The organism is Botryobacter ruber (assembly GCF_003347595.2).
GTDB lineage: Bacteria > Bacteroidota > Bacteroidia > Cytophagales > Hymenobacteraceae > Pontibacter > Pontibacter ruber_A.
Genome location: NZ_QCZK02000037.1, coordinates 57,672 through 173,014 on the forward strand (window position 1 = coordinate 57,672; position 115,343 = coordinate 173,014).

The 115,343-nt window shown below is 48.4% G+C and carries 96 protein-coding genes and 3 tRNA genes (2 of these 99 cut by a window edge); 63 read left to right on the top strand and 36 right to left on the bottom strand.

Going from position 1 to position 115,343, the window contains the following annotated elements; translation table 11 throughout:
• Positions 1–85: the 3' portion of a CCA tRNA nucleotidyltransferase gene (locus DCW36_RS10990; protein ID WP_114778658.1), read on the top strand. 1,343 nt of this gene lie to the left of the window's left edge; only the last 85 of its 1,428 coding nucleotides appear in the window; its start codon lies off the left edge, out of view; its stop codon occupies positions 83–85.
• Between the two features lie 109 nt (positions 86–194).
• Here DCW36_RS10990 and DCW36_RS10995 read toward each other — a convergent pair whose 3' ends face one another.
• The gene (locus DCW36_RS10995) at positions 195–2,732 is read right to left on the bottom strand and encodes a GIN domain-containing protein (RefSeq protein WP_114778659.1); all 2,538 of its coding nucleotides are present in this window, start codon (positions 2,730–2,732) and stop codon (positions 195–197) included.
• Between the two features lie 6 nt (positions 2,733–2,738).
• A complete protein-coding gene (locus DCW36_RS11000; RefSeq protein ID WP_114778660.1) occupies positions 2,739–3,074 on the bottom strand; it encodes a PadR family transcriptional regulator in 336 nt (111 codons plus the stop codon).
• Between the two features lie 268 nt (positions 3,075–3,342).
• On the opposite strand from DCW36_RS11000, the gene DCW36_RS11005 reads away from it, so the two are divergent.
• Together DCW36_RS11005 and porU2 are read left to right on the top strand one after the other, a co-directional pair.
• Positions 3,343–4,440, top strand: a complete 1,098-nt coding sequence (locus DCW36_RS11005) for a putative type IX sorting system protein PorV2 (RefSeq protein WP_114778661.1) — start codon at positions 3,343–3,345, stop codon at positions 4,438–4,440.
• A 23-nt stretch (positions 4,441–4,463) separates the two neighbouring features.
• A complete protein-coding gene (gene porU2 / locus DCW36_RS11010; protein ID WP_114778662.1) occupies positions 4,464–9,500 on the top strand; it encodes a putative type IX secretion system sortase PorU2 in 5,037 nt (1,678 codons plus the stop codon).
• 242 nt (positions 9,501–9,742) lie between these two features.
• Here porU2 and DCW36_RS11015 read toward each other — a convergent pair whose 3' ends face one another.
• From DCW36_RS11015 to DCW36_RS11025, 3 genes are read right to left on the bottom strand one after another with little or no spacing between them, the layout of a single operon-like run.
• A complete protein-coding gene (locus tag DCW36_RS11015) occupies positions 9,743–10,243 on the bottom strand; it encodes a dihydrofolate reductase (RefSeq protein ID WP_114778663.1) in 501 nt (166 codons plus the stop codon).
• 4 nt (positions 10,244–10,247) lie between these two features.
• Positions 10,248–11,180 carry a methionyl-tRNA formyltransferase gene (fmt, locus tag DCW36_RS11020; RefSeq protein WP_114778664.1) on the bottom strand — a complete coding sequence of 311 codons (933 nt, stop codon included), beginning with the start codon at positions 11,178–11,180 and terminating at the stop codon, positions 10,248–10,250.
• Between the two features lie 4 nt (positions 11,181–11,184).
• Positions 11,185–12,414: an exo-beta-N-acetylmuramidase NamZ family protein gene (locus tag DCW36_RS11025; RefSeq protein ID WP_114778822.1), complete on the bottom strand. Its 1,230-nt coding sequence runs from the start codon at positions 12,412–12,414 to the stop codon at positions 11,185–11,187.
• Positions 12,415–12,474: 60 nt separating this feature from the next.
• On the opposite strand from DCW36_RS11025, the gene DCW36_RS11030 reads away from it, so the two are divergent.
• The gene (locus tag DCW36_RS11030; protein ID WP_114778665.1) at positions 12,475–13,689 is read left to right on the top strand and encodes an ABC transporter permease; all 1,215 of its coding nucleotides are present in this window, start codon (positions 12,475–12,477) and stop codon (positions 13,687–13,689) included.
• Between the two features lie 624 nt (positions 13,690–14,313).
• Here the strand turns inward: DCW36_RS11030 and DCW36_RS11035 are convergent.
• Entirely contained in the window at positions 14,314–14,868 is a 555-nt protein-coding gene (locus DCW36_RS11035) for an HNH endonuclease (protein WP_114778666.1), read from the bottom strand.
• A 287-nt stretch (positions 14,869–15,155) separates the two neighbouring features.
• Here DCW36_RS11035 and DCW36_RS11040 point away from each other — a divergent pair, with 287 nt between their 5' ends.
• The 3 genes from DCW36_RS11040 to DCW36_RS11050 all read left to right on the top strand — a co-directional run bounded on the left by DCW36_RS11040 (position 15,156) and on the right by DCW36_RS11050 (position 19,177).
• Positions 15,156–16,328 (top strand): ferredoxin--NADP reductase, encoded by a 1,173-nt coding sequence (locus DCW36_RS11040; protein ID WP_114778667.1) that lies wholly within the window; start codon positions 15,156–15,158, stop codon positions 16,326–16,328.
• Between the two features lie 108 nt (positions 16,329–16,436).
• Positions 16,437–18,164 carry a M3 family oligoendopeptidase gene (locus DCW36_RS11045; protein ID WP_114778668.1) on the top strand — a complete coding sequence of 576 codons (1,728 nt, stop codon included), beginning with the start codon at positions 16,437–16,439 and terminating at the stop codon, positions 18,162–18,164.
• Between the two features lie 212 nt (positions 18,165–18,376).
• The gene (locus DCW36_RS11050) at positions 18,377–19,177 is read left to right on the top strand and encodes a hypothetical protein (protein ID WP_125185165.1); all 801 of its coding nucleotides are present in this window, start codon (positions 18,377–18,379) and stop codon (positions 19,175–19,177) included.
• A gap of 97 nt (positions 19,178–19,274) precedes the next feature.
• Here the strand turns inward: DCW36_RS11050 and paaD are convergent, their stop codons facing one another.
• The 4 genes from paaD to paaA form a co-directional block, all read right to left on the bottom strand.
• Positions 19,275–19,760, bottom strand: coding sequence for a 1,2-phenylacetyl-CoA epoxidase subunit PaaD (gene paaD / locus DCW36_RS11055; protein ID WP_114778670.1), 486 nt, complete (start codon positions 19,758–19,760; stop codon positions 19,275–19,277).
• Between the two features lies 1 nt (position 19,761).
• Entirely contained in the window at positions 19,762–20,520 is a 759-nt protein-coding gene (gene paaC / locus DCW36_RS11060) for a 1,2-phenylacetyl-CoA epoxidase subunit PaaC (protein WP_114778671.1), read from the bottom strand.
• The gene (locus DCW36_RS11065) at positions 20,517–21,158 is read right to left on the bottom strand and encodes a phenylacetic acid degradation b (RefSeq protein ID WP_114778672.1); all 642 of its coding nucleotides are present in this window, start codon (positions 21,156–21,158) and stop codon (positions 20,517–20,519) included. Before DCW36_RS11065 ends, paaC begins: the two co-directional genes overlap by 4 nt.
• Positions 21,159–21,268: 110 nt before the next feature.
• Positions 21,269–22,255, bottom strand: coding sequence for a 1,2-phenylacetyl-CoA epoxidase subunit PaaA (gene paaA / locus DCW36_RS11070; RefSeq protein ID WP_114778673.1), 987 nt, complete (start codon positions 22,253–22,255; stop codon positions 21,269–21,271).
• 612 nt (positions 22,256–22,867) lie between these two features.
• Between paaA and DCW36_RS11075 the strand changes: the two genes are divergently transcribed.
• The 11 genes from DCW36_RS11075 (at position 22,868) to DCW36_RS11125 (ending at position 32,675) form a co-directional block, all read left to right on the top strand.
• Positions 22,868–23,641, top strand: a complete 774-nt coding sequence (locus DCW36_RS11075; protein WP_114778674.1) for an enoyl-CoA hydratase/isomerase family protein — start codon at positions 22,868–22,870, stop codon at positions 23,639–23,641.
• Between the two features lie 71 nt (positions 23,642–23,712).
• Positions 23,713–24,186: a sterol desaturase family protein gene (locus DCW36_RS11080; protein WP_240676135.1), complete on the top strand. Its 474-nt coding sequence runs from the start codon at positions 23,713–23,715 to the stop codon at positions 24,184–24,186.
• Entirely contained in the window at positions 24,167–25,042 is an 876-nt protein-coding gene (locus tag DCW36_RS11085) for a MerR family transcriptional regulator (RefSeq protein WP_114778676.1), read from the top strand. Before DCW36_RS11080 ends, DCW36_RS11085 begins: the two co-directional genes overlap by 20 nt.
• Positions 25,043–25,369: 327 nt before the next feature.
• Positions 25,370–26,383 carry a universal stress protein gene (locus tag DCW36_RS11090; RefSeq protein WP_125185166.1) on the top strand — a complete coding sequence of 338 codons (1,014 nt, stop codon included), beginning with the start codon at positions 25,370–25,372 and terminating at the stop codon, positions 26,381–26,383.
• 605 nt (positions 26,384–26,988) lie between these two features.
• Positions 26,989–27,504 (top strand): sigma-70 family RNA polymerase sigma factor, encoded by a 516-nt coding sequence (locus tag DCW36_RS11095; RefSeq protein ID WP_114778678.1) that lies wholly within the window; start codon positions 26,989–26,991, stop codon positions 27,502–27,504.
• Between the two features lie 22 nt (positions 27,505–27,526).
• Entirely contained in the window at positions 27,527–29,056 is a 1,530-nt protein-coding gene (locus DCW36_RS11100; protein ID WP_114778679.1) for a phytoene desaturase family protein, read from the top strand.
• The gene (locus DCW36_RS11105; protein ID WP_114778680.1) at positions 29,043–29,876 is read left to right on the top strand and encodes a phytoene/squalene synthase family protein; all 834 of its coding nucleotides are present in this window, start codon (positions 29,043–29,045) and stop codon (positions 29,874–29,876) included. The genes DCW36_RS11100 and DCW36_RS11105 overlap by 14 nt, the downstream gene beginning before the upstream one ends.
• Position 29,877: 1 nt before the next feature.
• A complete protein-coding gene (locus DCW36_RS11110; protein WP_114778681.1) occupies positions 29,878–30,405 on the top strand; it encodes a hypothetical protein in 528 nt (175 codons plus the stop codon).
• Complete coding sequence (locus DCW36_RS11115; protein WP_114778682.1) at positions 30,406–31,104, top strand: lycopene cyclase domain-containing protein; 699 nt, start codon at positions 30,406–30,408, stop codon at positions 31,102–31,104.
• Between the two features lie 5 nt (positions 31,105–31,109).
• Positions 31,110–31,955 (top strand): 4-hydroxy-3-methylbut-2-enyl diphosphate reductase, encoded by an 846-nt coding sequence (locus DCW36_RS11120; RefSeq protein WP_114778683.1) that lies wholly within the window; start codon positions 31,110–31,112, stop codon positions 31,953–31,955.
• Positions 31,956–31,994: 39 nt separating this feature from the next.
• On the top strand, positions 31,995–32,675 hold the full coding sequence (locus tag DCW36_RS11125) for a fatty acid desaturase (RefSeq protein ID WP_114778684.1): 681 nt from the start codon (positions 31,995–31,997) through the stop codon (positions 32,673–32,675).
• A gap of 157 nt (positions 32,676–32,832) precedes the next feature.
• On the opposite strand, the gene DCW36_RS11130 is transcribed toward DCW36_RS11125, so the two are convergent.
• The 3 genes from DCW36_RS11130 to DCW36_RS11140 form a co-directional block, all read right to left on the bottom strand.
• Complete coding sequence (locus tag DCW36_RS11130; RefSeq protein WP_114778685.1) at positions 32,833–33,324, bottom strand: VOC family protein; 492 nt, start codon at positions 33,322–33,324, stop codon at positions 32,833–32,835.
• A 148-nt stretch (positions 33,325–33,472) separates the two neighbouring features.
• Positions 33,473–34,168, bottom strand: coding sequence for a DsbA family oxidoreductase (locus DCW36_RS11135; RefSeq protein ID WP_114778686.1), 696 nt, complete (start codon positions 34,166–34,168; stop codon positions 33,473–33,475).
• Positions 34,169–34,244: 76 nt separating this feature from the next.
• A complete protein-coding gene (locus DCW36_RS11140) occupies positions 34,245–34,874 on the bottom strand; it encodes a nitroreductase family protein (protein WP_114778687.1) in 630 nt (209 codons plus the stop codon).
• Positions 34,875–35,021: 147 nt separating this feature from the next.
• Here DCW36_RS11140 and DCW36_RS11145 point away from each other — a divergent pair, with 147 nt between their 5' ends.
• The 14 genes from DCW36_RS11145 (at position 35,022) to ftsZ (ending at position 51,790) form a co-directional block, all read left to right on the top strand.
• Positions 35,022–35,435 carry a winged helix-turn-helix transcriptional regulator gene (locus DCW36_RS11145; RefSeq protein WP_114778688.1) on the top strand — a complete coding sequence of 138 codons (414 nt, stop codon included), beginning with the start codon at positions 35,022–35,024 and terminating at the stop codon, positions 35,433–35,435.
• A gap of 723 nt (positions 35,436–36,158) precedes the next feature.
• A complete protein-coding gene (gene mraZ / locus DCW36_RS11150) occupies positions 36,159–36,626 on the top strand; it encodes a division/cell wall cluster transcriptional repressor MraZ (RefSeq protein ID WP_114778824.1) in 468 nt (155 codons plus the stop codon).
• Complete coding sequence (rsmH, locus tag DCW36_RS11155) at positions 36,626–37,528, top strand: 16S rRNA (cytosine(1402)-N(4))-methyltransferase RsmH (protein ID WP_114778689.1); 903 nt, start codon at positions 36,626–36,628, stop codon at positions 37,526–37,528. Before mraZ ends, rsmH begins: the two co-directional genes overlap by 1 nt.
• A 49-nt stretch (positions 37,529–37,577) precedes the next feature.
• Positions 37,578–38,006, top strand: a complete 429-nt coding sequence (locus DCW36_RS11160; protein WP_114778690.1) for an FtsL-like putative cell division protein — start codon at positions 37,578–37,580, stop codon at positions 38,004–38,006.
• On the top strand, positions 37,996–40,098 hold the full coding sequence (locus DCW36_RS11165) for a penicillin-binding protein (protein ID WP_164891105.1): 2,103 nt from the start codon (positions 37,996–37,998) through the stop codon (positions 40,096–40,098). The genes DCW36_RS11160 and DCW36_RS11165 overlap by 11 nt, the downstream gene beginning before the upstream one ends.
• On the top strand, positions 40,098–41,561 hold the full coding sequence (locus DCW36_RS11170) for a UDP-N-acetylmuramoyl-L-alanyl-D-glutamate--2,6-diaminopimelate ligase (RefSeq protein WP_114778691.1): 1,464 nt from the start codon (positions 40,098–40,100) through the stop codon (positions 41,559–41,561). Before DCW36_RS11165 ends, DCW36_RS11170 begins: the two co-directional genes overlap by 1 nt.
• A 46-nt stretch (positions 41,562–41,607) precedes the next feature.
• Positions 41,608–42,828 carry a phospho-N-acetylmuramoyl-pentapeptide-transferase gene (mraY, locus tag DCW36_RS11175; RefSeq protein ID WP_114778692.1) on the top strand — a complete coding sequence of 407 codons (1,221 nt, stop codon included), beginning with the start codon at positions 41,608–41,610 and terminating at the stop codon, positions 42,826–42,828.
• 305 nt (positions 42,829–43,133) lie between these two features.
• Positions 43,134–44,477, top strand: coding sequence for a UDP-N-acetylmuramoyl-L-alanine--D-glutamate ligase (gene murD / locus DCW36_RS11180; protein WP_114778693.1), 1,344 nt, complete (start codon positions 43,134–43,136; stop codon positions 44,475–44,477).
• Positions 44,478–44,502: 25 nt separating this feature from the next.
• Positions 44,503–45,672 (top strand): FtsW/RodA/SpoVE family cell cycle protein, encoded by a 1,170-nt coding sequence (locus DCW36_RS11185; RefSeq protein ID WP_114778694.1) that lies wholly within the window; start codon positions 44,503–44,505, stop codon positions 45,670–45,672.
• Positions 45,665–46,777 carry an undecaprenyldiphospho-muramoylpentapeptide beta-N-acetylglucosaminyltransferase gene (gene murG, locus DCW36_RS11190; protein ID WP_114778695.1) on the top strand — a complete coding sequence of 371 codons (1,113 nt, stop codon included), beginning with the start codon at positions 45,665–45,667 and terminating at the stop codon, positions 46,775–46,777. Before DCW36_RS11185 ends, murG begins: the two co-directional genes overlap by 8 nt.
• A complete protein-coding gene (gene murC / locus DCW36_RS11195; protein WP_114778696.1) occupies positions 46,774–48,174 on the top strand; it encodes a UDP-N-acetylmuramate--L-alanine ligase in 1,401 nt (466 codons plus the stop codon). Before murG ends, murC begins: the two co-directional genes overlap by 4 nt.
• Complete coding sequence (locus tag DCW36_RS11200; protein WP_114778697.1) at positions 48,171–48,932, top strand: cell division protein FtsQ/DivIB; 762 nt, start codon at positions 48,171–48,173, stop codon at positions 48,930–48,932. Before murC ends, DCW36_RS11200 begins: the two co-directional genes overlap by 4 nt.
• 12 nt (positions 48,933–48,944) lie before the next feature.
• Complete coding sequence (gene ftsA, locus DCW36_RS11205; RefSeq protein WP_114778698.1) at positions 48,945–50,255, top strand: cell division protein FtsA; 1,311 nt, start codon at positions 48,945–48,947, stop codon at positions 50,253–50,255.
• A 26-nt stretch (positions 50,256–50,281) separates the two neighbouring features.
• Positions 50,282–51,790 carry a cell division protein FtsZ gene (gene ftsZ, locus DCW36_RS11210; protein ID WP_114778699.1) on the top strand — a complete coding sequence of 503 codons (1,509 nt, stop codon included), beginning with the start codon at positions 50,282–50,284 and terminating at the stop codon, positions 51,788–51,790.
• 133 nt (positions 51,791–51,923) lie between these two features.
• Here ftsZ and DCW36_RS11215 read toward each other — a convergent pair whose 3' ends face one another.
• From DCW36_RS11215 to DCW36_RS11230, 4 genes are all read right to left on the bottom strand, one after another.
• Positions 51,924–52,448 (bottom strand): NADPH-dependent FMN reductase, encoded by a 525-nt coding sequence (locus DCW36_RS11215; RefSeq protein ID WP_114778700.1) that lies wholly within the window; start codon positions 52,446–52,448, stop codon positions 51,924–51,926.
• Between the two features lie 307 nt (positions 52,449–52,755).
• The gene (locus DCW36_RS11220; protein WP_114778701.1) at positions 52,756–53,508 is read right to left on the bottom strand and encodes a succinate dehydrogenase/fumarate reductase iron-sulfur subunit; all 753 of its coding nucleotides are present in this window, start codon (positions 53,506–53,508) and stop codon (positions 52,756–52,758) included.
• 177 nt (positions 53,509–53,685) lie between these two features.
• The gene (locus tag DCW36_RS11225) at positions 53,686–55,650 is read right to left on the bottom strand and encodes a fumarate reductase/succinate dehydrogenase flavoprotein subunit (RefSeq protein ID WP_114778702.1); all 1,965 of its coding nucleotides are present in this window, start codon (positions 55,648–55,650) and stop codon (positions 53,686–53,688) included.
• Positions 55,651–55,672: 22 nt separating this feature from the next.
• Positions 55,673–56,353, bottom strand: coding sequence for a succinate dehydrogenase cytochrome b subunit (locus tag DCW36_RS11230; RefSeq protein WP_114778703.1), 681 nt, complete (start codon positions 56,351–56,353; stop codon positions 55,673–55,675).
• 287 nt (positions 56,354–56,640) lie between these two features.
• Between DCW36_RS11230 and DCW36_RS11235 the strand changes: the two genes are divergently transcribed.
• Together DCW36_RS11235 and fabD are read left to right on the top strand one after the other, a co-directional pair.
• Positions 56,641–59,346, top strand: coding sequence for a T9SS type B sorting domain-containing protein (locus tag DCW36_RS11235; RefSeq protein ID WP_240676147.1), 2,706 nt, complete (start codon positions 56,641–56,643; stop codon positions 59,344–59,346).
• Positions 59,347–59,796: 450 nt separating this feature from the next.
• Complete coding sequence (fabD, locus tag DCW36_RS11240) at positions 59,797–60,678, top strand: ACP S-malonyltransferase (RefSeq protein ID WP_114778705.1); 882 nt, start codon at positions 59,797–59,799, stop codon at positions 60,676–60,678.
• Between the two features lie 56 nt (positions 60,679–60,734).
• Here fabD and DCW36_RS11245 read toward each other — a convergent pair whose 3' ends face one another.
• The 3 genes from DCW36_RS11245 to DCW36_RS11255 all read right to left on the bottom strand — a co-directional run bounded on the left by DCW36_RS11245 (position 60,735) and on the right by DCW36_RS11255 (position 62,830).
• A complete protein-coding gene (locus tag DCW36_RS11245; RefSeq protein WP_114778706.1) occupies positions 60,735–61,439 on the bottom strand; it encodes a transposase in 705 nt (234 codons plus the stop codon).
• 73 nt (positions 61,440–61,512) lie between these two features.
• Positions 61,513–61,992 carry a 2-amino-4-hydroxy-6-hydroxymethyldihydropteridine diphosphokinase gene (folK, locus tag DCW36_RS11250; protein WP_114778707.1) on the bottom strand — a complete coding sequence of 160 codons (480 nt, stop codon included), beginning with the start codon at positions 61,990–61,992 and terminating at the stop codon, positions 61,513–61,515.
• Positions 61,985–62,830 (bottom strand): alpha/beta hydrolase family protein, encoded by an 846-nt coding sequence (locus tag DCW36_RS11255; protein WP_114778708.1) that lies wholly within the window; start codon positions 62,828–62,830, stop codon positions 61,985–61,987. Before DCW36_RS11255 ends, folK begins: the two co-directional genes overlap by 8 nt.
• A 231-nt stretch (positions 62,831–63,061) precedes the next feature.
• On the opposite strand from DCW36_RS11255, the gene DCW36_RS11260 reads away from it, so the two are divergent.
• Positions 63,062–64,039, top strand: coding sequence for a polyprenyl synthetase family protein (locus DCW36_RS11260; RefSeq protein ID WP_114778709.1), 978 nt, complete (start codon positions 63,062–63,064; stop codon positions 64,037–64,039).
• Positions 64,040–64,078: 39 nt separating this feature from the next.
• The gene (locus DCW36_RS11265) at positions 64,079–64,708 is read left to right on the top strand and encodes a class I SAM-dependent methyltransferase (RefSeq protein WP_114778710.1); all 630 of its coding nucleotides are present in this window, start codon (positions 64,079–64,081) and stop codon (positions 64,706–64,708) included.
• Between the two features lie 120 nt (positions 64,709–64,828).
• On the opposite strand, the gene DCW36_RS11270 is transcribed toward DCW36_RS11265, so the two are convergent.
• A complete protein-coding gene (locus DCW36_RS11270) occupies positions 64,829–66,094 on the bottom strand; it encodes a peroxiredoxin family protein (RefSeq protein WP_114778711.1) in 1,266 nt (421 codons plus the stop codon).
• Between the two features lie 170 nt (positions 66,095–66,264).
• Between DCW36_RS11270 and DCW36_RS11275 the strand changes: the two genes are divergently transcribed.
• Positions 66,265–68,547, top strand: coding sequence for an aconitate hydratase (locus DCW36_RS11275; protein ID WP_114778712.1), 2,283 nt, complete (start codon positions 66,265–66,267; stop codon positions 68,545–68,547).
• Between the two features lie 594 nt (positions 68,548–69,141).
• Here the strand turns inward: DCW36_RS11275 and DCW36_RS11280 are convergent.
• Together DCW36_RS11280 and DCW36_RS11285 are read right to left on the bottom strand one after the other, a co-directional pair.
• Complete coding sequence (locus tag DCW36_RS11280; RefSeq protein ID WP_114778713.1) at positions 69,142–70,461, bottom strand: toxin-antitoxin system YwqK family antitoxin; 1,320 nt, start codon at positions 70,459–70,461, stop codon at positions 69,142–69,144.
• A 79-nt stretch (positions 70,462–70,540) separates the two neighbouring features.
• On the bottom strand, positions 70,541–71,725 hold the full coding sequence (locus DCW36_RS11285; protein WP_317127247.1) for an acetyl-CoA C-acyltransferase: 1,185 nt from the start codon (positions 71,723–71,725) through the stop codon (positions 70,541–70,543).
• A gap of 805 nt (positions 71,726–72,530) precedes the next feature.
• Between DCW36_RS11285 and DCW36_RS11290 the strand changes: the two genes are divergently transcribed.
• Positions 72,531–72,878, top strand: a complete 348-nt coding sequence (locus DCW36_RS11290; protein ID WP_114778714.1) for a hypothetical protein — start codon at positions 72,531–72,533, stop codon at positions 72,876–72,878.
• A 141-nt stretch (positions 72,879–73,019) separates the two neighbouring features.
• Here the strand turns inward: DCW36_RS11290 and DCW36_RS11295 are convergent, their stop codons facing one another.
• The 3 genes from DCW36_RS11295 to DCW36_RS11305 all read right to left on the bottom strand — a co-directional run bounded on the left by DCW36_RS11295 (position 73,020) and on the right by DCW36_RS11305 (position 75,743).
• A complete protein-coding gene (locus DCW36_RS11295) occupies positions 73,020–73,460 on the bottom strand; it encodes a PaaI family thioesterase (protein WP_114778715.1) in 441 nt (146 codons plus the stop codon).
• Positions 73,461–73,809: 349 nt separating this feature from the next.
• A complete protein-coding gene (locus tag DCW36_RS11300; protein ID WP_114778716.1) occupies positions 73,810–74,772 on the bottom strand; it encodes a tetratricopeptide repeat protein in 963 nt (320 codons plus the stop codon).
• Positions 74,769–75,743 carry a VWA domain-containing protein gene (locus DCW36_RS11305; RefSeq protein WP_114778717.1) on the bottom strand — a complete coding sequence of 325 codons (975 nt, stop codon included), beginning with the start codon at positions 75,741–75,743 and terminating at the stop codon, positions 74,769–74,771. The genes DCW36_RS11300 and DCW36_RS11305 overlap by 4 nt, the downstream gene beginning before the upstream one ends.
• Positions 75,744–76,063: 320 nt before the next feature.
• Here DCW36_RS11305 and DCW36_RS11310 point away from each other — a divergent pair.
• From DCW36_RS11310 to DCW36_RS11365, 12 genes are all read left to right on the top strand, one after another.
• Positions 76,064–76,150: transfer RNA gene (locus DCW36_RS11310), tRNA-Ser, on the top strand.
• 112 nt (positions 76,151–76,262) lie between these two features.
• A tRNA-Pro gene (locus DCW36_RS11315) sits at positions 76,263–76,336 on the top strand.
• Between the two features lie 65 nt (positions 76,337–76,401).
• Positions 76,402–76,475, top strand: a tRNA-Arg gene (locus DCW36_RS11320).
• Between the two features lie 256 nt (positions 76,476–76,731).
• Positions 76,732–79,977: a type I restriction-modification system endonuclease gene (gene hsdR, locus DCW36_RS11325; protein WP_114778718.1), complete on the top strand. Its 3,246-nt coding sequence runs from the start codon at positions 76,732–76,734 to the stop codon at positions 79,975–79,977.
• A 5-nt stretch (positions 79,978–79,982) separates the two neighbouring features.
• On the top strand, positions 79,983–81,440 hold the full coding sequence (locus DCW36_RS11330; RefSeq protein WP_114778719.1) for a type I restriction-modification system subunit M: 1,458 nt from the start codon (positions 79,983–79,985) through the stop codon (positions 81,438–81,440).
• On the top strand, positions 81,440–82,927 hold the full coding sequence (locus tag DCW36_RS11335; protein ID WP_114778720.1) for a restriction endonuclease subunit S: 1,488 nt from the start codon (positions 81,440–81,442) through the stop codon (positions 82,925–82,927). The genes DCW36_RS11330 and DCW36_RS11335 overlap by 1 nt, the downstream gene beginning before the upstream one ends.
• Positions 82,928–82,947: 20 nt before the next feature.
• Positions 82,948–83,700: a hypothetical protein gene (locus DCW36_RS11340; protein ID WP_114778721.1), complete on the top strand. Its 753-nt coding sequence runs from the start codon at positions 82,948–82,950 to the stop codon at positions 83,698–83,700.
• Positions 83,701–84,051: 351 nt separating this feature from the next.
• Positions 84,052–84,951 (top strand): phospholipase D family protein, encoded by a 900-nt coding sequence (locus DCW36_RS11345; protein WP_114778722.1) that lies wholly within the window; start codon positions 84,052–84,054, stop codon positions 84,949–84,951.
• Positions 84,952–85,169: 218 nt separating this feature from the next.
• A complete protein-coding gene (locus DCW36_RS11350) occupies positions 85,170–85,541 on the top strand; it encodes a hypothetical protein (protein ID WP_125185168.1) in 372 nt (123 codons plus the stop codon).
• A gap of 35 nt (positions 85,542–85,576) precedes the next feature.
• Entirely contained in the window at positions 85,577–87,025 is a 1,449-nt protein-coding gene (locus DCW36_RS11355) for an SEFIR domain-containing protein (RefSeq protein ID WP_114778724.1), read from the top strand.
• Positions 87,026–87,165: 140 nt separating this feature from the next.
• Complete coding sequence (locus DCW36_RS11360; RefSeq protein WP_114778725.1) at positions 87,166–88,110, top strand: hypothetical protein; 945 nt, start codon at positions 87,166–87,168, stop codon at positions 88,108–88,110.
• A gap of 464 nt (positions 88,111–88,574) precedes the next feature.
• Positions 88,575–89,261, top strand: coding sequence for a uracil-DNA glycosylase (locus DCW36_RS11365; RefSeq protein ID WP_114778726.1), 687 nt, complete (start codon positions 88,575–88,577; stop codon positions 89,259–89,261).
• Between the two features lie 118 nt (positions 89,262–89,379).
• Here the strand turns inward: DCW36_RS11365 and DCW36_RS11370 are convergent, their stop codons facing one another.
• The 8 genes from DCW36_RS11370 to DCW36_RS11405 all read right to left on the bottom strand — a co-directional run bounded on the left by DCW36_RS11370 (position 89,380) and on the right by DCW36_RS11405 (position 96,573).
• A complete protein-coding gene (locus DCW36_RS11370; RefSeq protein WP_114778727.1) occupies positions 89,380–90,603 on the bottom strand; it encodes an IS256 family transposase in 1,224 nt (407 codons plus the stop codon).
• A 189-nt stretch (positions 90,604–90,792) separates the two neighbouring features.
• Complete coding sequence (locus DCW36_RS11375; RefSeq protein WP_114778728.1) at positions 90,793–91,302, bottom strand: hypothetical protein; 510 nt, start codon at positions 91,300–91,302, stop codon at positions 90,793–90,795.
• Complete coding sequence (locus tag DCW36_RS11380; protein ID WP_114778729.1) at positions 91,299–92,258, bottom strand: relaxase/mobilization nuclease domain-containing protein; 960 nt, start codon at positions 92,256–92,258, stop codon at positions 91,299–91,301. Before DCW36_RS11380 ends, DCW36_RS11375 begins: the two co-directional genes overlap by 4 nt.
• Positions 92,233–92,625, bottom strand: a complete 393-nt coding sequence (locus DCW36_RS11385) for a MobC family plasmid mobilization relaxosome protein (RefSeq protein WP_125185169.1) — start codon at positions 92,623–92,625, stop codon at positions 92,233–92,235. The genes DCW36_RS11380 and DCW36_RS11385 overlap by 26 nt, the downstream gene beginning before the upstream one ends.
• Before the next feature lie 141 nt (positions 92,626–92,766).
• A complete protein-coding gene (locus DCW36_RS11390; protein ID WP_114778731.1) occupies positions 92,767–93,699 on the bottom strand; it encodes a toprim domain-containing protein in 933 nt (310 codons plus the stop codon).
• A 238-nt stretch (positions 93,700–93,937) separates the two neighbouring features.
• Positions 93,938–95,164, bottom strand: a complete 1,227-nt coding sequence (locus DCW36_RS11395) for a primase-helicase family protein (RefSeq protein WP_114778732.1) — start codon at positions 95,162–95,164, stop codon at positions 93,938–93,940.
• A gap of 21 nt (positions 95,165–95,185) precedes the next feature.
• A complete protein-coding gene (locus DCW36_RS11400) occupies positions 95,186–95,521 on the bottom strand; it encodes a helix-turn-helix domain-containing protein (protein WP_114778733.1) in 336 nt (111 codons plus the stop codon).
• Positions 95,522–95,607: 86 nt separating this feature from the next.
• Entirely contained in the window at positions 95,608–96,573 is a 966-nt protein-coding gene (locus tag DCW36_RS11405; protein WP_114778734.1) for a hypothetical protein, read from the bottom strand.
• A gap of 395 nt (positions 96,574–96,968) precedes the next feature.
• Here DCW36_RS11405 and DCW36_RS11410 point away from each other — a divergent pair, with 395 nt between their 5' ends.
• The 7 genes from DCW36_RS11410 (at position 96,969) to DCW36_RS11445 (ending at position 101,577) form a co-directional block, all read left to right on the top strand.
• Positions 96,969–97,382 (top strand): hypothetical protein, encoded by a 414-nt coding sequence (locus DCW36_RS11410; RefSeq protein ID WP_128396968.1) that lies wholly within the window; start codon positions 96,969–96,971, stop codon positions 97,380–97,382.
• A gap of 120 nt (positions 97,383–97,502) precedes the next feature.
• Positions 97,503–97,940: a Crp/Fnr family transcriptional regulator gene (locus DCW36_RS22855; protein WP_240676137.1), complete on the top strand. Its 438-nt coding sequence runs from the start codon at positions 97,503–97,505 to the stop codon at positions 97,938–97,940.
• Positions 97,941–98,039: 99 nt separating this feature from the next.
• Positions 98,040–99,200, top strand: coding sequence for a transposase (locus tag DCW36_RS11420; protein ID WP_164891106.1), 1,161 nt, complete (start codon positions 98,040–98,042; stop codon positions 99,198–99,200).
• Between the two features lie 273 nt (positions 99,201–99,473).
• Positions 99,474–99,887 (top strand): inner membrane protein YiaA, encoded by a 414-nt coding sequence (yiaA, locus tag DCW36_RS11430; RefSeq protein WP_114778737.1) that lies wholly within the window; start codon positions 99,474–99,476, stop codon positions 99,885–99,887.
• Positions 99,888–99,992: 105 nt separating this feature from the next.
• On the top strand, positions 99,993–100,502 hold the full coding sequence (locus DCW36_RS11435; protein ID WP_114778738.1) for a hypothetical protein: 510 nt from the start codon (positions 99,993–99,995) through the stop codon (positions 100,500–100,502).
• Between the two features lie 248 nt (positions 100,503–100,750).
• The gene (locus DCW36_RS11440; RefSeq protein ID WP_114778739.1) at positions 100,751–101,344 is read left to right on the top strand and encodes a DUF2975 domain-containing protein; all 594 of its coding nucleotides are present in this window, start codon (positions 100,751–100,753) and stop codon (positions 101,342–101,344) included.
• 2 nt (positions 101,345–101,346) lie between these two features.
• Positions 101,347–101,577: a helix-turn-helix domain-containing protein gene (locus DCW36_RS11445; protein WP_114778740.1), complete on the top strand. Its 231-nt coding sequence runs from the start codon at positions 101,347–101,349 to the stop codon at positions 101,575–101,577.
• On the opposite strand, the gene DCW36_RS11450 is transcribed toward DCW36_RS11445, so the two are convergent.
• Entirely contained in the window at positions 101,482–101,808 is a 327-nt protein-coding gene (locus DCW36_RS11450) for a DUF4172 domain-containing protein (RefSeq protein WP_205702924.1), read from the bottom strand. The genes DCW36_RS11445 and DCW36_RS11450 overlap by 96 nt on opposite strands.
• A gap of 583 nt (positions 101,809–102,391) precedes the next feature.
• On the bottom strand, positions 102,392–102,862 hold the full coding sequence (locus DCW36_RS11455) for a JAB domain-containing protein (protein ID WP_114778741.1): 471 nt from the start codon (positions 102,860–102,862) through the stop codon (positions 102,392–102,394).
• Between the two features lie 401 nt (positions 102,863–103,263).
• Here DCW36_RS11455 and DCW36_RS11460 point away from each other — a divergent pair, with 401 nt between their 5' ends.
• The 6 genes from DCW36_RS11460 to DCW36_RS11485 form a co-directional block, all read left to right on the top strand.
• Positions 103,264–104,259 (top strand): type IV toxin-antitoxin system AbiEi family antitoxin, encoded by a 996-nt coding sequence (locus tag DCW36_RS11460; RefSeq protein ID WP_125185171.1) that lies wholly within the window; start codon positions 103,264–103,266, stop codon positions 104,257–104,259.
• A complete protein-coding gene (locus DCW36_RS11465; protein ID WP_114778743.1) occupies positions 104,231–105,067 on the top strand; it encodes a nucleotidyl transferase AbiEii/AbiGii toxin family protein in 837 nt (278 codons plus the stop codon). The genes DCW36_RS11460 and DCW36_RS11465 overlap by 29 nt, the downstream gene beginning before the upstream one ends.
• A 924-nt stretch (positions 105,068–105,991) precedes the next feature.
• Positions 105,992–108,151 (top strand): T9SS type A sorting domain-containing protein, encoded by a 2,160-nt coding sequence (locus DCW36_RS11470; RefSeq protein WP_114778744.1) that lies wholly within the window; start codon positions 105,992–105,994, stop codon positions 108,149–108,151.
• 454 nt (positions 108,152–108,605) lie between these two features.
• Positions 108,606–111,647, top strand: a complete 3,042-nt coding sequence (locus DCW36_RS11475; RefSeq protein ID WP_125185172.1) for a cohesin domain-containing protein — start codon at positions 108,606–108,608, stop codon at positions 111,645–111,647.
• 82 nt (positions 111,648–111,729) lie between these two features.
• Entirely contained in the window at positions 111,730–114,777 is a 3,048-nt protein-coding gene (locus DCW36_RS11480; protein ID WP_114778746.1) for a cohesin domain-containing protein, read from the top strand.
• Between the two features lie 88 nt (positions 114,778–114,865).
• Positions 114,866–115,343, top strand: partial view of a PKD domain-containing protein gene (locus DCW36_RS11485; RefSeq protein WP_114778747.1) — the 5' end (the start) only. The gene runs 6,524 nt beyond the window's last position; the window shows 478 of its 7,002 coding nt (coding positions 1–478); its start codon is at positions 114,866–114,868; the stop codon falls past the right edge of the window.

Consider the following 115,343-nt stretch of genomic DNA (forward strand, 5'->3'; position numbering starts at 1 on the left):
GAATGAGTTTGACGAAGCCTATGCTTTTTTGCTGGAGAAAGGGAAGGAACTGGGGCTCGAACAGGTCTACACCTCGAAGGGTTAATAAGCAGGAGCAGAGGCAATGGTGACAGCTGCAGTAACGTTTTCCGGCGCTTAAAGCCGCTGAAAAACGGTTCTGCACCAGCTACCATAGCCTTAGCGGCACCACCAGGCTACTGCTCATCCCTGTCAACTTTGCTGGCTCCCACTACGTTGGTGGTTACATCAGCCGGATTGCCTTTGTAGCGGATACTGCTTGCGCCTGCGGCTTCTGCCTTCAGCGATCCGGTGGCATAAACAGCTGCTTTGCAGGCACCCATTAACTCTGTTTTTACCGTTGTCGCCTGCAGGTTCGCGGCATCCAGGCTGCTGGCGCCCGCCATTTCCACTTCAAGGTTTTCGGTTCTGCCCGTCATGGTGCTTTCCGATGCTCCGGTCATTTCTACGCTAACAGTGCTGGCCTCCACGTTTATATTTGATTTGATGGCGCCTGTCATCGAAAGGTCAAACTTCGCTGTCCTGATACCGTTTACATCTGCTTTTATGGCTCCGGATAGCTCCAGGGCACGCAGCTCAGGCACCGTCACCCGGATCAGGACCGGGTTCTGCCTGTCAAACAGGTTGCCAATCGTATGACTTGATTTAATTTCCAGTTCATTACCGTCTTTCGAAATGCGGAGTTTCCTGATATCGTCTTTGTCGCCTCGTGCACTAACAGCATAGTTGTCTCCCTGGATGAGCTGCAGGTGGTAAGGCCCGTTGGCGGAAATACGGTTAAAACCGCTGAAGTTGTAGTTTTCCATATGGTCGCCATACGATTCTGCATCCATCAGAACGCTGCCTGCCATGCCTGTTGCTTCGGATTCGGATTGATACACAAATTCAGGTGAGCTGGTTGGGGTGTCGAGGGTGTCGGTGGAACAGGTGAGGCATACAAACTGGCTGCCCTGCATCTGCCAGGTATTGCGCACTATCTTTTCCCTGCTGTAGTTCCCTTCGAAACTGGAGCCGGGTACCAGGTTCACAAAATCCTTCGTGACACGCACTTGCTTGCTCTCCGGCACCAGCAACGTTACATGCACCTCCTGCTTGCGGAAAACGGCTCCGTCCTTAAACTTGTAGGCGTTGTCGAACATCAGGACAGAATCGCGTTGCTCCACCCGGTACGAAACCATTCGGGCATTTTGTTTTGCCTCGTCTTCGGTCCTGCCTTTGGCCTGCAGCTGCTGCCTGATCTCCACAAAACTGTTGGTATGGCCCTGCGGCTCAATGTTTACCCGGCCATATTCCCGGTTCATATCATAAGCATCCAGGATAAGCGTCTGATAGCCCTCCACGGGTAGTTGCTGTGCAAGTTCTACCTCACCCGAACGCCTGAAGTTCTGGCTGAACATGGCAATCGAGGCAATCAGTACAAAAACACTCACCAGCCACACACCAAACATGGACCAGCCCGCAATAGGGCGCAAAAAGAAACGCTTCGCCAGCAAACTGACTGCTAAAATAAAGAGCAGCAGCAGGGGAATAAGCCCTGCAATAAAACCAGAAATGATTCCTGACTCCGGGAAACCGCCCAGGTAAACCGACATAGGAATATCGTTCATCCAGAAGCCGGAATATTCATCAATAACCCCGGTAGCAACCAGCAGGCCAATAAAAAGACCGAATGTAAGTGCTATGGAAACAGCCAGTAACGAAACACCTGCAAAAATTCGGATGAGCGAAATAAGGGCACTGAACAAGGGGCCAAGCACCCTGCCGAACCAGTTAAGCAACTGCGAAAGCAACCGGAGGGGCAGGAGGAGGGCTTTCGCAACAGGGGTTTCCTCGCCGTTCTGGTCTTTAAAACGGAGATTTTCCTTTAGTGTCTGCTCGATACCCGACAAGGTAACGGGGTTGCCCTGCATCTGCATCCGTTCGGTGAGCGTTGATGCCTCGGGTACCGCTATCCAGAACCCGATGTAGATCAGCAGCCCTGTACCACCGAGCAGCACAGAAGCCAGGAACAGGACACGCACAACGGTTACATCCAGCCCGAAATACCTGGCAATTCCGCTCGCCACACCGCCAAGTTTTTTATCTATTGGGTCGCGGAACAGCTTTTTTACGTTTGACTCGGGCAGGCTGTAGTTCACCGGCAGTGCTATCCATAAAATTATGTAAGCTACCAGCACAAAGGCCACCGACAGACCGGCAGTGAATGGCGCCAGTACCACCAGGAACACGAAAAGCAGCCTGATCCAGAGCGGATCAATACTAAAGTAGTTTGCTACTCCGGCAGCCACACCGCTTATTATTCTATTGGAAAAATCGCGGTAAAGTTTTTTAGGACCGGTTGTAGTTTCTGTTTCCGGTGCCTGGTAGCCGGCGGAACTGGTGTTACCCGGATCAGCAGCTTTGCCAGTGGCTGAGGCAGTGTGAAAAGCTGGTTCTTCCACGAACGGCTCTGCCTGCTCAAAATCATTTACATTACCCATCTGGGCAATCAGCTTCTGCACATCCTCCTGGGTAATAACCTGTTTGGCAGGCGAAAGATGCCCGGCAAAAATCTCGGCGATGCGGGCCTCTATGTCGGCAATTATTTCCTCGTGGCCTTCGTAGGTAGAAAAATAGTTTCTGACAGAAGCCAGGTACGTGCTCAGCTGCTCATAGCCATCTTCCTCGATATGGAAAATAATGCCTTGCAAATTGATGCTTATATTCTTTTTCATAGTTGCTTAGCTTTTCTTGTTTTGAATGATGTAATCGGTGGAGGCAACTAGTTCGCTCCAGGTAATCCGGAGTTCATGCAGGAACTCCCTGCCTGTATCGGTAAGGGTGTAATATTTGCGCGGTGGTCCTGCTGTAGACTCTTTCCAGCTATAATCGAGCAGTGAAGCGTTTTTGAGGCGGGTTAACAAAGGGTAAAGCGTGCCCTCTACCACAATCATTTTAGCCGCAGTCAGTTCTTCCAGCATATCCGACGCATATACTTCACCACGAGAGATGATTTCCAGGATACAGAATTCCAGAATTCCCTTCCGCATCTGTACTTGTGTGTTTTCTACTTTCATGATGATTTTTGAGGTTGATGCAAATGTATAATAAGGTACTATGTAAAACAAGGTACTGTATAATAAATGTAACGTAATTTTTTTATGAGCGTTTCTTTAAAAAGACGTTTGTCCCTGAAAATCCCTACTTTTGGTAAAAATAAATGAGCTAAAAATTCAACTATTCAGCATCAAGTGGTGTTAATGCAATAGTTTTCGCTGATATGTGCCTGTATTTTGAGCAATTTTTTAATTTTAAAAACAAATAAAATTTCGATAAACTGTAACTATGAATAAAATTGCCCTTTTTTGTTTAGGTGCAGCGTTGTTTCTAATAGGACTTACTCCCGCCTCTGCACAGGTTTCCACTCCAAAGTATAGCAATGAATTTCTGAACATAGGTATTGGCGCCCGGGCCCTGGGAATGGGCAATGTGCAAGCTGCTATAACAGAGGATGCTATGGCAGGTTACTGGAATCCGGCAGGGTTACTCCGGTTAAAGCAAAAGTATAATGTCGGTCTGATGCACTCCGAGCTTTTTGCCGGCATTGCTAAGAACGATTTCGCCAGCTTTGCCACCCCCCTCGACAGTAGCAGTGCCCTGGCTGTTTCTGTCATCCGGCTTGGGGTAGACGATATTGCGGACACCCGCAGGTTGCAGAATGAGTTTGGGTATATACAGTACGATAGCATCCGCTTCTTCTCGGTAGCCGATTATGCCATGTTGCTTTCCTATGCCCGCAGGAGTAATTTAATAGAAGGATTGCAGCTGGGGGTAAACGCCAAAATTATTTACCGCAACGTTGGTGAGTTTGCCAATGCCTGGGGATTTGGTGTGGATGCTGGTGCACAGTTGCAGCGTGGGACCTGGCAGTTTGGGGTAATGGCCAAAGACATTACGACCACCTTTACCGCCTGGACCCACAATATGGAGGCACTGGAAGATACATATCTGCAAACCGGAAACGCCCTTCCCTCCAACACAGCAGAGCTGACGCTTCCGCGCCTTGTGCTGGGAGTGGGTAAATCGGTCAGGTTCAGTGATAAGTTGAGCGCTTTGGTAGCCACCGACGTGGATTTTACCTTTGATGGCAAACGTAACGTGCTGCTAAAATCTGACGTAGTTTCTGTGGACCCGCACCTGGGTTTGGAGCTGGCGTATGCCAATACTGTTTTTGTTCGGGGAGGCTTTAACAATTATCAGGAAACCAGAAGTTTTAACGGCGATATGACGAAGCGTGTGCAACCTAATTTTGGAGTAGGCTTTAAAACACACGGATTGAATATCGACCTTGCCCTTTCACGTATGAATGATTCAGAGCGTGGCGGCGTTTCCGGGGTTAATTCATCTTCCGTGATTGTATCCTTGGGCTATTCATTTAATTAACCTTGTTTTTATCTTATCAGTCGATGAGTACAAATACCATTATTAAACGTTTACTGTTTGTTTTTTTACTGTTTCAGGGTGGAGTTGCTGCTAACACGGCAAATGCGCAGGCCATCTATGGGAACGAGTGGATAAACTATTCGCAGACATACTATAAACTAAAGGTCGTAAATACGGGCCTCCACCGAATCAGTGCCGGTTACCTGGATAGCCTTGGTTTGTCGGGGGTGAATCCGCAGCACTTCCAGCTGTTCAGGCGTGGTAAAGAAGTATCTATTTATGTTGCAGGCGAGCAGGATGGCCGGCTTGATGCACAAGATTATATTGAGTTCTACGGAGAGCGAAACGATGGTGCACTGGATAGTGAACTATACAAAGATCCTGCACACCAGATGCACCAGTTCTTTAGCTTTTACACTGATACAGCTGCTTATTTTCTGACGTATTCGGCAACAGGGGGTAAACGGATGCGTTTGGAAAATCCTGCGGTTAATGGCAGAACGCCTGAGCCTTATCATTTACAGAAAATAACTTACACACTACCACAAGCCTATTACTATGGTAAATCGTATGGACAGAACCGGATGTCCTGGCTAGATGCTGGGGAGGGATACTTTTCTAATTCTTCCCGGAATCCGAAGAATTACGCTGTTGCTACTTTAACGAATGTTGCAACTAACGGTCCAAAGCCCCAATTAGAGTACGGAATAGGTGCTGTAAATGAAATAACCCATGATTTTGCAGTTAATCTTGTGACGCCAGCCGGTGTTAAACTTCTGAAAAAACATCAGATTAATGGTTCCGGGACTACAAAAGGGGCGGCAGAAATTGAATTTACGGATGTGAATGCGCAAGGTGTGCTTACATTACAAACTCAGCCCGATGCCTATCCTACAACGGAAAACCAGATTGCCTTTTCTTTCAGCCGACTGACATTTCCGCAACGAAGTGTTTTTTCTGGAAACAGTATGTTCTTCTACACAGATTCTACCCGTTCTCCGGAAGTTTACTTTGAATTTGCCAATGCTCCCGCCACAGCCGTTGCTTATGATGTAACCGATCAGGGTAATATTATTAGAAACGAAGGGAATATAACCAATGGTGTAGCCAAAGGTTTTGTGGTGCAGGGGAATACTATCACCAGAAAGTTGCTTTTAGCCAATACCGCAAAACCCTTTAAACCGGTAGGACAGCCCTATAAAGTTAACTTCAGAAATATTGAAGCGGACGCGCATAATTATATCATCATCACAAATAAAAGGCTGATGAAAAAAGTAGCGGGTGCTGCATTAAGCGCACCAGCGGAATATGCAGGCTATAGAGCCTCAGAACAAGGAGGTGGTTTTGATACACTTCTTGTGCATATGGACCAGGTAGTAGATCAGTTTCATTATGGTGAATTTTCCGTCAACGCTATGCGTAGAATGATGAAATTTATGCAGACATCCAGTCGGCCGAAGCATTTGTTTCTTCTAGGAAAAGGCGTAAAGTATGCTTCAAGTATCTATAATGTCATTTATCCTGGCAATTACAGTTACTACCAAATAAATGCCCGTTATCCTAAAGTACATGAAGTGGATCTGGTTCCTACCGGAATTGCCCCGGCTTCTGATATTTTCCTTTCTGCCGATTTTCGTGATTCATCCTATGAACCTCAAATTCCTACCGGCCGACTTTCTGTAACCAAACCAGAAGAGATTATTAGTTACCTGAATAAAATAAAGGAGTATGAAGCTGTACCCGAAGGGCCCGCTTGGAGGAAAAATATCCTGCAGTTAGGGGGCGGTAAAACTCCAACCGAAATCGCTCAGATTTCTTCTTATCTGAAAGGGTATAAGCGCATAGCAGAAGGACCATTTCTGGGAGCCAACGTCATTGAAAAATACAGGCAAAACCTGAGCGAAGTTGTTGAAACTATTGATGTTTCCAAAGAAGTAAATGCCGGCCTTTCTTTGATTACCTTCTTTGGACACAGTTCCCCGGGTTCAACCGATCTGGATATTGGGTATGTGTCCGGAGCATTAAGTAGCTACAGGAATAAAGGAAAGTATCCTATTATGCTCATGAATGGCTGTAACGTTGGTGATATCTTTGTTCCAAATACTACATCCTTTGGAGAAGATTGGTTGAACACAGCTGACCGTGGCGCTGTGGCACTAATTGCACATGCCGAAGCGGGCTATCCCACTTTCCTGAACCTGTATTCTTCCAATTTTTATACAGTGGCATTCCAGGATCCTCTCTTTTATGGCAAAACCTTAGGAGAAATTCAAAAAGAAACAGTAAGGCGGGTGAACAGAACAACCGGAAATGATATAGCCGTTGCCATGGTAACGCAAATGATACTCCAGGGCGATCCAGCTTTGCATCCCTATGCTCCAGCTAAACCTGATTACCTGGTAGAGGGCGGGCAGTTTACTGTACAGGCAACCGATGGAAGTTTGGCGACATCCGGTGCAGAGGCGTTTAATATTATCTTAAATGTCAACAATTTAGGAAAAGTAATTACCGACTCCATAAATGTTTCTGTAAAACGAACGTTGGCTGATAATTCATCCATCGTTACGCAAATGAAGATAAAACCGATTTACAGAAGCGAAAAGTTAGTTCTCACCCTCGATAACAGAGATGTTGCGGCAGAAGGTGTAAACCAATTCGAAATTTTTCTGGATAACACAAATTCTGTAGATGAACTGAATGAGCAGAATAACATTGGCCGCTTTCAGCATTTCTTCCCGGCAAGTGGTTTGTTGGCTATAAATCCAGTAAACTATGGTATTGTGAATACGCAGAAAGTCAACATTTCTGTGCAGGCAACGCAGGCAAACAATACCCGGAAGAACTATTATTTCGAATTGGATACCACCCAGCTGTTCAATAGTAATTTAAAGCAAACAAAAATTGTTACAGATGAAGTGTTGCCCACCTGGGAGGTAACGCTGCCGGATTTAGGTTCAAAATCGGATAGTGCTGTGTATTACTGGCGTGCCCGTTTTCAGGAATATGCAGCCGAAGAAGACACGCTGTGGGCAAGCAGTTCGTTCCGGTTTATCAATAACGGCTCATACGGCTGGTCGCAAAGCCATTATGGTCAGTTTGACAAGGTGCAGACAACTAATATTGAAAAACTGGATCAACAGGAACTGTCCTGGCAGTTCAGTCCTTTTTACTCCAATATTGTGATGAGAACTGCAGGTGGCGATATCCGTTTTACCAGTGATTCTTATGGCTTTTTTGTGAATGAGTATAATGAACTGGGTGCCGTTTGTTCCGCACCGTATGCATCAGCTACTGCCCGGATGTTCTTTATTGTGTTCGATAACATTACCCTGGAAAGAGTAACTTCAATTCCTGGCTTCTCAGGTTGTTCCACAGTACCTCATGTTTTTGAATTTGGTGACATGAACACAGAAGCCAACAGGACAAAGGTTGCAGCTTTTCTGAATGCTGTTCCTGCCGGGTATCATGTGGCAGCTATCAGTGTAAACAAAGTACCGTTCGAAAGTTTTTCGGAAGAACTTAAGACGGCTTTCAGAAATATAGGTTCAGGTTTGATCGGTAATCTGAAAAACGGTTATCCCTTTGCAATTGTAGGAACGAAAGGGGCAGCAGCTGGTAGTGCAAACGAGGCAACTGCTACTGCAGAACCGCAAACGTCGCAGAGTATTATGCTTACAGCACAGTTACAATCCAGAAAGCCTGCCGGTACAATTACCTCTTCTGTAATAGGACCGGCGCAGAGTTGGGGTAGCCTGTTCCATGAAATTAAACTAAATGATGCGGATGATAAATATAAGCTGAGTGTAATCGGGATAAATGCAGCAGGTGAGAAGGAGGTGCTTGTTGATGATGTGCAGGAAAAGCATTTCAGTATTTCCAACATTGATGCAAGCGTATTCCCGAACCTGCAACTATCCGTGTTCCTGAGCGATACTGCAGCGCGTACTGCTCCACAACTGAAGCAATGGCTGGTTACATATGTTGATAACACACCGGAAGGTATCATCAGGCCTGACCTGGTGACTGTAAATGAGCAGATCCTTTCGGAGCAGGCAAAACGCGGAAGCATTACCATTCCGATGGCTTTTCAGAATATTTCTGATTTCGACTTCAAAGATTCCGTTGTAGTGGTAGTGACTTTAACGGGTGATGGCTTACAGAATCCGGTTATCGATAGTTTAAAGATTGAGGCTGTTAAAGCGCGTACAACTGTTAACTTCAGCCATACCATGAATACGGCTACATTAGTAGGTGACTACAACTTGCTGATGTTTGTAAATCCGCGGATACAGGCTGAAAAAAGCTACAGTAACAATGTTTATTCAGTGGCCTTTAATGTAGCGCCAAGGCTGCATCCTACCATGGACATTGCTTTTGATGGTGTCCATATTCTTGATGGTGAACTTGTGTCGCCGAGCCCGCTTATTAGTGTTACGGTGCATGATGAGAATATAGGCGCCTACCTGCAGGACCCTTCTACCATTTCGATGGTGTTGCTGGATGAGCAGGGAAATGAGAGTGTAGTGGATGTGATGAACACGGATAAAGTTCGGTCTTATCCGGCGGATGAAAAAAATGATTTCAGAATGGAGTATCAGTCATCGCCATTAGAAAACGGAAAATATACCCTGGTGGTACGCGCACGCGACGTGGCGGGTCAGGCAACCGGTACTGCACCTTACAAAGTCAACTTTGAGGTGGAAAACGAATCGGCCATATCAAACTTTTACCCGTTCCCGAATCCGTTCTCTACCAAAACCAACTTCATTTTCACGCTGACAGGAAGCACGGTGCCCACTGATTTCAAAATCCAGATTCTGACTGTGACAGGCAAAGTGGTAAAAGAGATTTTGAAAGAGGAGCTTGGACCGATTAAAATTGGTAACAACAAAACAGAATATGCCTGGGATGGTACCGATACCTACGGCGATAAACTGGCAAACGGAGTTTACCTGTACCGGGTAGTGATGGCGCAGCAGGAGGAGGAAATGAAGCACCGGGTTAATTCAGGTGATAAATCCTTCAAAAACGGCTACGGAAAGGTTTATATCCTGAGATAGCAAACGCTAATTGTCCGAACAAAAAAGGAGCACTTTCCCCGGAAGGTGCTCCTTTTTTATGAATCAGGTAAAGCTAAGGCTTCCAGAACCTTTGCTGCTCCAGCCACCACAGCCACTGCTCCTCTATGCCAGAGCTTTTCGTGTTTACTGACTGAATCCCACTGGCTTTTTTAAAGAGTCTATGCTGCAGAGGCTGTGGTGGCTGGAGCAGAGCTGCTAGCCAGCTTGAAAGAGAAGCAGTTCTAAGCCAAGCCGCTGTTTCTTCTTCTGTACGCTTTAAAGGTATAGCTGTACTTGTTCTTCTCGTCCGGTTGGTGGCGCTCTGCTGTTACCTGCTCCCAGGCCTGTTCCGAAATTTCGGGGAAGAACGTGTCGCCGTCGAAAATGGCATGTATCCGGGTGAAGTAGAGGGTGTCGGCCAGGGCCAGTGCCTGCTTGAAAATTTCGGCGCCGCCGATTATGCAAACTTTTTCGTCCTGTTGTTTGGCTACTTTTATAGCTTCTTCAAGCGAATGTGCCACTACACAGCCTTCAGCCTTATAATCGGACTGGCGGGTAATAACGATGGAAGTTCTGCCGGGCAAGGGTTTGCCAATCGACTCAAACGTTTTCCGGCCCATCAGGATGGGGTGGCCCATGGTCAGGTTTTTGAAGTGACGGAGGTCGGCGGGCAGGTGCCAGGGCAGTTGGTTATCTTTGCCGATTACATTGTTTTCGTCGGCGGCTACTACAATTGCGATCATTTGCTTACACGTTAAAAGTATATCCTCTCAGCAGGTCCTGTACCGGCATCCGCTTTTTTCCTTCCATCTGCAGGTCGAGTATGGCCAGGGTGCCTGCGGCAGTCTGCACATGCAGGTATGTTTTGTTATCGGTGAGTAGTTGGCCCGGTTCCAGGTCTGCTGCTCCTGCCTCCACTGCCTCTGCTCTGAAAATTTTAAAAGTCTTACCATTAAACCTGGTCCAGGCGGCGGGGTAGGGGGAGAGGCCTCTGATGAAGTTACGTACCTGTTCGGCCGGTTGGTTCCAGTTTATCTGGCAGGTTTCTTTAAAAATCTTTGGCGCATGTTTGGTGTCGGCGGCAGGTTGCTGCGGTTGCGGGTGTACCTGGTCCTGCTCAATGGCCTGTACGGTTTTCAGCGCCAGCTTTGCTCCCTCTTGCTTCAGCTTTTCGTACATGGTGCCAAAATCGTCCTCTTCCAGTACCAGTACGCGCTCCTGGAATATGAGGTCGCCGGTATCTATTTCGTGCTTCAGAAAAAAGGAAGTGACGCCTGTTTCTTGCTCGCCGTTGATGATCGCCCAGTTTATCGGGGCGGCGCCGCGGTACTGGGGCAGGAGCGATGCGTGGATGTTAAAAGAACCATATTCAGGCATCGCCCACACCACCTCCGGCAGCATCCGGAAGGCTACAATTATCTGGAGGTTAGCCTGGTAGCTGCGCAGTTCATCCAGGAAAGCTTCCGATTTCAGGTTGGTTGGCTGCAGCACCGGTATCTGCTGCGAAACAGCATATTCTTTAACGGGCGACTGCTGCAGTTTCTGACCACGTCCGGCGGGTTTGTCGGGTGCAGTAACGACAGCTACCACCTGGTAATTATTTTCAACAAGTGTTTGCAGGGTAGGCACTGCAAAATCAGGCGTGCCCATAAACACGATGCGTAGTTCTCTGGTTGGCATAGTTTTATTCAAAATCCGGGTATAACAGGTAGTGCTTGCGCATTTTCTTATAATCGGCGAGGGCTGTTTGCCAGCTTGCTCTTATCTCGGACTCGGATTTCCCGGCCTTTATCTGTGCGCGTAAGGTGGACGTACCTGCTAGTTTCTCGAAAAAGTTATTAAAGAATTTTTCCTGGTTGGTAGAGTTTTTATACATTTCCAGCACATAAGCCAACGTAAAGGGTGTAGCTTTGGCAGGCGCAGTCAGGTCGAGGCCATAGCAGGTTACGCCTTTGTAGGGCGGATCCTGGGCGCCGGGCATGCTGACAGGAGTAAAAGAAAAGCTTTTGTGTTTGTAATACGGACTCCCGATTACCTGGAAAGGCGTTTCCGTGCCGCGTCCCACGCTCACGTTCGTGCCCTCGAACAGGCAGAGTGAGGGATAAAGCGTAACAGCCTGCGCATTGGGCAGGTTGGGCGAAGGGCGCACTGGTAAGGTATAGTCGGTTTTGTGGGTGTAGTTGGCAACCGGTATCACCGTCAGCTTGCACTGGCGCTGCCCGTTCAGCCACTTTTCGCCGTTTATCATCCGGGCCAGTTCTCCCACGGTTAGTCCGTGCACGATCGGAATAGGGTGCATACCAACAAAAGAGGCGTGCTCCTTTTCAAGCACAGGGCCATCCACGTAGTGCCCGTTCGGGTTTGGGCGGTCGAGCACCAGCAGCGGTTTGTTGTTTTCGGCACAGGCTTCCATTACATAATGCATCGTGCTGATGTAGGTATAAAAGCGGGCGCCAACATCCTGTATGTCAAAAACGAGAATATCTACGTTCTGTAGCTGCTCCGGCAGCGGTTTTTTGTTTTTGCCGTACAGGGAAATAATGGGCAGACCGGTTTTGGTATCTTTGGCATCTTTTACATGTGCACCAGCATCAGCCTCGCCCCGGAAACCATGTTCGGGAGCAAAGATGGTGGTTACCTGTATGTCGCGGCTCAGCAGCGAGTCTACCAGGTGCGCTTGACCGATAACGGATGTTTGGTTTACGACCAGTCCTACCCGTTTGCCCTGTAGCAGGGGCAGGTAGCGGTGCATTTGCGCGGCGCCGGTGTGCAGTGGCTCTGGTGACGGGTGCTGCAGAACTTCCGACTCCTGAACTTCAGGTGTGGTGCGGGTGCTGTGCGTTGTCTGGCTGGCGGAGCAGTTTCCCAGGCCCAGGAGCAGGGTAATAAATAGTATAGCAAGAGGCTGTATCATCGTAATAGGGTAGAAGTCAAATTTCATACCTATCTTTAAGGCTGTTTAGAAATCTGTTGCGTGAACATATCCAAGTACATATCAGATAAAATTTCCAGGGTAAGATCCGGGTCATTTACCTCGTCGGTCACAAAAATAGCAATTATAAGCATAGCTGCCGGCATTGCGATCATGATTGTGTCGTTTGCGATCCTGGAAGGCTTCCGGAACGAGATCAGGGCCAAGATCTTCAGTTTTGGCGCCCATCTCCAGATAAGCAAATACGACACGAACAATTCCTACGAAGGTGCCCCCATCAGCACCTCCACGGGCATTAACACAACCGACGCGGTGGCCGGTATCGACCATATCCAGCATTTTGCCCGGAAAACGGCTATCATCAAAACGGAAGACGAGGTGCTGGGGGTGGTGCTGAAAGGCGTGGATGAGAATTACAGGCTCGGAGCCATGCAGCAGAACCTCGATTCCGGAAAGCTTATTTCTTTTAACGATACAGCATCGTCGAAAGACGTAATGTTAAGTCGCCGGATAGCAGACAAGCTAAACCTGAAGGTGGGTGATGAAGCCAGGTTTTTCTTTGTCCAGAATCCGCCCAGGGCCAGGAAGTTGAAAGTGTCGGGCATTTTTAACACGGGCCTGGAGGAGTTTGACGAGGTGTTTGTGATAGGTGACCTGCAGCTGATACGGGAGTTGAACAACTGGCCTGATACGCTGGTGGGTGGTGTCGAAATTTTGCTGAAGGATTTTAACCGGATTGACCCGGTGGCAAACCAGGTGTTCGACCAGATGAATTACGATCTGCAACTGGAGAAGATAACGGAACGGCATGCGCAGCTATTCGACTGGCTCAAACTGCTCCGCAAGAACGTGATCATTTTCCTGGTGCTGATCATTTTTGTAGCCACCTTCAACATGATTTCTACCGTCTTCATCATGATCATTGAGCGCATCAACATGATTGGCGTGCTGAAAGCAATTGGTGCCACAGACGGGCAGATACGGCAGATCTTTTACTTTAGAGGCTTAAAGCTGACGCTAAAAGGACTGCTGTGGGGCAACTTGCTCGGAATTGGGTTTTGCCTCATCCAGGACCAGTTCAAGCTGATCCCCCTGGACCCTGAGAACTACTACATGAGCACTGTACCCATTAACTGGAATATTGGAATGATCCTCCTGCTGAATGTGCTCACCCTCTTACTCACCATGCTTTCCATCCTGATTCCGGCCGCCATGGTGTCGCGTATCAAACCGGTAAAAGCGATTAAGTTTGACTGAGAGAAGTTAGAGAGTTTGGGAGTTAGAGAGTTTGGGAGTTAGAAAGGTAGAGAGGTAGAAAGGTAGAAATTTTGGAATTTTTGTAGGGGTTGAAAATCTTCAACCCTTTTTACAAAGAGAGAGATTGTAATGATCAATGTCTGTAGAGACGCAGTGCCCGCGTCTCCTGCACGAACCACAAACTAACCTAATCCTGTTATTCCTTAAATCTTCTTAATCGTGTTCAGACAAACCTAATCCTGAAAATCCTAAAATTCTGTAAATCCTGATTCAGATAAAAAGACAAACATAAAATCACACCCATCATGCCATCCTACCATCAACGGTTCAGACAACCATCAGAGGCAATGGAGGCTGGAGCAGAAAAACTTTTTAGGGTTGAAATGTTCAACCCCTACTCCTAAATTAATTAGCGAAGGCAACGGTAACGCGCAGGTCGGTTTGCGGCAGCTCTTTATCAGCTGCAGAACAATCAAGCCGACCCGATTGCGCGGTGTCTAGGTTCGCTACCAGTATTCTAGTAAAGGCATGCCTGTTCCGCCTCAGTATTACACTCAGGTTGTTCCGATTAACTAAGCTTTTTTACAGCTGTCTGTACCCGTGGGAATGCGGTTTAAAGAAGAACTATTGTACTTCTTCCATGCACTTCGATAAGGTTTTCAGGCTTTTTGTCTTTCCAAAAAGTTCTTCCGACTTCTGGCTGTAAGCTAAGGCTGCTTCCTGCAGGGTGTCGAAAGTACCCAGGTTGATCCGTTGTTTGTTAAAATGAATGATGGCGCGGTATTTCTGAGCCTCTTTATGCACGCCCCGTACCCCCAGCTTATTTTCTGTTTTAGTGGTGTTTCGCACAATTTTGCAAAGCGGCGCCCACTCCAGGTTCTCGAGCCGGCAATCAAGTTTGTTGCCGTTTTTGAAGTGGACATACAGCCTGATGTCGCTTTCCGGCTTATCGAGCTGTTGTTCGCCTATCAGCTTATGCAGGTAAATAGTTTCGTTGCGGTACTTGCCATTTTTAAGCGGCCAGTTTTTCTGGAAGAAGGCGTATCCGTTGGAGTGAATGCGCAGGTGCTTCAGAAATTCTATCTGCTGCAGGTACGCATTGTTTTGAATATACTCGTAGGTGACATCATCAACAACTACGGTTTTATCACAGTTTTTTAGGGTTAATTTATATAGCATCAGTAATAAGTGTTTTCAAGCTTAGAAAAAGATTATGTAGGGGTCAAAATGAGTTACTAACCGATATTTTGCGATTCTTTTAAAAAAAGGAGCTAAAAATTTCAGTTTTGTCAATATCGTGTCAACCTGTTGCCATTGACTCCGGAATGTACGTAAGATTATATAAAAGTGTTAATTTTTACTGGAAATTGCTAAAGGAATTTTCACTTTATTTTTATTGTAACTTTAAGCCTGAAATAAAGTTTCAGTGCTCTATTAAAATTAACAGGAAATTTTTTACATAAAAAATGCAAAGCCCTTACCTGAAGCTGCACGTGGTGGAAGTAACACACGAAACCTCCGACACTGTCACACTTCATCTTGAACACCCTGAAAAAAAGTCCATCGCTTATAAACCCGGTCAGTTCCTGACGCTGATTCTGCCCATCAATGGCAAATCCGAGCGCCGTTCCTATTCGCTTTGCAGCACACCACACGAAGCGCCACGGCTTTCCGTCACGATCAAACGCGTGCCGGGCGGTTTGGTATCTAACTACGTGCCTGACCATATAACGGTGGGGCAGGAACTGGAAGTATTGGAGCCGATGGGTAATTTTAACATTACCACCAATCCTGCCGCGCAACGGCACATCCTGCTCTTTGGGGCAGGCAGTGGCATTACGCCGCTCATGGCTATCCTGAAGGCGGTACTGCTGGAGGAGCCTCTGAGCAAAGTGACCTTGTTGTATGGCAACCGCCACGAAGAGGCTGTTATTTTTAAAGATAAGTTGCAGCAGCTACAGCAGACATACCCGGAGCGGCTGCAGGTGGAGTACATTTACAGCCAGCCAAAATCGGAGTGCGTGCACTGTGCGCACCTGCCAAAAAAGAAAAACGGCGTATCGGGATTTTTTGCCAAACTGACGGGCGCTGCTGCACAAAACAAGTGTGAGCACCATGGCCGCATGAACCAGAGCATGGTCATTAAAATTCTGGAAAGACTGGAACTGACGAAGCCGGAGAATGCGCTTTACTTTGTTTGCGGTCCGCAGGGGATGATGGAGGAGGTGCAGAAAGCGCTGCGTGTGCTGCAGGTGCCGGCAGAGCGGGTGCTGCGCGAGAGTTTTGTGAGCACAAAAACCGGAACTGCGCAGCAGGAGGAAACGCACGGGCAGGTAATGGCTGCCGGAGACGACGGTAAAATCAGGACCCAAACGGTTACCCTTATTTATGAAGGCGCGGAATATAAGGTGGAGGTACCGCCCGACCAGACCATCCTGGAAGCGGGGCTGGCGCAGGATATCGACTTGCCGTACTCCTGCCAGGCGGGTCTTTGTACCGCCTGCCGTGGCAAGTGCCTGAGCGGCAAAGTCCACCTCGATGAGCGCGAAGGCTTATCCGATACAGAACTGGATGAAGGCTATGTGCTCAATTGTGTCGGCCATCCGCTGACCAACGATGTAATTATCGAAATTAAGTAACAAAACCTGAAAAAATCGGGTTAATGGAGCTATAGCTGTAAAGTTATAGCTCCTCTTTTTTTATACTTTCAGAAGAAGTGCTTATATTCCACTTTCAAGATATAGACTATGAATATAGAACCTACTGTAGACATTCCGAAGCGAAAACCTCGCTTATACCTTTCCGAAGACTTTAAAGTTGATACCTGGGAAACGATAAAGCCTTACTTCGAAGAACTGAAAACCCGGGAGATCAACTCGGTTAAAGAACTGGAAAAATGGATGCTGGACCGGAGCGAGCTGGAAAGTGTGCTGTCGGAAGACCTGGGCTGGCGCTACATCCGGATGACCTGCGATACGCAGAACGAGGAGGTAACCAAAGCGTTTCAGTACTTCATTATGGAAATAGAGCCGCACATTGCCCCTTACGACCATGAACTAAACCTGAAGCTGATGCACTCGCCTTACGTGAACGGGCTGGACCAGGAGCGGTACCGGATTTACCTGCGTGGCGTAAACAAAGCGCTGGAGATTTTCAGGGAGCAGAACATCCCACTCAACACCGAGATCAGTACCAAGCAGCAGCTGTATGCCGCCGTTACAGGCGCCATGACCGTGACGTTGGATGGGGAAGAACTGACGCTGCAACGCGCTGCCGACCGCCTGAAAAGGAACGACCGGAAAGTGCGGGAAGAAGCCTGGCGCGCCATTCAGGACCGCCGCATAAAGGACCGCCAGCGCCTCGACGATCTCTTTGACGAACTGCGGCGGCTGCGCAACCAGGTAGCCCGGAATGCCGACTTTGAAAATTACCGCGATTACATGTTTGCCGCCCTCGGCCGCTTCGACTACACGCCTCAGGACTGCTTCGATTTTCATGAATCGGTGCGTAACCTGATTGTGCCCCTGATGACAAAGCTCGACCGCGACCGAAAAGAAAAACTGCGTCTGGACACGCTCCGCCCCTGGGACCTGGATGTAGACCCAACCGGGAAAGCGCCGCTGGAGCCGTTTAAATCGGGAGAGGAGCTGCTGGAGAAAACGGTGCAGGTATTTTACAAACTCGATACCTTCCTGGGCGACTGCCTGGCCACCATGCGCGCCATGGGCCACCTCGACCTGGAATCCCGGAAAGGAAAAGCGCCCGGTGGTTACAATTACCCGCTGGATGAGATCGGGGTACCTTTTATTTTCATGAACGCCACCTCCAGCCTGCGCGACGTGATCACGATGCTGCACGAAGGCGGCCACGCCGTACACTCCATCCTGACCCGCGACCTGCGTCTTAATGCCTTTAAACATCCGCCTTCAGAGGTAGCCGAACTGGCGTCGATGTCGATGGAGCTGATTTCGATGGATTACTGGGATATTTTCTTCGAGGATGCCGATGAGTTGCGCCGCGCCAAAAAGACGCACCTCGAGAGTGTGCTGCAGACTTTCCCGTGGGTAGCTACCGTGGATAAGTTCCAGCACTGGATTTACGAGCACCCGGAGCATACGCAGGAAGAGCGGCACCAGGCCTGGGTGACAGTATTTGAGCAGTTTAATCACCAGGAAGTAAGCTGGGAGGGGCTGGAGCAATACAAGCCATTCATCTGGCAGAAGCAGCTGCACATTTTCGAGGTGCCGTTCTATTACATCGAATATGCCATGGCCCAACTCGGTGCCATTGCAGTCTGGAAGAGCTACAAAGAAAATCCGCAGCGGGGGCTGGAGGCGTACAAGCGGGCGCTCAGCTTAGGCTATACCGTTTCGATAGGAGAGGTGTACGAAGCCGCCGGCATCAAATTCGACTTCAGTACCGACTATATCCGCAGCCTGGCAGAGTTCGTACAGGCCGAGATGGCGCAGCTGTAAAATTTATTCCAGTTGTAAAATTTATTATTGTAGAGATAGCAGCCCCTGTAGCTTCTGTTGCAGGGGCTTTTTTTATCTGCCTGTGGTGCAGTGGGAATGGTGGCAGGTGTAGTAGATTTATTTTACTTTTAAATACTTTTTAATATTAAAATAAGTAAATTATTTTGACGTTAGTTAAAACAAATAAGCGTGATAATTAAATCTGTAAAGCTATGAAAACAGGAACACCAGGAGTAACCGGATTTATTTTAAGATGCTCCTACTGCTTATTTTTGATGTTATTAGTTCCATTTGTGTTACAGGCACAGGACGAAGGACTGTCGGCGGATCAGGAAAGAACTTCTTTAATAAAGTCAGACAGGCTTGGCGCTTTCGTAAGCTTGGGAGTAAATACCCTTCAAATGGATGCTTTTAATGAGCGGCTGAATAGCTTACAAGTGGGGTCGTTTGACCAAGATCTGTTCGCAGCAGCTTTTGGCCTTTCCATAGCCAACCATCTTGGCGATGAAATTTCGCTGGACTTTCACTGGGCTGGTACAGCCACTTATAAGCGTGACACCTATCTTGCCCTGAATACCTTTTCTTTGGGGGGTACGATTTATAAAGTGCTGTTCCGATACAAACGTTTCGATCTGGATTTACTGGCGGGATATCGAATGACTGATATGAATTTTGAATACAATGATGGAAGAACGAAAGCTAACAGTTTTAATTCGCTTTTTGACAATCAATTTCAGGACTCGAAAGTCATTAACATGCGAACCCAGGAAAACCATGGTGCTGTGTTAGGAGGAAGGTTCTTGTATGAACTAGGGAGAAAAGAAAGTGTAAAACCAGGAAAGTTCAGAATCGGGTTGGAGTCAGGTTACAACTTCTATATCAAAACCAATCCCTGGCAGGAAATAGGAAGTACCAACTTTGTTTCTGATATGCCAGAGCTAAAGCCGGAAAATTTCTTTCTTCAGTTAACATTATCGTTTCTTTATAAACCATGTAAGGGAACAGTGATGTAAGCTGGCTTTCCTGCAAAATCAGGTTTAGAAGTTCTGCTGCCCCTGCCACCATTCCCTCTGCTGCTGGTTTTGCGATCTTGTATTTCTGCTGCAGCTCCTACAGCGGCTTAAACTGCTCGAACATTTGGCGGCAGTCGTTGCAGTAGTGGAGGGAGCGGCAGAGGGTGGGGCCGAAGGGGGAGCGCATGGTGGTGTTGGTGCTGTGGCAGTTGGGGCAGGTGGCGTAGTCCAGGATGTCCAGGTCGAGGATCAGGTCGTATTTGGGTGGGGGCGCCAGGCCGTATTCCTGCAGCGCTTTGCGCCCGCGTTCGGATATTTTGTTGCTGTCCCAGGGCTTGTCGAACGACATTTTGACGGTGTGGCTGCGGATGCCGTGCCGCTCCAGGCTTTGCTCTACCTCCTGTTTCATGTATTCCATGGCCGGGCAGCCCGAAAAAGTAGGCGTCATCTGCACCGTTACATGCCCCGCCTCGGTAATGTCCACATCCGTAATCACGCCCAAATCTACCAGCGACAGCACCGGTATTTCAGGGTCTTTTACTTCCTGCAGCAGCTCCAGTATTTCATCTTTGGTGTAAGCCATTTTACCACTCAGCGCCCGGGTCGCATTTAAAGACTTCAGACATCTCGTCGATCAACGCCTGCAAATGGGGGGTATGGGTGCCATAGCGGCCACCCAGGACAGGCGCAGTGGTGTCGGGGTCCGGTAGCTGGAGGTCGGTTTTTGCCAGCACGTTTTTAATGCGCTTCAGCCACTCCGTTTTAATCGCTTCTTCACCGGAATAAATGCCGTCGGCGATCAGTTCTGCCTCATATTTTGACTGTTCGAACATACCCAGTGCGTAAGGCAGCAGCTCGTTTAGGGAAGACTGCAGGCGAAGGATGGCTTCTTCGGTGGAGCTGCCGAGGTTGGTAAGCCAGGTGTTGGCATGCAGCACGTGGTATTTTATCTCCCCCTTCAGCTTGGTGGCAACTTTGGCCACGGGTGTGTAGCTGGACTGGCTGAGCGACTCAAATCGAATAATTTCGGCATTGTCGTAGAGGAAGTGGCGGATCAGGCTGAAGTCGTATTCGCCGTTGGGCAATTCAACCAGCTGGCTGTTGTGGAATTCGGTTGCAGGTCGGGTAAAGGCCAGCGTATCCGGGTCTTGCTCACCCAGCTCCTCATGCAGCAGGGTGTAAAAGGCGAGGCTGTGGCCGATTTTGTCCTGCGCCATCGACGAAAAAGCAATGTCCTCTTCCAGGATGGGGCCGAGCCCGGTCCATTCGGAGTTGCGGTGGCCCAGCACCAGCTGGTCGTCTGCCAGTTTAAAGAGCAGGTCTTTCAGGGCCGGCGCGTTCATATTTTAGACCTCCGTCGCTGCTGTTCTTTCTTAAACCGCTTAATTCGTTCCATCACACGGTAAGCGCCGGCTTCGCGGTATTTCTTTTCGGCAGTTGTTACCCACATGTCTTTGTCTTCTTCTGCCGACTGCAGTATATTTTTCGATTTGATGATCCACACATTTACCACCGGTGTCAGGTGACTGAACTTGTTTTTGGCGAGTTCATAGGCTTCTTCGTAGGAAGTGGCACCCACCCGCCCCACGTGCGTGTGCGCCTTTCCGCGCTTTTGCTGGTGGAATACCTCGTAAGGCTCCAGGGGACGCGTTACCCCTTCCGGCTTGTCAATATCAAATGAGTCGTAGATGGAGGCTTCGTCGCTGGCATAAGGCGTCAGCTTCACGTGGGCCGTCTGCACGATCCAGATGCCCGTGCAGGAAGAGCGGCGGCTGTACTGTTCTTTCGCAAACAGAAAAGCTACATCCGGGTTTGGGGCATGTACCGCCCCGGCAAAGGTAAACGGAGCGCCTTCTTTTTTCTGGATAAACGCTTCATAAGTGGCAAACTGGTCTAAAACGGATTTAGGCGCCATGGGTGTCATGGTACTGGCTGGTATGTTCAGCCTGTTTACACGCGGATCAAGCGATTGCAAGTTCATAATTTTTTCCTTTCAAGTATTTTCCCTACTGCTGCAGAACCAGTGGCACCGGCAGCCCAACAGATGCTATTACACTTTCAATTTCCATGGCGTCAGTTTGGTTAACTGTATTATGCCAGCGGTCGCACATACCGTGCTTTCGGATTCAGCAGCGCTTGCCTTACCCAGGCCCCACGCTCTTCGGCTCTGCGGCGTACCGCCAGCCGTTCTGCATTGCAGGGACCATCGCCATTAATTACGCGGGTAAACTCTTCCCAGTCCGGCTCGGTGTACACCCATTTGCCGGTGGCTTCGTCTTTTCTTAATTTGTCATCGGGGATGGTAAGTCCCAACTCCCAGATTTTGGGCACATACATGTCAAGAAACTGCTGGCGGCACTCGTCGTTCGAGGCGATTTTTACTTTCCAGCGCATGAGGGTTTCGGTATGCACACTAACATTATCCGGCGGACCGAAAAAGCTCATGATGGGGCCCCACCAGCGGTTAATTGCCTCCTGTGCCATCTTGCGCTGCACCTCCGTGCCGGTAGCCAGGTACACCATGGAGTCGTGGCCATACTTGAGGTGGAAGGCCTCTTCGGTACAGATACGCTCCAGGGCACGGCAGTACGGGCCATACGATCCTTTGGAATTGGCTACCTGGTTTACAATAGCCCCGGCATCAATAAGCCAGGAGATGGTGCAGGCATCGGCCCAGGTATAAGTGGGGTAGTTAAATACGTTCGAGTACTTCGACTTCCCGTTGATGAGGTCAGTGAGCATCTGCTCCCTGGATTTGCCAAGCGTTTCGGCTGCGCTGTAGAGCAACTGGGCATGGCCCACCTCGTCCTGCACCTTCGCCATGAGGGCCAGCTTTCGCCGGAAACCCGGGGCACGGGTTATCCAGGAGCCTTCGGGCAGTGCGCCGATTATTTCAGAGTGCGCATGCTGCTCGATCATCCGGATAAGCTGAACACGGTAGAGGTTCGGCATCCAGTCGTCGGGTTCAATTTTCTCGCCGCGGGCAATGCGTGCCTCAAACTCCGCTAATTTAACAGGATCTTCCGCCTGCAAATCATCGAAAACAGTTGCTTCAAATATGTTTCCTCCTCCATACATAGCCGTTCATGCTGTAAAGCACCATTTGTTAGTACAACCAGGGCCGCCCGGTAGAAGAATAACCGGGCAGCGCTGCCAGTTAGAATTTTGTAGCGTTAAAATATATAGTAGATGTAGTAATCCTTTTCTAATCAGCCTGTTGCACAATTTGGATGTGCCGGCTATGGTTTGTTATGACTGTAATTCTCTCCTGACTTACCGGAAAAACAACTAGCCATAACTGTTGTAAAGAGTTGAGTTTGTAAATATACACAAACTAACGTTAGTTAGCAACAGCTTTCTTTATAAACGTTAAAAAAAATTGATAAGTTTTTCTGAATATCTCGTTAATAAAGTAAAAGGGAGCTAGCAGAGGGAGTTGCCGGAGCAGTTCCGGGTAAAATTCTGCCTTCTGTTGTTTTAACAGCAACTACTGGTGTGCTTGTTGCAGAAACCAAAAACCAGGGGCGCCACTAGGAAGTTGCAGCTTCGGTTGTTTGAGTTGCAAGACTGTTTTTTTCCGGTGCTTTACCTTTTAATTTCGTATAGTTGGAACCGGCAGGCCGTTTTTAAGAAAAATTAAATTTTAGAAAGATTATGACTGATATATTAAATCCGGCGGAAAAGCAAACAATGGAGTTTATTCATTATGAGGTCAGGAACCGTATTGGGTATATAACGCTTGCCAGGGCCGCGAAACGCAATGCGCTCAACTACGAGGTAGTGTCGGAACTGAAGCGGGCTTTTGCCATTGCCGAAGACGACGAAGCCTGTAAAGTAGTTGTGTTGCAGGCGGAAGGAAAAGTTTTTTGTGCCGGGGCCGACCTGGAATACCTGCAGCAGCTGCAGCAGTACGACTACCACGAAAACCTGATGGACTCGACCCACCTGATGGAGCTTTTCCGCTATATTTATACCCTGAAAAAAGTGGTAATTGCCCGGATTCACGGGCATGCCATTGCCGGTGGCTGCGGCCTTGCGGCCATCTGCGATTTTGCTTTTGCCGTACCCGAAGCTAAATTTGGGTACAACGAAGTGAAAATAGGCTTCATACCGGCTATCGTGATGGTGTTCCTGCTCCGCAAGGTGGGGGAGGCGAAGGCCAAGCAGCTGCTGCTGACCGGCGACCTGATTACAGCAGAAGAGGCAAAGGCCTGCGGCCTGATAAACCAGGTGGTGCCGGCAGAAGAGCTGGAAACTGCCGTAAACGCTTTCGCCCAGAAGCTGTGTAACCAGAACTCGCGGCAGTCGATGGAGGTAACCAAAGAGATGATTGCGCGGGTGCAGGGCAAAACGCTGGAAGAAGGCCTGCAATACGCCGCCGAAATGAATGCCGTTGCCCGCAGCAGCGAAGACTGCAGGAGGGGGATTGCCGCTTTCCTGAACAAGGAGCCTCTTTCGTGGTAAATTTTTCTTTTTCCGGTTAAACCATTTGGTTAGTTTGCTGTTGGTTGTTTATGGTAACAGGATTGGCAATTATGCTGGTAACTTTTGTGGCAATGGAAGGTGTGGCCTGGGCCATGCATAAGTACGTGCTGCACGGTTTTTTATGGTGGCTGCACAAGTCTCACCATACGCGTCATACCCATGCGTTTGAGCTGAATGACTTGTTCTTTGCCTATTATGGTTTGCTGGCTATGTTGTTTTTCGTTTTCGGAAGCGAGCCCATCGACTACAGGTTCTGGATTGGCGCGGGCATAACATGGTATGGTGTGGCTTACTTTTTAATTCATGATGTGTTTATCCACCGCCGCCTTAAAGTGTTTGGCAAAACATCCAATCCTTACCTGAAAGCATTAAACGTAGCGCATAAGGTGCATCATAGCGTCAGCGGAAAACATGGCGCTGAGGCCTATGGCATGCTTTGGGTGGCGCCGAAGTATTTTAAGTTAGCACAAGTCAGTCGTCGCAAAAAACAACAACGAACATCCCGTGGGGCAATACTCAATTAAAGAGCTTGAACATTTATCCGGCATCAAGGCACATACCATACGTGCATGGGAGCAGCGGTATAAACTACTAAACCCGAAAAGAACCGAAACAAACATCCGCTTTTACGACGATGCCGATCTGAAGGTATTGCTGAATGTTTCGCTTCTGAACGAAAAGGGGTTTAAGATTTCACGGATTGCGCAGATGAACCCGGAGCAGCTGAACCAGGCCGTGCAGCAGGTTTGTGAAAAAGCCTATGAGTTTGCCCACCACATCAACGGCCTGGTGGCAGCTATGGTGGATATGGATGAAGCCCGGTTCGATAAAACCATCTCAACTGTTACCCTCCAGCTTGGTTTCAAACAAACCATGCAGCATGTCATTTACCCCTTCCTGAACAAGATCGGCATCCTGTGGCAGACAAATAACATCAGCCCTGCACACGAGCATTTTATCAGTAACCTGATACGCCAGAAAGTGCTGGTGGCTATAGACGGGCAGGTGGTGAAGCGAAATGAGGACACTCCGACTTATATTCTCTTCCTGCCCGAAGGCGAGATGCACGAAATCGCGCTCCTTTACCTGAATTATATTATCCGGTCCCATGATTACCTGACACTCTACCTGGGGCAGAACCTCCCGTACGAAGACCTGGAGCTGAGCTACAAGCATTTCAAGGCCGATTACCTGTGTACCATTCTTACCTCGGTACCGGAACGGGACCAGGTGCAACACTATCTGAACAAACTTTCTTCCTCCTTTCCCGAGAGCACCATCCTGGTGTATGGCTTGCAGGTGCAGCATGACTTCCTGCAGTTCCCGTCCAATGTAAAACGTTTCCATTGTATCCACGATTTTGTGGCGCAACTGGCTTAAGGAGTAAGCATCCGTCCAAAAGGCACAACTGCTCGGTGTGCTGCTTCTGTCGGAGCTGCACATCCAGACCGAACGAAAGCGGGTTTGGCTTTCTTGGCTTTTCTTTGTGAAAAAGGGGCTGCAGAAAGTCTGCTGCACCTGCCACCACAGCCACTGCTCCGGAACCAAAGGTGCTGCAGTAGAAAAGACAGGGCTGAAAAATAGATGACAACAGTCATGTAATCAGCAGCTGCAGGTCATTTCTTTTCAGTTGAATTTATCGGAAATTTAATACATAGCTTGCAAGGCTTTATATAGGGTGGTTGTAAATTTTAATTGAAAAGTACTATGAAAACAATTCTCGTTCCTACAGATTACTCTCGTCAAGCTCAGAATGCTTTGTCCTATGCACTTGAAATTGCGAAAGAAACCAAAGCTGAAATCATTCTTTTTCATGCCTTTTACAAAACCATCTATACGCCCGATACTGTCGAGATAGATACGATGATCGCGGCAATGGAGGCGGAGAAGTGTCGGGAACTGGAGAAATATGCGGAAACTGCGAAGCAGGCTCTTTGCAAAGATTTCGCGATGCAGTTTATCAGCACAGAAAAAGTAAGTTCAGAAGCAGAGGCGCTCCTGACGCAAACCAAGAGTGGTTTTCACAGGATTGAGCTTGATACTGCCCTGGCTAAAAAAGAGGATGTGAAAATCCGCTGTGTGGCCAGGTTCGGGTTAGCCTTTGACCAGATCCTGATTGCGACGCAGCTGTATAAAGCAGACCTGGTGATTATGGGCATGAAAGGAAAAGGTGCCTTCAGCAGCGTGTTCCTTGGCAATACCACCATTGCCGTAATCCAGGACAGTCCGGTGCCTGTGTTGGCCGTACCAACAGATGTGCCTTATAAAGTGTTAAAAAACGTGGTGCTGGCGCTCAACCTGACGCTCCTGCCCTCGAATATTGCCCTTAACTGGCTCCGCGATTTTGTTGCCGTTATCAAAAGCAAGTTACAGGTCCTGCACCTGTACCAGGAAGGCAGCCAGCAGGAGGTACGCGACAAAGCTTACAAAGCCCTCGATACCCTCGATGTGCATCTCCATGACATCACCTACAAAGTAGTGTTTAAGCAACGCGACGATGTGGCAGAAGGTCTTCAGCAGTATGTGCAGGAGCAACGGTCCGATCTGCTCATCCTGATACCATCCCAGCATACGTTCCTGGAGAAACTGTTAAATAAGAGCATTGTGGGCAAGTTGTCGGCACAGGCAAATGTTCCGCTCCTGTCTTTGCCTTCGCAGCAGAAACAGCGGGTGCAGTTGCTGGCTGAGGAGGCACTGGCAGAGGAAGCTGCAAACGATTAGCAGCTGGTAGTTTGTATTTCCGTTTTTGAATATAGCGTAATCATTAATTTTCATTCGTTTTTCTTCGTGGTTTTCCTGTTTTTCAATTCAATTCCATTAGGTTAGAGGCTGTCCGAAACGACAGCCTCTGCTTTTTTATCAGCTTCCTTTCGCTTTGGAGGACCGGTTTTGCCGGTCCTCCGGCAAAGCCATTCTTTCCTTCCTGTACCAGCACTACCCGGGATACTTTGCAAGCGCTCATGCGGGCCGGATTTGTTCTGCAGCACCAGCCACCACACCCTCTGCTGCTTGTTACTAACCGTAAGTTCTGGCGAAAGAGAATTTCGCATCAATCGTGGGCAGCGGCTTAGGTAGCAGGTTCAACAGGATGGGTTGTTTTGTTTAACGGGATGGTTGGGTAGAAGAGAGGCGTGAAGCTACTTTTGTTTAACAACTTGCTGATAATTAGGTGATAATCATGATTTTTTAGGGTTTGTTATATTATTCTGATTGATTTTGTGATTTTTCTTGTCTAAACATTATAAATAAAACATAAACAAAATTTAGCTATTTGTTTTTGGGTTGCGTATATTTGTTTAACATCAAAATTAATTTTCTTAACAATCATGACAGCTACAGAATTTAGCAGCTTTGTGCAGAGTGCCGCCGGTACCTTAAAACCCGCTGCCATGCATTTGACCCGCGACGCGGACGACGCAAAAGACCTGGTGCAGGAAACCCTGCTGAAAGCACTGATGAACAAGGAAAAATTTATGGCAGGCACTAACCTGAAGGCGTGGCTGTACACCATTATGCGTAACACCTTCATTAATAACTACAATAAAGTTACCAGGCGAAGCAGCAACATCGACAGCACAGACTACCTTTTGCATGCTTCTGCCGATGCAAACCTGGTTACGCAAAACAAAGGGACAGCAACTTTCGTCATGAACGATATAGATGCGGCCATAGCAGATCTGAGTGAAGAGCACCGCACTCCTTTTTTAATGTACTTCGGTGGTTACAAGTATCTCGAAATAGCAGAGATGCTCAAGATTCCCATTGGAACAGTAAAGAACCGTATCCACATTGCACGAAAAGAATTAAAACAAATGCTTCAGGTGTACCAGTTTGATGTGTAACCATTCGTAATTTCTTTCTTCTATGGCTCAGCGTAAGGTAGTAGTAATTGGTTCGGGATTTTCAGGCTTATCGGCAGCTGCCAGTTTAGCGCAGGCGGGGTACGCGGTAACGGTGCTGGAAAAAAATGCTACGCCCGGAGGCCGCGCCAGAAGTTTTTCGGATAGCGGCTTTACCTACGACATGGGGCCGAGCTGGTACTGGATGCCCGACGTGTTCGAGTCTTTCTTCCAAAAGTTTGGCCGGAGCGCTGCAGATTATTACCACCTGAAGCGCCTGGACCCTTCCTATAAGGTGGTGTTTGGGAAAGACGATGCGCTGGAGGTGCCCGCCTCCTTGCCGCAACTACGGGCTGTATTTGAGCAACTGGAGCAGGGAAGCGCCAAAGCGCTGGACAGGTTCCTGGAGCAGGCGGCGTACAAATACAAGGTAGGAATCAACCAGCTGGTGTACAAACCGGGCCGTTCTGTAACCGAATTCCTGAGCCTCAGGCTGCTGCTCGATGTCCTCCGGATGGATGTTTTCCAGTCTTTTTCTAAACACATACGCCGCTATTTTTCGCACCAGAAGCTGCTGAAGCTGATGGAATTTCCTGTCCTGTTCCTGGGTGCGCTGCCCGAAAACACGCCGGCGCTCTACAGCCTGATGAATTACGCCGACATCAGCCTGGGTACCTGGTACCCGATGGGCGGTATGTATAAGATAATCGAGGGGATGGTGCAGGTGGCAGAGGAGCAGGGGGTAAGGTTCTGCTATAACCAGGATGTGCGGGAGATAAAAGTCGTTCAGGGCAAGGCTACGGAAGTACTCACCAGCACCGGTGCTTTTGAGGCAGACATTGTGGTGGCAAGTGCAGATTACCACCATGTAGAGCAAAAATTGCTCGCACCTGCCTGGCGAAGCTACTCCGATAGCTACTGGAACAGCCGCGTGATGGCGCCCTCGTCGCTCATCTTTTACCTGGGCGTCAGCAAGCGCCTGCAGGGGCTGAACCACCACAACCTTTTCTTCGACGAAGATTTCGGGCCGCATGCGCACGAAATTTATACCGACCCGAAATGGCCTGCCAAACCGCTCTTCTACGTATCGGCACCTTCCGTTACCGACAGCAGCGTGGCTCCCGCAGGATGCGAAAACCTGTTCATTCTGATACCGGTGGCACCGGGGCTCGAGGACACAGAAGAGATGCGCGAAAAGTATTACCACCTGGTAATGGAGCGGCTGAAACACCATACAAACCAGGAAATACGCAGCGCCGTAGTGTACAAACGCAGCTACGCACACCACGATTTTATCGCAGATTACAATGCCTTTAAAGGAAACGCCTATGGGCTGGCCAATACGCTGCTGCAGACGGCTCTTTTGAAACCGCGCCTCAAAAGCAAAAAAGTAAATAACCTTTATTTTACCGGTCAGCTAACGGTGCCGGGGCCCGGGGTGCCGCCTTCCCTTATTTCGGGACAGGTTGTGGCGAGCGAGGTCGTAAAAGAATTCCCAGTAGCTGGCGAAGCTGCACTTAACAAGCAAAACAAGTTCGTTTATGGAGCTGTTTAAAGAAACCTGCCTGAAGTGCAGCAAGATTATTACGGAGTCGTACAGTACCTCCTTTACCTTAGGCATCCGGACGATGCACCGGAAGCTGCACCTGCCCATTTATGCCATCTATGGGTTCGTGCGGCTGGCCGATGAGATTGTAGATACCTTTCATGCCTACAAAAAGCGCGAGCTGCTGCAGGATTTTAAAGCGCAAACCTACACAGCCATCGAGCAACAGATAAGCCTGAACCCGGTGCTGCATGCTTTCCAGGGGGTTGTAAATCAGTTTGGGATTGACCTGGCGTATATTGAGGCTTTCCTGAAAAGCATGGAGATGGACCTGGACGATCATAAATACGATACGGCGTTATATAAAGAATATATCTATGGCTCGGCAGAGGTGGTGGGGCTGATGTGTCTGCGGGTTTTCTGTGACGGTGATTCCGAAATGTTTGAGCGGCTGCGCAAGCCGGCCTGTAGTCTGGGAGCTGCCTTTCAGAAGGTAAACTTCCTGCGCGACATGAAAAGCGATTATCACGAAAGAGGACGGATTTACTTTCCGCAGGTGGATATCAGTACCTTTAACAATGCCCGTAAAGCGGAGATAGAAGCAGATATAATACAAGATTTTGAGGATGCCTACCACGGCATTATGGGCCTGCCCAAATCGGCACGTATGGGGGTGTATCTGGCTTATATTTACTATTTAAAGCTTTTCAGGAAGATACAGGCGCTTCCGGCAACCAATATACTGAAAGAACGCGTAAGAATAAATGACAACACGAAGCTGGCGCTGTTGCTGGGTTCGTACCTTAAGTACAGACTAAATACCATTTAACTTGAAATTCTTACTCTTCTTTTTCCTGATGCTAACCGCATCAGCTACAGTAGCCGGCAATGCAGGCTACGATGTGGTGGATTTGCGCAAACAATACCTCGCGGCCAGCACCGATAGCGAGGCCGGCAAACGCTTTTACGATTTAATGAGTGACTACAAGGATAAAGATCCTGTCGTGCTAGCCTATAAAGCTGTTTCGGAAGCTACCATGGCCAAGTATGTCTGGAATCCTTATTCCAAGCTCAAGCACCTGAAAGAATCGGCTGCTATTTTTGATAAAGCTGTTCAACTGGATAATGATAACCCGGAAATCCGGTTTTTACGGTTTACAGTCGAACATTACGTGCCCCGGTACCTTAACCTGAGCCCGCACCTAGAGGCGGATAAAAAAATAATTATCAGCAGCCTGACAGCTTATAAAAAGAGTGGCTTATCGGCATCGTGGGCTCGTACTATGCGCGATTTTATGCTTACCAAAGATCATTGTACCGAAGAAGAAAAAGCCCTTTTGCAAAACCTGACCATCTAAATGTACATCTACCTGTACCTGAATATTTTTACATTTATTTTCCCGTTACTGTTGTCATTCGACAAAAAAGTAGCCTTTTATAAAAGCTGGCCCTGGTTGTGGCCTGCCATCGGGGTAAATGCAACTCTTTTCATTGTGTGGGATGTGCTTTTTACCAGGGCAGGCATCTGGGGCTTCAACCCGGAATACCTGACAGGAATTTACCTGTTTAACCTGCCGCTGGAGGAGGTGCTTTTTTTTATCACGGTACCTTATGCCTGCGTTTTTATTTACGCGGTGCTGAATGCTTACATCAACCGGGATCTGCTGCAGCCGTATGCTAAGCCGCTGGCTGTGACGCTAGTAGTAATATTAGCGTTGCTGGCGGTGCTGAACCTGGGTCGGATGTATACTTCCATTACATTTGCGTTGCTGGCGGCAATGCTGCTGGTGCACGTGTGGGTTTTTGGTACACGGGTGCTGGGGCGTTTTTTCCTGGCGTACCTGGTGCATCTGGTGCCTTTCCTGCTGGTAAACGGCGTACTGACGTACCTGCCAGTGGTGTGGTACAACAACGAACATAACCTGGGGTTGCGCATTGTTTCTATTCCGGTAGAAGATACGATGTACTCCATGCTGATGCTGCTGCTGACCATTTCGGTGTACGAAGGACTTAAACAGCGGTATGTCGCAAAACAATTTAGGCCTTCAATTGTATAAAGTGTATGAAAAGCCTTCAGGTAACCATCGACTCGAATTCTGGCTTCTGTTTTGGTGTAGTGTATGCCATCCAGATGGCAGAAGACATCCTGGCAGAACAGGGATACCTGTATTGCCTGGGCGACATCGTGCACAACGACGTGGAGGTAGAGCGGCTGCAGAAAAGCGGCCTGCGTATCATCGACCACGCACAGCTGCGGGAGCTACAGCACGAAGCCGTATTGATAAGAGCCCATGGCGAACCACCGGAAACTTACCAGACAGCGCTGGCGAATAATCTGACTTTGATTGATGCTTCGTGCCCCGTAGTGCTGAAGCTGCAGAACCGCATAAAAACTTCTTACGACAAGCAGGAAAATATCTTTATTTACGGCAAGCACGGCCATGCTGAGGTGGAGGGGCTGCTGGGGCAAACCAATAATAACGCAGTGGTATTCGAGAATGTAGCGGAACTGCTGCAGAAGGAGCTGCCGCCAAAAGTTACCCTCTACAGCCAGACGACCAAAAGTACCGCCAGCTTCTACAATATCAAGCAGGTGCTGGAGGAGAAAGGGGTAGAGGTGGAGGCCAATGATACCATCTGCCGGCAGGTGTCCAACCGCGACAAGGATTTGCGAAAATTTGCTGCCCGGTTCAACAAGGTTATTTTTGTGTCGGGTACCAAATCGTCGAACGGAAAGGTGCTGTACCAGGTTTGTAAAGATACCAACCCACAGACGTACTTTGTTTCTAAAGTACAGGAGCTGCAGCAGGACTGGTTCGCCGATGGCGATGCCGTCGGGATTTGTGGTGCGACCTCTACGCCCATGTGGCTGATGGAAGAAGTGCGGGATGAGTTGTTACGCTACTAACGAAATACAGTCCCCTTGTTATTATTTTGCTAAAATTGAATGAAGCAACCTACTTACACCGGCGTCCTGATAGCCTTTGTCATCATCCTGAGTTGGTTTGCTTTGTTAACGTACCTGCTTCAGGCTCCCGTTGATTTTTCTTCGCCATTTACCTGGCTGCTGTTCCTGGTGCAGACGCACCTGTACACCGGTCTGTTTATTACAGCACACGATGCCATGCATGGTGTTGCCGCTCCCGGTCACCCAAAACTGAACAGAGCCGTTGGCACTACAGCAGCCTTGCTATTTGCCTACAACTGGTACCCGCGTCTTTTGCCCCGTCATCACCAGCATCACCGGCACGTCGCTACCGCGCACGACCCCGATTATCATCACGGCTCCTTCTGGCCCTGGTATTTCAGCTTCCTGAAAAACTACATTACCTGGTGGCAGCTCGTGTTAATGGCCATCACGTTTAATGTGCTCAAGCTGTTCTTCCCGCTGGAGAACGTGGTGCTGTACTGGATGCTGCCTGCTATCCTGGCTACCTTTCAGCTGTTTTACTTCGGTACTTACCTGCCGCACCGCGGAGAGCACGCGCCCGATAATCCGCACAAATCCACCACACAAGCCCAAAACCACCTGTGGGCCTTTATCAGCTGCTATTTCTTTGGCTACCACTACGAACACCACGAGAAGCCCTATGTGCCGTGGTGGCAGTTGTATAAAGAGAAGCGTTAATGTGCTTTGTCTGAACCTTTGATTTCCATTGATTTTATTGAAGTCTTTGATTTTTTACAAGCCATTCTGGTGGAACAGGAATTACAATGAGGCAGACAGATAATCAGTGTAATCAATAAAATCAATGGAAATCTAAGGTTCAGACAAGCTATGTCGGTTAATTAAGTTCCGCAAGCAGATTATTCAGGTCCAGCGGGCGTGTGTACATGTTGAGTGAGCCATCCGGGTTTTTGGGCCACTCCTCCTGCGGACGGTCCCAGTACAGCTCTACGCCATTCTGGTCGGGGTCGGAGAGGTAAATGGCTTCCGACACGCCATGATCAGAGGCGCCAGCAAGCGGATAACCGTTTTCGATGAGTCGCCTCACAATGGCAGCCAGGTCTTTGCGGGTCGGGTAGAGAATTGCCGTATGGAAAAGCCCGGTGCTGCTGACAGGTGGGGGAGAGCCGCCTTTACTGTACCAGGTGTTCAGCCCGATGTGGTGGTGGTAGCCGCCCGCTGAAATGAAGGCAGCGTCTTTGCCATAGGTGGTAGTGAGCGTAAAGCCCAGCAGGTCGCAGTAAAACTTCAGGGCGCGGTCCAGGTTGGCCACCTTCAGGTGCACATGTCCAATCCTGGTCTGGGACGGGATGGTATAATTCGATTCCATAACGTTCTTGCTCGATGGGTACAAACAGTGCTGAGGCACCGGATGCCTCAGCACTGTTTGTGAATTAACTTTATCTATAAAATGGTACTCTGAAACAAGAGCCTTTGTTTAGAAAGCTTCTGGCAAAATAAGCTGCTGTTTTTTGTGTTTAGCAGCTGCCACCAATGCCACAGCTGTCGCCCTGGGTGCTGATGTCTTCCAGTGCAGGTGCTACCTGTCCGAACACCTGCAGAAAAGTTTCTTTTGGCTGTGCGCCGCTTACCAGGTATTTGTCGTTGATAATGAAAGCCGGTACACCTGTAATTCCCGCCGACTGTGCCCACTGCTCCATCTCCCGCACCTCTTTTTTACCTTCCTCGCCTTCGAAGAAACCTTCCAGTCGTTCTGCCGGAATGCCGTTGGCTATGCCGATTTCGGTGAGCAGCTGCGTGTCGTTCATGTCGTTTCCTTCGGTAAAGTAACTGTAGAAAAGGGCGTTGGCTACTTCCTTCTGCACGCCATAAGCACCTGCCAGCCAGATGAGCCTGTGGCCGTTGAAGGTGTTGTTCACCGTTTTCAGCTCATCAAAATTAAACGCGATACCCTCTGCTTCCCCGGCATCCGTCAGGCGTTGGTTAATGGCGTCCAACTGCGACAGGATGGAGGGACCATAGTTCTTTTTAAAGTACTCCAGCCGGTCGAGGCCCTGCTGCGGAATGGCGGCGTTGAGCTCAAAAGGCTTAAAACTGATGTCGAAAGTGTATTTATCTGCTGTCGCGGCCACTGCTTTTTTCAGGCGCTGTTCGCCTACGTAGCACCACGGGCAGTTGATATCCGAAACAATGTCTATCTTAATTTTTTGCATGGTCTTTCGTGGATTTGGTGTGGCAGTAGCAGGTACCGGTTTTGGTCCGGTGCCAGCTGCTGCCACAGCATTTTTTTTATTGAACGATAAAAAGCTTTTCCCTGGTCCGTCTTACTTTCGGAAGCTTTGCCAGCCAGTCGTTGTCGGTGTCGCGGTAGCCCAGGGGCAGCAGCGTTACGCTTCGGAGGCCTTTCTCTTTCAGGTTCAGTAGCTCATCCAGGGCCGCACTGTCGAAACCTTCCATCGGTGTGGCATCTACTTGTTCGGCTGCCGCCGCTACCAGGGCCGTACCAAAGGCAATATACGCCTGCTTGGAGGCCCAGACAAAGTTCTGCTCCTGTGTGTTTTTGGCAGCCATGTTCAGCAATGTATTTTTGAAGTCGTTCAGCGATTCTTCCGGCATGTTTCTAACTGCTGCCGTGTGGCTGATGTACTCCCCGATGTGCTCCGGCGTTACGTTATCCCAGGCTGCAAACACCAGCAGGTGCGAGCTCTCCACAATCTGTGGCTGGTTGTATGCGATAGGCTGTATTTTCTTCCGTAGCTCCTGATCTTCTATTACCAGCACCGTGTAAGGCTGCAGTCCCATAGAAGAGGGCGCCAGCCGGATGGCTTCCAGGATGTTGTTTATTTTATCGGCAGGCACTTTCTGGCCGTTCATTCTTTTGGAGGCATAGCGCCATTCCAGTGATTTTAGTATGCTCATGATAGATAAACCAAATTTTGACAGTAATAATTCAATACTTAGTTACTTTTAGTAACCAAAATTATTTCGTATTTTTGAATTAGTCAAGAAGGCACTTTGTCGTTACTAAGTATAGGCAGAGTAACTAATGCTGAGCGTCAGATGCTTATGAAAGAAGAAAAGATAAATAAAGATGAAACATGTCAGCCCGGCAAGGAGCAATTGTGCCCGGTAAAAGACATCATTGCCAGGTTCGGCGATAAATGGTCGCTGCACACGATCCTGTACCTGGGGCAGAACCAGAAGCTGCGGTTTAATGAACTGAAAAGCATGATTTCAGGAATTTCGCAGCGCATGCTGACGGTAACGCTCCGGGCGCTGGAAGAGGACGGGCTGGTTGCCCGAACCGTTTACCCCGAAATTCCGCCAAAGGTAGAGTATGCGCTTACACCGCTGGGACAAAGCCTGTTGCAGCAGCTGCTCAAGCTGTCGGACTGGGCAAAGCTGAACCGGGGAAAAGTACTGGAGGCGCGGGAGCGCTATGCCCGAAAAGAAGGACACCTTACAGAAAAAAGCACCTGAACCTGCCTGGATTACTGCTTTTTTTTTTGTGGCTTTTGGCAGGCAGGAGGAGCAGCGGCTGTGGTGGCAGCTGCAGAAACCTTTTTTCGTTTCCGGGACGGCTTTTTTTTGTTACCGCTGCTGTCACCATTCCCGCTGCACCTCGCAAAACCGGTTGTGGTAGGTTGGTTAGTTTAGTTGACTGGTGTTATGGAAGTTATGCTAACTACTGTAAGTTATTGGCGGTAAAATTTATATGCCGAATTTTAAATATTTTAACATTTTATTTTGATTTGGAGCGTAGTAAAATCCCTTTTTTGCCACTGCTTTCGCTCCTTTTGTAAGCTGTTTCCGGTACGTTAATCCGGGGGCCGCTACCCCTGTTCCGGCACTTCCTGCCAGTTGTACTGGAAATTTCCCCCACTTTGCCCCACCAGTTCCACTTTCTCCCACTTTTGCTGTGGATTTGATTTCCTTAATTGCTTACATGAGCTTGTGTATGTCAAGTATCTGTAAATCAATTGTTTATTTTGTGGTCCTCGAATATTAGCAACAATTAATATTGTTTGCAAATTTAGTTATACCCAAAATGAAGCGGTTTTATGTGGATAATGTGGATAAGTGGGGTGGATAACCGTAATTTATCCACAAAGTGGTAAAAAGTGGTAAACTCTGGTTGTGGAGTTTCGTTCATTCGTTACATTTGTATACTCCGAGAACTATTCGGGCTTTATTGTAAAAAACATGAACTTCCTGTCTGGCGAATATGAATGCAAGATTGATCCGAAGGGAAGGTTGGTTTTACCTGCAAAGATAAAAGCCAACCTGCCGGAGGCGTCGGGCAATCATGTGGTGCTGATGCGGGGATTCGAGCCGTGTTTGGTGCTGTATCCGAAGGTGGAGTGGAAGGCGATTTACGATAGAGTAGCCAGCCTGAACGAGTTCAACGAAGAATACCGCCACTTCCAGCGGAACTTCTTCCGGGGGAATACCGAGATTGAGCTGGACGGTACCGGTCGTTTTATCGTGCCGCGTACCATGGCCCGTTTTGCGGAGCTGGAGAAGGAGGCGATTGTAGTGGGGCTGGGAAACCGGGTTGAAATCTGGAATCCGGACAAGTACGAAGAGTACCTGATCAAAGACCAGCAGAGTTTTTCACAGCTTGCCCAGAAGTTTCTGGGTGATAAACCAGGAGAGGAACCAATTATCTGATGGAGTATCATCGCCCCGTATTGTTGCAGGAATCGGTTGATGCCCTGGGTATTAAGCCGGAAGGTACCTATGTGGATGTGACCTTCGGCGGCGGCGGTCATTCCGCCGAAATTTTAAGCAGGCTGACGACCGGCAAGCTGTATTCCTTCGACCAGGACCGGGACGCGGAGGAGCAGGCGAAAAAGATTACGCACCCGGGCTTCACTTTTGTGAAAGCCAACTTCCGGGATCTGAAGAAATACCTGCGCCTGTACAAGGTGAAGGAGATCGACGGGTTGCTGGCCGACCTGGGCGTATCGTCGCACCAGTTCAATGTGCCGGAGCGCGGCTTTTCTACCCGCTTCGACGGGCCGCTGGACATGCGGATGGATCCGCAGGCAGGCATCACCGCCCGTGAGGTGGTGGAGACATATCCGGAAGAGCAGCTGCACCGGATTTTTGGCATTTACGGCGAAGTGAAAAATGCCCGGACGCTTGCCCGCCTTCTGGTGGAGCAGCGGGGGCGGCGGGCCATCGAAACCATCGGCGATTTTAAGCAGGCCATCAGCTCCTGTACGCCGCGTGGCAAAGAGAACAAGTACCTGGCGCAGGTGTTCCAGGCGCTCCGCATCGAGGTAAACGACGAGCTGAAGGCGCTGGAGGAAATGCTCGAGCAGGCAGCAGAGCTGCTGAAACCGGGAGGCCGGCTGGCTGTAATTTCTTACCACTCGCTGGAGGACCGGCTGGTGAAGAACTTTATAGCGAAAGGGAAATTTTTTGGCGAGGTAGAAAAGGATCTGTTCGGGAACGAAATTAAACCGCTCGAAGCAGTAAGCAGAAAACCTATTACGCCATCGGAAGAGGAACTGCTGCAGAACAGCCGCTCCAGAAGCGCCAAACTCAGAGTAGCCGGAAAAAAATAAAATGAATAAAAAGTAACGCTTACAATTAGTTTTAAGTACAACCGCAACTATGGCTTCTAACCTGATGATGAAGAAAGCAAGCGCCCCAAAGGTAAACGAGGTGCGCACGAAGCCAGAGGTGGAGGCGCCCAAGCCCAAAGCCAAAGGGTTCAGCTTATTCAAGCTGTTAGAGAAATATGCAAATGTAGATTTCCTGTTCGAGGAAGGAGTTCCGCTTAAATACATGCCGCAGGTGCTCTTCCTGACCGGGATCGCCTTGTTTTATATTGGCAACACGCATTACGCCGAAAAAACGATCCGCAAGATCGACCGGCTGAAAGTTGAAACCGAAGATCTGCGTGCCGATTATACCACGCTCGCCTCCGAATACATGGAGGCCAGCAAACAGTCTGAAGTGGCCCGCAATGTGGCGCCGCTGGGCCTCGTAGAAAGTTCATCTCCACCCTATCAGGTAGAAGTTGCTGAAGATGAATATTAAGAAATCCATATTGCTCCGGGTGCGGCTGGCCTTTCTGGCCATCTGTTTGTTTGCGTGCGTTATCGTGTACAAAATTGTGTATATCCAGTACCTGGATAAAACCAACTGGAAAGCGATCTCGAAAGAGCGGCGCATCCGCTACCAGCCCGTTCCTGCCACGCGCGGAAATATTTATTCCGACGATGGCAGAAGCATCCTGGCTACCTCGCTGCCTTTCTACCGCGTGGCTTTCGACCCGACTATTGCCGAAACCGAGAAATATAATGCAGGCATCGACTCTTTGGCCTTGCTGCTTTCGCGTTTCTATGGCGACCGTTCTGCCAGCTATTACATGATGAAGATAAACAATGCCCGCCATGCCGGGCGCCGTTATATTCGCCTGAATAGCCGCTACATCAATTACCAGGACAAAAAACTGATGTCGCGGTGGCCGATCTTCCGGGCAGGCAAGAACAAGGGCGGCGTGATCTTCGAGAAGGTAGAGAAGCGCTTCAAACCGTTTGGAATCCTGGCGGAGCGCACGATTGGCTTTATTAACGAAGATAAAAACGGTGCAGGCCTGGAATACAGCTTTAACGATAACCTGGCCGGTACCGACGGCGAAGCGCTTTTCGAACGGATAGCAGGTGGTATCAAGCCAATTTACGACGGTACCGAAGTAAAGCCGCAGCACGGTTACGACATCCGGACTACCATCGATATTAACCTGCAGGACGTGGCGGAGAATGCGCTGTACAAGGCCCTGGAAAAGACCAATGCCGAATATGGTTGTGTGATCATGATGGAAGTGAAGACCGGGGAGATAAAGGCGATTGCCAATCTCGGAAAAACCACCGGCGGCTATATCGAGGATTATAATTATGCAGTTGGTAATCAGGGGCGTACCGAGCCGGGTTCTACCTTTAAACTAGCCTCGATGATGGCCCTGTTCGAACATAATAAAAATGTGCTGCTAACTGATTCAATAGATACCGGGAATGGCTCGTACCGCATCAAGGGCAGAACCATGACGGACGCGAAAAACGGCGGTTACGGAAAAATCACCGTGCAGGAGGTCTTCGAGAAATCTTCGAACATTGGGGTGGCGAAGCTGATGGAAGAAACATTCGGGGAGAATCCCAAAGCCTATATCGACTACCTGAACGAGTTCGGGTTGGGCAGTACGCTTGGGTTCCACATGGAAGGGGAGGCGCGTCCGTACATCAAGAGCACGCAGGACAGAAGCTGGAGCGGCACCTCGCTTACGTCCATGTCGATTGGCTATGAACTGAAGCTGTCGCCGCTGCAGACGCTGGCATTTTACAATGCCGTGGCAAATGACGGGGTGAAGATTCAGCCCATCATTGTAAAGGAAATCCGGAAAGCAGACGAAGTGGTACACTCGTTCCAGACGCGTGTGCTTAACCCAAAAATCTGCTCCGACGAAACACTGAAGAAACTGCGTGCCATGATGGAAGGTGTAGTAGAACACGGTACAGCCAAAAACATCCGCAGCAACGACTACAAAGTGGCCGGCAAAACGGGTACCGCCCGAAAAGTGAAGGATGGCAGGTACGTGAAAACCTACTCCACTTCTTTTGCCGGTTACTTCCCTGCCGACAATCCAAAGTACAGCTGCATCGTAATCATCGATTCGCCGCATGGTGTGAACGTGTATGGGGGCGATGTGGCGGCGCCTGTATTTAAGGAACTGGCTGATAAGGTATATGCCCGCGACCTGGCCATGCACCAGCCGCTGCAGGCGCGTGTTGTACCAAACAAGGACAGCATGCCGGGTGTGAAAGCCGGTAGCCTGGAAGATTTAACCCTTATCTGCAACAAGATTGGCGTGAGCAGTCATACCAATGGCGTGGATGATGACTGGGTACGCGTGGAGCCGCAGAACCGCTCGCTGAACTTTAAACCGAACCCGGTGAACGATACGCAGGTGCCGGATGTGACAGGGATGACGCTGCGGGATGCGCTTTTCCTCCTGGGCAACAGGCATCTGAAAGTGAAGGTGCACGGAATGGGGAAACGGGTAGAGAAGCAGTCGGTAGTGCCCGGGACACCTATTGTAAAAGACAGCCAGATTATAATTGTGTTAAGCTGATGCAGGTACTGCAAAACATATTGCAACATGTTCCGGTGCTGGAAAAGCATGGTTCATTGAATGTGCCTGTTACGGCGATCACGTTCGATTCGCGCCAGGTGCAGCAGGGTGTTGTGTTTGTAGCGGTGCGTGGGGTGCAGGCCGACGGGCATGCGTATATAGCTAAGGCTGTGGAGGCTGGTGCTGCAGCCATTATCTGCGAGGAATTGCCGGTAGAACTGAATGAAGCTGTGGCGTATGTGCTGGTGAAGGATTCGTCGCAGGCACTGGGGCAAATGGCATCGGCTTTTTATGGGCATCCGTCGCGCAAACTGAAGCTGGTAGGCGTAACCGGTACCAACGGAAAGACTACTTCGGTTACACTGCTGCACAAGCTGTTCCGGGAGCTGGGCTACCACGTAGGCATGCTCTCTACGGTGCAGAACCAGATTGATGAAACGGTTATTCCGTCTACCCATACCACACCCGATGCTATTGCGCTGAATGCGCTGCTCGACCAGATGGTAAAGGCAGGTTGTGCTTATTGTTTTATGGAAGTGAGTTCGCATGCCATGGTGCAGCAGCGCGTAGCGGGGCTGACCTTTGCAGGCGGTGTGTTTACCAACATCACCCACGACCACCTCGACTACCATAAAACCTTTGACGAATATATAAAAGCGAAGAAGTCGTTTTTTGATATGCTGCCGGCCGGTGCCTTTGCGCTGGTGAACGCCGACGATAAGCGGGGAACCGTGATGGTGCAAAATACCAAAGCTGCAGTACACTATTTCTCGCTGCGCAAAGCCACCGAGTTCAAGGCGCGCATCCTCGACAATACATTGCAGGGGCTGCACCTGGAACTGGACGGGCACGAGATCTGGTGCAAACTGATCGGGGCTTTTAACGCTTATAACCTGCTGGGTGCTTACGCGGTGGCGGTGTTGCTGGAAGAAGACCCGGTGGAAACGCTGACGGTACTGTCGAGCCTGAATACGGCGGCAGGCCGTTTCGATTATGTGGTGTCGGCGTCACGCATTACCGGTATTGTGGATTATGCCCATACGCCTGATGCGCTGGAGAACGTGCTCAACACCATCCAGCAGATCCGGACGCCGCTGCAGAAGGTAATTACGGTAATTGGTTGCGGCGGCAACCGCGATGCGGCCAAGCGCCCGATCATGGCGGATATTGCCTGCCGCTTAAGCGACAAAGTAATACTGACTTCAGATAACCCGCGCTTCGAGGAGCCGCAGGCGATCCTGGAGGACATGCAGAAGGGGGTAAAGCCGCTGGATTTTAAAAAAACATTGACGGTGGCAGACCGGAGAGAAGCCATCAGGACCGCCTGTATGCTGGCCGAAGCCGACGATATTGTGCTGGTGGCAGGCAAAGGGCACGAAACCTACCAGGAAGTGAAAGGCGTGAAACATCCGTTTGATGACAAGCAAGTACTGCAGGAGACGTTTGAGCAGTTAGGGAAGTAGGCAGTAAAACAAAATAAAACAGAAACAGAACAGGTAACCAACATACATGCTCTATTACCTCTTTAACTGGCTCGACCGGGAATTTGACATAGCAGGAGCAGGTGTATTTCAGTACATCTCTTTCAGGGCAAGCATGGCAACACTGTTGTCGCTGCTGATAGCCATGATTTTCGGCGGACGGCTGATTAAAATTCTGCAACGCAAGCAGGTTGGCGAAAGCATCCGTAACCTGGGCCTGGAAGGGCAGATGGAAAAGAAAGGTACGCCTACGATGGGTGGCCTCATTATCATACTCGCTATCCTGGTGCCCACGCTGCTTTTCGCACGCCTCGATAATATTTACATCCTCCTGATGCTGGTGTCGACGGTGTGGCTGGGTCTGATTGGCTTCCTGGACGATTACATCAAGATTTTCAAAAAGAACAAGGAAGGTCTGGCCGGTCGCTTCAAAATTATGGGGCAGATCGGATTGGGATTAATTGTAGGCATTACCTTATATTTTAACGATGATGTGGTGGTGCGGCAATACATTTTTGAAAATGGTGCTACCTCAGCGGTTAACGCCGCGAAGAAATGGGTAGATGTAAAATCGATGATCACGACCGTACCCTTCCGGAAGAATAACGAACTGGACTACAGTACGCTCTTTGTTTTTGGAGGCGCCATTTCCAGGGAACTGTCCAGCCTGCTCTACATCCCGATCGTGATCCTGGTGATCACAGCCGTGTCGAACGGAGCCAATATCACCGACGGTATCGACGGGCTGGCCGCAGGAACATCCGCCATTATCGGGATGACGCTGGCGATTTTTACCTATGTGTCAGGTAACACCTTCATTGCCGATTACCTGGACATCATGTTTATCCCGAATTCGGGGGAACTGGCTATTTTCTGTCTGGCCTTTGTGGGAGCCTGCGTCGGGTTTCTCTGGTACAACTCGTTCCCGGCCCAGGTATTTATGGGCGATACGGGCAGCCTGGCAATTGGCGGAATTATAGCCGTGCTGGCGCTGATAGTGCGGAAGGAACTGTTGATTCCGATTTTGTGCGGCATCTTTTTGATCGAGAACCTGTCGGTGATGCTGCAGGTGAGTTACTTTAAGTACACCCGGAAAAAGTATGGCGAAGGGCGCCGCATTTTTAAGATGTCACCCCTGCACCACCATTACCAGAAGTTGGGTTACCACGAATCCAAGATCGTATCGCGGTTCTGGATTGTAGGTATCATGCTGGCAATTTTTACGCTGATTACCTTAAAGCTGCGGTAGGTGATAGTTAAGAGTTGAGAGTTAAAAGTTATGAGTTAATGGTAGGTTTTGAGGGAAGTGGAATCTTCAACCCTAATTGTTTAGGAGCAACTTTTAATCTTAACCATCCTAAAATCATATAATCCTGTTCAGACAAAGGAGCAGAGGCTGTGGTGGCAGGTGCAGAATAGAAAAGATAACCCTGTCATTTCGACCACCGGGAGAAATCTGATACACAACAGAACCAGATTTCTCATTTCATTCGAAATGACATAAACATTTTTTGAAGGCACTCTAACGAGGAGCCAACAACACAAAAATAAAACATGAAAATAGCTGTACTCGGAGCAGGAGAGAGTGGTGTTGGAGCTGCTTTGCTGGCAAAGGCAAAGGGGCTGGAGGTATTTGTGTCGGATATGGGGGCGATCAAGGAGGTTTACAAGCAAAAGCTTACTGAAGCCGGAATTGATTTTGAGGAGAAGACGCATACGGTCGAGCGTATCCTGGAGGCGAATGAGATCATCAAAAGCCCCGGTATTCCGGATAAAGCACCTATTATCAAGGAGGCGGTAGCCAAGGGGATAAAGATCATCTCCGAGATAGAATTTGCCGGTCGCTATACCGATGCCAAATTTATCTGCATCACGGGCACCAACGGCAAAACAACGACGACGCTGCTTACCTACCACCTGCTCAAAAGTGCAGGTCTGAACGTGGGGCTGGCCGGAAATATCGGGGAGAGCCTGGCGGAGAAGGTGATTGAGAACAAGTACGAGTTTTATGTGCTGGAGCTAAGCAGTTTTCAGCTCGACAACATGTACCAGTTCAAAGCGCACATCGCCGTGCTGCTCAACATCACACCCGACCACCTGGACCGCTACGAATACAGCATGGAGAAATATGCGGCTTCCAAACTGCGGGTAGCGCAAAATATGATGGGCTCCGACTTCTTCATTTTTAATGCAGATGATCAGAACATCAAAGCGGCTTTCAAGTCTGAAGCGTTTGGCGGCACAACGGTACCTATTTCGCTTGAAGGTGCGCCTGATGCAAAAGTAAGGTACGAAGGCAGCCATGTGAAGGTGGATGTGCAGTTCTACGAAGGCGATGTGGAAACGGCAAAGTCGCCGCTGATTGGCAAGCACAACCAGTACAATACCATGGCAGCCGTAACCGTGGCCAAACTGATGGGTATTGCTGATGCCACCATAGCTGCTGCACTCGAAACGTTCCGGAACGCGGAGCACCGCCTGCAGCCGGTGGGGGAGGCAAAAGGCGTTACCTACATCAACGACTCCAAGGCTACCAACGTGGAAGCGGTGTGGTATGCGCTCGAAGGAATCAAGAAGCCCATCATCTGGATAGCAGGTGGTGTAGACAAAGGAAACGATTACAGCGTGCTGGAAGACCTGGCGCGTGAAAAGGTAAAGGTGCTGATTTGCCTCGGCACCGACAATAAGAAGCTGCAGGAGGCTTTTGGCCGGATAGTACCCGTGGTGGCAGAAACAACCTCCATCAACTACGCCGTGCGCCTGGCTCGGTCGCTGGCGGAGCAGGGGGATGTGGTGCTCCTGTCGCCGGCCTGTGCGAGTTTCGATTTATTTAACAATTACGAACACCGTGGACAGCTCTTTAAAGAAGCTGTAGAAAAGATAGTCCTGAAGAAGTAAACGATTTAGAAATAGCCCGTGTGATATGGTAAAGCAGTGGTTGCAGCAGAACCTGAAAGGGGATGCAGTACTTTGGGGGATAGTGTTGGCGTTCTCACTGATCAGTGTGCTGGTAGTGTATTCTGCCACCGGTACGCTTGCCTACAAAAAAATGGAGGGCAACACCGAATACTTCCTCTTCAAGCACTCCTTCCTAATTATGGTTGGACTGGGATTTATGTGGGCAGCTCATAAAATTGACTATCGCTACTACTCCAAGCTGTCGTTGCTGGCGCTGATTTTTTCGGCACCCCTGCTGATTATCACGTATTTCTACGGTTCTAACATAAACGAGGCCTCCCGCTGGATCACGATTCCGGTGATCAACCAGACGTTCCAGCCTTCGGATTTGGCCAAACTGGCGCTTATCTCTTACCTGGCGAGTATCCTGTCCAAAAAGCAGCAAAAGCTGGATGATTTAAAACATACGCTTGCACCGCTCTTCATCTGGACCATTGCCATCTGCGGACTTATCGCCTTAACCAATACCTCCACGGCCGTGCTCCTGTTCCTGACATGCCTGCTGCTGATGTTTATCGGACGCGTGCCGGTGAAGTACCTGGGAGGCGTGATTGTAGTCGGCATCGTTTTCGGTTCTATCTTCCTGGCGCTGGGCCAGCGGGGCGAAACAGCCATGAGCCGTATGCAGGATTTTCTCGATCCTACGGAAATACCCTTTCAGCTGGAGCAGTCTTACATCGCGATCGCTACAGGTGGCGTGGTAGGTAAGGGGCCCGGCAACAGCGATCAGCGCGATATTCTGCCACACCCGTATTCCGACTTTATTTACTCCATTATCCTGGAAGAGTATGGCCTGGTAGGCGGTGTGGTGGTGCTTTTCCTGTACCTGGCGCTGCTGTACCGGGGGCTGGTAACAGTCAGCAGAAGCAATGGTGCGTTTGGAGGACTGCTGTCGGCGGGCTTGAGTTTTAGCCTGGTTATCCAGGGGATGATCAATATGGCGGTTGCTGTTGGGTTAGGGCCTGTTACAGGTTTGCCGCTGCCGCTATTAAGTATGGGGGGAACCTCATTGATTTTTACAGGTATCTCGCTGGGGGTTATCCTGAGTGTGAGCCGCAGCGAAAGCAAACAGGAACTGGATGCCTTAGCGCCAGTAAATGCAGGAGCCTTAAAAAACAGACCGGTAAATGCCTGATAAAGGAAGACCATATCGCGTTATCATCAGCGGTGGCGGCACCGGCGGACATATCTATCCGGCGATTGCGATTGCCAACCAACTGAAGGCGGTGCAGCCTGATGCTGAGATTCTGTTTGTGGGCGCGATCGGCCGCATGGAGATGACACGGGTACCGGAGGCGGGTTATAAAATAGTGGGTTTGTGGATCAGCGGCCTGCAACGCCGCCTGACACTGGACAATATTTCGTTCCCGTTAAAGGTGATTTCGAGCATACGGGCATCGCACAAAATCATCAAGGACTTTAAACCGGATGCCGTGGTGGGTGTGGGAGGTTATGCCAGCGGACCGTTGCTGTACGCTGCTACCTCGCGGGGAATTCCGGCGCTTATCCAGGAGCAGAACTCCTATGCAGGCATCACCAATAAGCTGCTGGCAAAAAGAGTGAACAAAATATGCGTGGCTTATCCCGGCATGGAGAATTTCTTTCCGCAGGAGAAGCTGGTATTTACGGGTAACCCGGTGCGCAGCGATATCATGGGCAGCCAGGAGAAAAGGCGGGAGGCACTGCTGCACTTTGGCCTGACGTCCGAAAAGAAAACGATCCTGGTGATTGGGGGGAGCCTTGGCGCCAGAACACTGAACCATAGTATAGCAGCCGGACTGGAGCAGCTTGTACAGGCGGGGCACCAGCTGATCTGGCAAACCGGCAAAGCGTTTTACCCGGAAGCTAAGGAACTGGAAAAGCCATGGGTGGAAAAAGGCATCCGCGCTTTCGATTTTATCAAGCGGATGGACCTGGCCTATGCCGCCGCCGACATCGTGATATCGCGGGCGGGAGCGCTTTCTATTTCCGAGTTGTGCCTGGTGGCCAAACCGGCCATCCTGGTGCCGTCGCCCAATGTGGTAGCGGATCACCAGACAAAAAATGCCCTGGCACTGGTGCAACAGGGCGCTGCGCAACTGGTGCGTGACCAGGAGTCGGTGGAGAAACTGGTGCCTGCCGCCCTGCAGCTGTTACAGGACGAGAAAGAACAGCAGCGCCTGGCGCAGGAAATACAAAAACTGGCCAAGCCAGCTGCGGCAGCCGAAATTGTGAACGAGCTAATAAACCTGATAAAGTGAAACTGGAGCAATATAATTATATCTACTTCCTGGGGATTGGCGGCATTGGCATGAGCGCCATCGCCCGCTGGTTCAATGCCAAAGGCTATCCGGTCTGGGGTTATGACCGTACACGTACGCCGCTAACCGCAGCCCTGGAACAGGAAGGTCTCCGCATCCATTATGACGACAACCTGACCGAGCTGCCCGAGGAAATCCTGCGGCACAAGGAAGAAACGCTGGTGATCCTGACTCCTGCAATTCCGGCAGATCACCAGGAGTGGGCCTATCTGAAGGCGAACGATTATACGATTAAAAAACGCTCGGAGGTGTTGGGGATCATTACAGCCGATGCCTTTACTGTTGCGGTGGCAGGCACGCATGGCAAAACGACAACTTCGTCTATCATCACGCACCTGCTCCACCAAGCCGGTGTAGATTGCTCTGCCTTTTTGGGGGGCATTGCTACTAACCTGAACTCGAACCTGCTCATCAGTAAGGGCAGTGCAGCTACAGAGACTGTGGTGGTAGAGGCAGACGAGTACGATCGCTCTTTCCTGACGCTGTTTCCGGACATCGCTATTGTTACTTCCGCCGATCCCGATCATTTGGATATCTATGGCGATAAAGAAGAAATGCTCCGCACGTTCGCGAAATTTATCAGCCAGGTAAAGCCCGGTGGTTACCTGCTGATACACAAGGACACCGATGCACGGCTGACGGAGCAGGTACAGGAGGGTGTGCAGGTAATCAGGTACAGCTTACAGGAAGGCGAGGCGCATGCAAACGCCATCAGCATAGATGGGCATTGGTTTAAATTTGAAGTTGATTCGCCCTTTGGATTGCAGCCGGAACTGAAGCTTGGTCTGCCGGGCTTCCACAATGTGGAGAACACCGTGGCAGCGGTAATGGTAGCCCAGATTTTACAGGTGCCAGCCAACAGGATAGCGGCCGGGGTAGAATCCTTTAAAGGTGTAAAACGGCGTTTCGAGTTTGTGTATGAGCAAAACGGGAAAGTTTTTATTGACGACTATGCGCATCATCCTAAGGAAATAGATGCGTTTATGACCTCGCTGCGGGCGCTTTATCCGGATAAAAAGTTAAAAGTGATCTTTCAGCCGCATTTGTTTACCCGTACCCGCGACTTCGCTGGCGAGTTTGCAGAGAGCCTGAGCAAAGCCGACGAACTGGTGTTGCTGGACATTTATCCGGCCAGGGAAAAGCCCCTGCCAGGCATTACTTCCGAGATTATTCTGGAGCAGGTGCAGAGCCCTAAAAAGTCGCTGTTAACAAAAGAACAGTTGTTAGCGCAGTTAAAGTCGGATGCTGACTTTGATGTGCTGGCAACCGTGGGAGCCGGCGACATTGATGCGCTGGTGCTGCAGATTAAAAATATTTTAGAAAATCGGGTAGTATGAACTTGAATACTAAAATAAAATCTCTAATTTTTGCAGGTTGTAGCATTATCACAATCGGGGCACTAGTTGGCTTTGCCGGTTCCAGGCAAAATGAAAAATTGTGCAAAAAAGTGACAATAAAAATTGATAATGAATACAACAATTACTTTATTGGGGATAAGGAGGTACGGAACCTGCTCACGCGGGAAGGGGAACGAAAGTTAGAGGGACTTCCGAACGACCAGATCGATCTTAAAAACCTGGAGAAGCGCATCGAAGCCCACAGTTTTGTAAAAGAAGCTGACGTATACAGGGGCCTTGATGGAAATATCCAGGTGCAGGTAAAACAGAACAGACCAATTGCAAGAATTTTACGACCAGACCAGGATGTATATATCGATACAGAGGGACATACACTCCCCCTATCCGACAGTTACACGGCACGTGTGATTCCTGTTACCAAGTCGGCTTTAATAAAATCTTTAGACAAGGGATTCTTCCAGGACTCGACAGGCCAGGCTTATCTCTCTTTGCTGATGTTTATTGAGAAAGATGAGTTTTGGAAAGCGCAGTTGGCCCAGATGCACATCGATGGGAGAGGGATGATATCGTTTTTACCCCAGGTGGGCGAGCATACCATCGAATTCGGGAAGCCCGAAAACCTGGAGGTAAAATTTAATAAGCTCATGATCTTTTATAAAAAAATTCTGCCCCAGATGGGTTGGGAAAAATATAAAAGAGTGAACGTAGCATTTGAAGATCAGATAATTTGTGAATAATAGATACAGGATATGCAAAGCGACAAAATAGTAGTAGGCTTGGACATCGGCACAACCAAAGTTTGCGCACTTGTTGGTCGGAAAAATGAGTTTGGGAAGCTGGAGATTTTAGGAATGGGCAAAGCCCTTTCGGAAGGGGTGGTTCGTGGCATTGTAAGCAACATCGACAAAACGGTAGATGCCATCCGGAAAGCCATAAAGCAGGCGGAAGAGCAGTCAGGCATTAACATAGGAGTTGTGAACGTGGGCATCGCCGGGCAGCATATTAAAAGCCTGCAGCACAATGGCAGCATCACCCGTCAGGTAACGGACCACGAAATCACGGTAGATGATGTGGCGCGCCTGACCAACGATATGTACCGGCTGGTGACGCCTCCGGGCAGCGAGATTATACACGTAATGCCACAGGAGTACAAGGTGGATTACGAAGAAGGCATCGTAGATCCGGTGGGCATGTCGGGCGTGCGCCTGGAAGGTAACTTCCATATCATTACAGCGCAGTCTAACGCCATCAACAACATCAATAAATGTATCACCCGTGCCGGGCTGGAAATTGACAACCTGATCCTGGAGCCGCTGGCTTCGTGCATGTCGGTGCTGAGCGACGAAGAGAAAGAAGCAGGTGTGGCGTTGGTGGACATTGGAGGTGGTACTACGGATTTAGCCATCTTTAAAGACAATATAATCCGGCATACAGCTGTTTTACCTTTCGGGGGGAACATTATAACCTCCGACATCAAGCAGGGCTGCATGGTGATGCAGAACCAGGCCGAGCAGCTGAAAGTGAAGTTCGGGAAGGCCATTGCCGACGAAGCTTCTGAAAATGAAATAGTTTCTATACCAGGTTTGCGGGATCGTACGCCAAAAGAGATATCTTTGAAAAATCTTGCTTATATCATAGAAGCAAGAATGGAAGAAATTATCGAACTTATCTTTGCAGAAATTGTTCGTTCAGGATATTCAAAGAGCCTGGCAGCAGGTATCGTGATTACAGGCGGTGGTTCGCAACTGCAGAATCTGGTGCAACTGGTAGAATATATTACCGGGATGGATACGCGAATCGGGTATCCGAACGAGCACCTGGGCAAATCGAAGATCGATGCCGTGAAGAGCCCGATGTATGCTACCACCGTAGGCCTGGTACTCTCCGGATACCAGTCGCTGGACCAGCGCGTTTCGCATTATGAGAACGTGCCGCAACAAGAAGATTATCAGAAACCTGCACCTAAGAGCAGCAGCAACAGTGGCAGCACCACCGGAAGCCTGTTTCAGAGGCTAAAAGGTTTTCTGACCGACGACATAGACGATAAACAAAGTTATTAACCCAAAATAGAGCAGGAGATTTTAGCATGACTTCAATGTACACTTTTGACTTACCTTCTAGCAGTAAGTCCATCATCAAGGTGATTGGCGTCGGGGGCGGTGGCAGCAATGCTGTTAACCACATGTATAACCAGGGCATTAAAGACGTAGAATTTATAATATGTAATACTGACGCACAAGCCCTGAAAAGCAGCAGCGTTCCCAATAAGCTGGCCATCGGGCAAAACCTGACGGAGGGCCTGGGAGCCGGTGCCAACCCCGAAAAAGGCAAACAGGCTGCCCTCGAGAGCAAGGAAGAAATCCGGGAGATGCTGAGCGCCGATACCAAGATGGTGTTTATTACAGCGGGTATGGGTGGCGGTACCGGTACAGGTGCTGCGCCGGTTATTGCTAAAGTCGCCAAAGAACTGGGTATCCTGACGGTAGGTATTGTAACGGCACCTTTCGTTTTCGAAGGGAAAAAGAAAAAGGTTGCTGCCGAAAACGGGGTAAAGGAACTGAGCGAAAACTGCGATACCATCCTGGTGATCCTCAATGACAAGCTGCGCGAAATGTTCGGTAACCTGACCATCCGTGAAGCTTTCGCCAAGGCTGATAACGTGTTAACCACGGCGGCCAAATCGATCGCTGAAATTATTACGGTTACAGCCGAAGTGAACGTGGACTTTGAAGACGTTAAAACGGTAATGAAAGATTCTGGTGCCGCTGTAATGGGTTCTGCCACGACAGAAGGCGAAGGCCGTGCCTTGCGTGCAGCCGAGGAAGCGCTTTCGTCGCCATTGCTGAACAACACCGATATTCACGGTGCTCAGAAAATCCTTCTTTCCATTATGTCTGGTGAGCAGGCGGAGCTGGAAATGGATGAGCTGACCGAGATCACCGAGTACATCCAGGATAAAGCCGGACAGGAAGCAGAGGTTATTTTCGGTCATGGCATCGATTCTTCGCTGGGCCAGAGCATCCGGGTAACAGTAATTGCCACCGGCTTTGCCAGCAGCGCCGAAGGCATCATGGAGCCAAAAAAAACAGTTTTTGACCTGAACAGCGAGAAGAAAATAGAAGCGCCTAAGCCGGTTGAAGCTCCTATTGCTGCTCCTATTCCTAACCCGGTAGTGGCTCCTGCGGCTACGCCGAACTTCAAAGCGCCTTCAACGCCCGAGTACGATGTACGCAGGCCAGTGGAGCAGCCGGTGCAACGCGAGCGTGTCGTGTATGAACTGGAAGGTTTTCAGCAATCAACTAACAGCGCGGCAAACGAAGAGGATGCCAGAACACGTGAGCAGGAGCGCATCCTGAACGAGCGTGAGCTGATGCAGCGCAAGGCGGAAGAAAGACGTGAAAGGCTGCGAATGCTGAGCACCGAAATTACGTCTGAAGCAATAAAAGAGAAACTGGATGTGCCGGCTTACCTGCGCCGCAACGTGGCACTCGACCAGGTGGTGCATTCTTCAGAAAGAAACATCTCCCGTTTCAACCTGAATGATGATAATGAGATTTTAGGCGACAACCGTTTTCTGCACGATAATGTAGACTAACGCTAAGCGATACCATAAAAAGAAAGGCCTGCACGTAAAAATGCAGGCCTTTCTTTTTGCTTTGGTTCCTGGAAAAAGGAGGAGCAGAGGCTGTGGTGGCAGGTGCAGCAGATTGTTTTTACAGCGCCCGCAACTAAAAAGCAATCAGCTGCTCGATCTGCTCATCGAGTAGCTCCTGGTACAATTTGTTTGTAATTTTCAGGCCATCAAAGTTTTTGCTGATGAGCGCGAGGCGCGGCTTCTGCGCCAGCACATGCATGCCCAGGTAATTAAACACATCGGTCAGGTGGCTCATGGCCATGCCGCTGCCCTGTATGCCCGAAGAGATACCCACCATGGCTGCCTTTTTATTTTTGAACGGGCTGGGATAGTCGAGGCCATCAATAAACGCTTTGAGTACGCCGGGGTAGGAGTTATTGTACTCGGGTACCATAAACACCAGCTTTTCCGATTTTTTGATCATGCTGCTCAGCTTGTTGAACTGCTCGTTCTTGCCGGAGTTGTCGTAAAGTGCCGATGTGGTAAAGTCGTCGGGTAAAGCGGCCAGGTCCAGGATCTGGCATTCCTGTCCTTTTTCCTGAAGCAAAGTAGCGTAGTAATCAGCAATGGCTCTGGTGACAGAAGCAGGACGGTTGGTGCTGGAAATTATTGTAATCATGTTGCGTTAGGGCTTGGTTACGTAACAGCGTTCCGGGAGCTATTGTTTAGCTGGAACAGCAGCATCGGTAGTTCTTGGTTAGCTGGCTGCCAGTTACATTTCTGCTTTAGAACTGTTCTGCTCCTGCCACCATAGCCTCTGCTGCTGAGACATACAAGCTGGTAAAAGAGCAGCAGGAATGGTGGCTGGTGCTGTCATGTTCAAAGCTCAGAAAGATGCATGTGGCAGCTTCAGAACCCAGGTGCAAGTAAATAAAAAAAGGCGAGAGCAGCTTGCTGTCTCGCCTTTTGCTTATGCATTCGCGTAATTAAACGTTTTCGGAGCTGGCTTTTGCCGAAATAAATTCTCTGCGCAGCATGTTGATGTTCTCCAGGGAGATACCCACCGGGCACTCAGCCGCACAGGCTCCTGTGTTGGTGCAGGCACCGAAGCCTTCCAGGTCCATTTGCGCAACCATGTTCTCCACGCGAGTTTTGCGCTCTGTCTTGCCCTGCGGCAGCATGGCCAGCTGCGATACTTTGGCACTCACAAACAGCATGGCCGAAGCATTTTTACAGGCTGCCACACAGGCGCCGCAACCAATACAGGTGGCCGCATCAAAGGCCTTGTCAGCAACAGTTTTCGGAATCGGGATCACGTTTGCATCCGGTATACCACCTGTGTTTACAGAGATGTAACCTCCTGCCTGTTGGATACGGTCGAACGCAGAACGGTCTACCACCAGGTCTTTGTGAACGGGGAATGCAGCAGCTCTCCAGGGCTCAATCGTAATGGTGTCGCCGTCGGAGAAGTGGCGCATGTGCAACTGGCAGGTGGTAGTACCACGCTCCGGCCCGTGTGCACGTCCGTTAATGTAAAGGCTGCACATACCGCAGATACCTTCGCGGCAATCGTGGTCAAACGCGATCGGGTCTTGTCCGGCACGCAGCAAATCCTCGTTTACAACATCCAGCATCTCCAGGAACGACATGTCCGGGGAGATACCATTTGCTTTATAATCAACCAGCTGACCTGGTGAAGTTCTGTTTTTTTGGCGCCAAACCCGTAACGTCAGGTTCATGGGTTTAGCATTTGGGTTATTACCAGCCATTATTTTATTTCAATTTGAAATTTATTCCTGATGGAGCCTAAAAGTTAAAAAGCCAGATCGTGAAAAGGAGCTTCTCCTGCTGTTTTAATCATCACACCGCCTCCTTTGTAGCGCTTAACTTTTAACTCTAAACTCTTAACTAATTTATTACTTGTAGCTACGCTGCGTCAGCTTCACGTTCTCGAACTTCAGTTCTTCTTTGTGCAGCACAGGCTGGTTGCCTGCCCCGGTGTATTCCCAGGCTGCTACATAGGCAAAGTTCTCGTCGTCGCGCAGGGCTTCGTTCTCCGGTGTCTGGTACTCTTCGCGGAAGTGGCCGCCGCACGATTCTTCTCTGTGCAACGCATCGTCTACCATCAGTTCGCCCAGTTCCAGGAAGTCGGCCACACGGTGTGCTTTTTCCAGTGTCTGGTTCAGCTCCTCGTTCAGGCCGGTAACTTTTACATCCTGCCAGAACTCGTCGCGCAGCTTGCGGATTTCCTGTTTGGCAAATTTCAGACCTTCTGCGTTACGGGCCATACCGCAGTACTCCCACATGATGGAACCAAGTGCCTTGTGGAAATCATCCACCGTACGGGTACCGTTAATGGAAAGGAGTTTGTCGGTCAGCGCCTTTACATTGTTTTCTGCTTCTTTAAAGGCAGGATGTTCGGTGCTGATTTTGTCGTAAGGCGTTTTAGCCAGGTAATCGCCGATAGTGTAAGGCAGTACGAAGTAGCCATCGGCAAGACCCTGCATGAGGGCAGAAGCACCCAGGCGGTTGGCGCCGTGGTCGGAGAAGTTACATTCGCCGGCAGCATACAGGCCTGGTACATTTGTCATCAGGTTGTAATCTACCCAAAGGCCACCCATGGTATAGTGAACAGCCGGGTAAATACGCATTGGACGCTCGTATGGGTTCTCGTCCGTGATCTTCTGGTACATCTCGAAGAGGTTACCGTATTTGGCAGCAATAGCCGCCTGTCCGTCGCGTTTGATGGCATCGGCAAAGTCGAGGTATACGGCCAGGCCGGAGGTACCTACGCCACGTCCGTCATCGCAGGCTTGCTTGGCGTTACGGGAAGCCACGTCGCGCGGCACCAGGTTACCGAAGGCAGGGTATTTGCGCTCCAGGAAGTAATCGCGGTCCGCTTCGGCCACATCGGCTACCGCTATTTCTCCTTTGCGAAGTCTTTCAGCTATTTCTCTTGTCTTTGGTACCCACACACGTCCGTCGTTACGAAGCGATTCGGACATCAGCGTGAGCTTGGACTGGTGCGTTCCGGTAACCGGAATGCAGGTCGGGTGAATCTGGGTGAAGCATGGGTTGGCAAAATACGCTCCTTTGCGGTGCGCTCGCCAGGCTGCCGTTGCGTTGGAACCCATGGCGTTGGTAGACAGGAAGAATACGTTTCCGTAACCGCCTGTAGCCAGTACAACTGCGTGGGCGCTGTGCGATTCTACTTTACCTGTAACCAGGTTACGCACCACAATACCGCGTGCCTTGCCATCTACCAATACCAGATCAAGCATCTCGGTACGTGGGTACATTTTTACTTTACCGTAGGCAATCTGGCGGTTCAGGGCAGAGTAAGCACCCAGTAACAGCTGCTGTCCGGTCTGGCCGCGGGCGTAGAAGGTACGCGATACCTGGGCGCCACCGAATGAACGGTTGGCCAGCAAGCCGCCGTACTCACGGGCGAAAGGTACACCCTGTGCCACGCACTGGTCGATAATGTTAACCGATACCTGTGCCAGGCGGTACACGTTGGCTTCGCGGGCGCGGTAGTCGCCTCCTTTAATGGTATCGTAAAAAAGACGGAAGATGGAGTCGCCGTCGTTCTGGTAGTTTTTGGCGGCGTTGATACCACCCTGTGCAGCGATAGAGTGTGCACGGCGCGGAGAATCCTGGAAGCAGAACGCTTTTACGTTATAGCCAAGCTCGCCGAAGGTAGCCGCTGCAGAAGCGCCTGCCAGGCCGGTACCCACTACTATTATATCATATTTACGCTTGTTAGCCGGGTTAACCAGCTTTACATTAAATTTATGCTTATCCCATTTCTCGGCCAGGGAGCCTTCCGGGATTTTAGAATCTAATGTTGCGGCGCTTATTTGTGTATCTTCTAATATCATGGAGCTATATAAGAATCAGTTATTATCTAAAGAAGAAAAAGTATAAGGGAATAACAGCGAAGCCAAGGCACACAATTACAGAGAAGGCATACCCAAACGCCTGTATAAAGGGTGTATACTTTTTATGATCCAGGCCCAGCGTCTGGAAGGCGCTCTGGAAACCGTGGATAAGGTGATACGCCAGGGCAATCATGGAGATGACATAAAGGGCAACATACCACCAGATCTGGAACGACTGCACCACTTTCAGGTACAGGTTTTCATAATGCACATTGTCGATTACAACACCCTCCAGACCGCCAAAGCGGGCAGGCACAAAGAAATTCCAGAGGTGAATAATCAGGAAAACCAAAATCACTGTTCCGAGTAAACCCATGTTACGGGACGACCACGTGCTATTTTCCTGCGGACGGTTAACAGCGTAGTCAACAGGGCGTGCAGTTTTATTCTTCTTTGTTAAAACGATTGCATCATAAATATGAAACAGGAATCCGAGCAGCAGAACAATTTCCATTGTCCGGATGATAGGATTCGTACCCATAAACCTGGAGTAAATGTTAAAAGCCGCGCCGCCATCTTCGTTAAAAAGCTGTAGATTACCGATGAGGTGCACTACCAGGAAGGAGCAAAGAAAAAGGCCCGTGATGGACATCACAATTTTCCGCCCGACTGTACTGGAAAACGTCTTAGTAAACCAATTCATTTGAATGTGTTAAAGGTTAAATATTAATTGTGCGTTTTTTTGACCCCAAAGGTACATGCCGGCATTATATGAAACAATTATTATAACTTATTTTGAATCAATCTAAATTGTAAACTGAAGTACAGAATTTTCGTACTTTTTATAACCCGCATTTTTACCTTTATTTTCACAATAAAAATTAGAAATTTAAGTTTTCAGAATACCTTTACGTACAGCCTAACCCTTTTCATATGCCAGAATGTTTACGCCTAAGGTTTCTGCTGCCTCACAGTTTGTGGTTGGTTTTGATGTTGTTGTTGGTATCGTTAACTGAGGTACAGGCCACGCACTTAAGAGCAGGCGACATTACCGCCAAGCGGGATACCACGCCCAATCCAAATCCCTTTCGCTACTTTTTCAGGATGGTGATCTATACCGACAGGTCTTCCTCGGCAGAAGACCTCACGATTACAGTTGACCATGGTTATCCTGATTCTAAGGTCACTTTACCGAGGGGACCGGTAACACAAATCAGTCCGGAGACGGACCGGGAGGTGTTTGAATGGGAACATACCTTTCCTGCTATAGGTACTTACACCATCAGCTGGGTAGGCGTAAACCGGAACGGCCGCATCCTCAACCTGCAGGCGCCCTCCGATATGCACAGCTTTTACCTGGCTACTACCATTAATATCAGCCCTTTCAGGGGCTATAACAGTACACCTGTCTTTAATTATCCTCCTATCGATATAGCCAATGTGGGCGAAAAGTTTGTGCATAACCCTGCTGCCTTCGACGCTGAAGGCGACAGTCTGGTATTCAAACTGGTGCCGCCACGCCGCAAAGATGCCAACTCGGATAATATTATCCCGGTGCCTGGTTTCACGTTACCCAATAACCTGTTTGGCTGCCCGAACTCAACGGATTCTGGTCCGGCTACTTTTACCCTAGATCCACATACGGGACAGATGGAGTGGGATGCGCCCTGCCGGGCAGGGGAGTATAATGTGGCCTTTGTGGTGGAAGAATGGCGGGTGGTGCCCGGTGGCGGGGCTGTAAAGATAGGAGAGGTAGTGCGCGATATGCAGATTACCGTAAAGGAAGGACCAAACCGGCCGCCGGTGCTGGAGCGAAAAGATACCTGTATTGTTGCCGGTACTACGCTGGACTGGGTGGTCAGGGCCACAGATCCGGATAATGACCTGATATTATTAAGTGCCATCAGCGGCATTATACCGCCCGCCACATTCAGGCCCAGGCCAAGCAATGCCAGCACTGGCGGTCTGGCATTAGGTGATTTCAGTTGGTCAACCACCTGCGAAGATGTGCGGGCGCAGCCTTACCTGGTTGTTTTCAGGGCTGAAGATGTGCGGCAGACAGCAACGAACAGGCTGGTAGATTTGCAGCCCTGGACTATCCGGGTGGTGGGGCCACCACCGCAGAACCTGAAGGTAGCAGGCCAGGGCAAAAACGTGCAGGTTACCTGGGACAGCTACCAATGCCAGAATGCTTCTACCATCCGAATCTACCGTCGGGAAGGGCCTTCCAATTTTACACCGGATGAGTGTGAAACGGGTGTGCCTGCCAGTACCGGTTACCAAATGATAGGCGAAGTGCCCAAAGATGCAACCTCCTTCCTGGATACAAATGGTGGGCAGGGGCTTGAATCGGGTAAGGAGTACTGCTACATAATATATGCTGAGTTCCCGGCACCGGGCAGAGGCCAGAGCCTTGCTTCGGTAGAGGCCTGTATTACCATCGAGCAGGATATCCCCTTCCTGACCAATGTTACCGTGGATGAAACAGACGCTACAGCCGGCCAGATAACCGTGAAATGGACGCAACCAGGACCCGGCATCGCACTGCTGACGGCTCCGTTCCAGTACAGGCTGTACCGTAAAAACGGCCAGGAACCAGGTACTGCCTATACCCTGCTAACCACCATCAACAACCTGGAGGATACGACTTTTGTGGATACAAACCTCAATACGCAGGACAATGCCTACAGGTACAAACTCGAGTTTTACCAGTCAGCTGCTCCGGGTGGTCCTCCGACGGTGCTGTATGACAGCACGAGCGCGTCGAGTGTCCGCTTGGAGGCGATTGCCTCGGATACAGACGAGAAATTTATTACGCTGAACTGGACCTATGATGTGCCGTGGCGAAACGAGGTGCTGCAGCATAAGATTTACCGGCAGATTGACGGGGTCTTTGTGCTGATTGACAGTGTGAGTGCCACTTCCTCTTCGGGTACCTACACCGATCGCGGTACTTTTAACAACATCGCCTTAGCCAGGGGCGAAAGTTACTGCTATTATGTGCAAACGGTAGGTACCTACGAAAATGAGAGTTTGCCGGAGCCGCTGCTCAACAACAGCCAGGAAGTTTGTGCCATGATGCCTAAACTGATTTGTGCGCCCGAGCTTTCGATCGATGCGCTGGACTGTAACCTGTTCCTGCAGTCACCCACGCAGCCGCCGTACCAGAATGTGCTGACGTGGGAGCCGAATATAACCGGCGACTGCACCGATGAGATCGATTTTTATACTGTCTACTTTAAGCCAACCCTGGACGCAGAATATGTAAGCCTGGGCACCACCACCGAAACTACTTTTATCCATACCAACCTGGAGTCGTTTGCCGGTTGCTATAAAGTAACAGCTACCGATGTAAATGGCAGGGTAAGTGATTTCAGCAACGAAGTGTGTAAAGACAACTGTTTCTCGTTTATGTTGCCAAACATCATAACACCAAACGGCGACGGCAAAAACGATGTATTCCGGCCCGACAGCAAAACGGTCTTTGTCCGGTCCATGAAGTTCAGGGTATTTAACCGTTGGGGGGTGCAAGTGTATGAAGGCAACGACAGGAATATTAACTGGGCAGGCGTTACAACAGACGGCGGTCGCGTGCCGGACGGTACTTACTACTACGAAGCGGAAGTGGAGTTCTTTTCGTTAGACCCCGCCAGGCAACGGGCAACATACAAAGGCTGGGTACAGATTGTAAGATAACAACATTACACCTGGAAGCGCTGCAGGAGAAGCAAATCGTGTTCAACGATGGCTCCTGCGGCTTTTGCCAGGGAAGGGTGTACTGGCGCTAACCTATAAGTAAGCCGGCAAACGGTACTGCGCGGCTGAGCAGTCGCCACCTCTACACACAGGCCGAAGCCGTACTTCGTGTTGCCCGCTAGCTTAAATTTCCGTGGTCGCTGTTTTATTTTTTCAGGTTTATTCCCTTATCTTTCCGTGATTTTGTGTAGCAGCTGGTGGCAAAGAACCGCTACCGCCTGGCAGAAAGCACAGAATCATGTGTGCTGCCATCGTCCGAAGAAAGGCAAGGTTTATTGCCTGCGCTGGTGCAGGTAAGGCTTTGGTGGGAGCGGCAGCAGAATTATTGCGTGCTATTTCAGGCAGAAGCAACCGAGGTAATTACTTTTAACAAATAAGACAGATTAACGAATGAAGAAAGCGTATATTTTTCCGGGTCAGGGGTCGCAGTTTGTGGGCATGGGCAAGGAGCTGTATGAGCAGCACGAAGTGGCACGACAGCTGTTTGACAAAGCAAACGAGATACTGGGCTTCCGCATTACCGACATCATGTTCAATGGTACGGAAGAAGAGCTGAAGCAGACAAAAGTAACGCAGCCGGCCATTTTCCTGCATTCTGTTGCGCAGGCCGCAGTAGCCACTGATTTTAATCCCGATATGGTAGCCGGACACTCGCTGGGAGAATTCTCTGCCTTAGTTGCGAGTAAAGTGCTCAACTTTGAAGACGGCTTAAAACTGGTATCGAAAAGAGCCCTGGCCATGCAGGCTGCCTGCGAGGCCAACCCATCTACCATGGCAGCCATCCTGGGGCTGGACGATGCGAAAGTGGAAGAAATATGTGCATCTGTAGCGGGTGAGGTGGTTGTAGCAGCAAACTATAACTGCCCTGGCCAACTCGTGATTTCCGGCTCCAACAAAGGCATAGAAGAGGCCTGCGAAAAAATGAAAGCGGCCGGAGCTAAACGCGCGCTGCCCTTACCGGTAGGCGGGGCCTTCCATTCGCCGCTTATGAAGCCTGCGGAAGAAGAGCTGGCCAAAGCCATCAAGGAAACAACCTTCAGCCACGGAATTTGCCCGATTTACCAGAACGTAGATGCCAAACCACACACCGATCCGGAAGAGATAAAGGAAAACCTGATCAAGCAACTGACAGCCCCGGTACGCTGGACACAGTCGGTGCAGCAGATGATAGCCGACGGCGCCACGCATTTTGTAGAGTGCGGTCCGGGGAAAGTGCTGCAGGGACTTGTGAAGAAAATTGAGAAGTCGGCAGAGGTGAGTTCAGTAGCGTAAAGCTATTGGTTTAGGAAAAGAGCAGCGCTTTCGGGAAATAACCGGAAGCGCTTTTTTTATTGTGCCTGCACAGCCTGAGCAGTTGAAGAAGTATCGGTGGTGAAAAATTTTTCCTCCTGCCATTTCGCAGGATTGTTGATGATGTAGTTCGCGATATTCTGATACCCCCGTTCATTGCGTATGATGTGTTCATAGTAGTTACGGAGCCACAATTTGCCCATCGTTTCATTTTTTGATTTAAAGATTTTCAGGCATTCCCGGGCCACCAACGATTTGTAAGCCCCAATTACATTGCCGACCGTAGGGGCAGGGTTTACCCCTGCCCAATTCCGCGCACCAGAAGTAACCGCCAAATCAGAAAGAGTATGAATGGAATCCGATATCTGGGTAAAGCTCCTAGCGGAATCAGGAGCCAATTCCGGAGCAGGGGCAGGGGGAATGGCAGGGGCAGGGGTAAACCCTGCCCGTACTTTTATCTCTTTTATCTCTAAAATAGCGTGCAGGTGGTTAGGCATGATCTGGAATACGTCAAGCTCCAGGTTTGGAAATCGATTGGGTAGTTTCAGCCACTCATTGTGGGCGATTTTACCAAGGTTGTTTAATTTCATTTGAGGCTGACCTGTTTCATCTGAAATAATTCTTCCGAACAGGCATGCATTTTCGGCACAGCAAATGGTGATGAAATACAAGCCTTCCTGGGTGTAATCATATCCCTTCAGGCGGATGCTTCTTCTGTGGTGAATGTTGGGGTTATAAGCCATTGTCTTGCTATGAAAGCTTTACCACCGCGACAACAGCCTTCGTAACAGGAAAATTCAAATGGAATATCAAATATTACACCTCCCGTACCTCCAGCTTATCCGGGCATTCCTGTAGCAACTCCCGGATGTTTTTCTGCAGCAGCGGGTGCAACAGGTCAGGCGCAATTTCGGCCAGGGGCTGCAGCGTGAAGCGGCGGAGGTGCAACTGGGGGTGCGGAATGGTGAGGCGCTGCGTCTGCAGCACCAGGTCGTCGTAAAACAGGATGTCGATGTCGATCACGCGGGAACCCCAGTGTTCGGCCCGGATGCGGCCCAGGTCATGTTCGATGGCGTTGATGATTTGCAGTACCTGTTCTGGCGATTGCTCCGTTTGTACTTCGAGTACCTGGTTCAGGAAGGCCGGTTGATCTGTTTTGCCCCAGGCGGCAGTTTCGTACAGCCCGGAACTGCGCATTACGGGACCGACGGCGGTAGCTATTTTTTTACGCGCCTGGTCTAGGTAGGAAATGCGATCGCCGAGGTTGCCGCCCAGGAGCAGGTACAGTTCAGGCATGTTTGTTGAAAAATTCTATCGTAAAGTCAGCTGCTCTACGGGCAGGCTCGGGTAGTTCATCTGCTTCGTAAGGGTGCATGCCGCCAAAGGAATGGTCGGCACCGGGCAGCAGTTGCAGCTCGGCATCTGGTTTCCAGCTTTTCAGGTCGTGGGCCATTTGTACAGGCAGTGTTTCGTCTTCTTCGCCGTGCAGTATAAGCAGGGGTTGGTGCACTTTTTTTATCACCTCCGGGATGTGGAGGCGGTGCAGGTTTTTGATGTAATCTTCGTAAATCTGGTAGTAGAGCGGCATCTGTACCCCCGTGCGGGCATTTTCGATCCACTGCACGCCTTCTGCCTTCCACTTGTCCATGACCTCCTGCGTCCAGCGCTGGTCAAAATCGCTGATGCCAGCCCAGGTAGCCACGGCTTTTACCCGCTCGTCTTCGGCAGCTTTCAGGATAACAGAACCGCCGCCCCGGCTGTGGCCGACCAGGTACAGGCGGTTCAGGTCCAGTTCCTCCTGCAGCACCGGCCCCTGCTTGTCGTGCAGCAGGTTAATGAGAGCTTCCAGGTCATCGAGTTCCAGAGTAAAGTTGTTTTTCCCGAAGGCTTCGAGGTCGTGTAAATCGGAATAATCGTCGAGGGTAGTGCCGTTGTAGGAGAAGTTAAACTTCACAAATACAAACCCCTTATCGGCAAAATACTGTGCCAGGTGGTTAAAATGTCCCCAGTCCTTAAACCCTTTGAAACCATGTGTATAAATAATAATAGGCTTGGGCTGGCCATCTTCAGGAAAAGTGGCATCGGCTGTAAAAGGGCGGCCATGCTCCGGGTAAACTACAAAGTCTACTTTCATCAGGTTAAATGGCTGAATTGTTAAATGGTTAAATTGCTGGACAGTTGAACTTTTGGAGAAATTGTAAAAAGAGCAGAAGTTATTTTTTCCATTTTGCTGGTTTAACAATTAAGCCATTAAACCATTTAACAATTTAACCAGAGACTCGCAGCAATTTAATAATTATACTGCGTTTTGCAACCGTGTGTTTGGAAACCATATTTTCACCTCGTAATATTGTAAGCCTAATACATGAGCATCAGCCTAAACGAAATACAAGCGCCTATAGCGCCGGAAATGCAACTTTTCGAGAAGAAGTTCAGGGCTTCCATGAAGTCCAACGTACTGCTTCTGGATAAGATTATGGGCTATATTGTAAAGCGCAAAGGAAAGCAGATGCGCCCGATGTTCGTGTTCTTTACAGCAAATCTTTTTGGTTCGGGTATCACGGAAGCTACCTACCGGGGCGCTGCCCTGATAGAACTGCTGCACACGGCTACCCTGGTGCACGACGATGTGGTGGACGATGCCAATTACCGCCGCGGCTTTTTCTCTGTGAATGCGCTCTGGAAAAATAAAATTGCCGTGCTGGTTGGCGATTACCTGCTCTCCAAGGGGCTCTTGCTGTCGCTGAACAACAATGATTTTGAGCTGCTTAAGATCGTGTCGAATGCCGTGCAGGAGATGAGCGAAGGGGAGCTGCTGCAGATCGAGAAAGCCCGCCGCCTGGATATAACAGAGGAAGTATACTTTGATATCATCCGCCAGAAAACTGCTTCGCTGATTGCCTCCTGCTGCGCCGTGGGAGCTGCATCTGCGGGAGCCACGCCCGAAGAGATTGAGAAAGCCCGTTTGTTTGGCGAGAAAGTAGGCATTGCTTTCCAGATCAAGGACGACCTGTTCGATTACGGTACGGCCGAAATCGGGAAACCGGTGGGCATCGATATCAAGGAAAAGAAAATGACGCTGCCGCTGATCAATGCGCTACGCGAGGCGGACTGGCTGACCAAACGCCGCGTGATTTACGATGTGAAGAACAACAACGGCAACAACAAGCGGGTGCAACAGGTGATTGATTTCGTTAAGAAATCCGGTGGCATCGAGTACACAATCCAGTTGATGAACAAGTATCACGCCGAAGCCCTGGCGATCCTGCATACTTTTCCGCCTTCCCCATCCCGCACCTCGCTCGAGCAGCTGATTGCTTATACCATTGAACGGGAGAAATAGCTTTCTCTTTTTGTTTGACGTGACATTTCGCTGCTGCCAATGGGCATAAACACCAATACCTGGAACAAGCTGCGCTACACCCTTTACCTGCCCGTTTATGACCTGGTGGCTGGTCGTGTGTTTGCCAAATACCGGAAGCGTTCTGTTTCGCTGCTTCAGGCTAAACCGGATGCGGCCATACTGCTTGTAGGAGCGGGCACCGGGCTGGACCTGGAGTTCCTGAAAGGCTACACCCACCTCACCGCCACCGACATTACGCCGGGCATGATTTCGACATTAAAGGCGCGTGCCGGAAAGCTGCAGTTGCCGGTAAAGGCACTGGTCATGGACGGGCAGCAGCTGGCTTTCCCGGACAATAGTTTTGATGCCGTTCTGCTCCACCTGATTATAGCCGTTATTCCGGACCCGGTAGCCTGCATCAAAGAGGTGGAGCGGGTGCTAAAGCCCGGTGGTACCGTGATGGTATTCGATAAATTTCTGCCCGACGGACAGCACCCCTCGCTGCTGCGTAAACTCCTGAACCAAGTGGCTGCCACACTTTTTTCCGACATCAACCGCAGCATTGGCGCCATCGTCAGTCATACGTCCCTGCAAATTGAATTGAACGAACCCGCCGCTTTGGGGGGTACCTTCCGGATTGTCCGGTTACGGAAGCCACTGCTGCCGTAAAGTAGGAGCAGTGGCTGTGGTGGCAGGTGCAGCAAATAATTCGGAGCCAGAATACGGTGCTTTCGCTCTTTAGAGGAGCAGAGGCGGTGGTGGCAGGTGCTAAGCACTTTTCAGGCTGTTTTATTCCTGCTCTGCCAGCAATTCGCTGATGCTTTTGTTGAATTCAGCCACCCATTCCTCGTAATAACGGCCGGTGCCGGGGCCGGAGAAGCCGGTGTGAATCTTGCGCACCTTGCCGTCTCTGCCGATAATGATCGTGGTCGGGAAGGACATAACGTGGTTTAGCGCGGGAAGTGCCGCCGCCGCAGACCCTTTTTCGGTAGTGCCGGCAACCAGCAGGTCATAGGTTATATCGTAGCGGTCTTTCATGCGCTGCAGGCGGGCAGCCGCTTTGTCGAACTCCGGGCTACGCTCAAAGCCTAACCCGATTATTTCCAATCCTTTGGCTTGGTGTTCTTTATAAAAAGGAGCCAGGTAAGCCGTTTCGTCCATGCAGTTGGGGCACCAGGAGCCCAGCAGTTGCACCACCACCACCTTGTTCCGGAATTCAGGGTCCGACAGCGACACCTGTTTGCCTTCGAGGTTCGGGAACGTGAAGGAGAGCGTTTCATAACCTTCCTTCAGGTAGGTAAGCGAATCGGGATTGGCGAGGGATGCCTGCTCGTTGCGGGTGGCGGTCCAGGTGGAGTAGCCGGTAAGGCCGGAGTAAAATTCGCCTTGTATGGTTTGTGCATTGGTGGGAGTGGCTTTAAAAAGATAGGCGTGGCTGCCGTCGAAGGCGGAGAGGGCCAGTGAATCGCCGGAAACTTCACCAGCCAGGTAGCGGTAATCGCCGGTTTGGGTCATGAAAGTGCCGGTAAGCTGGTTGTCCTGCTGTTCAAAAACACCCACGGCTTTCGTGCTTTTGCCTTCGCGGTTGGTAAACATTACTTCCCAGGTGCCTTTGTAGTCGTAGGAGGCGGGGGCAGGATTTTCGGAAAAACGGTTGACCTGGCCATGTTCAGCGGTAAACGGAATTGCGTAATAAGCATCCGCGTCGTTCTTTACAAACCTGCCGGCCATGCGGCCATCCCTGACAGCGGTTATAATAGCGGCATCAAAAATATGCATTCTGATCTTTAACGAGTCCTGCTCCTGCACAACATCGTCGAGTAAGATTCTTTCGGCGCCATTTAGCAGGTATAGTACAGTTTTATCCTGTTGCTGCACAGCTTCAAACAAAAAAGGGATCTGCTGCCCCTGTGTGTGGAGTAATGCGCGCCAGGTGCCTGTTTTCAGAAGGGGGGTGTCGGAGGTTTTGGTAGAGCAGGCGCTAAATAGCCCCGTCAGTAACAGGGGTAGCGCAAAAAACAAGAAATTAAACGATTGTAAAGGGGCTTTTTTCATAGGGTAAAAGTACAGAATTTAATAAATAATAGCTATAATCATTCTAAATAGCGACTTTAATCATTTATTATTTAGATTAGTTCTGTCTGATGTTGCTCTAAATCTATCCTGTTTTGTACATTTGTGAACTTCAGAAGGAAGGATTATAAAAAATAATATTAGCAAAAACTATGGCATTTGATTTAGGAATGATCAAGGCGGTTTATGCCGGTATGGGTGAGCGTATCGTAGCTGCCCGTAACGCAGTAGGCAGACCACTTACCCTCACCGAAAAGATTTTGTACTCGCACCTGTACAATGGTAACGCAACAGAGTCTTTTGCGCGCGGCAAGTCTTATGTAGATTTCGCCCCGGACAGGGTGGCTATGCAGGATGCTACGGCTCAGATGGCCTTGCTTCAGTTCATGCAGGCAGGTAAGCCACAGGCAGCTGTGCCTTCTACCGTGCATTGCGACCACCTGATACAGGCACGTGTTGGTGCAGATCAGGATTTAAGAGAAGCGTATGACGAGAACAAGGAGGTTTACGACTTTCTTGCCTCTGTATCAAATAAATATGGAATCGGTTTCTGGAAGCCGGGCGCCGGTATTATCCACCAGGTAGTGCTGGAAAACTATGCTTTCCCGGGTGGTATGATGATTGGTACCGACTCGCACACCCCTAACGCGGGTGGTCTGGGTATGGTGGCCATTGGTGTAGGTGGTGCCGATGCCGTTGACGTGATGGCAGGCATGCCGTGGGAGCTGAAGTTCCCGAAAGTGATCGGTGTGAAACTGACCGGTAAACTGAACGGCTGGACTTCTCCGAAAGACGTTATCCTGAAAGTGGCTGGTATCCTGACCGTGAAAGGTGGTACAGGCGCTATCGTGGAATATTTTGGCGAGGGTGCCAACAACCTGTCCTGTACAGGTAAGGCTACTATCTGTAACATGGGTGCCGAGATTGGTGCTACTACTTCTGTGTTCGCTTACGACCAGAAGATGAAGGAATACCTGAACATTACCCGCCGCGAAGAAATTGCTGAGCTGGCTGATGGTGTAGCAGAACACCTGCGTGCCGATGACGAAGTGCTTGCTGATCCTGCTTCTTTCTACGATCAGCTGATCGAGATCGACCTTTCTACGCTGGAGCCGCACGTAAACGGTCCGTTTACGCCGGATGCGGCCTGGCCTATTTCGCAGTTTGCTGCTGTAGTGCGTGAGCACAACTGGCCTGCCAAACTGGAAGTTGGTTTGATCGGTTCGTGCACCAACTCTTCTTACGAAGACATTACCCGTGCTGCTTCTATAGCAACGCAGGCTATTGATAAAAAATTAGTGGCTCAGGCTGAGTTTACCATCACACCTGGTTCTGAACTGGTACGTTACACCACAGCCCGCGACGGCTTGTTGGATACGTTTGCCGAGATGGGTGGTGTGGTGCTGGCCAATGCCTGCGGACCGTGCATCGGGCAGTGGGCACGTCATACCGACGATCCTACCCGTAAAAACTCTATCATCACCTCGTTTAACCGTAACTTCGCGAAGCGAAATGATGGTAACCCGAATACACACGCGTTTGTAGCTTCTCCTGAGATCGTAACGGCGTTTGCTATTGCCGGCGACCTTACCTTCAATCCGCTGACCGACACGCTGACAAACGCTGATGGCGTAGCTGTGAAACTGGACGAGCCAAAAGGCATTGAACTTCCGGTGAATGGTTTCGCTGTGGAAGATGCCGGTTATGTAGCGCCTGCTGAAGATGGCAGCAACGTAGAAGTGGTAGTTGCTCCTTCTTCTGACCGTCTGCAACTGCTGGAAGGCTTTAAGCCATGGGAAGGCACTGACCTGAAAGGGCTGAAGCTGCTCATTAAAGCACAAGGCAAGTGTACGACTGACCATATCTCTATGGCTGGTCCTTGGTTGAAGTACCGCGGTCACCTGGACAATATCTCCAACAACATGCTGATTGGTGCCATCAACGCATTTAACGGTGATGCCAACAGCGTATGGAATGATATGACCCGTGGCTACGATAAAGTTCCTGCAACAGCCCGTACGTACAAAGCTGCCGGAATCGGTACTGTAGTGGTAGGTGACGAGAACTACGGTGAAGGTTCTTCGCGTGAGCACGCTGCCATGGAGCCGCGTCACTTAGGTGTTCGTGCTGTTATTGTGAAGTCATTCGCGCGTATCCACGAAACCAACCTGAAGAAGCAGGGTATGCTGGCGCTGACGTTTGCGAACAAAGAAGATTACAACCTGGTGGAGGAAAACGATTCAATCGATATCCTTGGCCTGGAGAACTTCGCTCCTGGTGTGCCGCTGAAAGTGGTGTTAAACCACAGCGATGGTTCAAAAGATTCTTTCGAAGTAAACCATACGTACAACGAAGGTCAGATTGCTTGGTTTAAGGCTGGTTCTGCCCTGAACCTGATCCGTTTACAACAGAAACAGGCAGCTGCCAAAGCATAAGCGCTGAACTGATAATCAATAATAGAAGGCCTTGCTGCAAAGTAAGGCCTTCTTTGCTTTTGTACGGAGATCACAGCCGTCAGCAAAAAATATTATCGGATAGTATTTACTCAGTTCCACAAAGCCATTCCTTCTTTGTCATCCCCGTAGGGGATTTTGTGGGCGAACTGCACTTTGGTTAGCTAATAAGGATCTTCCATTTTAAACCTTCTTGTAGCCGGCCTAAGAGCAGCTGGCTCACGAGATCCCTCCGGGATGACAAAAGGAGTGTTGTTTATGGAATAGGTTATTTACAATTTAGTATTATACAGTTAGAGCTAGTATTATAGGGTTAGAGCGCTACCGGATTTCTCCCTGCGGTACAGATGACAAGTTGCTACAGGCTTCTGGTTTACGGGGATCTGGAGATCCCCGGCAGCTAGCATTCGGATGAAAACATCCGAATGAGCGTGTGTGGGTGTATGATTTATTGTCATTGGTACAGCCTGCCGGGATAAAAGAAGCAGCAGAGCCTGTGGTGGGTGGTGCAGAATGTTTAGATTGTTCTGCTGTACCAGTCACCACAGCCTCTGCTGCTAAAAATGGCTGAAGCTGTTACTTTACCTTTTCCTCCACCACTTCGCCATTCCGGAAGAGCACCGTTTTCAGCAGCTTGCCTTCCTCGTTGTAGTACTTCCAGGTGCCGGTGGCTTTGTTGTTGCGGTGCTGGCCGGTTACCTCGGTTTTACCGCTCTCGAAATATTGTTTGTACGGCCCGAACCGAAGCCCGTCTTTGTGCTCTGTTTCGGATTTTACCTTGCCGGAGGGGTGGTACGTGTAGCTGGTGCCAACAATTTTCCCGTTCTCATATTTAATGCGCTCTTTTACCTGCCCGTTTTCGTGGTACACCAGGCGGTCGCCGGTCAGGCGGTCCGCGGCATAGGTTTCAGCAACGTGCACCTGTCGGGCAGGGGTATCGTAGTAAAGCTTTCTGGTGCCTTCCTTCAGCTTGTTTTTATACTGCTCCTCTGCCTGCACATTGCCCGAAGGGTAGTAGCGGGTTATTTTGCGGTCGTCGCCGTTGTTGCTGTAGGTGCCTTCTTCTTTCAGTTTACCGGTTTCGTAAAAGTGTTGGGCAGCCCCCTGTATGTTGCCGTTCCGGTAGTTGATGATGCTCTTAGGCTTGCTATCTTCGAAATAAGCTTTGGCCTGCCCGTGAATTTTGCCTGCCACATAGGTGCCCTCGGTACTGAGCTGGCCGGTGCGGTAGTAGCTTTTAAAGCTGCCCTGCTTCTGGCCGGCCACATTCACCATCTCTGTTTCTACCTGGCCATTGTCGTAGTACGTTTTGTAGGAGCCTTCCAGCATGCCGTTGCGGTAGTTGGCTTCCGTTTCAGGCTGACCGTTGGGGAAGTAGGTTTTGGCCGGGCCGTTCTGCTGGCTGTTTTTGTAAGTAATTTCCGATTTGAGCTTGCCGGTTGGATAATACTCCTTCACCAGCCCTTCCGGGAAACCGTTTACAAAAGCCGCCTCTTTCCGGAGGGAGCCGTTGTCGTAGAAGGTTTTAAGTACATTGCTCTGCTGGTCGTTTTCAAAGCTGCCTTCCTGCAGCAACCGTCCGTCCGGGTGGTAGGATTTAAAGGGACCCTGTTTTTTATCGTCCACGTACGTTACCTGCAGCCGTACCTGCCCGTTTTTGTAAAACTCGGTAAACACACTGTCTTTCTTGCCGTCCACAAATTTGGCAAAGGCCTCCCGCTCGCCGGTGGGGTAGTAGCGGTTGTAGTAGCCGGTGATGAGCGAATCAGGGGTGATGAAATACACTTCTTTCACCGCCGTCAGTTCTTCGTCGTGGTAGGTAACAACTCTCGACTGAGCTGTTGCTAACGTTACAGTAAATAGCATTGCCAGCAGCAATGACAGGAATTTATGCATGGTCGTGGTTCAAATTACAAAAAAGAAGCCCTACGGGGTAACGTAAGGCTTCTCGCAAATCGTGTGCCGGGTGGCACCTTTATACTTTTTCGATTACGATGGAAGAGGCGCCGCCGCCGCCGTTACAGATGCCGGTCACGCCAATTCTGCCGCCTTTCTTGTCCAGTACATTGCAGAGCGTTACCAGAATGCGGGCACCCGAAGCGCCCAGCGGGTGGCCCAGCGAAACGGCGCCGCCAAATACGTTTACATTTCCGCCCTCCAGCCCCAGCTTCTGGTTGTTGGCAATAGAGACTACCGAAAACGCCTCGTTTATCTCGTAAAAATCTACATCGCCGGCTTCCACCCCGGCATTTTTCAGCGCTTTGGGTATGGCCAGCGAGGGCGTGGTGGTAAACCAGATGGGATCCTGCTCTGCATCTGCAAAACCACGTATCCGGGCAATTGGTTTCACGCCAAGCGCTTCGGCTTTCTCTTTGCTCATCAGTAGCACTGCTGCCGCTCCGTCATTCAAAGTAGAAGCGTTGGCGGCTGTTACCGTCCCTTCCTTGTCGAAGACCGGGCGCAGGCTGGAAATTTTTTCAAAGTTAACCTTTTTATATTCTTCATCCTCCGTAATCACCAGCGGGTTCTTGCCGCGCTGCGGAATTTCTACCGGCACGATTTCGTCTTTGAGCAGACCTGCTTCGGCTGCCTGTGCTACTTTTTTATAGGAGTTCGTGGCGTATTCATCCTGCATCTCCCGCGTTATCTTCAGCTCCCGGGCGGTGTTCTCCGCCGCGTTGCCCATATGGAAATCGTTGTACACGTCCCACAGCCCGTCTTTCAGCAGCCCGTCCGTCATCTGCCCGTGCCCCAGCTTGGCCCCGAAACGCGCTTTTTCGAGGTAGTACGGAACGTTGGACATGCTCTCCATGCCGCCTGCCACTATCACATCTTTGTGGCCCAGCATAATGGCTTGTGCCGCATACATGATGGCTTTGGTCCCGGAGGCGCAAACCTTGTTCACGGTAGTACACTCTACATTATAGCCCAGGCCTGCGCCAATGGCGGCCTGTCGGGCGGGTGCCTGTCCCAGGTTGGCCGAGAGCACATTGCCCATGATCACTTCCTGCACCAGTTCCTTGTCAACGCCTGCTTTTTCGAGGGCTCCTTTTATGGCAATGGCGCCCAACTGGGTGGCTGAAAGGCCGGCCAGGGCGCCGCCAAAGCTGCCGATAGGCGTGCGGACAGCCGAAACAATATATACATCCTTTATTTGCATGATCTTGTGGTTTTTACTTATGTGAAGTTAGCAGTATGCAGAAGCAAATACAAACATATGTTAGGCATGCCAGGGCAGGTGAAAACGAGGCAGCTGCCTTACTTTTCTAACGAAAAGCCCCGAATCCGAGTTTCCGGGATACACCTTGCCTGGGCCCGGGCCTACGGGATGCCAGGTTTTACCGAACACTTCAACAAAAAACAATGTGTTTGCTACCGGTGCTGTGGGGGCTGGTGACAGGGGAGGAACATCAAGTTGAATTTCAAGAATCCATTATTATTATATTTTTATAATTATTATTTTTTTAAAAATAATGTCTGCGGCTGGTAATCCTGTCGTGTATGTGTTTTTTATTGGATTAATACAAAAAATAAAAAGCACCAAGACCCGTGTGCCTGTAAAATTGAACCAGGGCTTCTGCCTCTGTTGCCGGAATCCGGGAGAAAGGATAATGGTCTTACCGGCCGGCATGGCAGGCAAAGGTGTGCCCTTGGTTGTTACAGCAAAGCGCACGGTTTAGAAAAGAAATGAGAAAGAAATTTCAAAAGAAGTGAAACAAATCATTAATAGAAGCAGTAATAGATGAGAGAGGACAGGCTGTTGCTTTTGCTCCTCTTTTTTGTCGCTTTATAGTACGACCAGCTAATAGTGAGCCCAGCTAAGATGTATGTTGGGGTGATGTACTATAAATTTTGCAGCCCCCGAATATTCTAGAATTTATATATACATAAATACTAAATAATTCATTAATAAAGCAGCGTATTTCTGCTAGGGGCGGCATGCGCTATCATAATCAAAAAAATCTATGAAGGAAATTGACGAATTACGTAAAGGGCTAAAAAACAGCAGTATAATGCTGCTGAAAGAGCATCGCCATGCACTGGAATGCTCCTTTGTAAAGGAAGGCATCGTAAACCATATCGTTCATGTAGAAGACGATATCCTGGCAGAAGCATTACGCCAGAAAATAACATCCGGTATAGCGGAAGGTGTGCACTTCAATGCATTCAGGCATGAGTTTGAAAGCTTTGCCCTGCATGTAAAAGCAAGAAAACTTTACGCAGATCTTGCCTTTAGCCTGCCCATGTATCTTCCGGTGCTCGATGCGAAAGAGGAAGCTTATGAGCAGACGGTAAATGCTGCCGTAGCCTAAACGAACACAGCAATTTCTTGTACCTGCAACAGGACGAGGGATTTATACTTTTTGATTATGAACAGATAACGCAGGCACGGTGCTGCCGGCGTTAGCAGGAGCGGGGGGTAAGATGGTTGCCTCCCGCTTTTGTTTTGTCCTTTATTGGTAGCCCTCCAGGCTGGAAAGTGCCTGGTCTGTCCGCATAAACTGGCCGGTTCCAAACGCTACTTCCTTGCCCTTCTCGTTAAAAAGCGCCGCATCTGCCACAAACATATTTTTTGACCTGGACCTGATTTTCCCGATGGCGCGAATGGTGCCTTCGTTTACGGGGCGCAACAGGTTCAGCTGAAAAGAAGTTGTTACAATAAACACATCCCTGACCAGCGAGGCTACCGCAAAATAGGCTGCATCGTCCAGCATTTTAAAATACACAGAACCATGGAGGGCCTGTGCTCCATGAAAATATTTTGGATCGGCGGGCAGCGTGATTTCTGCTTCCCCGTGCCGGACAATCAGTTGGCTGCCGCTGTAAAAGTTCTGTATCCTGGCAGAATGGTACAGGTGCTCCAGATGTCGGTAATGTGCTTCAGGTGCTTGCATGGGAAAGTGGTTTGGTTCGGGTGATGGTTTCAAATATACTCAAAATTGCAACTTCTCAACCCCACTTTCTGGCGCAGCGGGAGTGGTGGCTGCTGCAGCAAAGTAAAATAAGCTGTGTTTACCGTGGCGGGAGGTTCTGGTAAGCAGATTGATGTTGTAGTTTTAATGTGAAATAACAAAAGGTGTATGAGGTATCTGATTCTGAAGCGGTTAAGATAAACAGGACGGCATGGCAACTATCCCATGTTTTTTCATCCGTCATAACGGAATTGCTGTTAAACGGGGGTAAAATATTTCTCTGCAGCTGCCACCACAGCCGCTGCTGCTGCCCGGCAGGCAACAATGCCGGTTACCAGTCCGGTTTAGACCTGTCGGGCTTCCTGGTCGCTTTCCGGGGAAGCTGCTGTATGTACTGCAGTTCTGCATTCCGCATGGCGTCTAGCAGCATCTGGGCCTTTTCGGGGGTGAGGTTCATCTGCTCTAAGCGTGCCCGCTGGGTCTGGGCGCGTTGGTCCTGCTCCGAAATTGGTTCTATGCCGCTCGGTTGCCGCTGGCCGTTGGCGTTACTATCCGGGTTTTGCCCCAGCTTATCCCCCTTTTCCTGGCCTGCAGCCGCTTCTTTTTCCTGGTTGCCGGCCTCGTTTTTGTTCGGTTGCCTGTCTTTCGGGTTTCCTGCGCCGCTTTTATCTTCCTGGCTGCCTTGTTGGTCCTGTTCCTGGGTTTCGGTTTCCTCCTGCTCGGTACCCCTGGGGTCAGGTTTCTGTTTTGGTGCAGGCGTTTCCTTTTCCTCCGCAGCGGGAGGTGGGGGCGGTGAAGCTGCGGCAGTCGTATCGGTTGAGAGAGGGGCTTCCGGTTCTTCTTCCTGCAGCAGTTCGGGGTGCAGGTCGAGGTACTTTTTAAGCAGCTCATAGTTGTAGCGGGCACTTTCGTTGCCTGGCTCAGCAATCAGGGCACTGCGGTAGAAGCTGAGTGCATTTTTAAACTTTTGCTGCTGCACGGCCACATTGCCCAGCTGCAGGACTGCCAGTGCCCGCAGGCGTTGCGATTTATGATTGGCCAGCAACTGGTACTGCTTCCTGGCTTTCTCCAGGTTACGCGACCGGTAATAAGCATGTGCCAGGTTCAGGCGAATCTGGTCGTCCTCTACCTCCAGGTTATTGAGCAGGTACTCGTAAGCCGCAATGGCATAAATAAAATCCTGTTGCTCATACGCCTGTGCTGCCTCGCGCACATAGCGGTTTGTCTGGGAGATCGTCTGGATACTTCCGCCAAAAAAGCCAGCCAGTAAAATGAACAACAGCAGGGTTTTCATATCCGGATGAGCTTTACGGTTATTAATACATCCAGTAAAATCAGGAACAGGGCCAGTGCCAGCGGATACACATACTTGTTGGCGGTAACATCTACGGTTTTGCTTTCGCGGAGCTCGCCTTCAATGCTGTTGATGTTGTTGATGAGGCGGCTCACTTCGCTTATGCGGTCGTTTACTTCGTAATACTGCCCGCCTGTGCGTTCGGTCAACTGCACGAGCGAGGCTGTGTTCAGGCGGGTGACCACCGTTTTCCCTCTTTTGTCTTTCTTAAAACCTTGCGCTACCGGAATACGGCCTCCTTCCGGGGTGCCAATACCCAGCGCAAAAACGCGGATATTCTGCTCCAGCAGGCGCTCTGCCAGCTCGCTGTAATCCTCGCCAAAATCTTCGCCATCGCTGATCAGTACCAGCACCCGTGCTTTCTGCTCCTCCTGGTCAGGCGAGGAGGTGGGTTTGTTAAACTTATCAAGTACCATCTCCAGCACCGGTGTATAATTGGTGCCTGCATGCGGCAGCAGGTTGGTGCGGAGCACCTGTGAGTAAAGCTTTAACGCGTTCTGGTCGAAGGTGAGCGGACTTTGGATGAAGGCTTCTGACGAAAACGTGATCAGGCCGATCCGGTCGGAGTTGAACTGGGAGATCAGGCGCAGTATTTCCCGTTTCGCTTTCTCCAGACGCGTGGGCTGCACATCGGTGGCATCCATGGAGCGGGAGAGGTCTACGGCAATGTAAATATCCTTGCCAATGGTTTTAATCTCTTTCTTCATGGCCCCGAACGAAGGCCCCAGTATGGCAATTACTAACAAGATGATGTACACATGGCGCAACAGGAATTTAAACCACACCGCATGCGGACGCTGCTTAAAAAAAACAGCCACCCGCCTGATGCGCACAAGATACCCGATGTAGAGCCCCAGGAAGAGGATCAGGAACAGGATTTCGAGTAATGTGATGGTTTGGTACCAGGTCATGTAGAAAAAATCAGCAAAGGCGTACGCCTCAGCAAATATACAAAAGGTAGCGCTAGTTTCAGCAGCAGCAGACTGTGGCGGAGGGCCTGCTACCCGTTTTTAAACGCGTGGGGTGCAGGTGCATGTATGTGCAGTAAAAAAAGTTTGAAATTTTTTTCTGTTGCTTAGATAGAATAAAGCCTATATAATCAACTGGTTAGAAAACAACGGGTGCCGCTGAGGGTGTAAAATGGAAAGAAAAGCCACAAAATTTACGGCGGCCTATTGCGTGATCAGGGAAGATGTTGTATGTTTGCAATCTCTTTAGCAGGAAGAGGCCCGGAGAGGTGGGTGAGTGGCTGAAACCAGCAGTTTGCTAAACTGCCGTACTCGTAAGGGTACCGGGGGTTCGAATCCCCCCCTCTCCGCAAGCGAAAATAAATTTTAGAAAAGTTTTGACTATTTAAAATCTTCGCTTACTTTTGCATCGCAATCAACGCCAAGGGTGATGGAAATCACACAAAGCTTGAAAGCACAGTTCGGGGTGTAGCGTAGCCCGGTATCGCGCCACATTTGGGATGTGGAGGTCGTAGGTTCGAATCCTGCCACCCCGACTTAAAAATTTCGGAAGCAATTCCGAAATTTTTTGTTTAAGGCTAATTCGTTAGCCGCAAACAATGGTCTCGTAGCTCAGCTGGATAGAGCAACTGCCTTCTAAGCAGTAGGTCTTTGGTTCGAATCCAAACGGGATCACTTGAAAATCAAGCACTTATGAGGTAAAACTTGTAAGTGCTTTTTTTATTTGCATACAATTTGCATACAAGTTTACTGCTTATTCCCTTCCAACTTTATTAGATAATCTACTTCTCGTTTATTCACTTCTTTGCCAAAGAACTTTTTTAGCTTTCAAACAGAAGTTTAAAGTTTACACATTACTTTCCCTGTCATAAATATATTGATATCTTTATAAGTTTATCTTTAGAGACCGGAAACTTGAGATAAATATTGTATGACACCTTCAAACTTTAGCTTTCTTGAAGCAGAATATCCTATTCTGTTCAATATAGGACAATCAGCAGAGTATCATCTGCATACAGATCCTGCTGCAAGCTTGATAAAACTCAGGTTGTTTGCGGAGCGATTGACAGTAAAGCTATTTGAAGAGCATGCTTTAGCGTTTCCGGAAGAAAATACGCAGTTTCAGCGTCTCAAAAGCCTGGAGTTTGAGCAGGTTCTGCCCTACAGCATCAAAGATATCCTACACCACATCCGGAAAACAGGTAATACTGCCTCTCACTCCGGAGAAGGTGAAGCTGATATAGCAAAGCATAATTTACTATTGGCTTTTAAGCTGGCAAAGTGGTATTACGAAACCTATAGCCATAATCCCTCTGACATTACAGGAGTTAGGTTCCAGATTCCGGCTAACCTGGATGCCCGCCACGCCCTGAAATTACTAGAAGATGATTATAAAGAACTGGAGGCTAAATTCAATCAGCTTCTGGCAGAGCGTAACACACAGGGATTACCAAACGACAAGCAGCAGGCTATAAAACAGCGTTCAGAAAAAGCAGCCAGCAAGATAGAAATGTCGGAGGCTGAAACCAGGGAGCTTATTGATGAGCAGCTGCGCAAAGCCGGGTGGGAAGCGGATACAAATATACTGAACTATAAAAAATATAAAATACTGCCCCAGCGCGGCAGAAACATGGCCATTGCCGAGTGGCCTGCCGGACCTAAATGGGCCGATTATGCCCTATTCGTTGGCTTAGAACTTTATTCCTTAGTAGAAGCCAAGAAGTATGCACAGGATATTTCTACAGATCTGGGGCAATCCAAAATTTATGCTGAGTTAGTAGAGGCGAAGAATGATGCTGAGCTAATCGGGAAATGGGATAAATATAAAGTACCGTTCCTTTTCTCTACCAACGGACGCCCTTACCTGGAGCAGATAAAAACGAAAAGCGGCGTATGGTTCCTGGATATCCGTAAAGCAACTAATAATGCAAGACCGCTGCAAGGCTGGTATTCACCTGCCGGATTAGCAAAACTGCTGGAGCAGGATGTTGATGCAGCAAATAAAAAACTGGAAACTACCCCCCTGGACTTCCTACAAAACAAAAGCGGACTGGGGCTGCGAGAGTATCAGATAAAAGCGATACAGGCGGTTGAAAAGAAGATTATACAACAGCCTGATGATCGCAGGGCCTTGATAGCCATGGCTACGGGTACAGGTAAAACCAGAACTATCATTGGTCTTTGCTACCACCTGATCCAGACGAATCGTTTTAAGAGGGTTCTGTTTTTGGTGGACCGCACCTTGTTAGGGACGCAGGCTATCAACTCCTTCAAGGATAACAAGGTAGTAGACCTGAATACCTTTGCGGATGTGTATGAAATAAAGGAGCTCAAGCACATAGCACCGGATGTAGATACCCGCCTGCACTTTGCTACTGTACAAGGTATGGTGAAGCGCCTGTTCTACAACGAATCAGACGAGCAACTGCCATCGGTAGACCAGTATGACTGCATTATAATTGACGAAGCGCACCGTGGCTATTTGCTGGATAAGCAGCTCGACGAAGAGGACCTAGCCTTTAAGGACCAGCGCGATTACATCAGCAAGTACCGTATGGTGCTGGATTACTTTGATGCCTATGCCATTGGTTTAACGGCTACTCCTGCCCTGCACACTAAAGAGATTTTTGGTTCAGCTGTTTATACGTACTCTTATCGTGAGGCCGTAATTGATGGCTACCTGATAGATCATGAGCCGCCTTACCTGATCGAAACGGAGCTGAACGAGAACGGCATTAGCTGGCAGAAAGGCGAAAAGCCTAAAGCGCTTGATAAAGAGACGAATTCTATTGTAGAGCTCGAAGAACTGGATGACGAGTTAAAGATCGATGTAGCCGGCTTTAACAAACTCGTGCTTACCGAAAGCTTTAACCGCACTGTAGTTCAGCAGTTGGTTCAGCACCTAGACCCGGACAGCGAAGAAAAGACATTAATCTTTGCAGCTACGGATAGCCATGCGGATATGCTAGTGGCTTTGCTAAAGGAAGAATTTAGCAAAACAAATGAATTACCCGATAACGCCATAGAAAAGATAACCGGCAAGTCTTACGATCCGGCTGAGCAGGTAAAGCGATTCAAGAACGAAAAGTACCCAAACATTGCCGTTACCGTGGACCTGCTGACCACTGGTATTGACGTTCCTGCTATATGTAACATAGTTTTTTTGCGCAAAATAAAGTCGCGGATACTTTACGAGCAGATGCTGGGGCGTGCTACCCGCCGGTGCGACGAGATCAAAAAAGAGACTTTTAGAATTTTTGATGCGGTAAAGCTGTACGAAACGCTGCAGGATTACACCCAGATGAAGCCGGTAGTAACAAACCCTACCACTACGTTTGTGCAGCTGGCTGAGGAACTGCCTGGCATTGACACGAACGAACGTGCGAGGCAGCAGATAGAGCAGCTGGTGGCAAAGCTGCAGCGTAAAAAGCAGAAGATGAACAGCCACCACGAAGAGCAGTTTAAATATACTTCGGGCGGCTCCTATCCTGATGAGATGATCGATAAGCTGCTGGAGCAACCTGTTGAGGTGAGCGTAAATGAAATTGTGCAGCTGTCCGGTCTCTGGAAATTTTTGGATGAACTGAAGCTGGACACTTCTCCTACACTTGTTTCCGACCATCAGGATCAGTACAAGCGAACAAAAAGGGGCTATGGCAAAGGCCAGAAACCGGAAGATTACCTGGAGAGCTTTGCGAAGTTCATCAAAGAAAATCAGAATAAGATTGCAGCACTTAACATTATTTGTACCAATCCGAAGAAGCTAAACCGACAATCGTTGAAGGAGCTGTATATGGAGCTGAGCCTGCATAATTTTTTTACTAATTCGCTGAAAGAAGCCTGGAAAGAAGCAAAAAAACAGGATATTGCTGCTGACATCATCTCTTTTATCCGAGCGATGACCATGAATAGCGAGACAATAGAGGATAAAACAGAGCGCATTAAACGAGCTGTAGATAAAGTACGGGCCATGCGCCCCTGGAATAAGACCCAGAGTAACTGGCTGGACCGTTTTGAAAAGCAACTGATGGCCGAAACGGTACTGCAGTTGGAGGATCTGAACAGAGATCCTTTTAAAGATGCTGGTGGCTTCCAGCGGCTTGATAAAGTGTTTGAGCACCAGTTAACAGAAGTAATAGAAACCATAAACGATAATTTATACATACAAACTGCTTAAGCGAGATGAGTGCAGAAGAAATAGCAAATAAACTCTGGAACCTGTGTAATGTATTGCGCGACGACGGAGTTACTTACCACCAGTACCTGAACGAACTTACCTATATCCTTTTCCTGAGACTGTCGGAGGTGAAAGGCTTTGAAGATGCCATACCAGAAGAATACCGCTGGGGAAAGCTCAAAAGCATTACCGATAACAAAGACCTGTTCGATACTTACCGTGAGCTGCTGGCCACCATCAGTACTAAGTCAGACAACGCGGCGGTGAAGGAAATATATACCAATGCCTCAACTACCCTGCGTAAGCCGGTAAACCTGAAAACGCTGGTAACAAGCATCGACGCCATCGACTGGTACGACGACGTGGAGCAGGACAAAATTGCCACTATTTACGAGGATCTGCTGGAACGCAACGCCGGTGAAAAGAAAAGCGGTGCAGGCCAGTACTTTACCCCGCGTCCGCTTATTAATGTGATGGTGGAACTGGTAGCGCCTAAACTGGGCGAACGCTGGAACGATCCTGCCGCGGGTACTTTCGGCTTTATGATTGCTGCCGACCAGTACCTGCGCGTCAAAACCGACAACTATTTTGACCTGAACAGCGAAGACCGCCGCTTTCAGGTACACGAAGCTTTCAGCGGTTGCGAACTGGTGCAGGACGCCCACCGCCTGGCCCTCATGAACTCCAAGCTGCACGGCCTGGAGAGCCGCATTGAGATGGGCGACACGCTTTCGGAGCTGGGTAAGAGCTTCAAGAATTTTGACGGGGTGCTGGCTAACCCGCCTTTCGGTACGAAGCAGGGCGGCGAACGGCCAACGCGCGACGACCTGGTGTACCTTTCGGGGAACAAGCAGCTGAACTTTTTGCAGCACATTTACCGCTCGCTGCACAAGCGTGGCGGCGCCAGGGCTGCCGTGGTGCTGCCCGACAACGTGCTGTTTGAAGACGGCGACGGCCGCAAAATACGCCGAGACCTGATGGACAAATGTAAACTGCACACTATCCTGCGCCTGCCTACCGGTATATTTTATGCTGCCGGTGTAAAAACTAACGTGCTGTTTTTTGAGCGCGGCCAAACCGAGACAGGCAACACCGACAAGGTATGGTTTTACGACATGCGCACCAATGCACTGAGCTATGGTAAGCGCACACCCTTTACCCGCAACGCCTTCGCCGATTTTGTGAAAGCCTACACCGGAGGCATGGCGCTAAGCGAGCTGAAAGACAGCTATGACGGAAGTATAAACCACGCCCGCCGCGCCGAAGTTCAGGACGAGCGCTGGAGCTGTCTCAGCCGCGAGGAAATTGCCCAAAAGAACGACTCGTTGGGCCTCGGTCTGATTGCCGATGCCAACTACAGCAGCATCCACACTGTAGAACCGATAGAACTCGCCCGCGAAGCCGCCGACGAGCTGAAAGCCATACAAGCAGAGTTAAACCAGATAATTGAACTGTTGAGATAATGGAGAAAGAATTACCAGAGGGTTGGGTTGAAATTGGTTTTAAGGAAGTAATAAGCTATAAAAAAGGTAAAAAGCCTAGAATTCTCAAAAATGAAGAGTTTGGTGATTCAGTACCTTATTTAGATATAAGAGCTTTAGAGCATGGTGATTTTCGTCAGTATGCTGACATTGAATGTTCTAATTTAGTAGCTGATGATTCTGTGGCTATAGTCTGGGATGGTGCTAGAAGTGGCTGGGTAGCTAAAGTAAAGTATGGCGCCATAGGCTCAACTATAGCAGCATTATCGCCTATTCTCGTTGATGTAGATTATACTTACTATTACTTACGCTCACAGTTTAGATATCTCAATACAAATACAAGAGGTACAGGTATACCCCATGTGGATCCTGAAGTGCTATGGAGTTTAAACTTCCCCCTCCCACCCCTTGCCGAGCAAAAGCGCATTGTAGCCAAACTGGATGAAGGCTTTCAGCACCTCGATACCCTAAAAGCTAAGTTGGAACGTATACCGGAACTTCTTAAAAACTTCCGTCGAGCCATCCTCACCCAAGCTGTTACTGGCAAGCTGACAGAAGAATGGCGGGAGGATAAGGAGGGTTTACAAACTGGAGAACAAGTATATCAGGATGTACTTCATGATTTAGAAATTGACTTTCAGAGTAGACTAAAAAGAGCTAAGGAAGAAGGACGTTCTAAACCAAAGGACCATAGAAAAAACAAGAAGTCAGATAAACAACCTATTAGTTTACTAGACTTGCCAGAGGAATGGTGCTATGTCAGAGCAGAAGACATCTCTTATTTAATAACAGATGGAGCACACTTTAAACCAACTTATATAGAAGAAGGTGTGAAATTTTTAAGCGTGAAGAATGTAAGGCCGTTTAGAATATCAGCTGAAGATTGTAAATACATATCTGTACAAGAACATACTAATCTAATTAAAAGGTGTAATCCTGAGCCTAATGATCTATTGTATACTAAAGTTGGAGCAACTTATGGTTATGCAGCAAAAATTCAAGAGGCTTATGAATTCAGTATTTTCGTAAGTCTTGCCCTAATCAAGCCTTCTAAAATTTTAGATAGTAGATTTTTAGAAATCTTATTTAACTCAGAATTAGTTTTTGAACAAGCAAGACAACGAGTTAGTGGATCTGGAGTACCTGACTTACATCTAATAGAAATAAGGGATTTCAGGTTGCCTTTGATGTCAATAGAAGAGCAAAAAGAAATCGTCAAAAGAGTAGAAGCGCTGTTTGCCAAAGCTGATGCCATAGAGGGTTACTATGCTACTATAAAAGAAAAGATAGACAAGCTTCCGCAGGCGCTTTTAGCCAAAGCCTTCCGCGGCGAACTGGTGCCACAAGACCCTAACGATGAACCTGCTAGCGTGCTGCTGGGGAAGATAAGAATCGCTAAGGCTGGTGCAGTTAAGTTAGGTAAAGGAAAGAAGGCGAAAGGTGGTAAACAGGGTAAGCTGGTGTTGTAGAGTATTCATAATAAATTTATATGAAAAAATTCATCGCATATTTTGATTTGCTTGGCTATAAACAATTTATAACCAATAATGACCATAACGAAGTTAGAAGGAGAATCATGCATATTATGCGTGATATGGAAACTGCATTGTCGGAAGGTAACTTTAGAGAGTCTATACATGGTCATGTTGTAGCTGACATGAGTAATTCGAAAATCAATTGTATTAACATTTCTGACACCATACTCTTCTGGACAAATGATGATAGCTTTGAAAGTTTTCAAGAGTTTATCAGAGTTGTTTACAGATACAACTGGAATGGAATTCTCTTCAATTTCGCCGCGCGTGGATCATTAGTTTTTGATGAAATTGAAGTAATAGCTCATCGATTAGTTAATCAGGGTGGCGGTACTTATAATGTTAACCCTATGTTTGGTAAAGGTTTAGTAAATGCACATTTAAAAGCCGAAAGTCAAAATTGGGCTGGTTGTGTTATAGATAAGTCAGTAATTGAGGAGTTACAAAAGCATACAGACGTAGAGCATTTTTTGAAACCATATGCAATTCGGTATCAAGTACCCTATAAGAAGGGGTTTGAAGTAAGCGAACAAGAATTTGTTTTGAAAATTATTGAGGGTAACCTAAATAGTACAGCGTACACTAATACAAAAAGAAACATTGAAGATAATTTTGCTTCAGATAATAAAGATATTTCTAATATAAGAGTTCAAGAATTGTTAGCTAACACAATTAAATTCTTAGACGTTTTCAAAGAAGGCGTATGATATACTTTTGAAGTAACTTAAAGAAACCTTCCTAAATATGTTAACCGTTGTTGGTGTTATCGCTCTTTCATCCAAGCAACGAAAACTTATAAATAATTCAGTAGTACGGTTCACTCTTTCGGATATGCAAAACAAAAAGCAGGTTATTGCAAGGATTTTAACCCTGCTAAATTATAATATTTAGTTTGTACCTCAACTGGGCCAGAGGCCCAACTATAGTTCGACACGAGTGCGGACGCTCGCGCCATAAGAACTAAAAAATTTATTCACTATTCCCCTCCCCGGAGAGCATAGGGGTAGGTAATTTTAATCAGATTTAAAAAACTTAAATAACTTTTAGCTTATATTATCATGTCAAAATTTATTACAGGCAAAGAGCTTTCAGAAGCAGTAGATACTATTATATGGAAAGCTAAAGAAGAAATACTGCTTGTATCGCCATATATCAAGCTTGATGCACATTTTAAAGAGCTTTTTGAGAAGCAACGCCATAACCATAAGCTGCATATTTTGCTGATCTTTGGTAAAAATGAAGGCCGGGTAGACAAAAGTTTTAATAAAACAGACATTGACTATTTTAAGCAGTTCCCTAACATAAGCATCATCTACGTACCTAACTTGCACGCCAAGTATTATGCTAACGAAAAGATGGGTGTTGTTACTTCTATAAACCTCTACGATTACTCCTTCAAAAATAATATAGAATTCGGTGTATTGTACGAGAACAAGCTCCTAAGCAAGTTTACAGGTAATAACGATAACGAAGTATGGAACACCTGTAAGGATCTGGCTGAAGCAAATGCTGTTGTATACATTAACAGGCCCATGTATGCAGACTATGATGATTACAGAAGCTCCAAAGTGTTGCTTGACCTGACAGAAGCATTGTATAAAGGCCAAGCGGTTCCTAAAAGCGGTAAAAAACTGGCTGATTTTGAAGATGAACTAGACTTCGATAAAGTTTACAGCGAAATGCCTACCCGCCAGTCTGAACAAAAGCAGACAGCAGCGGCATATTCACCTAAGCCTGTTGCTGAAAAAACGTTTGTGCCTGGCTATTGCATCCGTACAGGTGTTAAAATACCTTTTAACCCCAAAGCACCTTTGTGTCATGACGCTTACAAGAGTTGGGCGCAATTCAAGAACGAAGATTTCAAAGAAAAATACTGCCATTACTCCGGCGAGGCATCAAACGGCGAAACAAGTGTGCGCAGGCCTATACTTCGTAAAAACTGGAATAAAGCTCATTAAGCACATCATATAATCCTGGCCAGCCTTATATAAAAAAAGTATAAGTCAAAGTTCATTCTAAGTTCTGTAGATTTAATATTATAACACCATCTATATGGAAGTTAACTTTTTACCTTTTAACGGTAGCCTGTATTACGCTATTCAGTTGTGGACTACAGGTAAGCCCTGAAGACCAATGTGTTGAGTTAGTTCAGGAAAACGAGAATTTAAGATATGAATTGAGTAATCTGCAAGCCCAGCATACTGTACTGTTAAACCAAAACTCAGACCTCCAAGCTCTGATTGCCAGCAAAGTTTATGAAGTCCAAAATACTACGACAAGTAATCATCAGCAGCCAACTAGTGCTTATAGCACAAGCCTTACATCTACAGGGTTTATAATGGAAACACAGATTGATGGTGAATTTGAAGGTTGGGAAGGAGAAACCATTTTCAAGATGATGAATGGTACAGTTTGGCAGCAGGCATCTTATAGCTACACTTACCATTACGCCTATATGCCAAGTGTTCTTATCTATAAAAAGGGTTCTATCTACTATATGAAAGTAGATGGTATTGATGATGAAATAGCGGTAAGGCAGTTAAGGTAAAATTTAATAGAGAAGAAAAATACTTCAAGTAATACATGAAGATAAGTAATAGGCTGAAAAGTAAGTTTGAAGACATTCTTGCACAATTCACTAAAAGGGAAATTTCAAACTTTTTTGAAGACAATGATATAGAAAATGTCATTGAGGAGGCGTTGCCTGATGGAGGTGTCAGAAGAGCGCTTGTTAAGCAGTACTACAAAAGCATAGATTGGAATAATCCTACAGATGTTAAAAATGTACTCCAAGTTTTTGCAGATATTATTGCAGCTCGAGAAAAGCACAATCAAGATTATGGATTTGGGGCCATTGATAACCCTTATACTGAGCAAATAGAGCTGTTGATTATAAACCTTAGGAAAGATGGCTGGGTGTATGAAAATGGAACCATTACACCTATTGAAGTGCACACTCAGCAAGAACAAGAGGTAAATCTTAATGTATCAAATAACCCAGTAGTAACTACAACCGAAGCAGCAACTAATGCCACAACTAATATTTCGGCCGATAGTGAAGCACCAAGTGTGACTAAAACTTCACCTCCGAAAGTATTTGTTACTTATTCATGGGACGGACCTGAACATGAGAAAAAGGTTGTAGATTTTACCAACTTCCTACGAAAGAATGGTTTTAATGCTGAACTAGATAAAAAGCTTATTCAAGAACAGTCTGCAATCAATTTTGGTAAAATGATGCATCAAGCCTTCACAGATTATGATAAAGTCATTATAGTTCTTTCTATAGACTATAAGAAGAAGGCTGACCAATTTATGGGAGGTGTTGGTAATGAGTACACAATATTTATTAATGATATAAACGATAGTCCGAAAAAATACATCTTAGTTTCCTTCGAGGGTTTATCAGATAACATCACACCTATTGGCATCAAAGGAAGAGAAATTGTTGATTTGTCAAAGGTAGAAAAGCAACAAGACCTCTTTTATAAGCTGTTAGATCAGCCAGTATATGAGTTTGCAGAAGTTGCACCTTGCTTACCAGTATTAGAGACGAGGAAGCTTGCAGAATTCTCTCCATCAACTCCACCAAAAGAACCCTTTGAAATTGTGAAGTTTCTTGCCACATCGGGTAATGCAAATATAAGTGCTAGTAAATATGATTCTGTTGAAAATGAATGCTTTATAGAATTAAGGAACACTAGTGGTAAAACGATAGATGGTTTTAGCGTTGAGATTAAATTCCCCTGCTATTTAGTTGAGAACCCCTACGAGTTCACACATGATGGTGAAAATTGCACTATCATGACTGATTCATCAAGCAAAGTCTATCCTGATCAGAAACGGTATACCGATAAATTTATCATTAAAGTTACCAGCCGCAATTATCACAAAGCGCTTAACTCCGTTATTAAAGCATCTATTTACTCAGAGATAGGAACATCTACTAAAGAATTTAATTTAAAGGATGTTTTCATTACAGGAAAGCCTCATGGAGAAATAGAGTATTTAGCAGACGCTGAATTTAATTAAGTACACACATGATACACCAAGGTTATCATATCTATAATTTACTATGTAGGTCAAACTTATTTCACGAGCGAGTTTAAAATTTGTAATCAGCCATAATTAGTGTTACTGCAAAGTGTGGCTGCATAATAAACTTCTGACATATGCAACTGCCAACAGCTGATTGGGTTTGGGATGTACACGAAGGCGTAGATTCTTTCGCTGATTTTTGTGAGAAAATAGCCAAACCTTTTATACTACCACCTGCTTTACCAGAGAAACTTAAAGAAGAGTTTCTAGTTGTTCACAAGCTCCTGCAGCATGCTTACTTTGAGTGTAGATTCATTGATATAGCATTGTTACAAGCTTCTGTTCTGTTTGAAAAGGTACTGAAAAGCTATTACCAGGAAACAGAAGAAAAAAATTATAAAGGTAATCTACAAGGCCTCATCAATCACTTCGTTGCAAATAACCATTTTGAGCATACAAATGCTAATGAAGTACTGCATGTCTACAGGGACATCCGCAACAGAAAAGTACATGATGTAAATGCGCCAAACGGCCTCCTTATGATTCGTGGAGTTTATAGGCTAATATACTTTGTAAACGAGTTATATGAAGACCAAAATTTGAGAAACCAAAGAGCAAACGAAACAAAGCATTTACAATCGGTTTTAAACCAGTTAATTCCCTGTGGAGCTGCATTAGAAATTGAAGAAGGCCGCTACGTATTGGTTTATGATGCCAAAGTGCTTTTCATTAACAACAAAAAACAGCCATCTGAAATAACAGTAGCTTTTTGGCCTGAATTTGACCTAAAACCATTTCTGGATGGTGTGCACCATTATGCATTAAAGCCATTAGTAAAGAAGGTACATTCGCCCAATCAGATAAGCACTAATGTTCTTGAACTGATGGAACAGGATGATAAGAAAATCAGAATCAATGGTGAGTTAATAGAGCCATTCAAGATGATGTATAACAATTGGTTAAAACAAGCCCTATCTCTTCCAAATGTGCAGCTGGTGATGCAATTAAAAGAAAGCTTTGATAACGAAGAGATGGAGAAGGTACTAAATGAATTTTATAGTACTACCAATCAAAAATAAAACACACCTATAAAGAATAAAGATATGGCATCACCTATTCTGCCTGAATTCTAGTTTGGAGAAGAAGTAACAGTAAAGGGCTTCTATACTGAGGATGGAAGAAAAGTAACTTTCGGGGCTTTAGGCTTTGTGCGAGAGTTAAGATTCTCATTTAAGAGAGGCTGGCGTTATGCCGTTGAACTTCATAACGGTGAAGTAAGATGGTTTTATGAAAAGTCGGTGCAAAAGTATAAGCCTAAATTTATCATTAGCTCTATTTTGTAATTGTCGCTAAATGAAGAGATTGGAAAGCTTTTGCAGTTATTTTTAGCATAGTCTAGATATTCCGGTGATGCTGACCCCTTAAGCTATACATGCAGACCTGGAAATTCTTCGGTTACAGGTTTCAGGAGCACCAGAAACTGTATCAGTAGCTCAAGAACGAAAGTTTGGCTTAATCGTTAGTTTAAAAATATGCTACTTTTATGGATCTAGAACAGCTTGAAAACGAAATGCGGTCCTGCTACAAATGTGAAAAGATTTTCCATGGCCGCTTCGTTAATCCTCTATTAAAACTTAACCCGCTCAAGGCACGTCCAGTATTTGCCGGCGCTAATAATGCACCCATTATGCTTATTGGGCAGGCTCCAGGAATAAGGGAGTATGAGATGGGGCAGGCATTTCAGGGACAGGCTGGTAGCTCCATACGAGACATTTTTGCAGCAAGCGGAGTAAGTCCCTCTTCATTTGATTCTCTTGTCTATCAGACTTCCATTACGAAGTGTTTCCCAGGCAGAAAAATTAGCAAGAAAAAAGTTAAAGAGTTGTGCGAAAGAATTTTAGTGGAAGTGGATAGAGTACCTGTTGCTAGTGAAATAAAAAACTGCCTGCCCTACCTTAAATCACAGATTGAGCTTATTAAACCCCAAGTTATTGTTCCATTGGGAAGCTTTGCCATAAAAGGATATCTTCAAATTTACGGTCGTCAGTACAGTGGCCAAATGGTTGACTATGTTGGAAGATCAGAAGATTGGAACGGTTCATCAATTATTTTTTTTCCACATACTTCAGGTAATTCAAGATGGCTTAATAATGAGAAAAACAGGCTGCTATTTAACAAAGCCAAGCAATTACTTGCTGAAGTACTAAAGGCCAGAAAGATTACATTCTAAAGTCAATAGTAAAGCTCTTATTGGGGAGTGTAATTTAAACTGTGTCATTTGCTGATTTTCTTTTCTGTCCCTGCCGCAGTAATGGCCTAGGCCATTACTGCGGCAGGGATAAACTTTTTTACTTCAAGTCCAGCTGCATTCTATCCCCGAACCAGATGGAGAGCTGTTGTGCCGTCTGGCTCCAGTTGGCCAGTGGCATGCTCCACTTTTTGCTAATGTTCTGGTGGGTCAGATAGATGAGCTTCAAGAGGGCCATGTCTGATGGGAAAGCCCCCTTGGTTTTGGTCACTTTCCTGACTTGGCGGTGAAAGCCTTCAATGGCATTGGTCGTATAAATAAGCATCCGTATCTGCTCTGAATACTTGAAGTACGTGGAGAGCTTCTCCCAGTTTCGCTGCCAGCTCTCTATCACCTTTGGATACTTCTTCCCCCATTTCTCCTCCAGTTCCAGCAGCCGTAGTTCAGCCAGTTCCTTGTTTTCTGCCCGATAGACGGGCTTGAGGTCCCGCATGAACTCCTTCTGGTCTTTGGAGGCCACATACTTGAGGCTGTTGCGGATCTGGTGGACAATACAGCTCTGTACTTCTGCCTGCGGAAAGACACTGGTAATGGCCTCAGCAAAGCCTTTGAGGTTATCGATGCAGGCAATAAGCACATCCTTCACGCCCCGCTGCTGCAGGTCAGTGAGCACCGAGAGCCAGAAGTTAGCTCCCTCGCTCTCTGATACATACACGCCCAACAACTCCTTGTAGCCGTGTCGGTCAATGCCCAGGATGTTGTAGACAGCCCTACAGACGGTGCGTCCCTCTTGCCGCACTTTGTAGTGCATGGCATCCAGCCAGAGGATGCAGTAGAGCGAATCCAGCGGCCTTGCCTGCCATTCTTTCACCTGGGGTACAATCTTTTCGGTCAGCGCTGAGAGCGTGTCGTGGGAGATATCCATATCATACATCTCTTTCAGGTGAGAGGAGATATCTCTTAAGCTCATCCCCAGCCCGTACATGCTCAGGATGCGGGGCTCGAGATTCTCTGCCAGGATCGTCTCCCGCTTTTTGATGATCTGAGGCTCAAAACTGGAGGAGCGGTCACGGGAACTCTCCACATCAATCACTCCGTCCGAGGTGCGCACCTGCTTACTTACTTTACCATTACGGCGGTTGCCTTTCTGGCGCTCCTCCTCGTCCAGGTGCAGGTCCATCTCTGCTTCCAAAGCCGCTTCAAGGAAATGTTTTAGAACAGGAGCCAGTGCTCCGTCTTTACCAAAGGTAGGTTTGCCGCTTCTGAATTCCTCCAGAAACTGGCGCTGGATCTGGTCCAGATCAAGACTCTTTTTCTTTTCCATATTCACTGTGTTAAAGGTAACAATTCTTAGCCTTTGACACAGTTTAGTTTACAGCCTCTCTTATTGTATTCGACAATAAGAGCTTTACTATTGACCAATTAAGTGAAACAAGCTTATTTTCAGAAGATTGTTATTCAGGTTAGTTTCATTACGGATTTAACTTCTGGTTTCCCCACGATGAGTGACTAACTACTTTACCTCTATTTGCTCAACCCACTTCTCCGCCTCCACTGGATCGTGTTGGTAGGTTGTATCTGCCCAAAGCGTAACTTTCGGGTATGACTGCCGAATCATCCGATACTTCATGTCATTTTCCTGCAGTTTGCTGTTTTCCCTGTACAGGCTGAAACTCAACCCAACGGAAACAGCCGTTATGATAAGCAATATAATACCACCAATCAGTAAGCCCCTGGACCTGTCTTCAAAGTGGTGATGGTGCCTGACGGGCAGTACTTTCGGCAGTTTGGAGATGGTGTCGCGAAAGGAATTGATCTGGGCATAGATCTGCAGGGCCTGTATGCTGAAGTCATAGCGCTTCAGGATGGCCTTCAGCTCTTCAAAGTGGCTGTTGTACTCCTGCGGTTCGGGTTCCTGTTGTTTTGGCGCCTCCTGCTTTTCAAGCTGCTCAAGCCGTTTGCTGTGTAGCGCTAGTACGCGTTCTGCGTCGGCTAATCGTTCGTCTAGTTCTTCTGGTTTCATAGGTGCTTTCTTTTTTTCCTTTTCTTTTTATTTTTCCTGAATGGATAATCATTCGCAGGTCCTGCCTCCTCTGACGGACCCACGGCTGGAGCCAGGGTGTCTTTAAGCGAGGTAAACAGGGTGCCGGGGTGGGAGCTCTTTGCTGCATGATGTGCTTGTGATGGTATATCGGGAGGAGCAGCGTTTCTATCCTGCGGCTTTGGAACCTGTGTCACCGGCTGGCTTTGCTGCCTGTTCTGCTCCAGCTTTTTGCTGATGCCGTTATAACTGAGGCTCCTGGCGATGCCGGAACCTTTAAAACTCAGCTCTCCTTTGCTAAAGCTGATTCCCTGTACCTGGTCTGTTCCGCTCCTGTACTTGTATAGCAAGCGAATCCCTTTTTCCTGGAGCAGCGCCTCCAGCTCTTTCCAGTTCCTGGCCTTTTCCAGCGACTGGTGAATCGCATCATGAAGTACATATTTTTCCTTATCCGCTCCTTTCAGCCGCTGGCGGTTTACCTGCTCTTTGCCGGTGGCCAGGTAATAGCCATGCCTGAGGGTTATCTCCCGGCATACCTGCGCGTTGCGCTGCCGCTGGAGTTTGTCCGAGATGGTTTGGCCCTGGTAGTTGACCCTGTTGTAGACGATATGCACGTGCGGGTGCTCCCGGTCCCGGTGCTCTACGATCAGGTATTGCGTGTCGCGGATGTGCATCTTCTCCATATACTCCCGTGCCCGCTCCACCATCACCCGGGCATCCAGCTTTGGCTTATCATGCGTGCTCCAACTCAGGGCGAGGTGGCCCACCGCCTTCTCCAGGTTCGGGTTCAGCTGCCGCTGCAGGTTAAAGTCCGCCACCATAGCGGAGACCGCTTCCGTTCTGATGCCTTCCGCATCGAGTACCACTGCCCCGGCTTTCTGGACCACGTATCGGACACAGCCTCCGAAGCTTTTACCGATTATCACCTTTCCGATCATCTTTGCTAAGCTGTTGCAGGAGTTGGTTTATTTCATTGAGTGCCTGGCGGCATTTCCCCTGGATCGACAGCAGCCCCTCCCGGTGCGCCAGGCGGGCGAGCTGGTTGAGGTTGTTGGCCAGCCCGGAGAGCATGCGCAGCAAGACTGCCTCCTCCGGCTTGAGCCGTGCCACGACTGCCGCTTTCCTGGCAGCTAAGCGAAACCACTCGGACGTTTTCATGCCCGCCTCCCGGGCCTTACCCTTTATCAGGAGTCGCTCCGTTTCGGTTAGCCGTACCACCAGCGTGTGGCTTTTCTTTACCCGCTGCACGGGCCGGCCGCCCTTCTTTCGCTGTGGGGACTGCTGATCTTCCGTTCTTGTTTCCATGGCTTTGTTAGGTTTAGGTTCTATAAAAATCCCTGCTGCGACCACCGGGAGCACAGGGCTGGCCAGTGGCCGGAAAGAGGTTTTTGTATCACAAAAACACAAACTTGCTCCTTCCTTTAAAAGAGGCTTCAAGGTGAAGTCCTATCCCAGCCTGTGCTTTTGCCTGCTCCGTTTCATCCGCTGTTTCCGGGCCACCAGGTACTCGTTTACATCCTGGTGGTTCCGATAAAAGGAGGAGGCATCGATCCCTTCCACGTTTGCATGCAGCAGCTTCTCGGTTAATCGCCTGCCCGCCGCATCCCGGTCCAGGAACAGGAACACCTGCCTGTGCTGGCCGAGCAGCTCCAGGCTTTTGCCTGCCAGGGCCACGGAGTTAAGGATGATGAAGTTTGACTTTGGCTGCAGGTGTGGCCGCAGCTCGAGGAGCGAGAGAAAATCCATGAATCCTTCCAAGAGGCAAACGGATGCAGCCCCGTGGTCTACATAGGTAATGTCCTTGGGAGCGGAAGATCCTTTGAACCAGGCGTTGCGCAACTCATACCCGCCCGAGCTGTTGGGAAAGCCCAGTGCCTGGTACTCTTTTTCCCCAATGGAAAAGCTGACCTCGCTGCAGTAGGGCTGTGCGGTGCTGTGCCGGATGCCCCGGTTCAAAAGGTAAGCAGACAGCTGACTTCCTTTGCTCAGGGCTTGTACCTCCTGTATCTCAATTTTAGGTGAGGGGGCAACAGGACTGGCTGGTACTGCTGGGGCTGTTGGTTTCCCTGGCAGTTTTCGCTCTTTCACAGGTGTTGCTTGTGAAAAGAAAAACTGCTCTGAAATTCGCTGGATGGTCTCCGGTATTGTTTCATTCCGGTAAAGCCGCAGGGCCAGGTCAAATACTTTGCCGCCTTCGCCCGAGCCGTGGTCGTACCACCGGTTCAGGGTAGTGTTTACCTTAAAGGAGGGAGTACGCTCAGCCGGTCGGATCGGGGAGATGTACCACCAGTCGTTCCGCTTTTTGTAGGCAGGCTGGAAGCCTTGGTTTGCCAGGAAATCGGTGATGGCAAGGCTGTTGTTAATCTGCTGAATATTCATGGTTTTTCCCTTTCATAAGCAAGTGTTAAAATGGCCTCCTTCACGAAGGCTGATTTTGGATGAGTTGATGAGGTAGTGGTATAAGCTATTGACTTACAAGGTGGTATTGCCTCATCAGGCATTCATCATGTTGTTTAGCTATGATGAGCTTTCTCATCATCCTCATCATTCCTCATCAAATAATAAGATAGTTTGATGAGCAGGTATGACGCTGGCAAACAGGCAGATAGAGCGTAAATCAGCCGCATTCATCAAACTTTTGCCGGATCCAGTCCTGGCAAATGGTGTAGTACCGGCCTGTCAGGCGTACCTGGTAGAGCTCACCCTGTACATTGTAGAGGTAAGTTTGGTAGCTGTGGCTGTTCGGGGCTGGTACCAGGCCCCAGTCCTGCTGCAACACCTGGCGCACCTGCTGGCGCGAGAGGCGGGGCATGTGCCGCTTGAGGAGCTCGAGGATGTCCCTGTTGGTGAAGTGCAGCAGCTCGTCACCGGTCGCCTCGAAGAGCTCTTTGAGTAGCAGGAGTATTTCCGTCTCCACCTTATTGCGGCTGCCCTGCATTACGCGCAGCAGCGCATCGGTCCGCAGCTGCTTTTCAGAGAACCACATCCTGGAGAGTCCCTGCGGCACCGAGAGCGGACGCAATAGCAGGTAGTGGAGGAAGTGCGGGATCTCCTGGCGCATCTGCCGGAGCAGGTGGATGTTCTCCTGTTCCAGCACCGGTACTTTCCGCACCCAGTACCGTGTCTCGGTCGGTTCTATGAGCAGGAAGTTCTCCTCGTTGTTGGAGCAGAAGATGAACTTGCCGAAGAACTCCGTTTCCCGCCGGTCCTTTCCTTTGGCCTCAATCTTGGCGGTGCGGGCCGTACTCAGGTTCTTTATCTTCTCCGAGTCTTCCCGGTGCCCCAGCAGGACCTCGTCCACGGCGATGAGGAGCATGTTCATCCAGTCGGAGTTGAACTGGGAGCGGAAATCGCTGTTCCCGTTAAAGGTCACGTTCCGCCCGAAGATGAGCTTGAGCAGGTTCAGAAACGTAGTCTTACCCGTCTTCCGCTCCCGGGAGACCAGGCACAGCACCGGCAGGTGCTGCGTGGGGCTCTGGTACAGCAGGGTCAGGTAATCGAGTCCCAGTTCGTACTGCTCCCCGAAGATGTGCCGCAGGAAATGGAGCGTCTGCGGGCAGGGACCTTCCACAGGCTGCCAGTCCAGTGGATGGTAGAGGTTGTAGAAGTTGCCCACCGCCTCCTGGTGGTGCAGGTGGCTGGGCACGCAGCAGAAGCCATCGTACTTCCGGATCTTTCTGATCTGCTGGCGCGAGAGGTCCTGCCGTAGCGTCTCCGTTGACCAGGGAATCCAGCACTCGGTGAATTCCCCCTGCACGGTAGGCTGGCGGCACCGCTTATAGTAGGATGTCTGGACCCGGATGTAGCTTTCTGGCGAGGATAAGGGATAGTGCGCTGTTTCCATGGTAGACCGTGTGGTTTATGATTAGCGTCTTCTCCTGTTGCCGGTGATGTACTGCTCGGCTTCCTGTTGTATTTCGGAAACTGTTTTCTTCCTGCCCTGCCGAATCCATTCGGCCAGCTCGCTTTTGTAGAAGTAGAGCCGTTTGCCCTGCTTGTTGACAGGTATCTCCTGGCGGCTGACCTTTGCATACAGGGTAGCGACAGAGAGATGGAGGAAGGCGGCAGCCTCGGAGACATTGAAGATGGTCTCTGTCTCCTGGTGGGGGTGTTGCTCAGCCAGCAGCCGTTCAATGTGGCTCAGTTTTTCATGCAGCAGGCTGATGGCATGGGGTAGTTGTTCGAAGGTGAAGTTCTCCATAGCAGCGTTGTTTTTGGTTTGTGCTGCAATGGTAGGGGCTTGTTTGGATGGGTTGCAAGAAGGTAGGACTGTATCCTACCTGTTTCCTACTGGATAGTATAGTTTTTTTGTGTGCGGACGACGGGAATTACGGTGTAGGTGCCGTCCGGCTGCTTCCGCACGTCCAGGATAGGGGACTGGCAGGGTTTGGCATTGGAGGAGATGATGGCGGCCAGGTAGTTGGGCGGCAGGGTTCTTTGCTGTTTGCGGTACACATAGGCAAAGTTTGAAGCTATCCATGCCTCCAGTTCTCCTTTAAGGCAGCCCACAATGAGATTAGCCTCGTAGAGCTGCTTGAAAGCGTCGGCTAATTGGTTACCGTTCCCGTGGAAGAGCAGGGGAGAGGAGACAATCCTGTTTTCCTGCAGGAGGGACAGCAGTGGCTGCTGGTCCTCTGAGGTGAAATATCCTTTGAGGATTTCATAGAGCTTCTCTGTTACACCGTCCACAAAGTGAGGTGATGCGGAAACAGTCCGGGCAGGGGCGGGTTCTTCTATCGGTAATTCCTGCTCCTCCTTTTCAGGTAGCAGGGACTTTACCTGCCGGATGAGGCTGGCCAGCATTGATTCCCGCAGCTTGACCGATTCACTCAGGTCATCCACAAACTCCTCCCGGATCTCAATCGTGTCAATACCTGGCTGCAGGTTGTGAATCACAAACAAGCGTGGCAGGTTGATCAGGTACAGGTAACCTGGTGGATACTCAAGCCCATAGTCAAACGTGTGGTTGTGGAAGTTGACCCAGAATTTCACGAAACGCTTTTCTATTGTTTTGGTTTGCTCCAGGAATAATTGCAGCTGCTTGTAGTTGAGGGGTAGCAGATCCAGTGCGGCCATCTCAGAAAGGAGCCTGAGCTTGTTTTCGAAGACAGCGGCCTCGTCGTAGTGTGTTTCGTGCCGGAGGTCGTAGCAGGTCACTTCCTTTTGGCCATAAGGACCTACAGCCACTTTCCGTTGGATCTGGCGGAGCTTAAAGGTCTGCAGGCGAATCAGAAACTTCTTCAGGTCCTTCATGGTGTAAACTTTTTTAGGTGTTCAGTTTCCCAATCAACTTAGGGGTTATATAAGCATTCTTGGTTACAGCATCTTGTTGTACCTGTTTTTTTTATCCTGGCAAAGAAAAAACGTAACGCAGGTACCCTGCAATGTAAATAGGTGTAAAAACAGGATCAGCTAAATTATTTTTCTGGGATGAATAAAACCAAATAATATGAAAATCACAAGAAAGCCAAATGACTCTGTGGATACCTTGGTTGAATTTATCTTTTTTATTGTCTTCATGAGAATGGCAGGTTTTTTTTGTAAACTCTTTGGATAATCCCTGCTACATTTGTTGCTTTTCCGGAGGTATGCACTGTGAGAAAGGAAGGCTGGTGAAGAGGAAAGTGCAATTGGCAAACAAAACATCTATGAAACTAACTCAAATTTTTCAGAATGAATATGCCCGGCTAGAGGTAAGTCCTGAAAACATGTTCATTCAGCTAACTTGGCTGCAGCATGCCAGCGGAGACGCTTTCAGGCAAGTACTGCAAGAAGCACAGCAGTATCCCCGCTCTCAAGGGGCCTGGCGGTGGCTAAATGATATGCGGAAGCTAAATTATGTTACTTTGGCTGATCAGCTATGGACTGTGAAAGAGTTCCTCCCAGCTTTTGACCTTCGGCTACAATACCGTACAGCCTGCGTGGTGAGCCTGCAGAACGTCGATCTTACCCCTGACACGCTGATTCAGGAGACACTTGAGCAAAATCCGGCAATGAAAGGTAGTATGGAGTTGGGTGTGTTTTTGGATATGGAGGAGGCAAAATTCTGGCTATTTCTGTAGTTCCTGTTCGCTCTGCCATTCCTTTGTAAGTGTAAAGAGAGGAACAACTCCCTGTTATCTGGCCAGGATCTACTGTTTTCTAACAAGGAAATACCAAACTTTAGGTAAAAGCGCTTTAGAATGAATAGCTTATTAAATTGCATATCGCAATACTACCCCATTTCTTCAGGAGCCTGGGAGGCTCTTTCACAAGCTTTAACGAAAGTAGAGATTTCAAAGAATTCTTTTCTAATACAGGAAGGAATGGTTTGCAATAATCTGTACTTTCTTGAAAAAGGTTGTTTGCGTGGATATTATAACCTGGATGGGAAGGAAGTTACCTATTGGTTTGGCTTCGAAAATAATTTTGTCACTTCTTTTTATAGCTTTATTTCCCGAAAGCCGGGCATAGAAAATATACAAATCTTAGAAGACTCCACCTTGTGGGGTATACGTTTTGAAGCTCTGAACCAGTTGTTTGATTTGCATAAAGACCTCGAGCGCCTTGTCCGGATAATAAATGAGCAGTATTATATAACAATAGTCCGTAGCGTTTTTGTGAGCTTGATAGATACATGATGGATAAAAAAAGGTGAAAGCCGTAGTTTGTGGTAACGACACCTCAACAGACTTTCACCTATGAGCATCGGAACACTCACATGTACAATATTGCAGAAAATGCCCAAACTTTCTAAGCGTAAGCGGGAATTTTTTATTCACCTGATGAGCCTGCTCGTCAGCCTGCGGGGCAGGTTCAATTTCACTAACCTGAGCCGTTGGGGCCTCTTCAACGAGCTTACTTACCGGCAGCACTTTAGTAAAACATTCGATTTCCTTGCCTTCAACTCTGCCTTGGTCATGGCTCATTGCTCTGCGGAGTTGGCAATCACTTTTGACCCAAGCTATCTTTTCAAGAGCGGCAGGCACACCTATGGGCTGGGCCGCTTCTGGTCTGGCTGTGCCCAGCAAGTCAGGAAGGGGCTGGAGCTTGCCGGCTTCAGTTGCGTGGACCTTCACCAATGGACGGCCATGCACCTTTATGCCCGGCAGACGGTTCCCCAACAGGGACAGAGCCTGATGGATTTCTACATTGCCCTGCTGCGGGAGATCTCCGGGCAACTGCTCAAAATCAGCAAGGTGCTATGCGTGGATGCCTACTTCTCCAAGCATGACTATGTGGTGGCGGCTCTTGAGTGCGGTTTCACGGTGGTCAGCCGCCTGCGCAACGACGCGGTGCTCTACTACCTCTACACCAGAGAGAAGACCGGCAAGAGGGGCCGTCCCAAAGTCTATGACGGCAAAGTAGATAAAAATGCGCCACGGGCTGAAGTCTTTGAGCAGTTTAAGACAGAGCAGGGAGCGGTGGCTTACCATGGCTTGGTTTACATCAAATCCCTCAAGATGAAAGCCCGTGTCGTAATCCTGCCACAGGAAAATGGAAAGGGCGGATGGAAAACTCCCAAGATTTTCTTCTCTACTGACATCGAAATGGATGGAGCACAGGTACTGAGAGGGTATAGGTCCCGCTTCCAGTGCGAATTCCTCTACCGCGATGCCAAGCAGCACACCGGCCTTACCCAGGCTCAGTGCCGCAGCAAGGAAAAACTGCACTACCACTTAAATGCTGCTCTTACCGCTGTTTCGCTAGCCAAGGCAGCACATTACCTCAACCAGGAAGACCAACAGCGAAGTGCTTTCTCCATGGCTGATGTTAAAATGCAGTATAGCAATGAATTGCTACTGGAGAGATTTATTAGCACGTTCGAAATTGACCCCGAACAAGATGATAATTCTCAAAAGATGCGGAAACTTTATAATATGGGCAGAATCGCTGCCTGAATTTGTACCAGACTATTGATATAAGACTGGAAGAGCGATTAATGGCTATGCAGTTTAAAACGGCCCGGGAGCGGTATGAACAACTCATTGAAACCTCACCACATATTCTTCAACGGATCTCTCTCGGGCAAATTGCTTCTTACCTGGGTATTAGTCAGGAAACGTTGAGCAGGATACGCAATCAAGTTTGATACTTTTCCTTTTTTGACAATTGTCAAAAGAAAGATATGGGGGCTGGTATACCTTTGTTTCATCACTTAACGAAAGGTAAAAATGAATCAGAAACCATCAAATGCATTTATAGCGGCCTCCTGGGCCACTTTACTTACGGGAGTTACTGCTTACATAATCGGGCTGTGGAATGCCGAAATGTTGCTGAACGAAAAGGGTTATTATTTTACCATACTAATGTATGGATTGTTCTCAGCTATCTCTCTCCAAAAAAGTGTGCGCGACCAACTGGATGGCATTCCTGTTACCAATATCTACTATGGACTTAGTTGGTTTTCTACCATTCTGGCGGTGGTTCTTTTGGTAGTGGGGCTTTGGAATGCTGATTTGCTCCGTAGTGAAAAAGGTTTTTACGCGATGTCGTTTCTCCTAAGCCTTTTTGCAGCTATTGCGGTTCAAAAAAATACCAGGGACAGTTTAGGAAAAGAAGAGCCAGCTAAGCATAGTGTAGACTAATCTTTCTTGGAGTTTTCTATTGTTTATGATGAACGTAAGCAAAAAGTGACCTAACCGTTTGTAAACTCCCCCGCTTACACAAAGCCTTTACCTTACATAATCATTATGAAAAAGACACGTTGCATTATCTTAGGCTTACTAGTACTCATTACCATTTCCTGTGAGACCTTTACAGCTAACCAAAGCACTCCCGAAACAAAGCAGGAAAAGTTGCAAGGGGAGCTTATGTTTAAGCTAATCAGCTTTGGTAGTCTGTATGGTGCACCCGAATCAGCAATTCAAGAATATGAACAGATTATCGACAGCCTGAGCAGAGAGGAAAACCTGCCAGACAATTACCGTATGTTTCTTGCTGACCATCAACTGCAAAAAGAGTATGGACTGTTATATAAGCCGTATTTCCATCTAAAGGTTGACTCTGCCAAAGTGATGACTGTCTGGCTGAACGAAGAGGAATACGGTAAAATCAAAGATTTTGAATTGAAGCGGTTGCGCCAGGAAAACAAGAAGGTAGAGCTGAGCTTGGTGGGACATACGATAGGCGAAGGGATGTTTGAATGTACCTCTGTTATTGAAGTAAATGAAGTAAATGGAATAACCTACTGGAAAAAGTAGTACGAAAAGTCATCCAAATAGCAACATCCAGCAATGATTGGCAACAATTATCAATAGCGGCTATTATACATATCAGAATTGCCTCATTTTACGGGATTGGCTGCAACTCTGGAAGAAGAGGCTTGTTCGGTAAGTTCAGCTATTAAAATTTACATTCAAAATCTTTGACTTTGTTATTTTTTTATCGTAATTCGATAAACAAGTAATGATTATCGATTCAAAAGCTAGCTGACATAGACCCAGAAATCATGGAAAGAAACACCTTACTTTACCTTGCCCTTTATGCCTGTAAGATAGTTTCCGGCTTGCTTTTACTTTCTTTTTTAGCAATGTCAGTGATTTTGATACACTGGCATCTCAGTCCCGATAGTTATGCTGGTGTCACAGTTAAAGATGCGGAAAGGAACATGTCTCTTTCGCTTTCCGGTTTTACTCTTAGTACCAATAATATTCACGATCTAGCGCATGGAGAATCCCTCAGCCAGAAAACAATTAAACTAAATGAAGTGATTCCAGTTTATGTTTATCTCATTTATGGTCAGATAACTGCCTTTTTCTTTCTTGTTGGTCTAGCCCTAAAGGAGAGCATAAAGATTGCCGGTTCCGCTCTGGAACACCAATCTTTTCAACCTGGAAATATTACCTCCTTCACAAGGATAGGGCGATATTGCCAGTTGATTTTCTTAGTATTGTGTTTCTCAATAGTGAGGACAGAAAGTAACTATTTTATAAGTGTCAATCTGTATTTCGCTCCCCTGGCCTTTATGTTGGTTGCTTTCATTTTGGCAGAGATATTCAGAGAAGGTAACCAGCTATCTGAGCAGGACCAATTAACTATTTAGCCATGGCAATCATTGTAAATCTTGATGTAATGCTGGCCCGAAGGAAGCTCTCAGTCACAGAACTCTCTGAGCGGGTAGGCATCACGATGGCCAATATTTCTGTACTTAAGAATGGCAAGGCAAAGGCTATCCGCTTTTCAACGCTGGAGGCAATCTGCAGAGAGCTCGATTGTCAGCCTGGAGATATTCTGGAGTATCAGCCAGAGCATATTGAAACGGTAAATCTGCAGTGAGTTTGTCACGAGATTAATTTTCTCCCGCGTGTAATCATCTTCACAACTCCCTCTACATTTTCTATCTGTGGGTATAAGCCCAGCTATATCCATTCCTAGGCGCTTGGCTATAGAAGAGCGCACCTGTTCCGGATCCAATATTTCTCCCTCAATTTCGGTGGACTTCAGCACATCCTGCGTAAGGGTCTGCAACATGGTTTCTGACCTGACAGAGAAACCAAGCCCCTCCATGCGTCCTACTATACGCCCTGTCCATACCGTACCTCGCCAAGTAGACTGGAGTGGCGACCTTTCTCCCAAGTAAAATGAGGCCTGTTAGGCTGCTGAAATATGTGAAAGCTTATGATCGTCAACGTATGTGGAGATTATTCCTGCTATTCTCCGCATATGTGCGGAGAATAGCAGGAATAATCTCCGCAAGCTCCATTTTCATCCTCAATTATGGTGGCCCAAATTGTCGCCACCACTTACTTTTGAAATTGATCATACTCCTATTCTTTGAGGTAGAAGTATTCTGCCACTCTGCATTCTAAAAGAACTGCTCAGTCACAAATTATGCTAAATGAAAAGAATCCCTAGAGGAGGTGGGGAGACAGAAAATCTGATATATATGTCTTTGGGAACCGGAATGTCGGATAAAAGGCCTGAATGTCGGATAACTCCACTTATAGCACTATCAACAACTCTACTTCTCATAAGCAGACTTCTCAGCCAGTGCTATATATTAATTCGGTCTCATGCTTGGTACTGGCTCCTGATTAAAAAAAACGCTGTAGTTATTTAAATCGAATGTCACAATGAGCAAAAAGAAAGGCTACAAGAGCCCTTCGTCTGCGAAAGAATAGTAGCTCTCGCTGGTGAGGATGATGTGGTCGAGTACGACAATGTCGAGTAGTTCCCCGCCCTGTTTTAGTTTCTTGGTTAGCTGCTGGTCTGCCGCACTTGGTTTGGTGTTGCCGGAGGGGTGGTTGTGGCTGAGGACGATGGAGCTGGCGCAGGCTTTAATGGCTGCAGCGAAGATGAGCTTTGGGTCTGCTACGGTGCCAGCTACGCCACCGGTTGATAACTCGTAAATGCCGAGCACCCGGTTAGCCCTGTTGAGCAGCATCACCTTGAACTGTTCTACAAATTCCACCTTGCCCATATCCCAGCTTTTGCGGAGTACTTCGGCACAGTCGGTGGAGCTGGTAACCTGCGGGCGCTCGGATGGTTTTATTTTGGAGCGGTAAGTCAGTTTGATTTCTGCTACTCTGTTCAATCCGGATTTTTTCGTGAGCTTTTCCATAATCTTGTTCTTTTAAGGTTTGAGGAATTGATTATGGTGCTCTCCCTGCCTGGCGGACGGACTAAGGGCAAGGTGGAGCCTGGAAAAATGGGTATCCCTCAGGGATACCCATTTTTCCAGGACTACCTTGCTCCCGTGTCCGGACGACTGGCTACCTTTGCAGCAGAATGAATGCCTATGGATTTTTGCTTTGGTGTGGCCTTATAAATGATGTATATATTGGCTTTTGAAGTTTTCCTCCCTAAGTTGTTTATCAAGTTGTTTTCCTTTGTCTCCAATCTTTACCTATATTTATTCTAAGCTGAATTCGCAGGTATATGTCAGAAATGGTTTAAACTTATATCTGTAATGTTCGTTTTTTATTATTGTTCGTTATATACGAACAACGTACATTTGCGAACATGGAAAAAGAAATTTTATATACAATTACCCAGAAATTAAAGGGAATACCTGGTATTGACGAGATCCATTTAAAGGAAGGTATTTTATCGAATCAACCTCTAGTGGATGGTATGCTGCAGATCAGAAGGAAAGGCTATCAACAGGATTGGCATGTGGCGGTGAAACGGGAGCTGACGCCTGCTATGTTGCCTCAAATACTGCAAAGGCTCCAGGAGGTTAAGCCATTACTGCTTATGGCAGCTTACATAACACCGAATGCCAGACAGCTTATGCAGCAGGAAAATGTCGCATATGCGGATATGGCTGGAAATATGTATTTAGCGGATGATCAATTGTTGCTGTACATCGAGACAGGAAGGTCAGAAAAGGTTTATCAGGCGGTCAATAACAGAGCCTTTACCAAAACAGGTTTAAAGGTGGTGTACTTGTTGTTACAGCATCCGGGTTATTTGAATGAGACTTATCGATTCCTTGCCGAAAAAGCGGAAACGGGCTTGGATACCATCAATAAAGTCTTTAAGGCACTTTTGCAGGAAAAGTATATTTTACCTCTGAACAGCAAAAAGTATAAGTGGAATAAAAGAGAGCAGTTGCTTCAGGATTGGGTAAATGGATACGCCAAGAACCTCAAACCAAAGTTGCAGCAGCGCACGTTCCGGTCGCTGGAGAAGATGAAAGATTGGAAAGAGTACACGCTACCTCCTGATACCTGTTGGGGAGGGGCTAATGCCGGGGACCTGCTAACCAATAACCTGATTGCTGAGTACTGGACGGTGTATACAAGACAGGATTATAAAACGTTGATGAAGGAACTGAAGTGGATCCCGGATCCGAACGGAAATATTCAGGTTCTGGAAAAATTCTGGGAAGAAAAGTGCGAGGAAAATCACGTGCCTCCGATAATTGCCTACGCCGATTTATTGGAAGGTGATAATCCCAGGTATATGGAAATTGCTAAAACAATATATGAAAGATACCTCCAAAATATCATATGAAGCCTTGATGGCACCGGGCCTGAAGGAAATACTGGGGCAGGTAAGTGTTACATGCAAAGCCATAGGGGTCGACTTTTTTATGGTGGGGGCTATTGCCAGAAATGTTTGGTTTGCTTCCCATGAGGAAGCTTCAAGAGGCACAAAAGATATAGACTTTGCCGTATACATACCTGATATTAGTAAATATAATCAGTTAAGGGAAAGGCTTTTAGCAGATTACGGCTATCGGGACAGTACTGAAAATGCCTATTGCCTGTTAAGTCCAAATGGGAATCAAGTAGATCTGCTTCCTTTTGGTGAGATAGAATCAGAAGGGAAGGTGATGATACAAGGGAAAGGTCTGGTTTCGATTAACCTGGATGGGTTTAGGGAGGTGTTTGAGCAGGGATTGGAGAAAGTTAGATTGGGAGAGGAGCTGTATGCCGTATGTAATATAGCCTCGGTCATCATACTTAAGTTAGTTGCTTTTGATGATCGTCCTGAGCACCGGCTGAAGGATTTATTAGATATAGCAGGTATTCTACAATCCTACCCGTACCTGGAGGACGAGCATATCTGGTCGAAACACTTTGATCTGTATGAGAGCGAACGATCACATGAGGATGTAGCCATGATTGGTTTAGGAAGGGAAATGCGAAAAATAGTGGAGACAAATGAGAAGCTACACGCCAGACTAAAATCGATTCTAAAAAAGGGGATTACAGGGGAGTCGCGTTTAGCAGATCATATGGTGCTGAACAGCAAAAAGGAAGGTGTTGAGCAGAAAAGGCATGTTCTGAAAAATTTGCTGCAGGGGCTAGATTTTTGAATAAGACTTAACAGTCAACTCTAAGTATGGCGCAACCTGTTGCACCACATATTATTTTTAGAATTTTTGTTGAAAAAAATACACAGTCGCTTTAAGCGGAATGTGCAGGATCTTTACATCAGTGGGTGAACATATAGCTCTGCAGCTTTGCTGCCGATAGTTCATCTGCAAGCATGAAAATTGCTCCAGAAGGGGATATACTCAATTCCGCTCTATACCCAACTTTTAGATGAGTGAGCGCAGATTCTTTACCTTCTTATTTAGTACTCTCACTATTTTATCGTACTCCCAGTTACGGACTTAAGGGTCGAAGGAGAGTATAATAGCATCGGGGGCGATGGCTAATTTACCTTTCCTGGAAATTGCGGTTTTCTTTTCATTTAATTTTGATTAGTACTACTGTGTTTATTTACGGTTTGTTAGCTGTTGAATGGTAGATAGGGGCCTTGTAGAGAGGAAGTGGTTTGTACAGCTGTAATAGAAAGAATAATGTTTCTACTTGTCTTCGTGCATTAGGTGGCTAATTAGCAGCATATTGATGTAAAACTGGAAATTATCTTCTGTTTATTTTTCTATCGCTCCTTGTATTCTTCATAAAGTGTCATGCAATACATTAAAGTTTGCTGTTGTTTAGTATTTGTCCGACAAGCAGTTTTCACCTGCAACCTATTTTAGGTTTATAGAAAAAAAATAATTTTAATTGGTCTTTATTTAATAACTATATTAAAATATTTAAGTATATAATTTGGTAAATTATACTTTTTGATGCAGCTTTAGGCAAAATAATATTCACACACTGATTTGTAATGTGGTTTTTGCTGCTACCACACTTATCGTCACATATAAATGTGTATTCGCTATGTCTGATTCAATGGAAACCTCCCCGTCTGTATGCTTCCTCTAAAGCTTTAAATAGTATATTTTATGGCTAAATGTATCATACATTATTCTTTGGCTGTTATTGTGATGCTAGTAGTCGTATTGCAGGCATTCGGAGGAGAAAACGTAGCGTTAACTGAAAGTGGTAAGGGTGTTGAAGCTGCTTTTGCAAGAACAGCAGTTACCGGAGGAATAATGCTTTCTGCCGGTTCGGTATCGGGTCTGCCGGGCACAGAGGTTGTCGTGCCTGTTCGGGTAGGAGGTTTTGAAAGCATCATCACATGCCAGGGGACTATCGCCTTTGATGCCAGCGTTGCAAGCTTTGTCGGGATGGAACAGTTTGGTTTACCTGGAATGGGTAATCATAGTTTTGGAACGACACAGGCAGGAAGTGGTACTATTATTTTTTCCTGGGACGATGCATCCCTGGAGGGAAAGACGCTCGTGGAAGGTGCTATTATCTTTGCCATTCGCTTTAAAGTGACAAATGAGCCAGGCCTAAGCAGCGGGGTAAGCTTTGTGAATAGTCCTGCTCCAATGGAGTTTGTGGATAAAAATTTTGCAGCTGTCCCGCTGACCCTGGAATCAGGGGAAGTGCAGGTGCCGGAAGCAAACGAGTTTTACAACAAGAGCGGAGTCGAGTTGTCATTGCTCTCCAGTTGGGGAACGAGCCGGGATGGCAGCGGTACTCAACCTATTAACTTCACTGATCCCAATACGAGGTTTAACATCATCAATTATACGGCCGAAGAAACCCTCAGGTTGAGCGACAATTGGTTAGTAGCCGGAGCGTCCTCGAGAGTGGTGTTAGGCGATAATTCAATTCCTGTAACACTGGAAATAACGGATGGTAAGTCACTTACGGCGGGTGTACTTGATCTGTCGGATAATGCTACGTTGTTAGTTAATGCCCCGGGATTACCTGTCTTTGGTCAGTTGAGCCTGCAGAGTACTGTTATTATTGGACCAGACGGACCGGAATCCATCGATCAGAATGCTGAATTTGGAAAGTTGATTCTCGAGAATAACTTAACCAGGAACAGGAGCAGGATAAGCAAAAGTGTTAAAATCAAAGGCCAGCTGGAATTAAAGGAGGGTGTCAAACTGGAATTGGGGGATAGTGACCTTGAATTGGGTTATGAAGCGGCACTCATTAGCAGTACAGCAAGCAGCTATGTGGTAGTAAATGGCAAAGGCCGTCTGCGCAAAGGCATCAAAGCCGGTAACGGAACTACCTTACCCGTTGGTAACACAACCTTTAACCCGGTAAAAATTGAACTTGCAGCCGGCTCACAGGATGACATCTTCAGCATCAGTATTCTGGATGGGGTGTATGGGTTTTATACGGACGATGCTCCTGAAACATCTTCTGCGCTTACCGGTAAAATGGTGAACAAGACCTGGCTGATTAGTGAAGACGAAGAAGGCGGATCAGATATTTCCCTTACCCTTTCCTGGAGTGAAGCAGATGAACTGCAGGGTTTTGATGCCACTTCATGCCATATCAAGCACTACCATAACGGCGTCTGGGACAAAGCTGAACATCAAACAGCCGAAGTGTCCGGCACGACCTTCTCCGTATCCCGTTCCGGTATCACCTCTTTCTCGCCCTTTTCCGTGTCTTCCGAGGAGATAATCGATTTGGCACCGTTGCCGGTAGAACTGCTGCACTTTACGGCCACGGCAATTGCCAACACCGCTGTTAAATTGAGTTGGGCTACTGCCACGGAAAGAAACAATGACTTCTTTGCCCTGGAAAGAAGCGCCGATGGCAGCGAATTTACTGAAATTGCCCATGTAAGCGGTGCCGGCACTACCTCCATCCGAAACGACTACAGCTTTACCGACTTTTATCCCCTGGCCGGCACCTCTTATTATCGTCTGCGTCAGGTGGACCATGATGGTTCTTTTGAATACCTGCCTGTCATCTCTTTTTCCGTCCTCAGGGAGCAAGCGCTGCTGTTGAGCCTCTATCCGAACCCGGCTTCAGGCAGCTTTGTGCATGTGCAGGTGCAGGGCCTGACTCAAAATGAAGAAGCTCAACTATCGATAACGGATATGTCCGGCAAACAAGTGTTGTCACGGCGTCAGTCAGCAGGGGCGTCCTCTGTGGTCTCAACAGGTGATTTAAAGCCCGGTACTTATCAGGTAACTATAGTTAGCAAGGCCGGTTCACAAACGAAAAAGCTTGTAATCATCAGGTAAGAAGGGCATGGTGCGAATGCCCGGAACAGCGCCTGGATAACTACATCGGCATTAGTTAATATCTGCTTCTGAAAAGGAACTGGAATACTTATCAGCTTTAGACAAACAGAATGTGATATCACTAAAGCAAGTTCATGGTGCGAAGATGCGTCCCTAACGGGTTGGCTGCATATTAAAAAAGTTTATTACAGTTATACTCTGTTCTAAAAACTGATAATAGTCATTGTTTTTAAACAACAAAGCACTTGCTGAAATAAGAAAAAAACAAAGTGCCCTGATTAATATGCATTTATATTTTTAATATCATTTTTTTAATGCAATTTTATTCAAGCTATTATTAATATATAGTAATATTGCTTCGGGTATACGGTAATGGCTGTTTCAATTACATGTGCCTGGTTACCTTATTCTATATCGCTTAACTGTACTCTTTGAAGTTTTGAATAAAAATTTTATGGCTAAACGCATCATCCAGTTTTCTTTTGTTGCAGTTGCTGTCCTGCTGGCAGTGCTGCAATCTTTCGGCGGGGATAACAACACATCTATCGGCAAGGGCAACTCTGCGACATCTGCCAAAGTAAAAGCAGCAGCAGCAGCTGTCGTACTATCTGCCGACTCAGTAGCGGGATTGCCGGGCACAGAGGTGGTCGTGCCTGTCCGGGTACAAGGCTTTTACAACATCATTACAAGCCAGGGTAGTGTAGCATTTGATGCCAGTGTCGTAAGTTTTGTCGGGGTGGAACAGTATGGACTGCCGGGAATGGAAAGCACCAATTTTGGCACGACACAGGTAGACAATGGTACCCTCATTTTTTCCTGGGACGATGCCACGCTGGCGGGTAAAACACTGGCAGACGAGGCTGTTTTGTTTGCAATACGCTTTAGAGTGACGGGATCCTTAGGGACAAGCAGTAACGTAAGTTTTGTTAGCAGTCCTACTCCGCTGGAGTTTGTGAACAATACATTTCAGACGATGCAGTTGTTGCTAGAGCCTGGCAGAATACAGGTGCCGGCCTGCTATATCACGACAAGTGCGCTCAGCAGCAACAGTCTTTGTGCGGGCAGTAGCGTAAGTGTTTCTTTTACAAAACAGGGCACCTTTAGTCCGGACAATACTTTTTCAGCACAGCTCTCCGATGCCAGCGGTTCTTTTGCCAATGCAACGGTAATAGGTACCGGAAGTGCCAGTCCTATAGCAGCAACTATACCTACAGGTACAGCACAAGGCACCGGATACAGAATCAGGGTTGTCGCCTCTTCGCCTGCTGTAACGGGCACAGATAATGGCAGTAACGTTGCCATCAACACACTGCCGGCAGCACCGTCCGTTACAGCTGGCGAACGTTGCGGTACGGGTACGGTCGTGCTGGCGGCCAGTGGTGCACCAGCGGGTGGAAGTTACCGCTGGTATACAGCAGCAACCGGCGGCACGGCAATTAGCGGAGCCACAGGAGCTACGTATACCACCCCAAGCCTGAGCGCCACTACCACCTACTACGCAGCTATAGTAAACAGTGCCGGTTGCGAGAGCAGCAGAACACCTGTTACAGCCACCATCAAAGCTGTACCTGCTACCCCAGTAGCTACCGCATCGCCGGTACAGGTAGGAGGTACCCTTAGCCTGAGTGCCGGCACGGTAGCCGGTGCTACCTATTCCTGGACCGGTCCCAATGGCTTTACATCTTCCGCTCAGAATCCGACCATCGCCAATGCCTCTACTGTCAACTCCGGTACCTACCGTGTGACGGCTGTTATCAATGGTTGCAGCAGTGAGGCTGGTACTGTAAATGTAACCGTTGTGGATGTGCCCCCCATTACATTTGACGCGGACTCTGTGAGTGGCCTGGCAGGTACGGAGATATTGGTACCTATAAGAGTGAAAGGATTTACCGATATTGTGAGCGCGCAATACAGTGTGAACTGGGACGCCGGTGTGGCCGCGTTTGTGGGCGTTGAAAACTTTGGACTGACAGGACTGGCTGCAGCTAACTTTGGCGCCAGCCAGGCTGCTTCAGGCAATCTGATGTTTTCCTGGAATGATGAGAACCTGATTCCCTATACCTTACCCGACAGCAGCATTCTGTTCAGCCTGCGCCTGAGGTTAACAGGAGGCATGGGGCAGAGCACGCCTATCACCATTTCAGGTACACCTACGCCTATTGAAGTAACAGAAAAGAACAGCTTTATAGTACCTGTTACCAGATTGGCCGGTGCCGCCACAGTACGTACGCTGGTTAAAATCAGCGGAAAAATAAAGTCAGAGCAAGGTGAGGGGGTGCGTACTGTCGCCGTTAGTGCAACCGGTGGAGCAACACCATTGGTTTACGAAACGCAACCGGACGGTCTTTACGAGTTCGAGGTGTTGCAGAATGGCACCTATACCATCAGTCCAACCAAAAACAACGACACGGAAGTTGCTAACGGCATCACCACACTGGATATCGCCTTGATCAGAAGACACATTCTGAATGTTACGCCACTTGGCTCACCGTACAAACTACTGGCTGCTGATGCTGATAACTCCGGAGCCATTTCCACGATCGATATCGCTACCATCCGCAAAGTAATCCTGACCATCGATAATTTTTTTCCGGGCAAACGTCTCTGGCGTTTTGTGCCGCAAAGCCATAGCTTCAGCAATCCTGCAAATCCGTTCCCTTTCCAGGATTCGGTGCAGGTACACGCGAACGTGGTGGAGACGCTGACAGGGCAGGACTTTATTGGGGTGAAGCTGGGAGATGTGAACAACACCTGGGATGCCACTACTGCCAGACTAGGCACAGCAGGCAACCTGGTTCTGCAACTGCAGGACCAGCAGGTTGTTCCTGGAACGGAAGTGCTGGTGCCCGTGAAGGTGTATGATTTTAAAAACGTAAGCGGCTATCAGTTCACGCTGAACTGGGATCCGGAAGTGCTGGAGTACCAATCTGTAGTGGAGGCTGCTGCACAAGGCGCCTTTGGAGCTCACAGAGCAAGCGAAGGCAAGCTGACCACCACCTGGGACGATCCGGCAGGCAAGAGTCTTAGTTTAGCAGAAGGCAGTGTGGTATTCTATGTGAAGTTCAAGGCTGTTGGCGCGTTGAATACGGAAACAAAGGTGGCTGTTACTTCTGACCTTACCCGCAGCGTTGCCTACAACAATAGCTTACAGGAGCTGAACATTAAAACAACCAACGCCACCGTGCAGCTTCGCAGTACGGCTGCTCCATTTATTGCTGGCTATGCCTTGCACCAGAATGTGCCTAATCCCTTCACCCTGGGCAGCACCAGCATCCGGTTCAGCATACCGCAGCAGGAGGAGGTAACTATCAGCATTTACAATTCCTTAGGCCAGGAGGTTCGCACCTACACTGCTACCTATGCTCCGGGAGAGCACACCATAACCTGGGATGGCAGAACCAGCCAGGGATACGCAGTAGGCAAGGGCACTTACTACTACCGCATGAGGGCCGGTAAGTTCACCGAAGCAAAACGGGCCCTGCTACTGGAATACTAACATAAAGAGTAGCTGCAGGGAATACTGTAGCTGCTCTTCTTTTTTTACAGCATACACATTACTTCTGTTATTTCTCAAAATCATGAAAAAGGTCTACCTGTCACTGTCTTTTGGAAAGCTTTTAAGCTTTAGTCAGCTGATTTTGCTGTTTGGTTTACTTGCACAACCTCTTATGGCGCAGTCTCCCGTGACGAAAGATTGGGATAAACGATACGGTGGAACAGGGGGAGACATATTCGGACACATGGCCATAGCATCAGACGGTGGTTATCTGTTAGCAGGATCGTCCAGCTCAGGGGCTGGTGGCGATAAGACAGAAGACGCAAGAGGAGGAACTGATTGTTGGGTGGTAAAGATCAATTCCGATGGTAGCAAGGTCTGGGACAAAGTCTATGGTGGAACAGGAAATGAGGATATAGCTACAGTGATTGTGACTCCAGATGGTGGTTATCTGCTGGCCGGTTCTTCTTCTTCAGGCATTGGGTTTGATAAATCTGAAGACTCCAGGGGTGGATCCGACTATTGGTTGATTAAAATCAATGCCGATGGCAGTAAGGTCTGGGATAAACGATTTGGAGGAACAGGCGAAGATGTGCTTTGGCACATCATCAGCACATCTGATGGTGGCTATTTGTTGGGAGGCTCATCTTCTTCAGGAACTGGTTTTGATAAGTCAGAAGATTCCCGAGGTGGGAATGATTATTGGGTAATTAAAATCAGTGCTGACGGCAGCAAGATCTGGGATAAACGGTTTGGAGGAAGTGGTCCGGACGAGTTGACTCATATGATTAATACCCCAGATGGAAGTTATTTGCTGGGAGGATGGTCTGAATCAGGTATAACCGGCGATAAAACAGAAGCATCCAGAGGTGAATCTGATTACTGGGTGGTGAAAATAAGCTCTGACGGCAGCAAGGCCTGGGATAAAACCTTCGGAGGGAGTAGTTCCGACCGATTATATTCCTTGATAACGACACCTGGTGGCGGCTATCTGTTGGGGGGAGAATCAAGCTCAGTAGCTGACGGTGACAAAACAGAGACATCTGCAACTGAACGTATCAGTGTCTTTTGGATAATAATGCTCAATGCCGATGGCAGTAAGGCTTGGGACAAAATCTACGAAAATCCGGATGAGATGATTAGTGGTGGAGAATATTTAAGATCAATAGCAATGACAGCTGACGGTTGCTATCTGCTAGGAGGGACATCTGTTTCGGCAGCCAAGAACGACAAACCAAGTGCGGATTATTGGGTGGTGAAAATTTATCCCAATGGTAGCAAAGCTTGGGATGTTGTTTACGGCGGATATAACTGGGATAATTTTGGTTCATTGGTCACGACAACAGATGGTGGTTTTCTGGTGGGGGGAAATGCTGGCCCAGGAGCCGATGGTGACATAACAGAAGCATCCAGAGGGGGAAATGACTATTGGATTGTGAAAGCGACTGATACATCCTTTCCCTTAAACTCAGTTACTTTAATCACAGATTCCGTAAGCGGGGTTGCTAATTCTGATGTGCTGGTACCAGTGCGGGTGAAGGATTTCAAAAATATCCTGTCTATGCAGGGCAGTATTGAATGGAACAGCTCAATAGCTTCTTTTGTGGGGGTTGAGTCTTATGGCTTGCCCGGCTTAGGTAGCTCAAATTTTGGGCTGACGGGAGTTGAAAATGGCCAGTTAACGTTTTCCTGGCACGAAGAAAATTCCATACCGGTTACCCTTTCTGACGATGCAGTTGTTTTCGCTCTTAAGTTGAAGCTGATTGGAGCAGCGGGCACCAGCACTGCTGTCTCTGTCACAAGCACTCCGGTGCCGGTAGAGGTCAGTGACAACACCTTCACGGCTATTCCTGTAACCATCGTTGCCGGTGCCGTCTCTATACAAAGTGAGGTGACTGTTTCCGGTACTGTTAGGACGCCCTCAGGTACACCGCTGGATAGGGTTATCGTGAAAGCAAAAGGCAATAGCAGTGAACAAAATCTTACAACCTCTGAGTCCGGCGTTTTCAGCTTTAAGCTGACCGGGAGTAGTAGTTATTCCTTAGCTCCAGTCAAACGAAATGAGGTAAACGTCACGAACGGAATTACGACACTGGATATCCTACAAATACAACGTCATATTCTGGGGCTGGTGCCGTTGAATTCTCCTTATAAGATTATTGCTGCAGATGTGAACAACTCCGGCTCCGTCACTACGATGGACATTGCTTATATCCGCTCCCTGATTCTTTATAACTCCACCAGCTTCCCCGGCAACAGAACCTGGGCCTATGTGAAGAGCGACTTCACCTTTACCGATCCATCCATGCCATTCCCGTATGACAGCACCCGTACCTACAGCAGCGTATCGGAGCTTAGCAACCAGGACTTTACCGGCATAAAGCTGGGGGATGTTAACGATACCTGGGACGCCTCCACTGCCAGACTGGCATCAGCAGGAAACATTGCCTTTAACTTCAAAAATCAGGTGATAGCTCCGGGCACAGAGATAGTCGTGCCGGTCACCGTGAAGGACTTTACAGATGTCAGCGGCTATCAGTTTACCCTCAACTGGGATCCGAAGGTACTGGAATTCGCCAGGGTTGAACATGCCGGCATAGAGGGAGCTTACGGCACACACAGTGTCCATAATGGCAGGCTGACTACGTTGTGGACGGAGCCGAATGGCAACAGCCTGAGCCTGGAAAATGGCAGCAAAATTTTTCAGGTAAGGTTTAAAGTTATTGGTAAAAATGGCTCCGAAAGCAAAGTGGAAGTGAGCTCTGACCTGACAAATAGCCTGGCCTACAACGGTGGATTAGCCGAGCTGAACGTACAGTCGCAGCATGCTTTGGTAAAGGTGACGGAGTTAGCATATGCCTTGCATCAGAATGAACCTAATCCTTTTACCCAAGGCAGCACCAGCATCCGGTTCAGCATACCGCAGCAGGAGGAGGTAACAATCAGTATTTATAATTCCTTAGGCCAGGAGGTTCGCACCTACACTGCTACCTATGCTCCGGGAGAGCACACCATAACCTGGGATGGCAGAACCAGCCAGGGTTATGCAGTAGGCAAGGGTACTTATTACTACCGCATGAAGGCCGGTAAGTTCACCGAAGCAAAACGGGCCCTGCTACTGGAATACTAACATAAAGAGCAGCTGCAGGGAATACTGTAGCTACTCTTCTTTTTTTACAGCATACACATTACTTCTGTTATTTCTCAAAAGCAAAAGCATGAAAAACTTTTACCTGCTGCTAACCTGTTTCCTGCTCCTGTGTGCAGGCCGGGTGTCCGGACAAACCTACATCCTGAACGAAGACTTTTCTTCTGCCACGGAAACCACGCCGCCTACAGGGTGGGCCAACACAACCGTCACAGGCGTAGCCACCGACAAATGGCGCTTCGATAACCTGGGGAACCGGAACATCGGCTATCCCTTTACCGGCAGGTACGCCATTTTCGACAGCGACAACTATTCTCAGGGCGATGGTGCCGAGAACGTGGTGCTGGAGTCGAAGTTCTTCGATGCCTCCATCAGCAATAACACCCTGCTCACCTTCGACCACTTTTTTGCAGGCGGTAAAAATGGGCAGGGCACGCTGGAAGTATTTAACGGCATCAGCTGGAGTACCATCGCCACCTTTACCGACAGTACCACCCTGCCAGAACGAAAGCTCTACAACCTTTCTGCAAACGTAGGGGGTGTTACCA

What these genes read in the sequence shown, in the direction of transcription:
- DCW36_RS10995 (WP_114778659.1), bottom strand. Translation starts at nt 2,732, where the DNA reads ATGAAAAAGAATATAAGCATCAATTTGCAAGGCATTATTTTCCATATC.
- DCW36_RS11000 (WP_114778660.1), bottom strand. Translation starts at nt 3,074, where the DNA reads ATGAAAGTAGAAAACACACAAGTACAGATGCGGAAGGGAATTCTGGAA.
- DCW36_RS11005 (WP_114778661.1), top strand. Translation starts at nt 3,343, where the DNA reads ATGAATAAAATTGCCCTTTTTTGTTTAGGTGCAGCGTTGTTTCTAATA.
- porU2 (WP_114778662.1), top strand. Translation starts at nt 4,464, where the DNA reads ATGAGTACAAATACCATTATTAAACGTTTACTGTTTGTTTTTTTACTG.
- DCW36_RS11015 (WP_114778663.1), bottom strand. Translation starts at nt 10,243, where the DNA reads ATGATCGCAATTGTAGTAGCCGCCGACGAAAACAATGTAATCGGCAAA.
- fmt (WP_114778664.1), bottom strand. Translation starts at nt 11,180, where the DNA reads ATGCCAACCAGAGAACTACGCATCGTGTTTATGGGCACGCCTGATTTT.
- DCW36_RS11025 (WP_114778822.1), bottom strand. Translation starts at nt 12,414, where the DNA reads ATGATACAGCCTCTTGCTATACTATTTATTACCCTGCTCCTGGGCCTG.
- DCW36_RS11035 (WP_114778666.1), bottom strand. Translation starts at nt 14,868, where the DNA reads ATGCTATATAAATTAACCCTAAAAAACTGTGATAAAACCGTAGTTGTT.
- DCW36_RS11040 (WP_114778667.1), top strand. Translation starts at nt 15,156, where the DNA reads ATGCAAAGCCCTTACCTGAAGCTGCACGTGGTGGAAGTAACACACGAA.
- DCW36_RS11045 (WP_114778668.1), top strand. Translation starts at nt 16,437, where the DNA reads ATGAATATAGAACCTACTGTAGACATTCCGAAGCGAAAACCTCGCTTA.
- DCW36_RS11050 (WP_125185165.1), top strand. Translation starts at nt 18,377, where the DNA reads ATGAAAACAGGAACACCAGGAGTAACCGGATTTATTTTAAGATGCTCC.
- paaD (WP_114778670.1), bottom strand. Translation starts at nt 19,760, where the DNA reads ATGGCTTACACCAAAGATGAAATACTGGAGCTGCTGCAGGAAGTAAAA.
- paaC (WP_114778671.1), bottom strand. Translation starts at nt 20,520, where the DNA reads ATGAACGCGCCGGCCCTGAAAGACCTGCTCTTTAAACTGGCAGACGAC.
- DCW36_RS11065 (WP_114778672.1), bottom strand. Translation starts at nt 21,158, where the DNA reads ATGAACTTGCAATCGCTTGATCCGCGTGTAAACAGGCTGAACATACCA.
- paaA (WP_114778673.1), bottom strand. Translation starts at nt 22,255, where the DNA reads ATGTATGGAGGAGGAAACATATTTGAAGCAACTGTTTTCGATGATTTG.
- DCW36_RS11075 (WP_114778674.1), top strand. Translation starts at nt 22,868, where the DNA reads ATGGAGTTTATTCATTATGAGGTCAGGAACCGTATTGGGTATATAACG.
- DCW36_RS11080 (WP_240676135.1), top strand. Translation starts at nt 23,713, where the DNA reads ATGCTGGTAACTTTTGTGGCAATGGAAGGTGTGGCCTGGGCCATGCAT.
- DCW36_RS11090 (WP_125185166.1), top strand. Translation starts at nt 25,370, where the DNA reads ATGAAAACAATTCTCGTTCCTACAGATTACTCTCGTCAAGCTCAGAAT.
- DCW36_RS11095 (WP_114778678.1), top strand. Translation starts at nt 26,989, where the DNA reads ATGACAGCTACAGAATTTAGCAGCTTTGTGCAGAGTGCCGCCGGTACC.
- DCW36_RS11100 (WP_114778679.1), top strand. Translation starts at nt 27,527, where the DNA reads ATGGCTCAGCGTAAGGTAGTAGTAATTGGTTCGGGATTTTCAGGCTTA.
- DCW36_RS11105 (WP_114778680.1), top strand. Translation starts at nt 29,043, where the DNA reads ATGGAGCTGTTTAAAGAAACCTGCCTGAAGTGCAGCAAGATTATTACG.
- DCW36_RS11115 (WP_114778682.1), top strand. Translation starts at nt 30,406, where the DNA reads ATGTACATCTACCTGTACCTGAATATTTTTACATTTATTTTCCCGTTA.
- DCW36_RS11120 (WP_114778683.1), top strand. Translation starts at nt 31,110, where the DNA reads ATGAAAAGCCTTCAGGTAACCATCGACTCGAATTCTGGCTTCTGTTTT.
- DCW36_RS11125 (WP_114778684.1), top strand. Translation starts at nt 31,995, where the DNA reads ATGAAGCAACCTACTTACACCGGCGTCCTGATAGCCTTTGTCATCATC.
- DCW36_RS11130 (WP_114778685.1), bottom strand. Translation starts at nt 33,324, where the DNA reads ATGGAATCGAATTATACCATCCCGTCCCAGACCAGGATTGGACATGTG.
- DCW36_RS11135 (WP_114778686.1), bottom strand. Translation starts at nt 34,168, where the DNA reads ATGCAAAAAATTAAGATAGACATTGTTTCGGATATCAACTGCCCGTGG.
- DCW36_RS11140 (WP_114778687.1), bottom strand. Translation starts at nt 34,874, where the DNA reads ATGAGCATACTAAAATCACTGGAATGGCGCTATGCCTCCAAAAGAATG.
- DCW36_RS11145 (WP_114778688.1), top strand. Translation starts at nt 35,022, where the DNA reads ATGAAAGAAGAAAAGATAAATAAAGATGAAACATGTCAGCCCGGCAAG.
- mraZ (WP_114778824.1), top strand. Translation starts at nt 36,159, where the DNA reads ATGAACTTCCTGTCTGGCGAATATGAATGCAAGATTGATCCGAAGGGA.
- rsmH (WP_114778689.1), top strand. Translation starts at nt 36,626, where the DNA reads ATGGAGTATCATCGCCCCGTATTGTTGCAGGAATCGGTTGATGCCCTG.
- DCW36_RS11160 (WP_114778690.1), top strand. Translation starts at nt 37,578, where the DNA reads ATGGCTTCTAACCTGATGATGAAGAAAGCAAGCGCCCCAAAGGTAAAC.
- DCW36_RS11165 (WP_164891105.1), top strand. Translation starts at nt 37,996, where the DNA reads ATGAATATTAAGAAATCCATATTGCTCCGGGTGCGGCTGGCCTTTCTG.
- DCW36_RS11170 (WP_114778691.1), top strand. Translation starts at nt 40,098, where the DNA reads ATGCAGGTACTGCAAAACATATTGCAACATGTTCCGGTGCTGGAAAAG.
- mraY (WP_114778692.1), top strand. Translation starts at nt 41,608, where the DNA reads ATGCTCTATTACCTCTTTAACTGGCTCGACCGGGAATTTGACATAGCA.
- murD (WP_114778693.1), top strand. Translation starts at nt 43,134, where the DNA reads ATGAAAATAGCTGTACTCGGAGCAGGAGAGAGTGGTGTTGGAGCTGCT.
- DCW36_RS11185 (WP_114778694.1), top strand. Translation starts at nt 44,503, where the DNA reads ATGGTAAAGCAGTGGTTGCAGCAGAACCTGAAAGGGGATGCAGTACTT.
- murG (WP_114778695.1), top strand. Translation starts at nt 45,665, where the DNA reads ATGCCTGATAAAGGAAGACCATATCGCGTTATCATCAGCGGTGGCGGC.
- DCW36_RS11200 (WP_114778697.1), top strand. Translation starts at nt 48,171, where the DNA reads ATGAACTTGAATACTAAAATAAAATCTCTAATTTTTGCAGGTTGTAGC.
- ftsA (WP_114778698.1), top strand. Translation starts at nt 48,945, where the DNA reads ATGCAAAGCGACAAAATAGTAGTAGGCTTGGACATCGGCACAACCAAA.
- ftsZ (WP_114778699.1), top strand. Translation starts at nt 50,282, where the DNA reads ATGACTTCAATGTACACTTTTGACTTACCTTCTAGCAGTAAGTCCATC.
- DCW36_RS11215 (WP_114778700.1), bottom strand. Translation starts at nt 52,448, where the DNA reads ATGATTACAATAATTTCCAGCACCAACCGTCCTGCTTCTGTCACCAGA.
- DCW36_RS11220 (WP_114778701.1), bottom strand. Translation starts at nt 53,508, where the DNA reads ATGAACCTGACGTTACGGGTTTGGCGCCAAAAAAACAGAACTTCACCA.
- DCW36_RS11225 (WP_114778702.1), bottom strand. Translation starts at nt 55,650, where the DNA reads ATGATATTAGAAGATACACAAATAAGCGCCGCAACATTAGATTCTAAA.
- DCW36_RS11230 (WP_114778703.1), bottom strand. Translation starts at nt 56,353, where the DNA reads ATGAATTGGTTTACTAAGACGTTTTCCAGTACAGTCGGGCGGAAAATT.
- DCW36_RS11235 (WP_240676147.1), top strand. Translation starts at nt 56,641, where the DNA reads ATGTTGTTGTTGGTATCGTTAACTGAGGTACAGGCCACGCACTTAAGA.
- fabD (WP_114778705.1), top strand. Translation starts at nt 59,797, where the DNA reads ATGAAGAAAGCGTATATTTTTCCGGGTCAGGGGTCGCAGTTTGTGGGC.
- DCW36_RS11245 (WP_114778706.1), bottom strand. Translation starts at nt 61,439, where the DNA reads ATGGCTTATAACCCCAACATTCACCACAGAAGAAGCATCCGCCTGAAG.
- folK (WP_114778707.1), bottom strand. Translation starts at nt 61,992, where the DNA reads ATGCCTGAACTGTACCTGCTCCTGGGCGGCAACCTCGGCGATCGCATT.
- DCW36_RS11255 (WP_114778708.1), bottom strand. Translation starts at nt 62,830, where the DNA reads ATGAAAGTAGACTTTGTAGTTTACCCGGAGCATGGCCGCCCTTTTACA.
- DCW36_RS11260 (WP_114778709.1), top strand. Translation starts at nt 63,062, where the DNA reads ATGAGCATCAGCCTAAACGAAATACAAGCGCCTATAGCGCCGGAAATG.
- DCW36_RS11265 (WP_114778710.1), top strand. Translation starts at nt 64,079, where the DNA reads ATGGGCATAAACACCAATACCTGGAACAAGCTGCGCTACACCCTTTAC.
- DCW36_RS11270 (WP_114778711.1), bottom strand. Translation starts at nt 66,094, where the DNA reads ATGAAAAAAGCCCCTTTACAATCGTTTAATTTCTTGTTTTTTGCGCTA.
- DCW36_RS11275 (WP_114778712.1), top strand. Translation starts at nt 66,265, where the DNA reads ATGGCATTTGATTTAGGAATGATCAAGGCGGTTTATGCCGGTATGGGT.
- DCW36_RS11280 (WP_114778713.1), bottom strand. Translation starts at nt 70,461, where the DNA reads ATGCATAAATTCCTGTCATTGCTGCTGGCAATGCTATTTACTGTAACG.
- DCW36_RS11285 (WP_317127247.1), bottom strand. Translation starts at nt 71,725, where the DNA reads ATGCAAATAAAGGATGTATATATTGTTTCGGCTGTCCGCACGCCTATC.
- DCW36_RS11290 (WP_114778714.1), top strand. Translation starts at nt 72,531, where the DNA reads ATGAAGGAAATTGACGAATTACGTAAAGGGCTAAAAAACAGCAGTATA.
- DCW36_RS11295 (WP_114778715.1), bottom strand. Translation starts at nt 73,460, where the DNA reads ATGCAAGCACCTGAAGCACATTACCGACATCTGGAGCACCTGTACCAT.
- DCW36_RS11300 (WP_114778716.1), bottom strand. Translation starts at nt 74,772, where the DNA reads ATGAAAACCCTGCTGTTGTTCATTTTACTGGCTGGCTTTTTTGGCGGA.
- DCW36_RS11305 (WP_114778717.1), bottom strand. Translation starts at nt 75,743, where the DNA reads ATGACCTGGTACCAAACCATCACATTACTCGAAATCCTGTTCCTGATC.
- hsdR (WP_114778718.1), top strand. Translation starts at nt 76,732, where the DNA reads ATGACACCTTCAAACTTTAGCTTTCTTGAAGCAGAATATCCTATTCTG.
- DCW36_RS11330 (WP_114778719.1), top strand. Translation starts at nt 79,983, where the DNA reads ATGAGTGCAGAAGAAATAGCAAATAAACTCTGGAACCTGTGTAATGTA.
- DCW36_RS11335 (WP_114778720.1), top strand. Translation starts at nt 81,440, where the DNA reads ATGGAGAAAGAATTACCAGAGGGTTGGGTTGAAATTGGTTTTAAGGAA.
- DCW36_RS11340 (WP_114778721.1), top strand. Translation starts at nt 82,948, where the DNA reads ATGAAAAAATTCATCGCATATTTTGATTTGCTTGGCTATAAACAATTT.
- DCW36_RS11345 (WP_114778722.1), top strand. Translation starts at nt 84,052, where the DNA reads ATGTCAAAATTTATTACAGGCAAAGAGCTTTCAGAAGCAGTAGATACT.
- DCW36_RS11355 (WP_114778724.1), top strand. Translation starts at nt 85,577, where the DNA reads ATGAAGATAAGTAATAGGCTGAAAAGTAAGTTTGAAGACATTCTTGCA.
- DCW36_RS11360 (WP_114778725.1), top strand. Translation starts at nt 87,166, where the DNA reads ATGCAACTGCCAACAGCTGATTGGGTTTGGGATGTACACGAAGGCGTA.
- DCW36_RS11365 (WP_114778726.1), top strand. Translation starts at nt 88,575, where the DNA reads ATGGATCTAGAACAGCTTGAAAACGAAATGCGGTCCTGCTACAAATGT.
- DCW36_RS11370 (WP_114778727.1), bottom strand. Translation starts at nt 90,603, where the DNA reads ATGGAAAAGAAAAAGAGTCTTGATCTGGACCAGATCCAGCGCCAGTTT.
- DCW36_RS11375 (WP_114778728.1), bottom strand. Translation starts at nt 91,302, where the DNA reads ATGAAACCAGAAGAACTAGACGAACGATTAGCCGACGCAGAACGCGTA.
- DCW36_RS11380 (WP_114778729.1), bottom strand. Translation starts at nt 92,258, where the DNA reads ATGATCGGAAAGGTGATAATCGGTAAAAGCTTCGGAGGCTGTGTCCGA.
- DCW36_RS11385 (WP_125185169.1), bottom strand. Translation starts at nt 92,625, where the DNA reads ATGGAAACAAGAACGGAAGATCAGCAGTCCCCACAGCGAAAGAAGGGC.
- DCW36_RS11390 (WP_114778731.1), bottom strand. Translation starts at nt 93,699, where the DNA reads ATGAATATTCAGCAGATTAACAACAGCCTTGCCATCACCGATTTCCTG.
- DCW36_RS11395 (WP_114778732.1), bottom strand. Translation starts at nt 95,164, where the DNA reads ATGGAAACAGCGCACTATCCCTTATCCTCGCCAGAAAGCTACATCCGG.
- DCW36_RS11400 (WP_114778733.1), bottom strand. Translation starts at nt 95,521, where the DNA reads ATGGAGAACTTCACCTTCGAACAACTACCCCATGCCATCAGCCTGCTG.
- DCW36_RS11405 (WP_114778734.1), bottom strand. Translation starts at nt 96,573, where the DNA reads ATGAAGGACCTGAAGAAGTTTCTGATTCGCCTGCAGACCTTTAAGCTC.
- DCW36_RS11410 (WP_128396968.1), top strand. Translation starts at nt 96,969, where the DNA reads ATGAAACTAACTCAAATTTTTCAGAATGAATATGCCCGGCTAGAGGTA.
- DCW36_RS22855 (WP_240676137.1), top strand. Translation starts at nt 97,503, where the DNA reads ATGAATAGCTTATTAAATTGCATATCGCAATACTACCCCATTTCTTCA.
- DCW36_RS11420 (WP_164891106.1), top strand. Translation starts at nt 98,040, where the DNA reads ATGCCCAAACTTTCTAAGCGTAAGCGGGAATTTTTTATTCACCTGATG.
- yiaA (WP_114778737.1), top strand. Translation starts at nt 99,474, where the DNA reads ATGAATCAGAAACCATCAAATGCATTTATAGCGGCCTCCTGGGCCACT.
- DCW36_RS11435 (WP_114778738.1), top strand. Translation starts at nt 99,993, where the DNA reads ATGAAAAAGACACGTTGCATTATCTTAGGCTTACTAGTACTCATTACC.
- DCW36_RS11440 (WP_114778739.1), top strand. Translation starts at nt 100,751, where the DNA reads ATGGAAAGAAACACCTTACTTTACCTTGCCCTTTATGCCTGTAAGATA.
- DCW36_RS11445 (WP_114778740.1), top strand. Translation starts at nt 101,347, where the DNA reads ATGGCAATCATTGTAAATCTTGATGTAATGCTGGCCCGAAGGAAGCTC.
- DCW36_RS11450 (WP_205702924.1), bottom strand. Translation starts at nt 101,808, where the DNA reads ATGGAGGGGCTTGGTTTCTCTGTCAGGTCAGAAACCATGTTGCAGACC.
- DCW36_RS11455 (WP_114778741.1), bottom strand. Translation starts at nt 102,862, where the DNA reads ATGGAAAAGCTCACGAAAAAATCCGGATTGAACAGAGTAGCAGAAATC.
- DCW36_RS11460 (WP_125185171.1), top strand. Translation starts at nt 103,264, where the DNA reads ATGGAAAAAGAAATTTTATATACAATTACCCAGAAATTAAAGGGAATA.
- DCW36_RS11465 (WP_114778743.1), top strand. Translation starts at nt 104,231, where the DNA reads ATGAAAGATACCTCCAAAATATCATATGAAGCCTTGATGGCACCGGGC.
- DCW36_RS11470 (WP_114778744.1), top strand. Translation starts at nt 105,992, where the DNA reads ATGGCTAAATGTATCATACATTATTCTTTGGCTGTTATTGTGATGCTA.
- DCW36_RS11475 (WP_125185172.1), top strand. Translation starts at nt 108,606, where the DNA reads ATGGCTAAACGCATCATCCAGTTTTCTTTTGTTGCAGTTGCTGTCCTG.
- DCW36_RS11480 (WP_114778746.1), top strand. Translation starts at nt 111,730, where the DNA reads ATGAAAAAGGTCTACCTGTCACTGTCTTTTGGAAAGCTTTTAAGCTTT.